We start from the raw sequence: 94582 nt of genomic DNA, 5'->3' as shown, positions 1-94582 counted from the left end.
CTTGCGTTTCCGACTCTATCAGATCTTTCCGATCCGATTTCCTCGGTGCTTTCCAGGTTCCCGCTTCCGCGTTTCCCTTTCCGGCGGTTCCGACTTTATCAGAAGTTTCGAGCCGGACTGACCGGCCGCTCATTTCCGATTCATCGGGAGAGGCTTCATTGAAATCAGAGTTTCAAGAAGCAGATAGATGATCACTCTCGCTGGTCCGGGACTAGAGCCCATCTCCAGACAACTGTTCAAATCTACCTCCACACACTCGCCGTGTCAACGGCTCCTGTGGGGCGAAGAGGACACTAGCAGTTGAACGGCGGTGGTCGCACATCCGGCGGTCGCGGGGGTGATCAGGCGGCTGTGGGGACGGTCGCGCTGCGTTCCGCTGCCTCGACGTCACCGGTCTCTCCCGCACGGGCGGACCGGCCGCCCAGGACGTAGACGTAGGCCAGGAAGGCCGCTTCGGCGGCGACCCCGATGCTGATGCGGGCCCAGGTGGGGAGGCCGGACGGGGTGACGAAGCCTTCGATGGCGCCGGAGATGAAGAGGACGAGGGCGAGGCCGATGGCCATGCCTATGGCGGCGCGGCCCTCTTCGGCGAGAGCCGTGCGCCTCGTCCGGGGGCCGGGGTCGATGAGGGTCCAGCCCAGACGCAGGCCGGTGCCGGCTGCTACGAAGACGGCGGTCAGTTCGAGGAGGCCGTGCGGGAGGATCAGGCCGAGGAACGTGTCGAGGCGACCGGCCGAGGACATCAGGCCCACGCCGATGCCGAGGTTGAGCATGTTCTGGAAGAGGATCCAGAGGACCGGGAGTCCGAGGAAGACCCCCAGGATGAGGCACAGGGCGGCGGCCCAGGCGTTGTTCGTCCAGACCTGGGCGGCGAAGCTGGCGGCCGGGTGGCTGGAGTAGTACGTCTCGTACTGGCCGCCGGGGCGGGTGAGCTCGCGCAGTTCGCCGGGAGCCGCGATCGAGCCCTGTACAGCGGGGTGGGTGCCGATCCACCAGCCCAGGAGAGCCGCCACGGCTGTGGAAAGGAGCGCGGTGGGCACCCACCAGTGCCGTGACTTGTAGACGGCGGCGGGGAAGCCGTGGGCGAGGAAGCGCGTGACGTCTCTCCAGGAGGCGCGTCGGGTGCCTGTCACGGCATGGCGCGCGCGTGCCACGAGTTGGCTGAGCCGGCCGGTCAGCTGCGGGTCGGGGGCGCTGGACTGGATCAGGGAGAGGTGCGTCGCGGTGCGCTGGTAGAGGGTGACGAGTTCGTCGGCTTCGGCGCCGTTGAGTCGGCGCTGGCGGCGGAGCAGGGCTTCGAGGCGATCCCATTCCGCTCGGTGGGCGGAGACGAAGACGTCGAGGTCCATCGGTGTGCCTGCTCCTCGGCTGGTCGTCGGAGGCTCGTCGTGGATCAGCTTGTCGTACTACGGTGCGATGCGCCCTCAGCTTGGCAGACTGGCCCTGTCGGGGGCAGGGCAGGGGAAGGACGGCGTGCGTGAGTGAGCTGGTGACGGGCGAGGCTGTGGCGTTGGAGCTGCGCCCCGCGAGGCTGCCCAGCAGGGCGCTGGCCGTGTTGCTCGATCTGGTGGCGGCCATGGCGGTCTACGTCGCGGTGACCATCGCGCTGGTCGTCTCCACGGCCTCCCTCGACGAGGCGGCGCAGACGGCGCTGTCGATCGCGACGTTCGTGCTCGTACTGGTGGGCGGGCCGATCGCGGTGGAGACGCTCAGTCACGGGCGGTCGCTCGGGAAGATGGCGTGCGGGCTGCGTGTGGTGCGGGACGACGGAGGTCCGATCCGGTTCCGGCATGCGCTGGTGAGGGGCCTGATCGGCGTGATCGAGATCCTCATGACTTTCGGGGTCGTCGCCTGTATCGCCTCGTTCGTGTCGGCGCGTGGGCGGCGGCTGGGGGATGTGTTCGCGGGGACGCTCGTCGTGCGGGAGCGGATCCCGGTCACGCGGACTGGATTTGTGCCGCCTCCTCCGCCCTGGCTGGCGGGACGGTTCTCGGGGCTCGATCTGTCCGCGGTGCCGGACGGGTTGTGGCTCGCCGTCCGGCAGTACCTGACGCGCATGCAGCAGCTGGATCCGCAGGTGGGCTGGTCGATGGCGGAGCGGTTGGCGTCGGATCTGGCGGAGCGTACGGGGGCTCCGGTGCCGCAAGGTGTGCCGCCGGCGGCGTATCTGGCGGCGGTCGTGCAGGAACGGCAGGCGCGGGAAGCCAGGCGAGCTTTCGGGAGCGATGCGGCCCAGGCGGCCGCGTCGGCCGCGGCTCCGGTGACGAACGGCCCGGTCCCTACGGCCGAGACTCAGGCGGTGGGCGGTGCCCCGGCTGCCCACGAGCCGCCGGGCGGGGCGCCCGGGGTGGTGTCCGAGCCGTCCGACCAGGGCCGGCCTGGGGAGTCGCCGGGGGTTTCGGCGGGTGAGCGGCCCGGCACCGGGTTCGTGCCGCCGGCGTAGTGGAGGGCGGGGCCGGCCGGCCCCAGCGCGGTTGCCTGCTCAGGTGAACACCGACGGCGGTGATTCCAGGTCTTCGAGCTCGATGCCGGGGGCCGCGAGCACCACGTCCCCGGCGATGTGCACGGTGTGCTGCTCGCCTGTGTCCAGGGCTGTGACCTGGTATTCGTCCACGGTCAGGGGGCCGTTGTCAGTGGCGTGTGCTTCGCTTTTCAGCAAGGCCCAGGACTGGTCGACGGTGCGCGGGGCGAGGACCGGGTCCGTGAAGGCGACGAGGCGTACGCGGGTGGCGGCTGCGGAGGGGGTGAGGCGCAGGAGACGGGTGGTGGCGACGAGGAATGCCGGGGACGTGCCGGTGAAGGCGTGGGCGCGCACATTGCCTTCGGTGGCCTCGGTCCCGGTGGGGTCGGTGCGGACCCAGGTGACGCCGTCGAGGGCGGCGCCGCGGACCTGCCAGGCGGCGGCGTGGAGTTCGAGGCGGAGGGGGCGGCCGAGTTCGTCGAGGGTGAGGTCGACGGAGCCGTGGTGATCGCCCGAGGGGGTGGTCAGCTGGGAGACGTAGCGCCAGCCGGAGGGGCCGGGGGCGCACTGGAAGTGTTCTTCCGCGAGGGGGGTGTGATCGTGCGGATCGTGGAGCGAATATCGGCCGCGGGGCATGGGGGTCCTGGGTCCTGACGGGCTGGGCCGGTCGCTGGTCGGTCGAACGGGGCAGGCCCCCGGCACGGGGGTGCGGGGGCCTGCCTCGGAGATCTGACCGGCAGCGGTGCTGGTCGGCTCAGTAGCGGTAGTGGTCCGGCTTGAACGGGCCGTCGACCTGCACGCCGATGTACTCGGCCTGCTCCGGGCGCAGCTTGGTGAGCTTCACGCCGAGCGCGTCCAGGTGGAGGGCGGCGACCTTCTCGTCGAGGTGCTTGGGCAGCACGTAGACGCCGGTCGGGTACTCGTCGGGCTTGGTGAACAGCTCGATCTGGGCCAGGGTCTGGTCCGCGAAAGAGTTGGACATCACGAACGACGGGTGGCCGGTGGCGTTGCCCAGGTTCAGCAGGCGACCCTCGGACAGGACGATGAGCACCTTGCCGTCGGGGAACGTCCAGGTGTGAACCTGCGGCTTGACCTCGTCCTTGACGATGCCGGGGATCTGGGCCAGGCCGGCCATGTCGATCTCGTTGTCGAAGTGGCCGATGTTGCCGACGATGGCCTGGTGCTTCATCTTGGCCATGTCCGAGGCCATGATGATGTCCTTGTTGCCGGTCGTGGTGATGAAGATGTCGGCCTTGTCGACGACCTCGTCGAGGGTCGTGACCTGGAAGCCGTCCATCGCGGCCTGGAGGGCGCAGATCGGGTCGATCTCGGTGACGATCACGCGGGCGCCCTGTCCGCGCAGGGACTCCGCGCAGCCCTTGCCCACGTCGCCGTAACCGAAGACGACCGCGGTCTTGCCGCCGATGAGGACGTCGGTGGCGCGGTTGATGCCGTCGATGAGCGAGTGGCGGCAGCCGTACTTGTTGTCGAACTTCGACTTGGTGACGGCGTCGTTGACGTTGATCGCCGGGAAGAGGAGGACGCCGTCGCGCTGCATCTCGTACAGGCGGTGGACGCCGGTCGTGGTCTCCTCGGTGACGCCGCGGATCTCCGAGGCCAGCTGGGTCCACTTCTGCGAACCGTCCGTGATGGTGCGGTTCAGCAGCTCGAGGATGACGCGGTGCTCGTCGGACTCGGCGGTGTCGGGCGAGGGGACCTTGCCGTCCTTCTCGTACTCGACGCCCTTGTGGACGAGGAGGGTGGCGTCGCCGCCGTCGTCCAGGATCATGTTGGGGCCGCCGGTGGGGCTGTCCGGCCAGGTCAGGGCCTGCTCGGTGCACCACCAGTACTCGTCCAGGGTCTCGCCCTTCCAGGCGAAGACCGGGACGCCCTGGGGGTTGTCCACGGTGCCGTTCGGGCCGACGGCGATGGCGGCGGCCGCGTGGTCCTGGGTGGAGAAGATGTTGCAGGAGGCCCAGCGGACCTGCGCGCCGAGGGCGACCAGGGTCTCGATGAGCACGGCGGTCTGCACGGTCATGTGCAGGGAGCCGGTGACACGGGCGCCGGCCAGGGGCTGCGCCTCGGCGTACTCCCTGCGGATCGCCATCAGGCCCGGCATCTCGTGCTCGGCGAGGGTGATCTCCTTGCGGCCGAACTCGGCCAGGGAGAGGTCGGCGACCTTGAAGTCCTGTCGGTTGTCGACAGTCGTCATTGCGAGCTGCTCCTCGGGGGTTGGGTCGAGGTGGGTACGGCTGGTCTGCGCGGCGGCGGACACAGGGGTGCCCGAAAGAGGACACAGGCATGCCCGCGTACGCGCAGCGCAGTCCGTCGGAGGCCCTCTCTCCCTCGGCCGGTCCGCGGTGGGACCGCCCGACCGCCATCAGCAGCGACGTCTGGCTCCGTCCCAAGCTACACCGGGGGCGGGTGCGATCCCCAGTCCGCCGGGAAACACATCGAGCCGATCATGTGACGGATCGGAGGACGGGGTGGGCGGCCGAGGGTGCCGGAGAGGGGCGGGTGGTAGGGCCCGGAAGCCGGACGGGGCCCGCCGAGTGGTTCGGCGGGCCCCGTGGGCCGGAGAAGAAGGGGTCAGTGCTCGGTGGAGTCGGGGACCGGGCCGCCCGGGGAGGCCTCGGGGTCGGGGCCCTTGGCGGCTTCCTTCTCGCTGTAGACGTCCGGCTCGAGGTAGATCACGCGGGCGATCGGAACGGCGTCGCGGATGCGGGCCTCCGCGGCGTCGATGGCGGCGGCGATCTCAGTCGCCGTGTCGTCGTGCTGGACGGCGATCTTGGCGGCGACGAGGAGCTCCTCGGGGCCGAGGTGGAGCGTGCGCATGTGGATGATGCGGGTGACCGTGTCGCCGTCGACGATGGCGGCCTCGATCTTCTGGGTCTCCTCGACGCCCGCCGACTCGCCGAGCAGCAGCGACTTGGTCTCGGCCGCGAGGACCAGGGCGATCAGGATGAGCAGGATGCCGATGCAGAGGGTGCCGATGCCGTCCCAGACGCTGTCGCCGGTGAGCAGGGCGAGGCCGACGCCGCCGAGGGCGAGGATCAGGCCGACGAGGGCGCCGAGGTCCTCCAGCAGGACGACCGGGAGCTCGGGGGCCTTGGCGTGGCGGACGAACTCCTTCCAGGAGCGCTTGCCGCGCAGGAGGTTGGACTCCTTGATGGCCGTGCGGAAGGAGAAGGTCTCGGCGATGATCGCGAAGACCAGGACGCCGACCGGCCAGTACCAGTTCGTCAGCTCGTGCGGGTGCTTGATCTTCTCGTAGCCCTCGTAGAGGGCGAACATGCCACCGACGGAGAAGAGGACGATGGAGACGAGGAAGGCGTAGATGTAGCGCTCGCGGCCGTAGCCGAAGGGGTGTTGCGGGGTGGCCTCGCGCTTCGCCTTCTTGCCGCCGACCAGGAGCAGCGCCTGGTTGCCGGAGTCGGCGAGCGAGTGGACGGACTCGGCGAGCATCGACGACGAGTTGCTGAAGAGGAACGCCACGAACTTCGCTACCGCGATCGCGAGGTTCGCGGCCAGTGCCGCCACGATCGCCTTGGTGCCGCCTGACGCGCTCATGTGTTCGCGATGTCCCTTCGTACGCCGTTCCAGGGCCGGGACGCCGCCGTGTGCGGCGCCCGTGGCTTTGCCCGTGCTTGACGGTGGGCCATTGTTGCAGCCCGTTCGGGCCGCGGTGTCTCAGGTCACCAGCACGGGGGGCATCGAAACGGTCAGGCGACGACGGTGGCCCGGAAAAGCGTTCCCGTTCCGGACACTTCGGTCTTTTCGCCGGCCGGGACGAAGACGGACGCGCCGGGCGTCAGGTCGTGCTCGCCGGCGCGGACCGTGCCGGCCGTGCAGAGCAGGATCTGCGGGGTGGGGCGGGTGAGGTCATGGGCGGCGCCCGCCTCGGGGAGGACGTAGCGGGAGAGGCGGAACTCGTCGATGGGGGTCTCGTAGACCTCCTCGCCGTCCGGGGAGGCCTCGGGGCGCAGGACGCCGGGGTCGCTGGGGCGGAAGCGGACGATGCGCAGGAGTTCCGGGACGTCGACGTGCTTGGGGGTCAGGCCGCAGCGCAGGACGTTGTCGGAGTTGGCCATGATCTCCACGCCGAGGCCGTTCAGGTAGGCGTGCGGGATGCCGGCCCCGAGGTAGAGGGCCTCGCCGGGCTGGAGCCGGACGTGGTTCAGCAGCATCGCGGCGATGACGCCGGGGTCGCCCGGGTAGTGGTGGGCGATGTCGGCGTAGGCGGCATAGGCGCCGCCGAGTCGGGTGCAGGCGGTCGCCGCCTCCGCGACCGTGCGGGACATCTCGTCGGGGTCGGCGGTGAGGATCGCCGTGAGGACCTCGCGCAGGGCGGCGTCCTCGGGGTGGGCGTGCAGCAGGTCGACGTAGGGCTTGAGGGAGTCGACTCCGAGGTCGTCGAGCAGGGCCGCGGCCTCCAGCGGGTCGCGGAAGCCGCACAGGCCGTCGAACTCGGTGAGGGCGCAGATCAGTTCGGGCTTGTGGTTGGCGTCCTTGTAGTTGCGGTGCGGGGCGTCCACGGGGATGCCGCGGCGCTCCTCGTCCGCGTAGCCCTCTTGCGCCTGTGCGAGGTCGGGGTGGACCTGGAGGGAGAGCGGGGCGCCCGCGGCGAGGAGCTTGAGGAGGAACGGCAGCCGGGGGCCGAACTTGGCGACGGCGGCGGGCCCGAGTTCCTTCTCGGGGTCGGCGTCGACGACCTCGACGAGCGTGCCCCGGCCGGTGCGCGAGGGTGCGCCCGGGTGGGCGCCCATCCACATCTCCGCCTGCGGCTCGCCGGTCGGTTCGACGCCGAGCAGCTGCGGGATGGCGGTCGGGGAACCCCAGGCGTAGGGGCGGATGGTGTTGTCGAGGCGGTCCATGGGGTTCTCTCTGCGTGGTACGGGGCGCGGGCGCGTCAGGGTGTCCCAGGCAAGATCAGGCCCTCGAAGCGAGCGCCAGGTAAACGGCGGCGAAATCCGTGATGGCGATCAGTTCCGCGAGGGTCTCCAGTTCGCCGCCCTCCTCCGGTTCCAGCTCGCTGATCGGTGTGTCGTGGCTGAGCGCGAGGTCGCGGGCGCCGGGGGCGGCGGTGAGGCCGCCGATGGGACGGTCGCGCAGCAGCACCACGCGCGCGTGCAGGGCGGGCGGTTCCTCGACGCGGTCGCGGAAGAAGTCGTCGGGGTCGGCGCTGGCGGCCAGCGGGCCGGCGAGCAGGGCGCCGTGGGCGGCGAGGGCCTCGGGGAGTTCGGCGACGACCGCGGGGGTGCCGGACAGTTCGGCGAGGGCGGCGGCGAAGCGGCGGCCGGCCGGGCCGGCCGAGGTGCCCTCGGTCCAGACGACCGGGAGCGCGTCGGCGAGTTCGGCGGCCAGGGTCTTGGCGGCGTTGCTGTACGTGGCGATGGCCGGGCCGCAGCGTTCGGCGACGCGGTCGAGGCGGTCGGCGACCTTGCCGAGGGCGTCCGGCGGGGCGGCGAGCACGCCCGTGCGGTCCAGGAGCGCGAGCAGCGGGGTGAGCAGGGCCCACAGGACGCCGGGGGCGGACGCGGCGAGGGGCTCGTCCTGGTCGTACGGGGCGGTCGCCATGGGCACGAACAGGCCGTGCGAGCCCTGGACGGCGTCGGCGAGCGGGGTACGGGCGGGGGCCACGGCGACGACGGCGCAGCCCCGGCGGTAGGCCTGCTCGGCGAGGAGGGACAGGCCGGGTTCGGTGCCGTCCGGGGTGGTGATCAGCAGGAGGTCGACGGAGCCGACCCAGCCGGGCAGTTCCCAGCGCAGGGCGCCCGCGGCGGGGGCGACGCCGGTGGGGGCGAGGCGGGTGACCGGACTGCCGGCGCCGGCGAGCGTGCCGATGAAGTCGGCGGCATGGGTGGCCGCGGCACCCGGGCCGGCGATGAGCACCGCGCGGGGGCGGCCGTCCGGCTTGAGGTCGCCCACGCCCGCCTCGGCGGCGTGGCGGGCGGCCGTGCGGACGCGGGCGCCGGCTTCTGCGGCGCCGCGGAGCAGGCCGCGGTGGTCGGCCTCGGCGAGGCCCTCCGGGGAGTCGAGCAGCGATTCGTCGAGCATGGGCGGCAGCTTCCCATCGCCGGGGTCCGTTGTCAGGGTGTCCTGGATCGTGCCCGCTGTGCCGGGGGCTATGTGCACCGAAGTGTCACGCGGGTGCCTGAGCCCCCGCTGGTCATGCGGGGCGGCGGGCCTCGTCGACCAGCAGGACGGGGATGCCGTCGCGGACGGGGTAGGCCAGGCCGCAGCTGGTGTCGGTGCAGATCAGTTCGCTGTCCTGCTCCGTGAGGGGGGAGTGGCAGGCGGGGCAGGCGAGGATCTCGAGGAGGCCGGATTCCAGGGGCATAGGGGTTTCCTTCGAGGTGCGGGCGCTTGGGTCGTGCCTGGTCAGGTTACCGCCGGTGGGGGCGGGGTCTCAGCCCCTGATGATCCCCAGTACCTCGTCCCTGACCCGGGCCATCGTCTCGGCGTCCCTCGCCTCCGCGTTCAGGCGCAGCAGGGGTTCCGTGTTGGACGGGCGGACGTTGAACCACCAGTCGGCGGAGGAGACCGTGAGCCCGTCGAGCTCGTCGAGGGTGATGCCCTCGCGGGCGCCGTACGCGGAGCGGATCGCGGCGAGGCTGGCCTGCTGGTCGGCGACCGTGGAGTTGATCTCCCCGGAGCCCGCGTAGCGGTCGTACTCGGCCACGAGGGAGGAGAGAGGGCCGTCCTGGCCGCCCAGGGCCGCCAGGACGTGGAGGGCGGCCAGCATGCCCGTGTCGGCGTTCCAGAAGTCGCGGAAGTAGTAGTGCGCGGAGTGCTCGCCGCCGAAGATCGCGCCGGTGCGGGCCATCTCGGCCTTGATGAAGGAGTGGCCCACGCGGGTGCGGACCGGGCTGCCGCCGTTCTCCTCGACGACCTCGGGGACCGACCAGGACGTGATCAGGTTGTGGATGATCGTGCCCCTGCCGCCGTGCCGGGCCAGTTCGCGGGAGGCGACCAGGGCGGTGATCGCCGACGGGGAGACCGGCTCGCCGCGCTCGTCGACCACGAAGCAGCGGTCGGCGTCGCCGTCGAAGGCGAGGCCCAGGTCGGCGCCCTCCTCGCGGACCCGCTTCTGCAGGTCGACGAGGTTGGCGGGGTCCAGGGGGTTGGCCTCGTGGTTGGGGAAGGTGCCGTCGAGCTCGAAGTACATCGGGACCAGCGTCAGGGGCAGGCCGGCGAAGACCTCGGGGACCGTGTGCCCGCCCATGCCGTTGCCCGCGTCGACGACGACCTTCAGGGGGCGGATGGAGGTCAGGTCGACCAGGGAGCGCAGATGTGCCGCGTAGTCCGACAACGTGTCACGGCCGGTGATCGTGCCCGCCTGCGCGGCCGGCTCCGGGGCTCCCGACTCGCTCCAGCGCTCGACCAGTTCGCGGATCTCCGCGAGGCCGGTGTCCTGGCCGACCGGGGCGGCGCCCGAGCGGCACATCTTGATGCCGTTGTACTGCGCCGGGTTGTGGGAGGCGGTGAACATGGCGCCCGGCAGGTTCAGCGCGCCCGAGGCGTAGTACAGCTGGTCCGTCGAGGCGAGGCCGATCTCCGTGACGTCCGCGCCCAGCGCGGCCGCCCCGCGCGCGAAGGCCCGCGACAGGCCTGGTGAGGAGGGCCGCATGTCATGCCCCGTCGCGATGGCGCTCGCGCCGGTGACCCGTACGAAGGCCGCCCCGAAGAGCTCGGCCAGGGACTCGTCCCACTGGTCGGGGACGACTCCGCGTACGTCGTACGCCTTCACGACCTGCGACAGATCAGCAGCCACGGCCAACCTTCCTGAAAAAGTACTGTCGGTCCGCCCAAACTACCCCCGCCCACCGACAGCGCGCTGGGCGGATGCCGAGAGGACTCCCAGCCGTAACCTCAGGTCAGGGCAGCATCCAGCCCAGGACCTGGGTGCTCTGGCCCACCACGATCAGGCACATCACCAGCAGCAGGCCCAGGCTCCACGGCAGCACCTTGCGCAGCACGTCGCCCTCGCGGCCCGCCAGTCCGACGGCGGCGCAGGCGATGGTGAGGTTCTGCGGGGAGATCATCTTGCCGAGGACGCCGCCGGAGCTGTTGGCGGCGGCCAGGAGCTCGGGCGAGAGTCCCGACTCGCGGGCGGCGGTCACCTGGAGGGCGCCGAAGAGGGCGTTGGCGGAGGTGTCCGAGCCGGTCACGGCGACGCCGAACCAGCCGAGGACGGGTGACAGGAACGCGAGCCCGGCTCCGGCCGCCGCCACGAAGTGGCCGATGGTCGCCGCCTGCCCGGAGAGGTTCATGACGTACGCGAGTGCGAGGACGGACGTCACGGTCAGGATCGCGAAGCGCAGTTCGTGGACGGTCGCGAGCCATTCCCTGACCGCCACGCGCGCGTGGACGCCGATGACGACGGCCGTGCAGACCCCGGCGAGCAGGACGAGGGTGCCGCCGGTCGACACGACGGGCCAGCTGAAGACGTTGCCGCCGACCGATTCGCCGTCGGGTCCCACGACGTTCAGGAAGGGCCAGTCGTAGGTCTGGGTGGTCCTGGCGAGCCAGTCCTTGACGGCCGGGATCTGCGCGACGGAGAAGATCACGACGATCAGCGCGTAGGGGGCGTACGCGCGCAGGACCTCGCGCGGCGGGTCCTCCTCGTCCAGTTCCTCGCTGCGGGCGCCGGTCAGCACGGAGGCCCGTACGGACTCGGCGGCGGGCACGCGCGCGCGTGGAACGGCGACCAGGGCGCCCGCGCCGGCCAGGGCGGCGCCGATGTCGGCGAGTTGGGCGGAGACGTAGTTGGAGGCGGCGAACTGGGCGACGGCGAAGGCGACTCCGCACGCCAGGGCGGGCACCCAGGTCTCGCGCAGGCCACGTCGGCCGTCCACGAGCCAGACCAGCACGAGCGGCACCACGAGGGCCAGCAGCGGTGTCTGACGGCCCACCACGGACGCCACGGAGTCCAGCGGCAGCCCGGTCACCGAGGCGAGCGTGACGACCGGCGTGCCCATCGCACCGAAGGCCACGGGCGCGGTGTTGGCGACCAGGGCGACGACGGCGGCGCGCACCGGTTCGAAGCCCAGGGCGACGAGCATGACCGCGCTGATCGCGACGGGCGCCCCGAAGCCGGCGAGCGCCTCCAGCAGCGCCCCGAAGCAGAAGGCGATGACGAGCGCCTGGATGCGCGGATCGTCGGACAGCCGCCCGAAGGACCGGCGCAGGATGTCGAAGTGCCGGGTGCGGACGGTCATCCGGTACACCCACAGGGCGTTGACGACGATCCACAGGATGGGGAAGAGACCGAAGGCGGCTCCCTGGGCGCCGCTGGAGAGGGTCTGCCCGAGCGGCATGCCGTAGGCGAGCCGGGCGACGAGGACGGCGGCGAGGAGGCCTGTCAGGCCTGCCAGGTGCGCCTTCATGCGGACGCCGCCGAGCAGGACCAGGACGATCACGAGGGGCAGGGCCGCCACCAGGGCGGACAGGCCGAGTGAGCCGGCGACGGGTTCCAGTTCCTGGACGTACACGGGCGCCTCCCCGGATTCCGTCATGCGAAAGCGATTTCTCGCTGCCTCAAAACGGAATGGTCATGTCCGCGCCAAGCTCGCGTCAATGGGTGCGCGTGTGGAGAAACCGGGGGGTGCGGTCAGTTGTCGGGCGAGCGCAGGACCCGCAGGTGCCCGCGTCGCGCGACCTCCCGCGGGTCGGCCCCGCGGCCTCCACCGCCGGCCCCGGCCGCCCGCTCCTGGGGACGGGCCGCCTCACGCACGGCGTTCGCAAGCGCTTCCAGGTCGTCACCGCTGGGACGGGCCGGGGCCGAAGCGTCGAGGAGCCGGACGACCTCCCAGCCGCGCGGGGCGGTGAGGCGCTCGGAGTGCTCGGCGCACAGGTCGTAGCAGTGGGGTTCGGCGTAGGTGGCGAGCGGGCCGAGGACCGCGGTCGAGTCGGCGTAGACGTACGTCAGCGTCGCGACGGCGGGACGGCCGCAGGCGGTGCGCGAACAGCGACGTACAGGGCTCACGACGTTGGACGGTACCGCACTCTTGAGCGGGCCGCGACGACTCTCCACCAGGTCACTCCCCCGTGTCGTGTTGTGAAACGCCCCACACACCCCTTTGGGCACACCTTGCTGACCTGCCAGGACATCGACGTCCAAGGTGTCGAACGACCCCGCAAGCGGTCAAGAGTCGTCACAAAACCCTCAAGTGCCGTGAGGTCACCGGTCTCAACGGGGTACGGATTTGAGTCCAACCTTGGCTTGAATGGTCATGTGACGACATGCCGCGCGGCGCGGCCGGAACCCGTCCGTGCCGCCGTGCGGTGCCGGGCACAGGGACGCGGCGGGGACTACCCTTCAGCAGTGATGGACAAGCCCGTAACGCCCCGTGCCGCCGCCCCCGGGCCCCGCCGTCGTGATCGCCACGGACGGGGCATGCGCGGCCCGATCGCACCGCCGCAGGTGCCGCTCGCCGCGAGCCGCGCGGAGGCGTTCGCCGATCTGGTGCAGGACTCCGTGGAGCGCCTGGAGCGGCGGTGGCCGCAGCTCGCCGACATCGACTTCCTGGTCCTCGAGGTGCCGCGGCTCGACGGGCCCGGCCAGGCCTGGAACGACGAGGCGGTTCCGCTCGGCGGCACGATCAGCGCGCGCGAGGGCCGCCCCGCGCGTGTGGTCGTCTACCGGCGGCCGGTCGAGATCCGCACCAAGGGGCGCGACGAGCGGGCGGCGCTGGTGCACGAGGTCGTCGTGGAGCAGGTCGCCGAGCTCCTCGGGCTGACGCCCGAGACGGTGGATCCGCGGTACGGCGAGGACCAGGGCTGAGGCCGGCGCCGGCCGGCAGACCTACTTCTGGAGTACCGACAGGTCCTCGTCCGCCTCGGGCACGGCCACCGTCCCCCGGTCGTCCGGCAGGGTCTGCACGGTGAAGGCGGGGACGCCGTCCTCGCCGGCCGCCAGGGTGCGGGCCCCGTAGACCGGGCCGCCGGAGACCGGCTCGACCGTGAGCGCGTAGGTGCCCTTCAGGCCGCTCGGGGCCGGGGGCTCGATGTCCTGGGTCGTGCCGGCCTTGATCGTGTACGTCTTCGACACCGGTGTGCCGCCCTCGCTGCCGGCCGACGCGGTGACCTTGACCGTGGCAGCGGCGCCGGGCGCCGTCAGGGACAGGGTGCTGCCCTTGCCGCTGTTGCCCGCGGACGTCGCGCGCGTGCCGACGGGGCGGGTGGCCGGGATGAACGCCGTCTCCTGCTTGTCGCCCTTGCCGCGTACGACCCGCAGGGCCGCCACGACCGGCACGGACCGGTCCGTCGGCGTCAGCACCAGGGAGCCGGCCTCGCCGCGGGTGACGTCGCCCAGGTCGACGGCCGTCGTCATGCCGCCCTTGACGTGCACCGTCTCGTGCCCGGCCGGGGTGATCAGCCCGGAGGGTGAGGCGAGCCGCACCTTCAGGTCCGCGTCGGCGTCGCCGGGGGTGAAGGCGACCAGGCGTACGGAGGTGGCGTCCTTGGGGATGCCGGGCAGGACCAGGCTGCCCGACGGGTCCGTGGACGCGGCCAGCCAGTCGCCGCCGAGCTTGTCGTCCAGGGCCTGCACGGCGGCGCCGACGCGTCCGCTGCGGACGTTGACGTGCACGGTGAGGTTGGTCTGCCGCGCGTCGCTGAGGGTGGACAGCAGGACCGGCTCGCTGGAGTGCGGCTGGATGGTGATGCCCTCCCCCACCGCGGACTTCAGGGCGCCGTCCTTGCCGTAGAGCTCGATGTCGACCACGGCGGCGGAGTCGTCGGGGTTCGTCAGGTGGACGTAGTCGGTGCGGTCGGCGTCCGTGCTGGCGCCGGGGAACCAGAAGTCGGTGTCCGGAGCGGTGCAGTTGACGCCCTGCAGGCCGCGCCCGGTCCCCGCGGCGACCTCGGTCGTCTCCTGGACGGTCCAGCCGGGCGCGAACCTGCCGTCCGCGGTACCGACCAGCGCGGGCGCGTCACCGCCGGAGCTGTCGCCGGTCACCGGCTTGCCGGGCTCCTTGGGGGCCGGCACGGGTTGTGCGGGCTTGTCCTTGCCGGACTTCCCGTCGTCCTTGCGTTTGCCCTCGTCCTTGCCGTCGGCCGAGGTGTCGGCCGACTGCTCGGTGGCCGCCTGGAGTTCGGCCTTGCCGCCGCTCCCGGTGCCCTTGGTGACGGGCGTGAAGGAGGTGTAGGCCGTCTCGGCGAGGTCGGACGTGCTGGGCGCGGGGCACAGCAGGCTCGTGCGCTCCACGGGCAGTTGGGCGGCCGCCTTGGCGGCGGTGTCCGTGCCCGGGGCGTCCGGGGCGGACAGCGCGGCGAAGCCGGTGACGGCGGCGAGCGCGGTCGTGCCGGCGATCAGGGACAGGGTGGTGCGGTTCACTGCTGGCTCCCGTCGGGACGCTCACTGCCCGTGCCGTGGGGGTGGTGCTGCTGCGCCGGGTCGTACGGCGTGCCGTAGCCCTGCTGGTAGGCCTGGTCGTAGCCCTGCTGGTCGTGCGGGTCGTACGAGGGGGGCTGGCCCTGGCCGCCGTAGGCGTACGGGTCGTACTGGCCGCCCTGGTACGGGTCCGCCTGGTACTGCTGCCCGTAGGCATCCGCCGGGTACTGGGCGTTCTGGTACTGGTCGCCGTGGCCCGCGTACTCGCCGCCCTGGTAGGCGGCGTTGTCCCACTCCCCGTAGTTCTGCTGCTGGGGGACGGGCGCCGGCGGCTGCTCCGGCTGCGGGGGCGGGAACTCCTCTGGTCCGGCGGCCTCTTCGGCCTCGGCCTCCGCCTGGGCGCGCAGGCGCCGGGCGCGGCGGCCCTCGCCGGCGACGGCCTGGGCCGGGACGGCCGGCTCGTCGGGGAGGTCGTCGTCGATGTCGCGGCGCCGGCCGGGCAGGGCGAGCACCACGAGGACGACGGCGAGGAGGCCCTGGGCCCACAGCCAGGCCGTGTGGCCGACCGGGTCGTCGTAGGTGACGTCCAGGTTGCCGCCGGTGCTGGGGAGTTCGAAGCCCTGGGCCCAGCCGTCGACCGTGGTGCGGGTCAGCGGCTTGCCGTCGAGCGTGGCGGACCAGCCGTCGGAGGCGGAGTCGGCGAGGCGCAGCACGCGTCCGCCGGCGCCGGCCGGGATCGTGGTGTGGATGTCGACGGGCCCGGCGGCGACGGGCTGGGGAGTGCCGGAGCCGGAGGCCGGGACGATGGTGGCGCGCGCGACCTCCTGGTCGATGCGCCACAGTGCGCCGCCGTCCTGCTGGCTGAGCCGGGTCAGACCGGGCGTGGCGTCCAGGACGCGGGTGACCTCGCGCGGCGCGCCCTGGTGGACGAGGACGTAGCGCACGGCGAAGCCGCCGAGCTGGTCGGCCTGGTCGGCGCCGGAGCCCGCGACCAGGTTGGCGACGACCTTGTCGAGCCTGCTGTTCTCGCCGTCGGCCGCGGCGATCTCGGCGTCGCCGAGGCGGGCGCCGGAGCCGCGGACCAGCATGTAGCCGACGTGGGCGCCGGAGTCGCTGTCGAGGACGAGGGTGCGGGCCTGGTCGCGGCTGCCGCTCTCCTCGGCGACGAATGCGGGAACCTGGGTCGGGTCGCGCCGCTCCAGAGGGCTGTCGGCGCCGCGGATCATCCAGCCCGCGGCGATGAGCAGCGGGCCCGCGGCCGAGGCGAAGGCGATCAGCACGGCGACCGGCTGGCGCCAGCCGAAGCTCTGCTCGGCCACGCGCGCGCGTGCCCCGTCGGCGCCGAGCGCGGCGGCCGCCAGGAGGGCGATGCCGTAGACGAGGGTCGCCGGGCCGGCCCAGGTGGAGCTGTTGGACAGGACCGCGAAGACGAAGCCGACCAGGGCGATCGCCCAGGCCGTCCAGATGCCCGACTGGCGTTCCGAGCGCACCAGGGCGGCGAGCGCGGCCAGCACGATGCCGATGAGCATGAGGCCGCTGACGGTGCCGGGGCCGCCCGGGCTGGCGCCGAGCAGGTCGACGGCGGAGGCGGCCGAGGGGCCGTACTCGAGGCCGGCCTCCTGGAGGAAGCCGAACGGCAGCAGCGTCAGCGACCAGGGTGCGAGGAGCAGCAGGGGCGTGCCGAGCTGGGCGAGGAACCGCAGCCCGTAGGCCGTGATGTCGGACCGGCGCAGCACCAGCAGCCCGACGCCGAGGAGCAGCGCGATGGGCCACACGATCGGCGTGAAGGCGGTGGTGATGGTCAGCAGCAGCGCGTACGCCCAGGTGGCACGCCAGCTGCCGCGGGTTCCGGCGGAGTGCGTCAGGCCGCCGGCCGCGATGCCCGCGCGCGCGATGAGCGGCAGCAGCACGGCCAGGACGGCGGTGCCGATGCGGCCGCCGGCGAGGGCGCCGGTGGCGGCGGGCAGGAAGGCGTAGACGACGGCCGCCCAGGCGCGCAGCAGCCGGGACTCGACGAGCGGGCGGGAGGCGAAGTAGGCGGCGACGCCGGCCAGCGGCACCGAGCCGACGAGCAGGACCGTGACGGCGAGGCCGGTCGAACCGAACAGCAGGGACGCCAGCATCGCCACGAGCGCGATGTACGGCGGCGCGGACGAGGTGCCGCCGGCGCCGACCGGGTGCCAGGCGTCCAGGTAGCGCGACCAGAGCTCGGCGGAGTCGGCCGGGGCGGGCAGCAGGGCGCCGCCCGCGAGCGCGCCGCCGCCGAGGAGCTGGCGGCAGGCGACCAGGGAGACCAGCAGCAGCACCAGGAAGAGCACCGGGCCGGGCTTGCGCGCGATGCGCTTGAGCCGGGCGAACTGCTCGATCTCCAGGAAGTCGGCGTCGTCGCCGCCGGGGCCCGACTCGACGGCGCCGCCGTGCCGTCCGGCGCCGGCCGCGACCTCCGGGTCGGAGCGGCCGACGAGGCTGCTCGCGACCTGCTCGACGGTGACGCGGACGGTCGCGCCGGGCGGTGGGAAGAGGGCCCGCAGCTCGGCCTTGTCGATCTGGGGTGCGCCCCTGCCACGCCGTCCGGCGAGGATCCGCTCGGGCCGGAGCAGCGTGCCCATCAGGCCGCGGATCTCGTCGACGGCCTGTCCGGGGACCTTGCCGACGAGGTAGGCCACGGTGCGCAGCAGGGTGCCGAGCACGATCCGCAGCATCACCCAGGGGAGCACGGCCGTACGCGAGTTGACGAGCAGGGTGTAGACGGCGCCGGCCTTGTCGACCTTGTGCGGGGAGGCCGCCGTACGGCCCACGCAGTCGACCGTGCGGCGCTCGCGGCTGGACGCCTCGGCGTGCCGGACGACCGCCTCGGGGGCGACCAGGACGCGGTAGCCGGCCGCTTGGGCGCGCCAGCACAGGTCGACGTCGTCGCGCATGAGGGGCAGGTGGCGGTCGAAGCCGCCGAGCTGCTCGAAGACGTCGCGGCGGACGAGCATGCCGGCGGTGGACACCGACAGCACGGTCCGGACGTGGTCGTGCTGGCCCTGGTCCTGCTCGCGGCGGTCGAGGCCGGTCCAGCGGCGGCCGGAGTTGGCGATGGAGACGCCGACCTCCAGCAGCTGCCGCCGGTCGTACCAGCCGCGAAGCTTGGGGCCCACCACGGCGACGTCGTCGCGGCCCAGCTCGTACTCGTTGTCCACGACCCGCAGCAGCTGGGCCAGGGCGTCGGGGTCCGGGGCGCAGTCGTCGTGGAGCAGCCACAGCCACTGCACCGGCTCGCCGTGCGGGAGCTCGGGCAGGTCGTAGGCGTCGTCGCGCCATGAGCGGGTGACCGGGTCCCAGCCGCTGGGCCGCTTCAGGTACGGGAGCTGCTCGGGGGTGAGGACCGGGGCGGTGCGGCCGCACTCCTCGACGGCCTGGCCGAAGCCGGTGCGGCGGGCGAGGTGCAGCACGCGGTCGGGGCCGAGGGCGTCGGTGACCAGCTGGGCGGAGGCGTCCGCGCTGCCGGTGTCGGCCCCCATCGCGTACTGGACGGGCCGCTCCTGGCCGAGCAGCCCGGCCAGCGCGTCGGGCAGCCAGCGGGCGCCGTCGTGGGAGACGAGGACCGCGGTCACCACATGACGCGGGAACTCAGGTGCGGCAGCGGAGTCGTGATGAGCTGCCGGGTGGCTGTGCACGGACATCGAGGTACGGGCCCCGGTTCGGTGGACTGCGGTGGACGCCTGCGCCCGGTGAGGGCGGGGGCGTCTCGGACGAGCGACCACACTATCGGCTGCGCAGCAAGGCGGCCCGCCGCCTGTGGACAACCCACGGGCGACGGGCCGTTCGCGAAGAGGGGTCGGTCAGACGGCCGCTTTCTTCAGCCGGCGGCGCTCCCGCTCGGACAGGCCGCCCCAGATGCCGAATCGCTCGTCGTTGGCGAGGGCGTACTCGAGGCACTCGGAGCGGACCTCGCAGGCGAGGCAGACCTTCTTGGCCTCCCTGGTCGAGCCGCCCTTCTCGGGGAAGAAGGACTCGGGGTCGGTCTGGGCGCACAGCGCGCGCTCCTGCCAGCCGAGTTCCTCGTCCGCGTCGTCGACCAGCAGTTGCTGCACCGTCTCGGTCATGTGCGCCCCTCGTCTGTCTTTCGCGTCCCCGTGATCTAGCCGTTACCGATTCCGGCTGAACGACACGAGTGAAATTACAAGTGTGCTGCTCCGGGCGAGTCAAGCCGAGATCTGCTATTGGGCCCCTTATTCACTCTGCGGAACCAAGCCCATGCGGAAAGTGTTCAAATCACCATAAAACCTGACACACGGATGGAGCCCCTGAGGGCTCACACCTTCCGCCGGACCCCTCGCGGACCTGTACGGAGGAGGACGCCCAGGAGTTCGATCTCGTTCCGACACGCACGTCGAAGCGAAACGGATCACAGTCGGATCACGAGTACGCAACGGGGTTTGTGCGCCCGGTTGGACGCCATGTGTCCCGGGCGGGCCATGAACAAACCTTTCATCTGAGCGATCGACCGGATGAGGTGAACCACATCCCACATACCGGGTGTCGAGTTGACAGTGAGGGTGTGAACCGGTGTCCTTGTGGGCATGCTCGCGAACTTGGCATCCACCTCGACCCGCACCGCCGGGTCCCACGGTGCTGCCCGCGCTCGCTGTAGCTGTTGCTGTTCCAGCTGTTGAGCCACACCTGCTCCAGCTGAAGGCCGAGCCACCCGTATCTCGGCTCCTGTTCCCTCTGACCTTCCTTCACTGAGGAACCACGCACCCCATGAACAGCGACAGCGACCTCCAGATCGCCGGCGACATCCTCGAAGTCACGCACCTCCTCCAGACCCCGCGCGAGCACCCGGCCACCGTCGCCGAGTTCGTCGGACTGGCCCGCACCCTCGCCGAAGACCGCTCCCAGTGGGAGCACCTCGTCCGCTACGACGCGACCAGCCGCTGGTACCACCGGCTGCGCACCGGTCCGGGCTACGAGGTGTGGCTGCTGTCCTGGGTGCCCGGGCAGGGCAGCGGGCTGCACGACCACGGCCGCTCCTCCGGTGTGCTCACCGTGCTGGACGGCACGCTGACCGAGCGCACGGAGCGGGGCACGCGCGCATTGCGGGCGGGCGCGCAGCGCGTGTTCGCGCCGGGGTACGTGCACGAGGTCGTGAACGACGCACTGGAGCCGGCGGTGAGCCTGCACATCTACTACCCGGGCCTCACCGAGATGCCGATGCACACGGCCCCGCACTGCGAAGCACGGAGCGCACCGGGTGTCGTGACTGCCTGACCGGCTGCCGTAGCCGCCGACCGGTTGTCGTAGGCGCCGACCGGTTGTCGTAGGCGCCTGCAAGACTGGCTCCCATGCGCATTGTGGTTCTGGCAGGCGGCATCGGCGGTGCCCGGTTCCTGCGTGGTCTGAAGCGGGCCGTCCCGGACGCGGACATCACGGTCATCGGCAACACCGGGGACGACATCCACCTCTTCGGGCTGAAGGTCTGCCCGGACCTCGACACGGTGATGTACACCCTCGGCGGCGGTATCAACGAGGAGCAGGGCTGGGGTCGTGCCGACGAGACCTTCCACCTCAAGGAGGAGCTCGGGGCGTACGGCGTCGGGCCCGAGTGGTTCGGCCTCGGCGACCGGGACTTCGCCACGCACATCGTGCGGACGCAGATGATCGGCGCCGGATACCCGCTGAGCGCGGTGACGGAGGCGCTGTGCGACCGCTGGAAGCCGGGCGTGCGGCTCATCCCCATGTCCGACGACCGCGTCGAGACCCATGTGGCCGTCGAGATCGACGGCGAGACCAAGGCGATCCACTTCCAGGAGTACTGGGTGCGGCTGCGCGCCTCGGTGCCCGCCCGGGCGATCGTGCCGGTGGGTGCCGACCAGGCGAAGCCCGCGCCGGGCGTCCTGGAGGCCATCGCCGAGGCGGACGTGATCCTCTTCCCGCCGTCCAACCCGGTCGTGTCGATCGGCACGATCCTCGCCGTGCCCGGCATCCGGGAGGCGATCGCCGACGCCGGGGTGCCGGTCATCGGCCTCTCCCCCATCGTCGGTGACGCGCCCGTGCGGGGCATGGCCGACAAGGTGCTCGCCGCCGTGGGCGTCGAGTCGACCGCCTCGGCGGTGGCCGAGCACTACGGCTCGGGCCTGCTGGACGGCTGGCTCGTCGATTCGGTGGACGCGGGCGCGGTGGAGCAGGTCGAGGCGGCCGGGATCCGCTGCCGGGCCGTGCCGCTGATGATGAGCGACACCGACGCCACCGCGCGGATGGCCCAGGAGGCGCTGGCGCTGGCCGAGGAGGTGCGGGGAGCGTGAGCGGCGAGGTCACCGGCGCGGAGCCGGTTGCCCCCGGGTACCGGGTGTGGGCCCTGGGCGGGCTGCCCGAGGTCGCGGCCGGGGACGACCTGGCGAAGCTGATCGCGGCCGCCGAGCCCGGGCTGGCCGACGGGGACGTGCTGCTCGTCACCTCGAAGATCGTGTCCAAGGCGGAGGGCCGGATCGTCCGGGCCGCCGACCGGGAGGCCGCGATCGACGCGGAGACCGTCCGGGTGGTGGCCCGGCGCGGGGCCCTGCGGATCGTCGAGAACCGGCAGGGTCTCGTCATGGCCGCGGCCGGGGTCGACGCGTCCAACACCCCGTCCGGGACGGTGCTGTTGCTGCCCGAGGACCCGGACGCCTCCGCCCGCGCCATCCGCGACGGACTGCGCGACGCCCTCGGCGTCGACGTCGGGGTCGTGGTCACCGACACGTCCGGGCGGCCCTGGCGCTCCGGGCTCACGGACGTCGCGATCGGCGCCGCCGGGGTGCGCGTGCTCGACGATCTGCGCGGCGGCACGGACGCGTACGGCAATCCGCTCAGCGCCACCGTCGTGGCCACGGCCGACGAACTCGCCGCCGCCGGCGACCTGGTCAAGGGCAAGGCCGCGGGGCTGCCCGTCGCCGTGGCGCGCGGGCTCCCGCACCTGGTGGCGGAGGGCGACGACGGCGAGGGAGCGCGGGCCATGGTCCGCGGCGCACGCGACGACATGTTCCGCCTCGGCACCTCGGAGGCGATACGGCTGGCCGTGACCCAGCGGCGTACGGTCCGCTCCTTCACGGACGAGCCCGTCGACGCGGACGCCGTACGGCGGGCCGTGGCCGCGGCCGTGACGGCTCCGGCCCCGCACCACACGACACCGTGGCGGTTCGTCCTGCTGGAGTCGGAGGCGTCGCGGACCCGCCTGCTCGACGCCATGCGGGACGCGTGGATCGCCGACCTGCGGCGGGACGGCAAGACGGAGGAGTCCATCGCCAAGCGGGTCCGGCGCGGGGACGTCCTGCGCAACGCGCCCTACCTCGTCGTCCCCTGCCTGGTCATGGACGGCTCGCACACCTACGGCGACCAGCGGCGCGACGGTGCCGAGCGGGAGATGTTCGTGGTCGCCGCCGGTGCCGGCGTGCAGAACTTCCTGGTCGCGCTGGCCGGGGAGCGGCTGGGGTCGGCATGGGTGTCGTCGACGATGTTCTGCCGGGACGTGGTGCGCGCGGTGCTGGATCTGCCGGCGGACTGGGACCCGATGGGCGCGGTGGCGGTCGGGCATCCGGCGGAGGAACCACGGCCGCGGCCCGAGCGGGACGCGGGGGCGTTCATCGAGGTGCGGTGACAGGTGCCGGGCGGCGCCTACTCTCGTAGGGCTGCTCCTCACGGATCCCAGGGACGTCATTCATGGCAGGACGGTTCGCTCCGCGACCCACGCTCCCCCACAGCCCGCAAGGCGTGGGAGGTACCCCCATGCCCGGGCGCGGTGGGCATGTCGCCGTGCCCGGAGGGGTGCCGCGGCAGGCGGCGGGGCCGGGCCGGGTGCGGGAGTGGGTGCCGGACGGGCCGCTGGATCTCGGCCTGGTGCTCGGGCCGTTGCGGCGCGGGCCCGGCGATCCGACCTTCCGGGCGACACCGGACGGGTCCGTCTGGCGCACCAGTCTCACTCCGGCCGGGCCCGGGACGCTGCGGGTGCGCGCGTACGGCGGTGGGGTGCGCGGGGAGGCCTGGGGGCCGGGGACGGAGTGGCTGCTGGAGCGGTTGCCGGAGCTGCTCGGGGCCGCCGACGATCCGTCGGCGTTCGTGCCGCGGCACCGGCTGCTGGCGTCGGCCCGGCATCGGCGGCCGGGGTTGCGGCTGACGCGGAGCGGGCTCGTGCTGGAGTCGCTGATTCCGTCGATCCTGGAGCAGAAGGTCACGACCGATGAGGCGTATCGGGCGTGGCGGCTGCTGGTACGGAAGTTCGGGGAACCGGCGCCGGGGCCCGCGCCCGAGCGGATGTACGTGATGCCGGCTCCCCGGACGTGGGCGTTGATTCCGTCGTGGGAGTGGCATCGGGCCGGGGTCGACAACAAGCGGGCATCGACGATTCTGCGCGCGGTACGGGTCGCTGCGCGGCTTGAGCAGGCGGTGGGGATGGAGCCCGGGGCGGCTCGGGCGCGGCTGGAGGTCGTTCCGGGGGTCGGGCCGTGGACCTCTGCGGAGACGGTGCAGCGCAGTCATGGGGCTGCGGACGAGGTGACGGTGGGGGATCTGCATCTGCCCGGGATCGTGGGGTGGGCGCTGGCCGGGGACCGGGATGCGGATGATGCGGTGATGCTGGAGCTGCTTGAGCCGTATGCGGGGCAGCGGCATCGGGCGGCTCGGTTGATTCTGCTGAGCGGGAGGGTGCCGGGGCGTAGGGCGCCGAAGATGCCGCGGTGGGATATCGGGCAGTTGTGAGCCGTTGGGTTCAGGTGCTCGGCGGTGGTGCCGGCGTCGGGGCGTTGCGCAGCCCGGCGGAGCGGGGTGCCGCTGCGCCCACCCGTGCCGCCCTTAGCGGCACGATTGCCCGCAGCTAGGCGGGACGGGGCGCCCGCACCTAGGCGGGACGGGGACCGCGTCCCGGGCGGGACGGGACCCCCCAGCTAGGCGGCCCAGGGGGCCCGCAGCTAGGCGGGGCACGGCCCCCGCAGCTAGGCGGGGCAGGCCGCCCGTAGTTGGGTGGGGCGCGGCCCCCGTTGCTGGGCGGGGCAGGCCGCCCGTAGTTAGGCGGGGCGCGGCCCCCGTTGCTGGGCGGGGGCCGCCCCCTGCGCTCCTGTGTCCTACTGGTCCGACGAGAAGCGGACCGCTCCTGCTGGGATGCGGGCGTCGCACCATATGCGGGCGCCCTCCAGGAGTTCGTTGTCGGGGCCGATCACCGCGCCGTCGCCTATGACCGTGCCCGTGAGGACCGAGCGCCGGCCGACGCGGGCGCGGGTGCCGATCAGGGAGTCGGTGATGACCGCGCCCGGTTCGATGACCGCGCCGGGCAGGATCGTGCTGCCGAAGATCCGCGCGCCCTCCGCGACGAAGGCACCCTCTCCCACCACCGTGCCGCCCGACAGCTTCGCGTCGGACGCGACCTGAGCCGTGGGCAGGACCAGGCGATCGCCGCAGCGGCCGGGGACGGCGGGCGACGGGGCCCGGCCGAGGACCAGGTCCGCCGAGCCGCGGACGAAGGCCGCCGGGGTGCCCAGGTCCAGCCAGTACGTCGAGTCGACCATGCCCTGGAGGTGCGCGCCGGCCGAGAGGAGACCGGGGAAGGTCTCCCGTTCCACCGATACCGGCCTGCCCAGCGGGATCGAGTCGATGACCGAGCGGCGGAAGACGTACGCCCCCGCGTTGATCTGGTCGGTGACGATCTCCTCGGGGGTCTGCGGCTTCTCCAGGAACGCCAGGACCCTGCCCGTGTCGTCCGTGGGGACGAGGCCGTAGGCGCGCGGGTCCGTGACCTTGGTGAGGTGCAGGGAGACGTCCGCCCCTGTCGTCTCGTGGGTGTCGACCAGGGCCCGGATGTCCAGGCCCGTCAGGATGTCGCCGTTGAAGATCAGGATCGGGTCGTCGGGGCCGGAGTGCAGCCGCGAGGCCACGTTGCGGATGGCGCCGCCGGTGCCGAGCGGCTCCTCCTCCGTGACGTACTCGAGGTGAAGCCCGAGCGCGGAGCCGTCGCCGAAGTACGGCTCGAAGACCTCGGCCAGGTAGGACGTGGCCAGGACGATGTGCTCGACACCCGCCGCTCTCGCTCTCGCCAGCTGGTGCGTGAGGAAGGGCACCCCGGCCGCCGGGACCATGGGCTTGGGCGTGTGCACCGTGAGCGGGCGCAGCCGGGTGCCCTTGCCGCCGACCAGGAGGATCGCTTCTGTCACGTGTCGTCTCTGCTTCCTGCCGGGACCGGCCGAACTGTCTTTCGGCCGGTCAGTGTATGCAGACCGTTCCGTGGCGCCTTCGTTGGCCGTGCGGCATTCCGCCCCCCTGCCCCCCGTAGGCGGTGAACGTGTACTCAGCGGCCCTGGTAGCGGGCCGCCTTGGAGCGGGCCGAGCCGAGCTTTCCGTAGAGCTTGCGTCCCGGGCACTCCGTGATGAAGCCGTCCCGGTGACCCGAGATCACGTTCAGTCGCACCTTCTTACCTTTGCGGTGGAGATTGCTGCCGGCCGACTTCAGGTATGTCTTCCCCTTCGGATTCACCCGGTACAGCCCCAGCTTCCACGCGGTCAGCCGGGCCACGGCCTTGACCGCGGACTTCGACGGCTTCGTGGCGCCGTACGACCCGAGGACGGCGATCCCCATGCTGTTGCTGTTGAAACCAAGCGTGTGCGCGCCGAGGACCGGTTTCGCCACGCCCCCGGCCCGGCCCTCGTAGATCTTTCCGCACTTGTCGATGAGGAAGTTGTAGCCGATGTCCCGCCACCCCATGCTCTTGACGTGGTAGCGGTAGATACTGCGGATGAGTGACGGGACCTGCGAGCAGCGGTAGTTGTTGCCGCTGGCCGTGTGGTGCACGAAGGCCGCCTTGATCTTCTTCGTGTACTTGAAGCCGCTCTCCCGCAGCCCCTCGTTCGCACCCCAGCCGCGCCGCGTGACGATACCCGGGCGCGGACCGATGTACGGCTTGGCCTGCCGCTGCTGCTCCGTCAGCTCGCCGACGTTGAGGGCGAGGTACTCCTGCTCGGTCTGGGCGCGGCTCAGTGCCGCGATCTCGGTGGCACCGAGGGGGGCCAGGTCGGCGTTGACGGCTGAGGCTTCGGTGAGTGCGGAGGCCTCGGAGAGGGCGGCGGCCTCGGCGGTCAGGCCACTGGTGCGGGGGCCGTCCGCGGCGGCATCGGGGAGTGAGTCGTCGTCCTCGCCGGGGTCGACGAGTTCGAGGCGCAGGCCCGAGGGCAGCGGGGGCGCGGCGGGCAGGTTGCGGGTGCCCGAGGTGTGCTCGGCGGAGTCGGGCTCGGATTCGGAACGGACGCGGAGTTCCACGCCGTCGGAGTCGCCCACCCACAGCGGGGCCGTGGCACCGCGGACGCGGCCCGAGGTTCTCTCGGCGGTGTCCGGGTCGGCGGCGTGGTCGGCGTTGTGGGTCTCCACGTCCTGCCAGCCCGACCAGGTGCCGGTGCCGGCGGCGCGGGTGCGGACCTGGACGCGGCCGTGCAGTTCGGCGTCGGGGTCGTCCCAGACGACGCCGACGAGGGAGAAGTGGCGTACGGCTCGGCGGGGCAGGCCCTGTTCGGTGGAGGGGGCGGAGGGGGTGGCTCGGTTGCGGGTGAGGGGTTCGAGGGGGAGGGACTGGGTGCTGCCGGCGGCGTGCGGTTCGGTCGCGCGCCGGTCGGTCGGGGTGGCGGCCGGGGTCCCCGCGCGGGGCGAGGGTCTCGCCGTCGTGGCGGCTTCCGCGGCCGACACCGGTCCCGCCGTCGCCGCGAGGGCGGGAGGGGTGAGGGGAAGGGCCAGGGCGGCCGCACAGGTGACACCGATCGAGGAGGCAAGGAATCCACGCATGCCCCTGATCTTGGACATGGTCATACAAGTCTGTCTATTTGGGATTTGACGGACTGTCGGCCGGGTTCGGCCGAACCGGTGGCGGATTCGTGGCGGGGCGATGGCCCGGCCGTTGGGTGCAGGGGCGTGCGCCGCGTACGCTTGCGCGGGTGAACGCCACCGATCGCACCCCCGCCGACCTGCTGGGTTCCGCGCTCGCCGCGGATCCGGGACGTCCCCTGGTGACCTTCTACGACGACGCCACGGGCGAACGTGTCGAACTGTCCGTGGCCACCTTCGCCAATTGGGTGGCCAAGACCGCCAACCTCCTCCAGGACGAGCTGTCCGTCGAGCCCGGGGACCGGGTGGCGCTGCTGCTGCCCGCGCACTGGCAGACGGCGGTGTGGCTGCTGGCGTGTGCGTCGGTGGGAGTCGTCGCGGACGTGTCCGGGGACGTCCGGTCGGCCGACGTCGCGGTGAGCGGGCCGGACCGGCTGGAGGAGGCACGGGCCTGCTCCGGGGCGCGGATCGCGATGGCGCTGCGGCCGCTCGGGGGGCGCTTCCCACAGGCTCCCGAGGGGTTCGCCGACTACGCGGTGGAGGTGCCGGGGCAGGGTGACCGGTTCGTGCCGTACGCCCCGGTGGATCCGGAGGGGCCCGCGCTGATCGTGGCCGGGCGGGAGTTCAGCGGGGCCGAGGTGGTCGAGCGGGCCCGGGCCGAGGCGACGGGGCTCGGCCTGACCGGGCCCGGGTCGCGGATCCTGTCGGACCTGCCGTACGACACGTGGGACGGGCTGAACGCCGGGCTGTACGGGCCGCTGGCCACCGGTGGTTCCGTGGTGCTGTGCCGGAACCTGGAGCAGGCCGGGGACGGAGTGCTGGACAAGCGCGTGGAGAGCGAGCGCGTCACGACCATCGCCCGCGGCACAGGGGGCCGGTAGCCGCGCCGCTCCCTCGTTCGGCCCATCCCCACCCACCCCCCGCCCGCCATCCGCGCCATGGTCGTAGGAGCAGTGTGCGCGGGGCGTTCCTACGTCAGGAGGGGTGGTTGCCGCCGTGGGCTACAGGGTCGGTCCGGGCATGGGGGCGTCCGCCAGCGGGCGGGGGCTGGTGCGGCGGCGCCGACGGCGATGGGTGCGGATCACGGCGTTCGGGGTCACGGCCCTCGTCGTGGCGGCCGGAGGAGTCGGCTGGGCCGTGTACGCGAAGCTCAGCGGGAACATCACGCCCGACGAGGCGGCCGCCGCCGAGCTCGCGCGGTACGACAAGGAGCGGCCCACCTCCCTGGTCAAGGACGCGCGGAACATCCTGCTGATCGGGTCGGACTCGCGCGAGGGGACCGACAACGCCCGCTACGGGCGGGACTCCGGCACCGAGCGGTCCGACACCACGATCCTGCTGCACCTGTCCGGGGGCCGGGGCAGCGCCACCGCCGTCTCCCTCCCCCGGGACCTGATGGTGGACCTGCCGGGCTGCCGACGCCCGGACGGGTCCCGGAGCGCGCCCCGGTTCGCCATGTTCAACCAGGCCTTCCAGATGGGCGGGTCGGCCTGCACCATCCGGACCGTGGAGAAGCTGACCGACATCCGCATCGACCATCACGTCGTCGTCGACTTCCACGGCTTCAAGAAGATGGTCGACGCGGTCGACGGCGTCGAGGTGTGCCTGCGGGAACCGATCGACGACCGGGCCGCCAAGCTGCGGCTGCCCGCCGGACGCGTGACGCTGAACGGCGAGCAGGCCCTCGGCTACGTCCGCGCCCGCAAGACCCTCGGCGACGGCAGCGACACCGAGCGGATGGAGCGCCAGCAGCGATTCCTCGGGGCACTCGTCAACAAGGTGCGCAGCAATGACGTCCTGCTGAATCCGGCGAAGCTGTATCCCGTGCTGGATGCCGCCACGTCGGCTCTCACCACCGACCCGGAATTGGCGAGCTTGCGTGGTTTGTACGAACTCGTGCGCGGCCTGCGCGACATCCCCATGGAACAAGTGCAATTCCTGACCGTCCCCCGGGAGTCGTATACGTACGACGCCAATCGCGACCAACTCGTGGAACCTGCGGCGGAGCGGCTGTTCGAGCGGCTCCGTACGGACACGCCCGTGGTCGTGGAGGGGAACGGGCCGCGAAGTTCCGCCCCGCTGCGGCTCGCCGATACGCGTGACGGGTCGTACGGGGATTCGCATCCGGGTCCTTACCGACAGCCCTCCGTCACCGTTTCTCCTCCACCGACGTTTCGGGGGAACACGGCAGCCGAGGACACCTGCGAGTAAAGCGGGCACCAAGGTCACTCCAAGGCAATGAACTCTTCACCCGGGAAATGGGCGAATTGCCCAGGTGTAGGGACGTGGAATGGGTCACCGTCGTCGCTAGGCGCCGAAAGGGGCGGTTAGTGTGAGCGATCCGGTGCGCCCGGCTCTGAGGGACGGTCCTGAGGTCGCGCACTGTGTGACCGAGACCCGAGCGCCTTGGAGGGGAAGGCGCCGCGTGCCCCGACGGAGGAAACAGGCAACCGTGGACGCGCAAGGCCGTGGGCGGGCGGACGACATCGATCCCGCAGATCAGTGGGTGCTCAACCCGAACACCGGCGAATACGAAATGCGACTGGGGCCTTCCGCACCGCAGTCGGGCGTCCCCGCGCCGCGCAGGCCGCGGGCCTCCGAGGCGGCCCCGTCGGCGCGCGGCCGCAGGGAGGCGTCCGGCCGGTCACGGCCCGAGACGCCCGGCCGTGCGGTGCCGCCGCCGCGCAGGCGCCGCGGGGCACCGGAGGAGCCGCTGCCGGGGCGGCGCGGACGCCGTCCGGCGAAGGCCTCGAAGAGCAAGAAGGCCCTGCTGTGGACCGGCGGCGCGATGGCGTTCGTGCTGGTCGCCGGCGCGGGTGCCGCGTACTTCTACATCGAGCACCTGAACGACAACATCGCGTCCGTCTCCGACGACGGCGCGAGCACCGGTGGCTTCCAGAAGGACAAGGCCATCAACATCCTGCTGATCGGCACCGACAAGCGCACCGGCAAGGGCAACGACAGCTACGGCGACGCGGGCAGCGCCGGGCACGCCGACACCACGATCCTGCTGCACGTCTCCAAGGACCGTTCGAACGCGACGGCGCTGAGCATCCCGCGTGACCTGATCGTCGACGTGCCGGACTGCCCGACGACGCAGGAGGACGGCACGCAGAAGATCATCCCCGGCACGCAGCAGGCCCGCTTCAACACCAGCCTCGGCCAGGACGGCCGTACGCCCAGCTGCACCATGCGGACCGTGACCGAGCTGACCGGGGTCAAGCCGGACAACTTCATGGTCGCCGACTTCAACGCGGTCAAGACGCTGACCAGCGCGGTCGGCGGGGTCGAGGTCTGCCTGGGCAAGGACATCGACGACCCGGACTCGCACCTGAAGCTGTCCAAGGGCACGCACACGATCGAGGGCGAGCAGGCCCTGGCGTTCGTGCGCACCCGGCACGCCGTGGGCTTCGGCGGCGACCTGAGCCGGATCGGACTGCAGCAGCAGTTCCTGAGCGCGCTGATGCGCAAGCTCAAGGACAACGACACGCTCACCAGCCCGTCGAAGATGCTCGACCTGGCCGAGGCCGGCACCAAGGCGCTGACCGTCGACTCGCAGCTGGACAGCATCGGCAAGCTGAAGGACCTCGGTCTGGAGCTGGGCAAGCTCAACACCAAGAACCTGACGTTCGCCACCACACCGGTGATCGACAACCCGGCGGAGAAGGTCAAGACCACGGTCGTGCTCAACGAGTCGACGGCCCCGCAGGTCTTCGACATGATCAGGAACGACGTCTCCTTCACCGCCGTCAAAGAGCAGAAGAAGAAGGAGGCCGCCGCGGTCGCCGCCCGGCTGAAGGGCACCAAGGCCCCGGCCTCCGAGGTGCGGGTGCGGATCCTCAACGGCGGTGCCGTCGCGGGCAGCGCGCAGGAGACGCTGAGCTGGCTGCAGAACGAGGAGGGCGTGGTCAAGTCGGAGAACGCCGGCAACGCGCCCGCCTCGCTGTCGAAGACCACGCTCGAGTACGCCCCCGACCAGGCCGCCCAGGCCCGCCGCCTCGCCGACATCATGGGCCTGTCCGGGTCCGCGATGAAGCCGGGAAAGAGCGTGACCAACTCCCAGGGCGTGCCCGCGATGACGCTGACCCTCGGCAAGGACTTCAAGGGGGCCGGGGTCTCCCTCACCGCGCCCACAAAGGCACCGGAGGGGGTGCAGAAGTCCACCGCCGACAAGGTGGAGTGCGCCAAGTAGCGGTTAATTCCCCCGCGTTCACCGAACTTCCTTCAAACAAATGGGCGGGATTGCCCAGTTGTGAGAACGTGCAATTTCTCACCCACGTCGCTTGACGCCGAAGTGTGCGGATAGTGTGTGCGATCCAGTGCTCTCACCCATGAGGTCCGTCCTGGGGGGTGCACTGCTTGACCAGCACCGTGCGTCTTCCGGGGGAGGGCGCCGCGTGGCCCGACGGAGGAATCAGGCAACCGTGGACGCGCAAGGCCGTGGGCGGGCGGACGACATCGACCCCGCAGACCAGTGGGTACTCAACCCGAACACCGGCGAATACGAACTGCGACTGGCCCCTTCCGCAGCGCAATCGTCCGTTCCCGGCCCTAGGGGTTCCGGTGGCCGTGGCGCGACCGGAACGGGCGGTGCGGCACGTGCCCGCCGGACCGCCCCCGCCCGGCGTTCCGGAGCGCCGGCATCCGACGGTGAGGCTCCCTCTCCGCGCAGACGCCCGAGCGCCCCGGCCGAGGCCGCGGGACGGCGCGGACGCCGTCCCGTGCCGAAGAAGGCGAAGGGCAAGAAGGTCCTGCTGTGGACCGGCGGCTCGCTGGCCTTCGTACTGGTCGGGGCGAGCGCGACCGCGTACCTCTACTACGAGCACCTCAACAACAACATCACGTCCGTCTCCGACGACGGCGCGGGCACCGGCGGGTTCAGCAAGGACCGCGCGATCAACATCCTGCTGGTCGGCACCGACAAGCGCACCGGCAAGGGCAACGAGGGCTACGGCGACAAGGACAGCGCCGGGCACGCGGACACCACGCTGGTGCTGCACGTCTCCAAGGACCGTACGAACGCGACGGTGCTGAGCATCCCGCGCGACCTGATCACCGACATCCCGGACTGTCCGACGACGCAGGAGGACGGCTCGGAGAAGGTCATCCCGGGCAAGCAGCGCACCCGCTTCAACAACAGCCTCGGGCAGGAGGACCGGACGCCGAGCTGCACCATGCGTACGATCACCGAGCTCACCGGGCTGAAGATGGACCACTTCATGGTGGCCGACTTCAACGCGGTCAAGACGCTGACCAGCGCGGTCGGCGGGGTCGACGTCTGTCTGGCCAAGGACATCAAGGACCCCGACTCCAAGCTCGACCTGCCCAAGGGCGAGCACACGATCGAGGGCGAGGAGGCGCTGGCCTTCGTCCGCACCCGGCACTCCGTGGGCTTCGGCGGTGACCTGAGCCGGATCGAGCTGCAACAGCAGTTCCTGGGCTCGATGCTGCGCAAGCTGAAGTCCAACGACACCCTCACCAGCCCGTCGAAGATGATCAAGCTGGCGGAGGCGGGCACCAAGGCGCTGACCGTCGACTCCCAGATCAGCACGATCAAGAAGCTGGCCGATCTCGGGGCCGAGCTGGGCAAGTTCGACGCCAAGAACCTCACGTTCGCCACCGTGCCCGTCGTCGACAACCCCGCGGAGAAGATCAAGGCCACGGTGGTCCTGAAGGAGCCCCAGGCCCAGCAGCTGTTCGCGATGGTCCGGGACGACGTGTCGCTGACCGACGTGAAGCAGGAGAAGAAGAAGGAGAAGGCCGCCGAGGCCGCCCGGCTGAAGGGCACCAAGGCGCCGGCCTCCGAGGTGCGGGTGCGGATCCTCAACGGCGGTGCCGTCGCGGGCAGCGCCCAGGAGACCCTCAGCTGGCTGCAGGTCCAGGAGGGTGTGACCAAGTCCGAGAACGCGGGCAACGCCGAGCAGCCGCTGGCGAAGACCACGCTGGAGTACGCGCCCGACCAGGCAGCCCAGGCCCGCCGGCTCGCGGACATCATGGGTCTGTCCGGGGCCGCGCTGAAGCCGGGAGAGAGCGTGACCAACTCCCAGGGGGTGCCCGCGATGACGCTGACCCTCGGCAAGGACTTCAAGGGCGCGGGCGTGCCGCTCACCACTCCGGCGAAGGTGCCGGACGACGTGCAGAAGGCCACGGCCGACAAGGTCGAGTGCGCGAAGTGACCTGACCGTCCCTTCCTGCGTCTAACAGGTGGACGGAGCATGCCCGGACGAATCGCCCGGGTGTACATCCGACCGGGCATGTCAGTGGTCCAACCAGTAGCGGGGACGACCGTGCTCCGGCGGAGCACCGGGGGAACCCGTGGTCCGGACGGACACGGGTCACCCGTGATCCGAACACGACGGCGGGGCGGACCCGTAGGTCGGCCATAGGGGTGGGGAGGCAGGGGTATGGCGCAGAGTGACGTGCGCGGAGGCGGCACACGGCACGATTCGGGCGGCCTGGCCCAGGACGAGCGTCCGGGGACGGCGACGCCCGCCGCGGGCGGGGGCGAGGGGGGCAGGAGCGGCCATGGCCGTCGGCGCGGCCGGCGGCGCGGCGGCGGACGCCGGATATTGCGCTGGTCCGCGATCGTGCTGTCCCTGCTGATACTCGGGACGGCCGGCGCCGGATACCTCTACTACCGCCATCTCAACGGCAACATCGACAAGGGCAAACGCAACAGCGGCGAGTCCGACGTCAAGAAGACCGGGCCCAACGCGGCGGGCCAGACCCCGCTCAACATCCTGCTGATCGGTTCCGACAGCCGGAACTCCGCGGAGAACGTCAAGCTCGGCGGCGGCAGGGACAACGTCGGCAGCAAGCCCCTGGCGGATGTGCAGATGCTCCTGCACGTCTCGGCGGACCGCGAGAGCGCGTCCGTGGTGAGCATCCCGCGGGACACCCGGGTGGACATCCCCAAGTGCATCGACCCCGACTCCGGGGAGACCTACCCGGCCAAGAACACGATCATCAACGAGTCGCTCCAGCGCGGCGGTCCGGGCTGCACCCTCGCCACCTGGCAGAACCTGACCGGCGTGTACATCGACCACTGGATGATGGTCGACTTCGCCGGAGTGGTGGACATGGCGGACGCCATCGGCGGCGTCCCGGTCTGCGTCAACCAGAACGTGTGGGACCGGCCGCTGCCCCGCCAGCGCGGCGGCTCCGGACTGAAGTTGAAGGCCGGCACGCACAAGGTGCAGGGCAAGCAGGCGCTGCAGTGGCTGCGCACCCGCCACGCCTGGGGCAGCGACCCGCTGCGCGCCAAGGCGCAGCACATGTACATGAACGCGATGATCCGGACGCTGAAGCAGCAGAACGTCTTCACCGACACGGGCCGGCTGATGGGCCTGGCCGAGGCGGGCACGAAGGCGCTGAAGGTGTCCGAGGAGATCGGCACCGTCAAGGAGCTGTACGACGTGGGCATGCAGCTGAAGTCGGTCCCGACGAGCCGCATCACGATGACGACGATGCCGTGGATCGAGGATCCCCTGGACCGCAACCACCTGGTGCCCAAGCCGGAGGACGCGGACAAGATGTGGGCGATGCTCCGCGACGACGTCTCCTTCGACAAGGGCGGGAAGGCGCGTGCGGCCACGGCCTCGGGACCGTCCCCGGCGTCGGTGAAGGCCACGGGTCCCGCCGCCGCACCGGCCGCGGGGCTGTCGGTCACCGTCGTCAACGGGACGGCCAGTGACGAGCAGGCCGCCGTCCCCCAGCGGGCCGCCGCGATCGTGGCCGCGCTGCAGCAGGAGGGCTTCACCCGGGCCGTCGCCTCCGGCCAGCAGGATCCGCATGGCCGGACCCAGGTGACGTACCCGAAGAGCACGGGGGAGCAGGGCCGGGCCAACGCGCTGTCGGTGGCGGAGGCGGTCGGCATCCCGAGCAGCCAGGTGCGGGCCACGGACGACGTGACCACCACGCTGACCGTCGGCAGCGACTGGCGGGAGGGCACGACCTACCCGAAGCAGAAGGCTCCCGAGGCGGGCGACCTGCCCGACTCCGCGGACGCGCTGACCGCGGACAAGAAGGAGTGCATGGACGTGTACCCGCCCTACCGGTGGTGAACAGGTCCGCGGCATGAGAGAGCGGGGCCCGCTGTCCGGGAGGACGGCGGGCCCCGCTTCGTGTCAGGAGCCAGGCGGGTCAGCGGCGCAGCGCCTCCGCCGGCTGGATGCGGCTGGCGCGCCAGGCCGGGTAGAGACCGGCGAGCACTCCGGTGGCCAGGCCGACCAGGGGGGCGGTCACGACCGTCGCCGGATGGATGACGGGCGTCCACTCGCGGTGGACGGCCATGACGACGACGGTCACCGTGCCGAGGCTCGTGCCGACCAGGCCGCCGAGTGCGCCGAGCGCGCCCGACTCGGCCAGGAACTGGACGGTGATGTGCCGGCCGCGGGCACCGAGCGCGCGGCGCAGGCCGATCTCCCCGGTGCGCTCCAGCACGGCGACGAGCGTGGTGTTGGCGATGCCGACCGCCCCGATGACCAGGCAGATCCCGGCCAGCAGCATGAAGAGCTGGTTCAGGTCGGACGTGACGCTGCCGCGCAGGGTCTTCGGGTCGGGCGGCGGTACGGCCTTGAAGTGCTCGGGGTGGGCCGGGTCGAGGGCGAGTGCCGCCTCGGAGGCGATCTGCCGGGCGGCGCCGAGGTCGGTGGAGATGAGCATCTTGGCCCGCTCGCCGCCCTGCGGTCCGCCCCAGATCTCCTCGGCGGTGGTACGCGGCACCACGACCGACAGCAGCAGGTCGGCCTTGCGCTCCACGTCGTCGACGATGCCGATGACGGTGAAGGCCCGGTCGCCGACGAACACGGCCGGGGAGGTCTCCAGGGTGCTGATGCCCAGCCGGGACGCGAGCCCCGAGCCGATCACGGCGACGTTCTCGCCGTGCCGGTCGTGGTAGGCGTCGAAGGTCCGGCCCTGCGCCAGGCTCGGCTCGGCCGCCGCGAGGACTCCGGGCGAGGCCGCGACGACCTGCGCCTCCTCCCCCGTCGCGCCGGCCGACGTGGGCGCGGCGCCGACGGTGGTGCCGGGGCCCAGCCGTACGGGCCAGTACACGCCGGCCTCGCGGACGCCGCCCAGCGCTTCGATACGGCGGTCCGCGTCCGCCGGGAAGGCGTTGGCGAGGAACTCGGGCTGCTCACCGCCGGTGTCCTCGACGGTCACCTCGGTGGCGGTCAGTTCGTTGAAGCGGGAGTCGATCTGCGAGGACGTGGTCGCCGTCAGTCCGAGGACCGCGACGAACGTGCCGACGCCGAGCACCGTGCCGAGAGCCGTCAGCGCGGAGCGGGCGGGCCGCTGGAGGATGCCGGCGACGGACTCCGCCAGCAGATCCCGCGGGCTGAACCGGGAGCGCTCGCCCGCGAGTGAGCGCCGCGCGGCCTTCGTGCGGCCCCGCACCGGAAGGCTCTTGAGGTTTTTGAGTTTCCCGAGGGTCGGCATCAGACACGCACCTGCTCCGTCAGCACCCCGTCCCGGATGGCGACGGTCCGCCTGCCGCGGGCCGCGACGTCCGGGGCGTGGGTGATCACGACGAGGGTGATGCCGTCCGCGTGCAGTTCGTCGAGGAGGGCGAGGACCGACTCAGCCGTCTGCGTGTCGAGGTTGCCGGTCGGTTCGTCGCACAGCAGCAGGGACGGCCGGGCGACCAGGGCCCGGGCGATGGCGACGCGCTGGCGTTCACCGCCGGACAGCCGGGTGGGCAGTGCGTCGGTGCGGTGGCCGAGGCCCACCCGGTGCAGGGCCTCGCGGGCGCGTTCCCTGCGGCCGCGGCGGGGGCCGCCGTTGTAGACCATGGCCAGCTCGACGTTCTCCAGCGCGGAGCGGTGCGGCAGCAGGTGGAAGCTCTGGAACACGAACCCGATGCGCCGCCCGCGCAGTCCGGTGCGCTCGCCGTCGGCGAGGGGCCCGGTGTCGATGCCGTCGAGGAGGTACCGCCCCTCGGTGGGCGCGTCCAGCAGTCCGGCGATGTTGAGGAACGTCGACTTGCCGGATCCGGACGGGCCCACGACCGTGACGTAGTCGCCCTGCTGCACCGTCAGGTCGCAGGGTTTCAGGGCCGGTACGGGCGGTGGCCCGGGATACGTCAGCCCCACCCCGCGGAACTCGATGACCGGCGGCGCGCCGGCCGTGCTCACTTGGCGGTCCCGTCGCCCGCCGCGGGCCGGACACCCACGACGACCTTGTCGCCGGCCGCGAGCCGGGCGCCGCCCACCGGGGTCACCGCGGTGTAGCCGTCGCCGGAGGTGCCGGGCCGTACCTCCACGCGCCGCCGCTCGCCGGAGGCGTCCAGCACGGTGACGGTGGTGCGCGCGTCGGCGCCGGCGGACAGCGCGGAGACCGGGACGACGAGCACCTTGCCGTCGGAGGAGCCGGCCTCGACGGTGAGCCGTACGTCCTGGCCGGCCAGCCGGGCCGGGAGGGCGGAGTCGGGCTTGACGGTGACCGCGTAGCCCTGTCCGGCGGGTGCGGCGGCGGCCGCGGCGTCGTCGCCGTCCGCCTCGGGGACGGTGGGCGTGTCGGCGACCGTGCCGACGGTGCCGGTGAGTTCCTGGCCGTAGACCTCGGAGAGGACCTTGACCTTCTGGCCGGGGCGGACGAGGTCCTTCTCCTGGGCGCCGAGGAAGCCGGTGACGACGAGCCGGCCGGCGGAGACGGTGGCGAGCTTCTCGCCCGCGGCCGTGCCGACCTTGGCGGTCATGCTGTCGACGCGGGCCGGGAAACCGGAGAGGAAGACGACCTCGGAGGCGGGCACCATCGGGCCCGACACGGCCTCGGCCTCGGCCAGTCGGGCCTTCGCCTCGGTGAGGTCCTCGCGGGCGTAGCGGATCTCGTCGGCGTCGGCCTTGTCGCCGAGCAGTCCGTCGAGGGCGCGCTGGGCGCTCTTCACCTCGTCGCGGGCGCCCTCCAGCGGGTCGGCGCCGTCCTTGCCGCCGCCCGCGGTGACGGGTTCGTAGCCGATGGCGGCGTACAGCGCGCCGACGGCCTGCTTGGTGCCGGGGCCGTAGGTGCCGGGGGCGTCGGCGCCGGTGCCGTGGCCGAGATCGCGCAGTGCCTTCTGCAGCTGCCGTACGTCGTCGCCGCGGGAGCCGGGCTTGAGGTCGCGGTAGACGGGGAGGTCGCCGCGCAGGGCGAAGACCGGGCGGCCGGAGACCTCGAGGAGGACGCGGCCGCCGCGGAAGGTCTGGCCGGAGCGCACCATGACCTTGGTGACGACGGGCCGGGCGACGTCCTCGGCGGCGGTTCCGGCGGGGGCGATGTCCACCGTCTGGGAGGCGGAGACCGTGCCCCGGGTGACGACCGTGTCGGCGAGGACGCGGCGCTCGACGGGCGCGGTGAGCACGTCGGGAGCGGGTGGCCGGGCCTCGGCGGCGGCCTGCGCCGGCGACTTCACGTACGCCGACGTCCACAGTGCGGCACCGACGAGCACGACCGATCCCACGGCCAGCGCGGTCAGCGACCGCCTGCGCCGGGTCAGGCCGGAGCTCTCCCCCTGCTTCGACAACTGACACTCCCCCAACAGCGGACGACATGCGTCGGGTTGGCGCCTTCACAGCGGCCTGCCAGCACCTTCACATCGTCATGGTCACGCCGAGACGACCATTTCCTTTCGATCAAAGTCAAGTTAGTTGTTCCATAAGTCACTTGGCGACCGATTATTTACGGCCACGGTGATCATTTTTGAGTCACAAACGTCACTCGTCTTGCACTTGAGTGCACAACTCATGCAAGGATCCTGCGCCGTTGGTCACACAACCCTCACAGGGAAACGGGGAGACACTGATGAGAGGTCGTTCCTTCTTCGCCGCGGCTGCGATCGCGCTCGGAACGCTCGCGCTGAGCTCGGCACCGGCCCAGGCCGGTTACAACGACGGCCGCTGCGACAGCGGTGAGCTGTGCATGTACTACCACTCGACCCAGTACGGCGCGTCGTCCTACGTCGACTACTACGACGAGGAGCCGAGCCACCACGACGACGTGTTCCTTACCACCGGTGCGGGCAAGGGCCAGGTCGTGGGCAACAACGCGTCGTCCGCGAAGTGCGAAGGCACCCGCTACAACTACGCGATCTTCTTCAACTCCAACTTCAACGGGCAGCGGCACAACCACACCTGCGACGGTGTGCGCCGCAACACCCCGGGCTGGCTGCAGAACAACAACGCCTCCAGCTACGAGCCCTTCTAGGACGCGGACGAACCCATGCCGCGCAGTACCACCGCACGACGGCTCGGGGCGGCGCTGGTGTGCGCCGCCCTCGGGCTGACCGCCTGCTCCTCGGGCTCCGAGGACGACGGCACGCCGGGCTCCCGCTCCAGCGCGGCCCCGCCGGTCGACTTCAAGAACCCCCCGGAGGTCAGCGCCACGCCGAGCATGGCCGCCTCGGTCAATCTCGAACTGCCGCTGGAGGCGTACGCCTGGACCGACGCCGAGTTGCGCACCAGGCGGCAGGGCGAGGACCTGCTCGCCGCCGCGTGCATGCGCGACTTCGGCTTCGACCTGGAACCGCGCCCGCCCTACCGGGGCGACAAGGCCCTGCGGGACGCCGGCCGGTACGGGGCGTCCGACCCGGACAAGGCCTCCCGCTTCGGCTACCACCTGGACCCCGCCGCGCGCGGGCCCAGGCCGCCGAAGGAGAACTACTCCAGCGCCGAGTCGCTGGTGCTGTTCGGCCCGCGGGAGGGGCAGCCCGCCCAGGCGAAGCAGAACGGCAAGGCCATCCCCAAGGGGGGTTGCTGGGGCAAATCCCTGCGCGACCTCGCGTCCAAGGGGCCCAAGGTCCACCCGGACCAGGAGGAGTTCGCCGACCAGCTCGCCGGCTTCACCTACCAGGAGTCCCAGAAGGACTCCCGGGTGAAGAAGGCGTTCACCGCCTGGTCGGCCTGTATGAAGGAGCGGGGCTACTCCTACTCCTCCCCCATGGTCGCCGTGGAGGACAAGCGGTTCACCAAGTCCGCCACCGCCTCGGCCGAGGAGATCCGTGTCGCCCAGGCCGATGTCGCCTGCAAACGCGAGAACAACGTGATCGGTGTCTGGTACGCCGTCGAGGTCGCGTACCAGGAGCGGGCCATCGAGAAGAACGAGCAGTTGCTGAACACGCTCAAGGAACGCAAGAGCTCCATCCTGAAGGCCGCGGCCGCCGCCGGGGCCCGCTGACCCGACGGGACCCACACATGCGGCTCGCCCGCGCCGGTCTGGTCCTCCTCGTCGCCGCCGTCGTCACGTCGTGCGCGTCCCCGGAACCCTCCGGGAACGCCCGCCCGACGGGCCCGGCGGCGAGCGCGGACGCCACCTCCGGCCCGCCCCGGATCACCCTTCCACTCGACCCGTACCAGGTGTCCGACGAGGACTTCGGCACCGTCTCGCGCGCCCTCGCGGAGCTCACCGACCGGTGCATGCGACGCCAGGGCCTCAGCTACGAGGAGCCGGCACCCGAGGAGACCCCCACGTCCCCCACGGGACACGAACGCCGGTACGGCATCACCGTGCTGGAGACGGCCCGCGAGCACGGCTACCACCTGGACGGCGCACCCGCCCGCGAGCCCGAGCGGCAAAAGCGCTCCCAGCGCTACGAACGTGCCCTGAGCGGTACGGGCAAACCGCTGGGCGGATCGGACGGGTTCGACGACGGCTGCACCGGCGAGGCACACCGCGAGCTGGAGTCCGGGATCGACATGGAGGCCGTCGACCTCCCCCAGTGGTACAAGCGCGACTCCTTCCAGCGCTCCCTGGACGATCCCCGGGTGAAGGCCGCCTTCGGTGCCTGGTCGCGCTGCATGGCCGAGGCGGGCCACCGCTACGCCGGCCCGCTGGACCCGCCCGCCGACCCCGGCGTCATGGGCCGGACGGTGACGGAACACGAGCGGTCGGTGGCCGTCGCCGACATCACCTGCAAGCGGCGTACGGGCCTGGTGGGCGCATGGCACCAGGTGGAGACGACGCTCCAGCGGAGCACCGTCACCACCCGTGCCGCACAGCTGAAGAAGGCACGCGCGGAGGCCAAGAGGCTCATCGCGCGGGCCGACAAGATCCTCGCGGCCGACGGCGGATGACCGCCGTGGCCGGCCGCGAGTACGCATTCACGAAAACGAGGGGACCTCACATGAACCGCTGGGCCACGATCGCCGCCGCCGGTGCCGCCGCGCTCACTTCCGTCTTCGGTTTCTCGGGCACCGCGTCCGCCGCCAACGGCGTGTGCTCCGTCCAGGAGACGTGCTTCTACTTCAACTCGAACACCTCGGGCTCGATGATCGACTACGAGGGCAACCAGTACACCCACCACGACGACTACTTCATCACCTCGGGCTCCGGCCAGAACCAGGTCGTGGGCAACAACGCCGCCTCCCTGTTCTGCAACATGGGGCCGCTGTTCACCTGCCAGACCTACTTCAACTCCGGCTACTCCGGCGACTCGTTCAAGACGCTCGGCGGCAAGCGCGTCAACCTGCCGACCTGGCTGAAGAACAACAACGCCTCCAGCGAGTCCTACTACTCCGGCGGCTGCAGCGGCCCCGGCTGCTGATCACCGGCCACCGGCGTCCGCACACACCATGGGCCCCCTCCCCGCACGGGAAGGGGGCCCATGGCCGCGTCAGGTCGGGTCCGGTCAGCTCGCGGTGGCGTCCGCGCGCACCGCGGGGCGCCGGGAGGCGATGACCTTCTTCGCCAGCGACCGCGGACTGGTCAGGAAGCCCCAGCCCCAGGACATGTGCATCGTGGCCAGCGCCACGGGGATCTGCAGCCGCGCCTTCAGCGGCAGGCCCTTGCCCGCCGGGACGGAGCCGAGCAGGATCGCCGCGAGGTAGCCGCCGGGCACCACGAAGCCCCACGGCGTCAGCAGGGCGCCCACCAGGAGCCCGGCCCCGATCGCGCACACGGCGGCCGGCGGGGCGAGGTAGCGCAGGTTGATCGAGCCCTCGTGGAAGCGGGCCACCACGTGCCGCCAGCGGCCGTAGTCCTTGTACTGCTTGGCGAGCGCCTTCACACTCGGCCGCGGCCGGTACGACACCTTCAGCTCGGGCGAGAACCAGATCAGCCCGCCGGCCTCACGGATGCGGAAGTTCAGCTCCCAGTCCTGGGCGCGGATGAACTCCACGTTGTAGCCGCCCTGCTGCTCCAGCGCCTCGCGCCGGAACACACCGAGATAGACGGTCTCGGCCGGACCCGCCTGACCGCCGGTGTGGAAGGCGGCGTTGCCGACCCCGATCTTCGAGGTCATCGCGGCGGCGACCGCGTGCTCCCAGTCGTTCTCGCCCTCGGCGTGCATGATGCCGCCGACGTTCTGCGCGCCGGTCTCCTCCAGGAGCCGTACGGCGGTCGCGATGTAGTTCGGCGAGAGCATGCCGTGCCCGTCGACGCGGACCACGATCGGATGCCGGGAGGCGTTGATCGCCGCGTTCAGCGCCGCGGGCGTACGGCCGGTGGGGTTGGGGACGGTGTGCACGCGCGGGTCTTCGGCCACGAGCTCGGCGGCGATCTCGTCCGTGCGGTCCGTGGACGGACCGAGGGCGATCACGACCTCCATCTCGCCGGCGTACTCCTGCGCGAGGATCGCTTGGACTGCTCCCCGCAGATGCCGCTCCTCGTTGAGGACGGGCATGATCACGGAAACGGCGGGGAGCCGCACGTCGGGATTGGCGTTCATAGGGGCCTCACGTTACCGCGAACGGGGGACAGCATTGCGCGCCGCCGGGGCGGTGGCGCGGGCCGCAGATCGTATCGGCCTACGGTTTCACGGATCCCACGTACGGCCGTCGTCCGGAGGTGTCCCCATGCCCACGCCGCCGCGGTCCCCTCGGTCCACCGCCGGCCCCCGCCGCCCGCAGCCCCCCTCCCCCCGCCGCGCTCCGCGCAGGCCCGCACCACCCGCGCGCAAGCCGCGCTGGGGCATGCGGGCGGTGACCACGCTGTCCGTGGTGGTCCTCGCCTCCGCCGGCATCGGGCACGCGGTGATGACCAGCCTCGACGCGGACATCGCCCGGGTCGACCCCTTCAAGGACATGAAGAACCGCCCGCGGGCGGGCCACGGCATGAACGTCCTGCTGGTCGGCACCGACGGCCGCGAGAAGATCAGCAAGGAGGACCGCCGCAAGTACCGGCTGGGCGGCGCCCCCTGCCACTGCACTGACACGATCATGATCGTGCACATCTCGGAGAACCGGGAACGGGCGAGCGTGGTGAGCCTGCCGCGCGACTCGTACGCGGTGACGCCGGCGCATGTCGACCGGGTGTCGGGCAAGCGGCACCACGGGCACCCCGTCAAGCTGAACGCCGCGTACGCCGAGGGCGGGCCTCAGCTGACCGTGCGCACGGTCGAGGAGATGACGAAGGTGAAGATCGACCACTACCTGGAGGTCGACTTCACCAGCTTCATGAAGACGGTGGACGTGGTCGGGGGCGTGCAGATCTGCACCGCCGATCCCCTGAAGGACAGCTACACCGGCCTGAACCTCCCGGCCGGGCGGCACACGCTCGCGGGCGGGCAGGCGCTCCAGTTCGTCCGCGCCCGTCATGTCGACGGGGCCTCGGACCTGGGCCGCATGAAGCGGCAGCAGCGCTTCATGGCGGCGCTCGTGGAACGGCTCACCTCGTCCGGGATCCTGCTCAACCCGATGAAGTTCCGGGACGTGACGCGGGCGGTGCTGGGCTCGGTACGGGCCGACAAGGGCTTCGGCACGGACGAGATGCTGGACCTGGGCCGCGCCATGCGGAACTTCTCCCCCTCCTCCTCCGAGTTCACCACCGTCCCGATCGGGCGGATGGGGTACGCCGTGAAGGGCGTCGGCTCCACGCTGAAGTGGGACCCGGTGAAGGCGGAGCGCCTCTTCCACGCCCTGCGCCAGGACCAGCCGCTGTCGGTGCACCGGCCGCGCGGCGCGGCCCGGGTCGTCCCGGTCGCCCCGCAGCAGATCCGCGTCCAGGTGGAGAACGGCACCGGCACGCCCGGCCTCGGCCGCCGCGTGGACGCGGCCCTGGCGTCGACGGGCTTCCGGACGACCAAGGCTCCGGTGAACGCCGCGGTACGCAACGTGAAGCGCACGATCGTCGCCCACGACCCCCGCTGGGACCGCTCCGCCAAGTCCCTCGCGGCGGCCCTGCCGGGCAGCGAACTCCGGGCGGTCAAGGGCCTGGGCCCGACCCTGAAGGTGATCGCGGGCCCGGACTTCGAGCGCGTCAGCAAGGTGCGCGCCGAGGACCCGGGTCAGGGCGAGTTCGGTGTGGTGCGGGGCGACGAGGTGGCGTGCTCGTAGGCGCGCGTCAGTCCTCGAACCCCTCCGCCGCCCGCTTCTCCCGCAGGTCCATGATCGCGCGGCGGCGGGCCAGGCGGTGGGTGCGGCGGATCTGGGCCTCCTGGTAGCGGCGCTTGTCGCGTTCGGTCTCCGGGAGGACCGGCGGGACGCGGCGGGGCTTGCCGTCGGCGTCGACCGCGGCGAAGACGAGGTAGGCGGAGCCGACCTGCGTGGGCGGGGCGGACTCGTTCCAGCGTTCGGCCAGGACCCGCACGCCGACCTCCATGGAGGTGCGGCCGGTCCAGTTGACCTGGGCCTTGACGTGCACCAGGTCACCGACGCGGACCGGCTCCAGGAACGCCATCTCGTCCATGGAGGCGGTGACGGCCGGCCCGCCGGAGTGCCGCCCGGCCACGGCCCCCGCCGCGTCGTCCACCAGCTTCATGATCACCCCGCCGTGCACGGTCCCCAGAAGGTTCGTGTCGTTGTGGGTCATGATGTGGCTGAGGGTGGTGCGGGACGCCGAAGTCGGCTTGCCCGGGATATCCGGACTGCCGGAATCCGCAGCTGGGGCCTGGTCTGTCATGGCCCCTACCTTATGCCGAGGCGGTATGGGGGGGGTTTTGTGTCAGCTTCGCCACAGCCGTGCTCTGATTTTCCGACGACTCTTGTATGGCGCACTACCCGGACCTGCACACTGGGGCGCATGAATGATTGGCCCGAGGGATTCTCCGGTGACAACCGCGGCAACCGCTACGGACGCGGCAGCTCGAGCGCACAGCCCGAGAGCGCCCGTGTCATGCGGCAGGTCCGCCGCGGTCCGGCGGCATCGCCCGGGCAGGGCGCCTACGGCGGCGCTCCGCAGTACGCAGGCGGGGTACCGCAGCAGCCGTCGTACGTCGATGGCGGTTACGCGGAGCCGCCGCCCGGCAGCTACGACAGCGGCTACAACACCGGCCAGGTCTACGGCTCCCCCGGTGGCAGAGGCCCCGGCGGCCCGGACGACGGCATGTACTACGAGCCGCGTCCCGCGCCGAACTGGCGCCGCCGCATCAAGGTGACAACCATCACGCTGGTGACGCTGCTGGTCGTGACGAGCGTCGGCACGTACTTCTGGGCCGACTCCAAGCTCAACCGCGACGTCGACCTGTCGAAGGTCATCGACCGTCCGGAGGCGGGCGAGGGCACGAACTACCTGATCGTCGGCTCCGACAGCCGCGCGGGCATGTCGGCCGAGGACAAGAAGAGACTGCGCACCGGCTCCGCCGAGGGCAAGCGCACGGACTCGATGATGATCCTGCACACCGGCGGCGGCGCCCCCACCCTGGTCTCCCTGCCGCGTGACTCGAACGTCACGATCCCCTCGTACAAGGGCTCCGACTCCGGCAAGCTCTACCCGGCCACGGGCCGCCAGACGAAGCTGAACGCGGCGTACTCGGAGGACGGCCCGGAGCTGCTGGTCCGTACCGTCGAGGCCAACACCGGCCTGCACATCGACCACTACGTGGAGATCGGCTTCGGCGGCTTCGCGAACATCGTGGACGCGGTCGGCGGCGTCGAGATGGACATCCCGCAGGACATCAAGGACACCAAGTCGGGCGCGGACCTCAAGAAGGGCAAGCAGACGCTGAACGGCGAGCAGGCCCTCGCCTTCGTCCGCACCCGCTACGCGCTCGCGGGCTCCGACCTGGACCGTACGAAGAACCAGCAGAAGTTCCTCTCGGCCCTGGCCAACCAGGTCGCCACCCCGAGCACCATCCTGAACCCGTTCAAGCTGTACCCGACCATGGGCGCGGGCCTGGACTCCCTCGTGGTCGACAAGGACATGGGCCTGTACGACCTGGCGTCCATGTTCTGGGCGATGAAGGGCGTCAGCGGCGGCGAGGGCAAGTCGATGAACATGCCGATCGCGGGCAACAGCCCCAACGGCAACCTCCAGTGGAACACCGCGAAGGTGAAGACCCTGGTGAACGAGCTGAAGAACGACGACCCGGTCACCGTCTCGGGCAACTGAGAGGGCAGGCAGCACGAAGGGGGCACCCGGGCGGGTGCCCCCTTCGTCGTGAGGCGGTGCTCACATCGAGGCGGCCGACATCGAGCGGCACATCTCGGCACAGCGGCGACACGCCTCGGCGCAGCGCATCATCTGCGCGTCCTCCGGCATGGACATACACGCCTCGGCGCACATGTCACAGGCCCGGGCGCACATCGCACACATCTCGGCCATGAGGGGCGAGCGGCGCATCATCATGTCGGCGCACATGCGCGTCATCTCGGCGCAGTCCATGACCGCGCGCATGATCTGCATCTGGGCCGGGCCGCCCATCTGCAGGCAGGAGCTCATGGTCTCCTCGCACACGCTGTGGCAGGCCATGCACGCCTGGACGCAGTCCTGCATCTCCTTGCTGAGCGGGGTGGTGGTGGCGGGCTGCTGGGTCATGACTTCCTCCAGGGGGACGACGGGAGCCGCGGATCGGCGCCCGCTCCTCTCGTCCTACGCCTGTGGCCCCATGAGCACCACAGGGCGGACCCGCCCGTGTGTGGTCCGCTCCGGCTGTGAGGCACGACGCACCGGCCTCTGCGTGAAACCACCCGCAGCGGCAAAAAGGGGTTGCAGGCGCGCCGGGGCCCGGCGTCGCGAGGGCGGGGCGGCGAGTGAGCGCAGGGGGGAGACCCACACATGACACAACAGACGTACGACGAACGGCGGGCGCCGGGGCCGAGAGGACCGGAGGCGCAGAAGCAGCGGCTGCGCAGGCGGCTGGAGCGGCTGATCGGCATCGCCGCGACCGAGGGCAACGAGCTCGTGCCGCTGCGCAACGGCGACGAGATCTTCCCCGCGATGCTGGCCGCCATCCGCGCCGCGGAGCACACCGTCGACATGATGACGTTCGTGTACTGGCGCGGCGAGATCGCCCACGAGTTCGCCGACGCCCTGGCCGAGCGGGCCCGCGCGGGTGTCCGGGTGCGGCTGCTGCTGGACGGCTTCGGGGCCAAGGAGATAGAGCCGGACCTGCTGGACGCCATGGACGGGGCCGGCGTCCAGGTGGCCTGGTTCCGCAGACCCACGCGCCTGTCGCCGATGCGGCAGAACCACCGCTGCCACCGCAAGGTGCTGGTCACCGACGAGCACACGGCCTTCACCGGAGGCGTGGGCATCGCGCAGGAGTGGTGCGGCGCCGCCCGGAACCCGGACGAGTGGCGCGACACCCATGTACAGGTCCGCGGGCCCGCCGTGGACGGCATCGCCGCGGCCTTCGCCCAGAACTGGGCCGAGTGCCACGACGACCTCTACGACGACCACGACCGCTTCACCGCCCAGGAGCAGCCGGGGCGGGCCACGGTCCAGGTCGTGCGGGGGTCGGCCGCCTTCGGCTGGCAGGACATGCAGACGGTCATGCGGGTCCTGATCACCTCGGCGCAGGAACGCCTGCGGCTGGCCACGGCCTACTTCGCCCCCGACACCTACTTCATCGACCTGCTGGCCGCGGCGACCCGCCGCGGGGTCCGGGTCGAGATCCTGCTGCCCGGTCCGCACACCGACCAGCGGGCCTGCCTGCTGGCGGGGCGGCAGCACTACCAGACGCTCGTCGACGCCGGTGTGGACGTGCGGGAGTACCAGCCGACCATGCTCCACACGAAGATCGTCACGGTGGACGGGGTCTGCTCCCTCATCGGCTCCACCAACTTCAACCGCCGCTCCATGGAGCACGACGAGGAGGTCGTGCTGGCCGTCCTCGACGAGGACTTCACGGCGGAGCTCGACGCCGACTTCGACGCCGACCGGAAGCGGAGCGAGCCGATCGACCCCTCCCGCTGGAAGCGGCGGCCCCTGCCCCAGCGCCTCGCCGAAGCCGCGGTGACCCCGATCCGGCGCTTCCTGTGAGACGCCTCGGCCCCCGGCACGAGCCGGGGGCCGAGGCGTGTCGCGGAGGACGGGGCTACGGCAGGTTGCGCGCCATGACGATGCGCTGGACCTGGTTCGTGCCCTCGTAGATCTGGGTGATCTTGGCGTCGCGCATCATGCGCTCCACGGGGTAGTCCCGGGTGTAGCCGTATCCGCCGAGGAGCTGGACCGCGTCCGTCGTGACCTCCATCGCCACGTCCGAGGCGAAGCACTTGGCGGCGGCGCCGAGGTAGGTGAGGTCGGCGTCGACGCGCTGGGAGGCGGCGGCGGCCTGGTAGGTCAGGGCCCGGGCGGCCGAGATCTTCATGGCCATGTCGGCGAGCATGAACTGGATGCCCTGGAAGTCGGCGATCGGCTTGCCGAACTGCTTGCGCTCCTGGACGTAGCCCTTGGCGTAGTCGAGGGCGCCCTGGGCGATGCCGAGGGCCTGGGCGGCGATGGTGATGCGGGTGTGGTCGAGGGTCTTCATCGCCGTGGCGAAGCCGGTGCCCTCCTCGCCGATCATGCGGTCGGCGGGGATGCGGACGTTGTCGAGGTAGACCTCGCGGGTCGGGGAGCCCTTGATGCCGAGCTTCTTCTCGGGGGCGCCGAAGGAGACGCCCTCGTCGGACTTCTCGACGACGAAGGCGGAGATGCCCTTGGAGCGCTTCTCCGGGTCGGTGACGGCCATCACCGTGTAGTACTCGGACTCGCCGGCGTTGGTGATCCAGCGCTTCACGCCGTTGAGGATCCAGTGGTCGCCGTCGCGGACGGCCTTGGTCTTCATGCCCGCGGCGTCGGAGCCGGCGTCCGGCTCGGAGAGGCAGTAGGAGAACATGCCGTCGCCCTTGGCGAGCGGGGTCATGTACCGCTTCTTCAGGTCCTCGGAGCCGGAGAGGATCACCGGCAGGGAGCCCAGCTTGTTCACGGCCGGGATGAGGGAGGAGGAGGCGCAGACCCGGGCGACTTCCTCGATCACGATGACGGTGGCGAGCGCGTCCGCGCCGGAGCCGCCGTACTCCTCGGGTACGTGCACGGCGTGCAGGTCGTTCGCCACCAGCGCGTCGAGGGCCTCACGCGGGAAGCGGGCCTCCTCGTCCACCGCGGCGGCGTGCGGCGCGATCTTCGCCTCGGCCAGCGAGCGGACGGCGTCACGGAGCATGTCGTGCTCCTCGGACGGGCGGTACAGGTCGAAATCAGCCGATCCGGCCAAGGTCTCTCACGCTCCAAAACGCTGCGACGGTGACGCTAACTACCGTTAAGTAATCAAAAGTTTATGGGGTCGCTCACGGGAGTGATACGTGAGCTAGGCGACAGCGGAGAAGTTGCCCAGTGAAGCGCGCCGCCATGCCCCGGATATGCTCGGGCGCGCACCACATGCCGTAGACCCCTGGAGTACCCATGGCCCTGAAGATCACCGTGATCGGCACCGGTTATCTCGGCGCGACACACGCGGCGGCCATGGCCGAGCTGGGCTTCGAGGTGCTCGCCCTCGACGTCGTGCGCGAGAAGATCGAGAAGCTGGAGCGCGCCGAGGCCCCGATGTACGAGCCGGGGCTCGAGGAGCTGCTGCGCAAGCATGTCGCCGGGATCGAGGGTTCCAGCGGCCGGCTGCGCTTCACCCAGGACTGGGCCGAGATCGGCGCGTTCGGCGATGTGCACTTCGTCTGTGTGAACACCCCGCAGCGGCACGGCGAGTACGCCTGCGACATGAGCTACGTCGACGCCGCGATGGCCTCGCTGGCCCCGCATCTGCACCGTCCGGCGCTGGTCGTCGGCAAGTCGACCGTGCCCGTGGGTTCCGCGGACCGCCTGGCCGCCTACCTGGCCGCGCACGCGCCCGCCGGGGAGGACGCCGAGCTGGCGTGGAACCCGGAGTTCCTGCGCGAGGGCTTCGCCGTGGACGACACGCTGCACCCCGACCGCCTCGTGGTCGGCGTGCGCAGCGAGCGGGCCGAGAAGCTGCTGCGGGAGGTGTACGCGACGCCGATCGCCGAGGGCTCGCCGTTCGTGGTCACGGACTTCCCGACCTCGGAGCTGGTGAAGACCTCCGCGAACTCCTTCCTCGCCACGAAGATCTCCTTCATCAACGCGATGGCGGAGGTGTGCGAGGCCGCGGGCGGGGACGTCGCCAAGCTGGCGGAGGCCATCGGGTACGACGACCGGATCGGCAGGAAGTTCCTGCGGGCCGGGATCGGCTTCGGCGGCGGCTGTCTGCCGAAGGACATCCGGGCGTTCATGGCGCGCGCCGGTGAGCTGGGCGCGGACCAGGCGCTGACGTTCCTGCGGGAGATCGACTCGATCAACATGCGCCAGCGCGGGCAGATGGTGGAGCTGGCCCGGCAGGCGCTGGGCGGCGGGCCGTTCCTGGGCAAGCGGGTGGCGGTGTTGGGCGCGACCTTCAAGCCCGACTCGGACGACGTACGGGACTCGCCCGCGCTCAACGTGGCCGGGCAGATCCACCTCCAGGGCGGCCAGGTCACGGTCTACGACCCGAAGGGCATGGACAACGCCCGCGGTGTGTTCCCGACGCTCGGCTACGCCGACTCGGCGCTGGAGGCCGTGCGCGGGGCCGACATCGTGCTGCATCTGACGGAGTGGCGGGAGTTCCGCGAGCTGGACGCCGAGGCGCTCGGCGAGGTCGCCGCGGCGCGGGTCATCCTGGACGGCCGCAACGCCCTGGACCCGGAGCTGTGGCGCAAGGCCGGCTGGACGTACCGGGCGATGGGTCGCCCGAAGGCCTGAGCGCGAGAAGCGTCACACAGGTGACGCCGGTTCGGCCGAGGCTCAGTCGGCCGAACCGGCGTCTTCTGCATTCTGCACCACCGGGCCGGGGCGCGCGGTGCCCTGTGCGTCCTTGGCCCGGTACCGGCGCATCTTCGCCCGGGCGCCGCAGACCTGCATCGAGCACCAGCGGCCGCGGCCTGCCGGGCTGCGGTCGTAGTAGGCCCAGTGGCAGTCGGCGGCCTCGCAGGCCTTGAGGCGGGTCCAGGTGCCGGCGACCAGGGACTCGGCGACCGCGGCGGCCACGCGCGCGTGGAGGGAACCGGCGTCGGCGGGGACGAGGGCGGCCGAGCCGTCCGCCGGGTCGACCGTGACGACCAGGGGGGCCGAGATCAGGAGGTCGCCGAGCGGGGGCACCGCGCGGTGCGGCGGGTGGCCGGCGTGCGCGAGCAGAACCGCGCGCAGGGACTCGCGCAGGGCCCGGGCCTGCTCGGCCCCCTCGTCCCCGGTGATCGCGAAGCGCGTCCGGCCCTCCGCCGTGTCCAGCGCGTCCGCGCCCGATTCGATGTCCAGCGTGTTCACCAGGGCCTCGACCAGGGCCAGGCCGCCGGGCGCGGGCGATCTCTCCGTCATGGCTGGACCGTACCTCTCGGATTTCCCCTTGCGAGGTTACCGCCCATGGGGGAGCATGCAGTAACGGTTACTGGTAACCCGCCTTTACGGGTAACAGTGAAGGCAACCGCGACTTCGAGGAGTAGGTCATGGCTCTCGCCAAACTGGGTGTCGTCGTCCTGGACTGTCCCGACCCGCAGGCACTGGCCGGTTTCTACGCCGAGGTGCTCGGCGGCACGCCGACGGTGGAGACCGACGGAGAGGACGTGTGGGTCGACCTGAAGGTGCCGGGCGGCACACCGCTGGCCTTCCAGGCCGCTCCCGGCCACGTACCGCCGCAGTGGCCGTCGCCCGACGGCTCGCAGCAGTTCCACCTCGACCTCGTGGTGGACGACCTGGACGCGGCCGAGAAGGGCGTGCTCGCGCTCGGGGCCAAGCCGCTGGACGCCGAGGACCGGGAGCGGACCTTCCGGGTTTACGCCGACCCGGCCGGGCACCCGTTCTGCCTCTGCGCCTGCTGACACCGGGAGGCCCCATGTCCGCCGTGGCACGTTTCCGTTCCGTGGTCGTCGACTGCCCCGACCCCCGCGAGCTGGCCCGCTTCTACGCGCGGGTCGGCGGCGGCACGCCGGAGGACGACGACCCCGACTGGGTGGTGCTGCGCATCCCCGGCGGGCCCCGGCTCGCCTTCCAGCGCTCCCCCGGCCACACCCCGCCGGAGTGGCCGCGGGCCGACCGCAACGCCCAGCAGTTCCACCTGGACTTCGACGCCGGGTCCACCTGGGACGAGATCGACGCGGCCGAGGAACGGGTGCTGGCGCTGGGCGCACGGGTGCTGGACAAGGAGGACGACGAGAAGAAGGACTTCCGCGTCTACGCCGACCCGGCGGGGCATCCGTTCTGCCTGTGCCGGATCGAACACGCCTGATCCGGTCCGGTGCACGCCTGATCGGCCCGCTGCGGGCCTGATCCGGCCGGGTGCAGCCTGAACCGGTCCGGCCGGCGGGTCCGCTACCCGTCCAGCTCCGAGATCGTCGCCGTCGACGGCTCGCGGCGCTGCTGGGCGGCGCGGGCCGTGAAGTCGGCGCCGCGCAGGACGCGCTGGACGTTGCCCCAGGTCAGCAGCGCCACGTCGGCCTCCTCCCAGCCGCGCCGCAGCAGCTCGGCGATCAGCCGCGGATAGCAGGACGTGTCGCCGAGCTCCTGCGGGTGTGCGGCCCCGGAGTCGTAGGTGCCGGACAGTCCGACGCCGTGTGCTCCGGCCACGGCGCGGATGTGGTCGAGGTGGTCGGCGACGTCGCGGACGGTCGGGCCGGTCTGCTCGGCGGTCAGCGGCACCAGGCACAGCCCCTTGGCCGCGCCCAGCTCCGCCAGCAGGTCGTCGGGGAGGTTGGCCGGGTGGGGGCGCAGGCTCCGGGCCGCGGAGCGGCTGCACAGCACCGGTGCCCGGGAGAGGCTCAGGACGCGGCGCAGGGTCTGGGTGGAGGCGCCGCAGAGGTCCGCGATCACGCCGAGGCGGTTCATCTCGCGCACGACCTCCTCGCCGAACCGGGTCAGCCCCGCCTCGCTCGCCCAGGACACCCCGGTCAGCGTGAGGACGCGCAGGCCGAGCAGGTGCAGCTGGCGCAGGATGCCGAGCGAGTCGCCCAGGGCCGGGGCGCCGGCGGGGCCGAGGAGCACGGCGACGCGGCCGCAGTTGCGGGCGTCCGCCACCTGCCCGGCCGTGCAGGCCGGCCGCAGGCCCTGCTCACAGGTCCGGACGACCGTCTTCGCCAGGTCCAGCTGCTCCAGGGTGGCGCCGACGGCCCGGTCGCCGTCGAGGCCCTCCGGCAGGTGCAACGACCAGAACAGCGCGCCCACATGGCCGCTGCGCAGCCGGGGCACATCCGTGTCGACGGTGCTCTCGCCGTCCTCCAGGTCGTACCAGGACAGGCGCTTGAGCGCCCAGGGCAGTCCGTTGTAGCCGTCGGCGACGGGGTGCGCGGCGAGGATGGCGCGGGCCCGGGTCATGGGCGCGTCGTCCGGGTCGGAGACGGGCTCGTAGGACTCCGCCGTGACGACGCCCTCGTCGGGGTACGGCTCGGCCAGCTCGTCGAACTCGCCGGCGGCCGCGGCGGTGGGGCGCAGGTCGTCCTGGAGGTCTGCCATGGCGGCTCCGTACGGTCGTTCGTGAGGTACGGTCACCGTCGCACGGAGCGGGGAGCGGTTCCTGGTGGGCGGGGCGTTCGGAGTACGGCGCCGGCCTCGCACACGGGCCCTCAGGACAGCCGGGCCGCCTCGATCACCTCGTCCAGGGTCTCCCGGGAGCGGACCAGGTCGGCGATCATCCGGTCGATGCGGGCGCGCTCGGCGGTGAGGTCGGCGACCAGCTTCGGCGTGGCGACGACGGAGGGGCCGCCGTCGGTGTCCCGCATGCAGGGCAGCAACTGGACGATCTTCTCGCTGCACAGTCCCGCCGCGAACAGCTCCTGGATCCGGATGACCCGGTCCACGGCCGCCTCCGGGTACTCCCGGTGCCCGCCGGGGGTCCGCTCGGCGGAGAGCATGCCCTGCTTCTCGTAGTAGCGCAGCGACCGCTCGCTCACGTTGGTACGCCGGGCCAGTTCACCGATCCGCACGTGCCACCCCCGGACTTGAATCTGACATGGGTGTCAGGTTCTAGCTTAAGGGCATGACGCAGCACACGACAGCACTCTTCGAACCGGCTCGTCTCCCCGGGCTGGACCTGCCCAACCGTCTGGTGATGGCGCCCCTGACCCGCAACAGGGCCGAGGCCGACGGCACGCCGACCCCCCTCATGGCCACCTACTACGCCCAGCGCGCCTCGGCCGGACTCATCATCGCCGAGGCCGCGACGCCGAACGCGGTCGGGCAGACGTATCCGAACATCACCGCCGTCCACAGCCCGGCGCACGTGGCCGGCTGGCGGCAGGTCACGGACGCGGTGCGGGACGCGGGCGGCCGGATGTTCCTCCAGCTCCAGCACGGCGGCCGGGTCGGACACCCGGCGACCAGCGGGCTGACGCCCCTCGCGCCCTCGCCCGTCCCGCTCCCCGAGACGATCTTCACGCCGGAGGGTCACCGGCCGTCCGTGGTGCCGAGGGAGATGACCGCCGAGGACATCCGGTCCACCGTCGCCGACTTCGCGCAGGCCGCCCGGAACGCGGTCGACGCCGGATTCGAGGGGGTGGAGGTGCACTCCGCCAACGGCCACCTCCTGCACCAGTTCCTGGCCGCGAACACCAACCTCCGCACCGACGGTTACGGCGGATCGATCGCGGCCCGGATCCGGTTCACGGCCGAGGTGACCGAGGCCGTGGCCGCCGGGATCGGCGCCGGGCGCGTCGGCCTCAGGGTCTCCCCCGGGAACACCGTCAACGGCATCGCGGAGGGCGAGACGGAGGAGCTCTACCCGGCGCTCGCCGAGCGGCTCGGCGGTCTGGGGCTCGCCTATCTGCACCTGGGGTACGCCGACCCGGAAACCCCGGTGTTCCGGAAGGTGCGCGCCACGTGGCCCGGCGTGATCGTCGCCAACCCCGTGCTGCGGGAGATCTCCACCGAAGGCGTGCACCGGGCCTCCGAGGCTCTGCTGGCGGCCGGGGCCGATCTGATCGCGCTCGGCCGGCCCTTCCTCGCCAATCCCGACCTGGTGACACGGCTGCGGCTCGGGGCGCCCCTGAACGAGGTGCGCGACCGGTACTTCATGTACGTGGGCGGGGCGACCGGCTACACCGACTACCCCGCCCTCGGCGATCAGCCGGCGGACGCGTCCAGCGACTCGATCGTGGCGTTGGACGGCGGCCGCGTCGCCTGAAGCCCGCGGGCCACGTCCTCCGCCGCGTCCAGCACCCGGACCGCGTTCTTCCAGGTCAGCTTGGCCAGATCGGCCTTGGACCAGCCGCGCTCCAGCAGTTCCGCGAGGAGGTTCGGGTAACCGGAGACGTCGGCGAGGCCGTCGGGGGTGAAGGCCGTGCCGTCGTAGTCGCCGCCGATGCCGAGGTGGTCGATGCCGGCCGCCTCGCGCATGTGGTCCAGGTGGTCGGCGACCGTCGACACCGTCGCGACGGGGCGCGGGAGCCGCTCCTCGAAGGCCCGGTGGACCTTCATCGCCTCCGCTGTGGTGTCGAGGTGGTGGAACCCGTGGGCGCGCATGTTCTCGTCGGCCGCGGCCGTCCAGTCCACGGCCGCCTGGAGCACGAACTTGGGCACGAACGTCACCATCGCGACACCGCCGTTGGCGGGCAGCCGCTGAAGGACGTCGTCCGGGATGTTGCGCGGGTGGTCGCACACGGCCCGGGCCGAGGAGTGGGAGAAGATCACCGGGGCGGAGCTCGCGTCGAGCGCGTCCCGCATGGTCGTCGCCGCCACGTGGGAGAGGTCGACGAGCATGCCGAGCCGGTTCATCTCCCGGACGACCTCACGGCCGAACGCGGTCAGGCCACCGGCCTTCGGCTCGTCGGTCGCGGAGTCCGCCCAGTCGACGTTGTCGTTGTGGGTGAGCGTGAGGTAGCGCACGCCGAGCCCGTACAAGCCGCGCAGGGTGCCCAGGGAGTTGGCGATGGAGTGACCGCCCTCCGCGCCCATGAGCGAGGCGATACGGCCCTCCCCGCGCGCGGCCTCCATGTCGGCCGCGGTGAGCGCGGGACGCAGGTCCTCGGGATGGCGGGTCAGCAACTGCCGTACGCAGTCGATCTGTTCGAGGGTGGCCGCGACCGGGTCGGGCGAGTCCGTGCGGACGTACACCGACCAGTACTGCGCGCCGACCCCGCCCGCGCGCAGCCGGGGGATGTCGGTGTGCAGATGGGCGCTCTGGTCGGCGGCGATGTCCCGCGCGTCGAGGTCGTAGCGGACCTGCTCGCGCAGCGCCCAGGGCAGGTCGTTGTGGCCGTCGACGACCGGGAACTCGCTCAGGAGTTCCCGGGCTGCCTCCTGGGAGGCCATCGTCGTCACTTCCCCGCGCCGAAGCCGAAGCCGCCCGAGCCCTCGACCTTGGAGCGCAGGCGCTTGCCCTTCTCGGTGGCCTGGTCGTTCAGCTCCTGCTGGAACTCGCGCATCCGGCCGCGCAGTTCCTCGTCGTGCGCGGCGAGGATGCGGGCCGCCAGGAGACCGGCGTTGCGGGCACCGGCGACGGAGACCGTGGCGACGGGGACGCCGGCCGGCATCTGCACGATCGACAGGAGGCTGTCCATGCCGTCGAGGTACTTCAGCGGCACGGGCACGCCGATGACCGGCAGCGGGGTCACGGAGGCGAGCATGCCGGGCAGGTGGGCGGCGCCGCCCGCCCCGGCGATGATCACCTTGAGCCCGCGGCCGTCGGCCTGCTCGCCGTAGGCGACCATCTCCCGCGGCATGCGGTGCGCGGAGACGACGTCGACCTCGTAGGCGATCTCGAACTCGTCGAGGGCCTTGGCGGCGGCCTCCATGACGGGCCAGTCGGAGTCCGACCCCATGACGATGCCAACAACAGGGCTCATTCGGTGATGGTGCCTCTCAGGTAGCCGGCTGCGTGACGGGCGCGCTCCAGCACGTCGTCCAGGTCGTCGCCGTAGGTGTTGACGTGACCGACCTTGCGACCGGGCTTCACGTCCTTGCCGTACATGTGGATCTTGAGCTGGGGGTCGCGGGCCATGCAGTGCAGGTACGCGGAGTACATGTCCGGGTAGTCGCCGCCGAGGACGTTGACCATGACCGTCCACGGGGCACGCGGGCGCGGGTCGCCGAGGGGCAGGTCCAGGACCGCCCGGACGTGGTTGGCGAACTGGCTGGTGACGGCGCCGTCCATCGACCAGTGGCCGGAGTTGTGCGGGCGCATCGCGAGCTCGTTGACGAGGATGCGGCCGTCGCGGGTCTGGAACAGCTCGACGGCGAGGTGGCCGACGACGCCGAGTTCCTTGGCGATGTTCAGCGCCATCTCGGAGGCCTCCAGGGCGAGGGCCTCGTCGAGGTCGGGCGCCGGGGCGACGACCGTGTCGCAGACGCCGTTCACCTGGCGGGACTCCACGACCGGGTAGGCCACGGCCTGGCCGTGCGGGGAGCGGACCACGTTGGCGGCGAGCTCGCGCAGGAAGTCGACCTTCTCCTCGGCGAGGACGGGCACACCGGCCTTGAAGGGGTCGGCGGCCTCCTCGACGGAGTCGACGACCCACACGCCCTTGCCGTCGTAGCCCCCGCGGACGGTCTTGAGGACGACCGGGAACCCGTCGCCCTCGGCCGCGAAGGCGGCCACGTCCTGCGGGTCGCTCACGATCCGGTGCCGGGGGCAGGGCACACCGATCGCGTCGAGCTTCGCACGCATCACCCCCTTGTCCTGGGCGTGCACGAGCGCGTCGGGGCCGGGGCGCACGGGGATGCCGTCCGCCTCCAGAGCCCTGAGGTGCTCGGTGGGTACGTGTTCGTGATCGAAGGTGATCACATCGCACCCACGGGCGAACTCGCGCAGCGTGTCGAGATCGCGATAGTCGCCGACGACGACATCGCTCACGACCTGCGCAGCGGAGTCCTGCGGGGTGTCACTGAGGAGCTTGAACCTGATGCCCAGCGGGATGCCCGCCTCGTGTGTCATACGAGCGAGCTGGCCACCGCCGACCATGCCGACTACCGGGAACGTCACGCCCCCAGGGTATCGGCCGCGCCAGAGTGGCCGGTTTCCCGTCCCTCCCCGGCCCTGCCCGGACCATCTCCGGCCGTCCACCGGTATCCGCAGGAAGATCGCGCGGGAGGGTGGTTAGCATGGCTGGGTTGACGCCGACGAACGGACGGGGGCCTGCACGACCATGGGACATGGTGCCTCTCGGCTCCGACGGCTCGTCCGCGAAGTCGCCAAATTCGGTGCGGTGGGCGGTGTCGGGGTGCTGGTCAACCTCGCCGTCTTCAACCTGGTGCGGCACACCACCGACCTCCAGGTGGTGCGCGCGAGCGTGATCGCGACCGTCGTCGCGATCGTCTTCAACTACGTCGGCTTCCGCTACTTCACGTACCGCGACCGCGACAAGAGCCGCCGCACGCGTGAGATGACCCTCTTCCTGCTGTTCAGCGCGATCGGCCTGGTCATCGAGAACGGCGTCCTGTACACGGCCACCTACGGCTTCGGCTGGGACACCCCGCTGCAGAACAACGTCTTCAAGTTCGTGGGCATCGGCATCGCGACCCTGTTCCGCTTCTGGTCCTACCGCTCCTGGGTCTTCCGCGCCCTCCCCACCCGCGAAACGGCGGCGCCCCCGTCCCCGGTCCTGCCGACCGAGCCGACCGGCTCCGCGAAGACGAAGCAGCAGGTGGCGCGGCCCTAGCGGACCGTCGGCTCCCCGTCGTCGTCCACGTTCTTCTGCAAGGGCGTGCGGGACAGGAACAGGCCGAAGATCGGGGGCTTGGTCTGGAGCATTTCCAGGCGGCCGCCGTCGGCCTCCGCCAGGTCGCGGGCCACCGCCAGGCCGATGCCCGTGGAGTTGCGGCCGCTGATCGCCCGTTCGAAGATGCGGGCGCCGAGGTCGGCGGGGACGCCCGGGCCCTCGTCCGTGACCTCGATGACCGCCTGGTTGCCGGTGACGCGGGTGCGCAGGGCCACCGTGCCGCCGCCGTGCATGAGGGAGTTCTCGATCAGCGCGGCCAGGACCTGCGCGACCGCGCCGGGCGTGCCCACCGCCCGCAGATGCCGTTTGCCGGAGCTGACGATCGCCCGCCCCGCGCTGCGGTACGCCGGCCGCCACTCGGCGAGCTGCTGCTGGATGACCTCGTCGAGGTCGAAGGAGACGGCGGAGCCGGTGCGAGGATCGCGGGAGTTCGTCAGCAGCCGCTCCACGACGTCCGTGAGCCGCTCGACCTGCGTCAGCGCGATCGTCGCCTCCTCCTTCACCGTGTCCGGGTCGTCCGTGAGGGTGATCTCCTCCAGCCGCATCGACAGCGCCGTGAGCGGGGTGCGCAGCTGGTGGGAGGCGTCCGCGGCCAGCCGGCGTTCGGCGGTCAGCATGCGGGCGATGCGCTCGGCGGAGCCGTCCAGCACGTCCGCCACCCGGTCCAGCTCGGGCACCCCGTACCGCTTGTGCCGGGGCCGCGGATCGCCCGAGCCGAGCCGCTCGGCCGTCTCCGCGAGGTCGGTCAGCGGCGACGCCAGCCGGTTCGCCTGGCGGACGGCCAGCAGCACCGCGGCCACCACCGCGAGCAGCGCCACCAGCGCGATGATCAGCAGCGTCCGGCCGACCTCACGGGTCACCGAGGAGCGCGGCTCCTGAACGGTGACCGTCTCGCCCTCCTCACCGGGCGCGGTCGCGCTGATGACGTCCCCGACGGGCTTCTTGCCGACCTCGATGGGCGACTCCCCGGGGAGGCGGATCACCGCGTAGTAGCGGTCCTGCGTGACCTGTTCGCGCAGCACCTCCGCGTCGACCTGCTGCGACCCGAAGAGCCGGCTGTCGACGATGCTGGCGAGGCGGACCGCCTCGGACTCCACCCGCTCCTGGGCGCTGTTGCTGATCGTCCGGGTCTCGACGATGACGAGGGAGACGCCGAAGACGGCGATCACGACGAGCACCACGGCGAGCGTGGACTGGATCAGTCGGCGACGCATGTCCTGTTACCCGAGCCCGCCTCGCGGCTCAGCTCTTCTCGAAACGGAAACCCACACCGCGCACGGTGGCGATGTAGCGGGGATTGGCCGCGTCGTCACCGAGCTTCTTGCGCAGCCAGGAGATGTGCATGTCGAGGGTCTTGGTCGACGACCACCAGGTCGTGTCCCAGACCTCCCGCATCAGCTGGTCGCGGGTGACCACCCGGCCCGCGTCGCGCACCAGCACCCGCAGCAGGTCGAACTCCTTGGCGGTGAGCTGGAGCTCCTCCTCGCCCATCCAGGCGCGGTGCGACTCGACGTCGATGCGCACGCCGTGCGTGGCGGGCGGCTGCTGCGGCTCGGCGGCGCCGCGCCGGAGCAGGGCCCGCACTCGCGCGAGCAGCTCGGCGAGCCGGAACGGCTTGGTGACGTAGTCGTCGGCGCCCGCGTCGAGCCCGACGACGGTGTCCACCTCGTCGGCGCGCGCGGTCAGGATGAGGATCGGGATGGCGTGGCCTTCGCCACGCAGGCGGCGGGCCACCTCCAGACCGTCCATGCCGGGCAGACCGAGGTCGAGCACGACCAGGTCGACGCCGCCCTGCAGTCCGGCGTCGAGAGCGGTGGGTCCGTCCTCGCGGACCTCGACCTCGTAGCCCTCCCGGCGCAAGGCGCGGGCCAGCGGCTCCGAGATGGACGCATCGTCCTCGGCGAGCAGTACACGGGTCATGAGGTGATGGTAGACCTGCGACGCCCTGAGCTGGGGTGTGACCGGAATCCTTGATTCTTACCGTTGCCATACCCGGTTCTTACGTACCGGGGGTAGACGTACGAACCTCAGGCTGTGGGGTGCGATCCTGGTAAGGACCTTGGAAACGGTGTGTGCAGTTCCCCCGACACCTGTGATCCGTGTCTCAAGTCCTTCCATATGCGGCGGTGTCCTGCCGTATGGTGAATCGACGCCTGTAGCACCACGGCGACCTTCGGAGGCTGTTTGCCCTGAGGGTCTCTTTTGTGTGCGGGCCGGTTCCCGCCGGCCCCCGACGTGAACGACTGTGGCCGGGCCTCGTAGTGCGGCGACGCGCGTAGAGGCGTGGATCCCGGTGGCGACCGCCCACCGCTCCGTGCCCCGGAGCGGACCCCCGTAGGCGTCGGGCGGACGGACGTACCCACCGGTGCCGGCAGCCCCCACCGGGCGCACCACCGCTGCCGCGGGGCGCGTCCCGAGCAGCAAGGAACGACCATGGCGTCCAGCCTGACGAAGGACTCGGCCCGACCGGGCACCCCCGGTTCCGAGAAGACCTTCTTCGGCCACCCCCGCGGACTGGCCACTCTGTTCATGACCGAGATGTGGGAGCGTTTCTCCTACTACGGCATGAGGGCCCTGCTCCCGCTGTACCTGGTCGCCCCGGGTGGCCTGCACCTCAGCGCGGGCACGGCGACGGCGATCTACGCCGTCTACCTGTCGCTCGTGTACCTGCTCACCCTGCCCGGCGGCTGGTTCGCCGACCGTGTGCTCGGCCCCCGCAAGACGGTCGCCGTCGCGGGCGTGGTCATCATGCTCGGCCACCTGTGCCTGGCGCTGCCCGCCGCCGCGAGCTTCTACGTCGGCCTGGGCCTGGTCGCCATCGGTTCCGGTCTGCTGAAGGCCAACATCTCCACGATGGTCGGCCACCTCTACGACGGTCCTGAGGACCCGCGCCGCGACGGCGGCTTCACGGTCTTCTACATCGGCATCAACCTCGGCGCCTTCATCGCGCCGCTGGTCATCGGCACCGTCGGCGAGAGCGTCGACTGGCACCTGGGCTTCGCGCTGGCCGCGCTCGGCATGGCACTGGGTCTCGTCCAGTTCCTGCTCGGCAGCCGCCACCTGGACGCGAAGAGCAGCGTAGTCCCGACCCCGCTGTCGCCCGCCGAGAAGGCCGCCACCCTGCGCAAGGGCCTGATCTGGCTGGCCGTCGCCGTGGTCTTCTACGGCTTGGTGGGCGGCACCGGCCACTTCACCCTGAACTGGGCGCTGATCCCGCTGACGCTGCTCGGCCTGATCGTGCCGATCCTGGTCATCACCCGCATCCTGCGCGACAAGGACCTGGACTCCGGCGAGCGCTCGAAGGTGTCGGCGTACATCTGGTTCTTCGTCGCCGCCGCCGTGTTCTGGATGATCTACGACCAGGGTGGTTCGACCCTGTCGCTGTTCGCCGAGAAGAGCGCCGACAACACGATCTTCGGCTGGGAGTTCCCGGTCTCGTGGTACCAGTCGGTCAACCCGGTCCTGATCATGGCGCTGGCGCCCGTCTTCGCCTGGCTGTGGCTGTGGCTGAACCGGCGCGGGCAGGAGCCGAGCACCATCGTGAAGTTCGCCTCCGGCCTGGTGCTGGTGGGTGCGTCCTTCTTCCTGTTCCTCGCCCCGCTGTCGATCGCGGAGGGCGGTCACAAGGCCGCGGCGATGTGGCTGGTCGCGATCTACTTCGTGCAGACCGTCGGTGAGCTGACGCTGTCGCCGGTGGGCCTGTCCGTGACCACGAAGATGGCGCCGGCGAAGTACGCCTCGCAGATGATGGGCGTCTGGTTCCTCGCGGTCACCGCGGGCGACTCCGTCACCGCGCTGCTGTCCAACCCGGCCGTCGGCGGGGTCAACCTCGACCGGACGGGCTTCGTGGCGCTGGAGGCGGCGCTGGCCGTGGTCGCCGGCTTCGCGGTGTACATGTACCGCAGGAAGGTCAAGGCCATGATGGGCGACGTCCGCTGATCACCGCCGCCTGACTCTGAGAGAAGGGCCGTCGCACCCCCCGGGGTGCGGCGGCCCTTCCTCATGTCCGGGTCGATCTCGGAGGGTCGGCGTCCGGGGCGAACCAGGGCGGGGCCGCGGCCCGGCGGGTGGCGGGCAGCCGCAGGCGGCGGGCCGGGCGGGCCGCGTGGCCGGGGCGGCGCGGTCGTACGTGGTCGATCACGGCCAGTCCCGCGCGCAGCAGCGCCACCGGTACGACCAGGAGGACGAGGCCCCAGAACAGGGTCACGCCCCAGGGCCGGCCCACGCCCCAGGGGTGTTCGGCGAGCACCTTGCCGCCGTACTTCAGCGACACGGTGTAGTCGCCGTGCGCCCCGGCCCCGAGCTCCACGGGCAACTCGATGCGGGCCTTGCCGCCGGGCCGGATCGTGCCCCGCCAGCGCTGGTCCTGCCATTCGGGGGCGAACACGCCGTGCGAGGTGCCGACCTGGAAGACCGGGTTCTTCACGGGCGAGGTGCCGACGTTGCCGATGGTGATCACGAGGGTCCGGGAGGGCGGGGAGCCGAACCAGGTGAGCAGACCGCCGGAGCCCCGCAGCCGGGTGTCCGCGAGCAGGGACAGCCGTCCGCCGGCCGCTTCCGCGGGCAACGGCTCCACCGCGTGCCCGGCGACTTGGAGGGCCGCGTCGGCCTCGGCCCCGGCTCCCGTCACGGTCGCCACGTGCACCACGCAGGGGCACGGCACCGGCGGCTCCGCGACGGGCAGTTCGCGGCGGAAGCGCCCGTCGGCATCGGTGGTGACGGCCCGGCCGTCGGCGTTGGCACAGGAGTTGGTGCCGCCGGCCACGCCCCGCTTCGGCTCGGCCTGCCCGCACACGAGCAGCGTCAGCAGTGCGCGGGGCCGCCAGCCGCTGCCGCTGACGGTGATCGAACCTCCCGTCCCCGCCTGGGACTTGGACAACTCGACGACGGGCCGGTCCACCGCCCCGACGGGCCCGGCGCCCGCCAGGACCAGCAGCAGCGCCAGCAGAACCGGCAGCGGCACATACGGAAGACGGACGGCGGGCGGCATCGGCGGCTCCAGCGGTCGTACGGTGCGGGCGTACGGCGTCGGCGCCCCGGGCGGCCGAACGGGGCGGGCGTACGGTCTGGCGCTCGGCGGCTTTGGTGCGGCCCGGGGCGCCGGCTGCCGACCGGGCGGGGCGGGCAGCCGTACACCCGGTGGTGCTCAGGCGGCCCGGGGCGCCGGCACCGGTCAGGCGGGCCGCCCGGTCAACGGCCCGCCCGTGCTCCCTGGTGACGTCGCGTCAGCCACAGGGCACCTGCGGCTCCGGCGAGCAGGACGGTGCCGCCGAGGGTGCCGAGGGCGACGGCCGAGTCCTCGGGCCCGGTCTGCGGAAGTCCGGCGCCTGTGTCGGAGCCGGAGCCGCCGCCCTGGGCGGAGCCGGTGCTGCCGCCGCCGCTCGCGGCCGTGACGTCGAGGGTGAGGGACGGGCCCGGGTCGTTCGTCGGGGTGCAGGTGGTCGTCGTGCCGAGCGCCTTGATGGTGAGCACACCGGCGGTGAAGGTGACCTCGCCGCTCTTCTTCGGCGTGTACGTGCCGCTCAGGTCGCTGATCTTGATGGGCGTGTTGGCCGGGAGCGCGGCGTCGTTGGCGGGGCCGGTCACCGACAGGGTGCCGCTGTCGGCGCCGCCCAGGGCGATGGTGGCGCTCGGCGTCATCGCGCCCTTGCCCAGTTCGACCGGGCTGGAGGAGACGCCCTTCTGCCAGGACATGGTGATCCGGTAGCCGCTGCCGCTCTTGACGCCCTTGATGTCGATGGGCGAGACGGCGCTCTTGTCGCCGATCGGCGTCTTGCACTGGTAGTTGACGTCGACGACCTCGGCCCGGGCGACGGGGGCGGCCATCCACACCGCCGAGCCGGCCAGGGCCGCGGCGGACGCGAGCGCGGCGGTTCGTTTCCGGTACGACACGGTGCCGCTCCCCTTCCTGTTCCTGACGGCATATCAGATAGGGCCGTCAAGGTACGCCCGGGGCCTTGAGGAAGGAAGACACAGTGCGCGCCGGATCTGTGGCGATCCGGCGTGCGGTGAGTGACATATGAGGGGATGCGCGGCGGAGATCCCGTGGGGCTTCCTGAGGGGGGCCTCCCGTGGAGGGCTTCCCGTGGGCGGTCACCCGTTCGGACGCACCCCCAGGCGCCACACGGGCCGGGAACCAGGCGGGTACTCCCGGATCAGGCAGGTGCGCCCAGTTCCGCCCACACCGTCTTGCCGGAGACCCCCGGCGTACGGACGACGCCCCAGTCCAGGCACAGACGCTGGACGATGAACATGCCATGACCGCCCGGGCGCCCCGCGCGGTGCGGGGTTCGGGGGGCCGGCTGACCGGTGCCCCGGTCCGCGACCTCGACACGGATCACCTTGTTGTCGCAGGTGATCCGCAGCTGGTCCGGCCCCTCGGCGTGCAGGCAGGCGTTGGTGACCAGCTCGGAGACGACCAGCAGCACATCCTCGGCGGCGGCTCGCTGGTCGGCCGAGGCGGCGGGCAGCCAGCCCCACGCGTACAGCGCCTGGCGCGTGAAGTCGCGGGCCAGCGGAACCACGCCGCTCTCGTCGTCGAAGCTCAGCCGGCGCACCTGCCCGCCCCCCGGCGGCGCCGCGGCTCCGGACGGCGCGTCCACGCCCTCGCCGGACGCACCGGCCGCCGCTACGCCACCCTCGGACGCCCCGGAAGCGCCGCTGGGCTCCGGCCCGCGGTCGCCCGGCGGGTAAGGCCGGGTGGTGCTCATCAGCGCTTCACCTCACCGATTCACCAGTTCACGATTCAAAAAATTCACTACACAGTCAGTCACGCAGCGCGCGGCACGTCGGTTTCGCGGCGCCCCCGCCACCCTGGTGACCGACAGGTTCAGGATGTCTCCTGCCCTGGCGGACCGACTGAACACCCATGTATTCGGCACGAAAGACGTGACGGGGCTGGGACACCGGTCACAGAGGGGTGGCCGAGGCACCGCGCACCGACGCACCGCCGGTCAGCCCGACTCGTCGGCCAGGGCCGCCTCGAGCGAGTCGTGGACGCTGAAGACCGCATCCGCACCCGTGATCTCGAACACGCGTGCCACCACCGGCTGCATACCGGCGAGCGAGACGCCGCCACCGGCGGCCTCCGCCTTCAGCCGCGCCCCGAGGAGCACATTGAGTCCCGTGGAGTCGCAGAACTCCAGGCGCGCGCAATCGATGACCAGGCGCTTGAATCCCTTGGCGAGGCAGTCTTCGAGTGGCTCACGCAACAGATCGGCGGTGTGGTGATCCAACTCACCCGCCGGGGTCACGACGGCGCTGGAGCCCTCTTCCCGCACCTCCACCAGAAGCCGGCCAGACTGTGCGCTGCCGACCGTCCCGCGGTCCATGCCGTCTCTCTCTCCCGACGTCCAGGTGGTTGCTGACGACCTCGAACACTACGCCTTCCCAGCACGCTTCGACACCCGAACAACTACACACAAACGGACATATGCCCACAGAACGCACTTGCGGTGGGCTCAGGAAAGCGGGTAGGCCTAGTAAGGACACGTAACCGACACGGCCGGCTTTGGAGGCGCCGCACACCGCAGTGCACCTAACGGCTCCGGCAGCCATATGCCGAGAACGATGGAGGACATCATGTCACCCCGGCTCGACGCATCGCGTACCCAAAAAGCGACGTCGACACCCCCTCCGGAACATCTGGATCCCATCGAGCAGGTCGAGATGCTCGTCACACCGGACGACCTCCTCGCCGGACTTCCGGACATCCCCCCGTACGAGAAGGTCGACGCGGTCGACGCCCGGGCCCTGTCCAAGACCCTCTTCGAGCGTCTGGAGACGCTGGAGGAAGGGACCCACGAGTACTCGTACGTCCGCAACACGCTCGTCGAACTGAACCTCGCGCTGGTCAAGTTCGCCGCCTCCCGGTTCCGCTCCCGCAGCGAGCCCATGGAGGACATCATCCAGGTCGGCACCATCGGCCTGATCAAGGCGATCGACCGCTTCGAGCTGTCCCGCGGTGTGGAGTTCCCCACGTTCGCGATGCCGACCATCGTCGGCGAGATCAAGCGCTTCTTCCGCGACACCTCGTGGTCCGTGCGCGTTCCGCGGCGGCTGCAGGAGCTGCGGCTCGACCTGGCCAAGGCCGGGGACGAACTGGCCCAGAAGCTCGACCGCGCCCCCACGGTGGCCGAGCTGGCCGAGCGGCTCGGCCTCTCCAACGACGAGGTCGTCGAGGGCATGGCCGCGTCGAACGCCTACACCGCCTCCTCGCTGGACGCCCAGCCGGAGGAGGACGACTCCGAGGGCGCGCTCGCGGACCGCATCGGCTACGAGGACCACGGACTCGAAGGCATCGAGTACGTCGAGTCGTTGAAGCCGCTGATAGCCGAACTCCCGCCGCGCGACCGGAAGATCCTGTCCCTGCGGTTCGTCGCCGGCCTGACCCAGTCGGAGATCGGCGAAGAGCTCGGCATCTCGCAGATGCACGTCTCGCGTCTGCTGTCGCGGACGCTGGTGCGGCTGCGCAAGGGGCTGACCGTCGAGGAGTGATCCTCGGCCAGGAGTGAACGTGTCCTTCGGGGGCGGGCCGGACGGCCCGCCCCGAGGCGCGTGCCAGGGGCGGTCTCCCGGGGATACCGGCGGCCCCTCAGGAGTTGAGGACCAGCGCGGCCGTCGGGAGAAGCGGGCCCGCCAGGCTCAGCAGCCAGTAGGTGTGCGGAGCGAGTGCCGTCCTGCGCCGGAGCGGCATGTTGGCCAGCCACCAGATCAGGCCGTACAGCGTGACCACGGGGACGACGATCACGAGCCAGAGGGCCATGCCGTCGTTCTCGGTCGGCTCCCGCACGGTCCAGCCGAGCTCGGCCAACGGCCAGTTCACCGCGAGGTACCACAGCAGCCAGAACGGCACCACGCCCGGGATCCCGAGCAGCACGTTCACCACGAGTGGTGCCGACCAGTGTCTCGCCATCCGTCCCCGCTCTCCGGTGCTGCCGGCCGTCCGCCGACGCGGCACCGCATTATCGCGGGCCGGTGCTCACACCACGCGCTCTCCGCGCCGCCACACCCCGCTGACCAGCGGGACGCCGGGCCGGTAGGCCAGGTGCACGTGGCTCGGGGCGTCGAGGAGTGTCAGGTCCGCGTAGGCGCCCGGCGTGAGACGGCCCACGTCGTCGCGGCGGAGGGCCGCGGCCCCGCCCGCCGTGGCCGACCACACGGCCTCGTCCGGGGTCATCCCCATGTCCCGCACCGCCAGCGCGACGCAGAACGGGACGGACGAGGTGAAGGACGAACCGGGGTTGCAGTCCGTGGACAGCGCGACCGTGACACCCGCGTCCAGCAGCCGCCGCGCGTCCGGCCACTCGGCCCGCGTGGAGAACTCGGCGCCGGGCAGCAGGGTGGCGACGGTACGGCTGTTGGCCAGGGCGTCCACGTCCGCGTCCGTGAGGTGGGTGCAGTGGTCGGCGCTGGCCGCGTCGAGCTCGACCGCGAGCTGCACGCCGGGGCCGTACGACAGCTGGTTGGCGTGGACACGGGGGTGCAGGCCCCTGGCCTTGCCGGCGGTGAGGATCGCGCGGGCCTGGTCGCCGTCGAAGGCGCCCTTCTCGCAGAACACGTCGATCCAGCGGGCGTGCGGGGCGCAGGCGTCGAGCATCTCGCCGGTGACGAGGGCGACATAGCCGGCCGGGTCCTCGGCGTAGTCCGGCGAGACGATGTGGGCGCCGAGGTAGGTGACCTCGTCGGTGTGGGCGGCGGCGATGCGCAGGGCGCGGACCTCGTCCTCGACGGTCAGGCCGTAGCCGGACTTGGTCTCGAAGGTGGTGGTGCCCTGGCGCAGGGCCTCGGCGAGGTAGTGGGTGAGGTTGCGCTCCAGTTCCTCGTCGCTCGCCGCCCGCGTGGCCGCGACGGTGGTGCGGATGCCGCCCGCGCTGTACGGCCGCCCGGACATCCGGGCGTTGAACTCCTGCGTCCGGTCGCCCGCGAAGACGAGGTGGGAGTGGGAGTCCACGAAGCCGGGCATGACGGCCCGTCCGCCGGCGTCGACCCGATTGTCAGTGGCGGGTGCTTTCCTGTGATCACCGGTCCACGCGATGCGGTCGCCCTCGATGACGACGGCCGCGTCCTGGATCAGTCCGAGGGGGGAATTGTCACCGAGGGAGGGGTCGTTGGTGACCAGGCTGGCGATGTTGGTGATGAGCGTGCTTGCGGTGCTCGCGGAGTGGGCGGGACTGACGGTCGTCGCGTTGCTCATGGCGTCCTTGGTGGCCTGGTCGGCGGTGGGGTCGGGTTCGGGGGCGGAGGCGGGCCGCGCGGGTGGGCGGCCCTGGGTCATCCGCGCAGGGCTTCGACGGCGTCCGCGAGGGCTCGCGGCACATCCGGTACGAGGGAGTGAACCCCGTCCCGTACGACGTGCCGCCCTGCCACGACCGTATGCGACACGTCCGCTGCCGACGCGGCGAATACGGCCGTCTCGGCCCCGAGCCGCGGAAGCGGCCCTGCCGTCCTGACCGAGTCGAGCGCGATGGTGGTGAAGTCGGCGAGCGCGCCGGGCTCCAGGGCGCCCGCGTCGTCCCAGCCGAGGGCCGCGTGGCCGTCGGCCGAGGCAGCCCGCAGGAGGGCCGCCGCCGTCCAGTGACCTCGGGTGCGGGTGCGCAGCCGCTCGTTCAGCTCCATGGCCCGCGCCTCTTCGAACAGGTCGATCACGGCGTGGCTGTCGGAGCCGAGACAGAGCGGTGAGCCCTCGTTCTGGAGGGCGACGGCCGGCCCGATGCCGTCCGCGAGGTCCCGCTCGGTGGTCGGGCACATGCAGGTGCCGGTGCCGCTGCCGCCGATGAGGGAGACGTCCTCGGCGGTGAGGTGGGTGTTGTGGACGCCGGTGGTGCGCGGTCCGAGGACGCCGTGCAGGGCGAGGAGCTGGGTCGGGGTGCAGCCGTGGACGTCCCGGCAGGCCTCGTTCTCGGCGGTCTGCTCCGACAGGTGCACATGCAGCGGGGCCCGCCGCTCCTCGGCCCACCGCGCGACGGTCGGCAACTGCTCGGCGGGCACGGCCCGTACGGAGTGGATCGCCGCGCCGATCCGTGCGTGATCCCGTTCCTTGAGAAGTGAAGAGCGTGCGGCCCAGGCCTCGGCGTCCCCGTCGGAGAAGCGGAGCTGGTGGGTGGTGGGCGGCTGCCCGAAGCCGGAGGAGAGGTAGGCGGTGTCGAGGAGGGTGATGCGGATCCCGGCTTCGGCGGCGGCCGCGATGAGGGCCTCGCCCATCGCGTTGGGGTCGGCGTAGGGGGTGCCGCCGGGGGCGTGGTGGACGTAGTGGAACTCGCCGACGGCCGTGATGCCGGCCAGGGCCATCTCGGCGTACACGGCGCGGGCGAGGGCGTGGTAGCTGTCCGGGGTGAGCCGGGCGGCCGTGGCGTACATGACCTCGCGCCAGGTCCAGAAGGTGCCGGAGCCGACCTGGACGGTGCCGCGCAGGGCGCGGTGGAAGGCGTGGCTGTGGGCGTTGGCCAGGCCGGGCAGGGTGAGCCCGCGCAGGACCTCGGCGCCGGGAGGCGGGGTGGGGGTGCCGGTGCGGACGGCGGTGATGCGGCCGTCCGCGACCTCCACGGCGACACCGGGCTCGACGTGAGTGCCGAGCCAGGCGTGCTCCAGCCAGTACGTCCGCGGGGCTGCTGTCGTCACCTGCACGCCAGTCCTTCCAGTACGTCGGCGAGTGCGAGTACCCCGGCCACGCAGTCGTCCTCGCTCGCGGACTCGGCCGGGGAGTGGGAGACGCCGGTGGGGTTGCGCACGAACAGCATGGCGGTCGGGATGCTCCCCGACAGGATCCCGGCGTCGTGTCCCGCGCCGGTGCCGAGGACGGGGACGGTCAGGTCGGTGTCCGTACCGAGGATGCGGGCGAGTTCGTCGCGCAGGACGTGGTCGAACTCGACGACGGGAGTGAAGGACTCGCGGACGATCTCGAGGTCGATGCCGTGCGCGTCCGCGTACTGCCGGGCCGCCTTCTCGATGCCGCCGACCACGGTGTCGAGGCTCGTCTGGTCCTCGGCACGGGAGTCGAGCCAGCCGCGCACCAGGGAGGGGATGGCGTTGACGCCGTTGGGCTCCACGGCGATCTTGCCGAAGGTGGCCACGGCTCCGGCGAGTTCGGCCTCTCGCCGGGCGGCGAGGACGGTCTCGGCGTAGGACAGCATGGGGTCGTGCCGGTCGGCGAGCCGGGTGGTGCCGGCGTGGTTGGCCTCGCCCCGGAAGTCGAACCGCCACCGGCCGTGCGGCCAGATCGCGCTGGCGATGCCGACCCGGTCGCCGGACAGGTCGAGGGCCCGGCCCTGCTCGACGTGCAGTTCGACGAAGGCGCCGATGCGGGCGAGCCGTTCGGGGTCGGCTCCGATGGTGTCGGGGTCGTATCCGGCGGCTTCCATGGCGCTCGGCAGTGTCACGCCGTCGCCGTCGGTGAGCCGGTGCGCCTGCTCGCGGGTGAGCTGCCCGGCGGTGAGCCGGGACCCGACGCAGGCGAGTCCGAACCGGGCGCCCTCCTCGTCGCCGAAGTTCACGATGCCGAGGGGCCGGGTGAAGCGGGCCTCCCTGCCGCGCAGTTCGTCCAGCGCGGCGAAGGCGGACACGACTCCGAGGGGGCCGTCGAAGGCGCCGCCGTCCGGCACGGAGTCGAGGTGCGACCCGGTGACTACGGCGTTCCCCTCGGCGGGGTCCCCGAGCCAGGCCCACTGGTTGCCGTTCCGGTCGGCCTCGTAGCGCAGCCCGCGGGCAGTGGCCTGCTCCTCGAACCAGGCCCGGCAGTCACCGTCGACGCCGCTCCAGGCGAACCGCCGGTAGCCGCCGGAGGCGGGGTGCCGCCCGATGGGGAGCAGCTCGCGCCACATGTGGTGGAAGGAGCTGCCGCTGTCCTGGGTCACGCCTGGTCACCTTCGCGCATCGGAACGCGGACGCCCCGTTCCCCCGCCACCGACTCCGCGATGTCGTACCCGGCGTCGACGTGCCGGATGACGCCCATGCCGGGGTCGTTCGTGAGCACCCGGCGGATCTTCTCGCCCGCGAGCGCCGTGCCGTCGGCCACCGTCACCTGCCCCGCGTGGATCGACCGGCCCATCCCGACGCCGCCGCCGTGGTGGATCGACACCCAGGACGCCCCGGACGCCACGTTCACCATGGCGTTCAACAGCGGCCAGTCGGCGATCGCGTCGGACCCGTCGAGCATGGCCTCGGTCTCCCGGTAGGGGGACGCGACGGAACCGCAGTCGAGGTGGTCGCGGCCGATGACGACCGGCGCGGCCAGCTCCCCGCTCGCGACCATGTCGTTGAAACGCTCACCGGCCTTGTCGCGCTCGCCGTAGCCGAGCCAGCAGATCCGGGCGGGCAGGCCCTGGAAGTGGACGCGTTCGCCGGCCATCTTGATCCAGCGGGCGAGGGACTCGTTCTCCGGGAAGAGGTCGAGGATGGCCTTGTCGGTCTTGGCGATGTCGGAGGCCTCGCCGGACAGGGCGGCCCAGCGGAACGGTCCCTTGCCCTCGCAGAACAGCGGGCGGATGTAGGCCGGGACGAAGCCGGGGAAGGCGAAGGCCCGGTCATATCCGGCGAGTTGGGCCTCGCCGCGGATGGAGTTGCCGTAGTCGAAGACCTCGGCGCCGGCGTCCATGAAGCCGACCATGGCCTCCACGTGCCGGGCCATGGACTCGCGGGCCCGGGTGGTGAAGCCGGCCGGGTCCTTGGCGGCGGCGTCGGCCATGTCCTCGAAGGCGGTGCCCAGCGGCAGGTAGGCCAGCGGGTCGTGGGCCGAGGTCTGGTCGGTCACGATGTCGACGGGCGCACCCATGGCGAGGAGTTGCGGGACCAGCTCGGCCGCGTTGCCGAGGACGCCGATGGACAGGGGACGGCGGGCGTCGCGCGCCTCGGTCGCCAGCTGGAGCGCGTGGTCCAGGCTGTCGGCCTTCACGTCGAGGTACCGGTGCTCGATGCGCCGCTCGATCGCACGCGGGTCGCAGTCGATGCAGATCGCCACACCGTCGTTCATCGTCACGGCGAGTGGCTGGGCACCGCCCATGCCGCCGAGACCGGCGGTCAGGGTGATGGTGCCCGCCAGCGTCCCGCCGAACTTCTTCGCGGCGACGGCGGCGAAGGTCTCGTAGGTGCCCTGGAGGATGCCCTGGGTGCCGATGTAGATCCAGGAGCCGGCGGTCATCTGGCCGTACATGGTCAGGCCCAGGTGTTCGAGGCGGCGGAACTCCTCCCAGTTGGCCCAGTCGCCGACGAGGTTGGAGTTGGCGATGAGGACGCGCGGGGCCCACTCGTGGGTCTGCATGACGCCGACGGGCCGACCGGACTGGACCAGCATGGTCTCGTCCTGCTTCAGCCCCTTCAGCGTGCGCACCATCGCGTCGAAGGAGCGCCAGTCGCGCGCCGCCTTGCCGGTGCCGCCGTAGACGACGAGCTTGTCGGGGTGCTCGGCGACCTCCGGGTCGAGGTTGTTCTGCAGCATCCGCAGGGCGGCTTCCTGCTGCCATCCCAGGGCGCTCGGTTCCGTGCCGCGCGGTGCTCGGACGGGGCGGGGTCCTGACATGGTCTGCCTCCTGGTGGGTGCTCCCGGCGGAATGTTGCTGCTTCTATTCACATCCTGGCCTCATGAATAGAGCTAGTCAATACGCTGGGGCGTCGGCGCGGCGGTGCCGTGGATGTTTGGCTGGATGCATGGGCACACACATCGAGGCGGAAGAGGCGGGCGACGGCGGGGCCGGGCGGGTGGCCCGGCGGGACGAGGCGGTGCGGGCCGCCGTGGATCAGGGGCTGCTCGGGCCCGGCAGCCCCATCGTCGGGCTGCTGGACGTCACCGGCATCCGGGAGTCGGCGGCGGAGCTGCGGGCGGCGTTCGAGGCGGTGGTGGCGCCGGGCACGCCCGTGCTGCACGCCTTCGCGGTGAAGGCGACCCCGCTGGTGCCGGTACTGCGGCTGCTGCGCGAGGAGGGCCTCGGCGCGGAGGTCGCGAGCCCGGGCGAGCTGGCCCTGGCCCGGGCGGCGGGCACGCCGCCGGAGATGACGGTGCTCGACTCGCCCGCGAAGACGCCGGACGAGCTGCGCGAGGCGCTGTCCCTGGGCATCGCCGTCAACGCGGACAACCCGCAGGAGCTGGCGCGCATCGACGCCCTGATGCGGTCGTCGGCCGGCCGTTCCCCGCTGGGGATCCGGGTGAATCCGCAGGTCGGCGGGGGTTCCATCGAGGCGTTGTCCACGGCGACGGCCACCTCGAAGTTCGGGGTGGCGCTGCGCGACGAGGGGGCCCGGGAGTGGGTGGTCCAGGCGTATCTGGACCGGCCGTGGCTGACCCGCCTGCACGCGCACACCGGGTCCCAGGGCATCCCGCTGGCCCTGATGGCACGGGGCGTGGCGGAGACGTACGCGCTGGCGGAGGAGATCAACCTGCGGGCCGGGCGGCGGCAGGTCGACACGCTCGACATCGGCGGCGGCCTGCCGGTGAACTTCGCGTCGGACGCGACGACCCCGACGTACGCGCAGTACGCGCGGCTGCTGGCCGAGGAGGTGCCGGGGCTGCTCGACGGGCGGTACGGGCTGGTCACCGAGTTCGGGCGGTCGATGCTGGCGAAGCACGGCACGGTGGTGGCGCGGGTCGAGTACGCGAAGGCCTCCGGCGGGCGGGCGGTGGCGGTGACGCACGCCGGGGTGCAGGTGGCCGCGCGGACGGTGTACGCGCCGGGCAGCTGGCCCTTGCGGATCGCCGCGTACGACGCGAAGGGGCGGCCGAAGGAGGGGCCGGTGGTGGTGCAGGACGTTGCGGGGCCGGCCTGTTTCGCGGGGGATCTGCTGGCGGAGGGCCGGTCCATGCCGTTGCTGGAGCAGGGCGACTACGCGGCGGCGCTCGACACCGGGGCGTACTACTTCGCGCATCACTACGGGTACAACTCGCTGGTGCGGCCCGGGGTGTACGGGTTCGGGCCGGGTGGGCGCTTCGCGGTGGTGCGGCGGGCTCAGACCGTGGAGGAGGTCGTCGCCGAGTCGGGTGGGGCGCAGGTGGATGCGTTGACGCAAGCACGGTGGGAGATTCCATAGGGCCCCGGCCGCGGGTGCGTCGTGGCTCGTCGCGCCCACGCGGCGGAGCCGCACATCGACGCGGCCCCGCGCCCCTGAGGCAGTGCGCCGCCGCCGGATCCGGACTCAGGTGCGTCGTGGCCTGTCGCGCCCACGCGGCGGAGCCGCACATCGATACGGCCCCGCGCCCCTGGGTGGGCCAATCACCGCCCGGTCACACCAGTGCCGGCGTTTTCCTTCGCGCGCCTCCCGGCGCGGCGTCCCCCGCCGCGATGCCCGTGCTGCGGTACGCCCTCACCCGCTTGCCCGCCGGGTGGGCCGCTCCCCCGCGCAGCCAGTCCACGCGGACCCACAGCAACGCCTCGCCGGCCCGCTCCCGGCGGCCCAGCCAGGCCGACTTCAGCCACAGGCCCGCGCCGCAGCCGGCCAGGAGCATGCCCCCGGCCGCCGGGGCCGCGAAGGCGCTGCCCAGGGCGGCGAGGAAGGCGAGGAGGAGCCACCAGCGGTGGCCCCGGCGCCAGTTGCGTACCGTGACGGCGCGGTCCTGGAGCACGTCGTGCTTGCCGGCCCGGGACGCGGCGGCGGCCAGGGCCGCGTAGCGCTTGCGGCGGCTGCAGGCGACGATGGCGGTCGCCAGGACGAAGAGGGCCGCTCCGGCCAGGACGCCGATGCGACGTCCGGTCAGGCCCGGTGCGAGCAGGCCGATGCCCGCCGCCGCCACCCCCAGCCACCACATCGGGGCCGCTCCCGCCCGTACTACGACGGCCACCCGGGCCAGTCCCTGTCCTCCGCGCGTCACGTCCAGCCTCCGTCCGGTCTCCGAAGCCTCTGGGAGACGTACGGTAGCGACGCAACGTGAGACGAATCTGAGAATCCCCGCGCGTGGCGTCAGTCGACGAACAGGCCCCGCGCCGCCGCCTTCGTGTCGAACTCCTCCAGGCGGGACTGGGCCTGGGGCAGGTCGTCGCACATGGCCTCCAGCAGGACCCGGCCGAGCAGCATCGGCGCACAGGCCGTGTCGAAGGCGAGGCCGGTGCCGACTGCGGCGGGGAGCAGCAGGTCGGACACCTTGGCGACGGGTGCGAACGCGGAGTCGGCGACCGTGACGACGGTCAGCCCGGCCTCCTTGGCGTAGCCGAGGGTGTCGACGACCTCGCGGGGATGCCGGGGCAGTGCGAAACAGAGCAGTGCGCTCGCGCCGGCGCGGACGGCGGCGTCGATGCGGTCCTGGAGCATCGTGCCGCCCTCACCGAGCAGCCGTACGTCGGGGTGAACCTTGGCGGCGAAGTAGGCGAAACCGTGCGCCTGGGCCGCAGCCGCCCGCAGGCCGAGGACGAGCAGCGGGCGGGAGGCCGCGAGGAGGCGCCCGGCGCGCTGCACGGGAGCGGGGTCGGCCAGCGCCTCCGCCAGGTGCCGCAGGTTCTCGATCTCGGCCTCGACGGCCTGCTGGTACTCGTTGTAGGCCCCGGACTCCGCAGCGGGCTCGGCGGGGGCGACCTCGCGCAGGTGGCGGCGCAGGGCGGGGTAGCCGTCGAAACCGAGGGCGACGGCGAAGCGGGTCACGGACGGCTGGCTGACCCCGGCCAGCTCGGCGAGCTCCACGCTCGACAGGAACGGCACGTCGGCGGCGCGCCGCACCATGCTGTGCGCGATGCGCCGCTGGGTCGGCGTCAGCCGGTGGCCCTCGAAGAGCGCCTGCAGCCGCGCGGCAGGGCTGTCGGTCACGCTCATGACGTGCTTCCCCCTCGCCTATTCAGTAGCTGAGGATTCTGCATGAGCATATGCAGAGCGGCAAGCCGGACCCGAGGACGGCGGCAGTACGACCGGAAACCCCCCTGCGGAACACGGGGGCTAACCCCAGTGCGGCCGGCGGCGGCGCTTTCTACCGTGGACGGCATGACGGGAATGGACGCGCGGGACACCGACCTGAAGAAGGAACTCGACGCCACCCTGCACGCACGCAGGGATCTGGGCGAGGAGTACGAGTCGGCGCTGGTCGACTCGTTCCTGGAGAAGGTCGACCAGCGGATCGACGGCGCGGTGGAGCGCCGGGTGCGCCGCCAGCTCGCCGAGCAGCAGATGCAGACGGCCCGGGACTCCCGGGCGCCGCGGGTCACGGACTCCTGGGGCGAGCGGTTCGGCTTCGGGATCGTCTCCCTGGTCCTCGCGGTGCCGCTGTCCGCGATCGGCGGGGGCGTGGCCCATCTGCCCGGTCTGCTGGTCGCCTGGGCGGGCATCGTCGGCGTCAACGTCGTCCAGGCGGCCCGCAACAACCCGAACCTGTTCGGCCGCCGCCGCAAGTCCTCCCAGGACAGCGACTGGGAGGACTGAGCAGCCGGTCTCAGACCTGCCGGGTCGGCAGTGCGACGATCTGCCGCAGATTGACCCGGCGGGGCCGGCTCGACGCGTAGGCCACCACGTCGGCCAGCTCCTCGGCGGACAGCGCGCCCACCTGCTCGAGCATGCCCTCGACCTGCCGGGACAGTTCCGCGTCGGCGATGTGGGTACGCAGCTCGCTCTCCACGAACCCGGGCTCGATGTTGGTGACCCGGACGTCCCGGGGCCCGAACTCCCCGCGCAGGGCTTCCGACAGATAGGTGACGGCCGCCTTGGTCGCGCCGTACACCGCGTAGTTCGGGAAGCTGACGTGCGAGGCGATGGACGAGATGTTCACGATGTCGGCCGTACGGCCGTCCGCGGCGGCGCTCACCAGGTCGCCGGTGAAGGCGCCGGTCATCCGCAGCACCCCGGCGACGTTGGTGTCCAGCATCCGCTGCCACTCGTCGGCACGCCGGGCGTCGACGGGGTGGGGCAGCATGACGCCGGCGCAGTTCACAACCAGGTCGACGGTCCCGTACTCCGCGTGGACGCGGTCGGCGGCGGCCGCCACGGACGTGTCGTCGGTGACGTCCGCGACGACGGCCAGGGCCTGCCCGCCGTCGGCGCGGATCTTCCCGGCGATCGCCGTCAGCCGTTCCGCACGCCGGGCCACCAGGGCCACCCGGGCCCCCTGCGCGGCCAGCGTCACGGCGACGGCCTCGCCGATCCCGCTCGCGGCTCCGGTGACGACGGCGGTACGGCCGGCCAGGCTGTCGTACGACATGGGATACCCCCTCGGTCCCGGCCGGGGCGTCTCCCCGGCCTCGGACACCACCCTCGGCGGCCCGGGCCGCTCTACCCAGGGCTGCGCTCTTCCTGGGTCTGCCAGTACCAGGTTCGACGGGCCCGGGCGGCCTAGGCTCGGACCCATGGACGGAGAACTGGGAGACTTCCTGCGCTCGCGCCGCGCCCGGATCCGGCCGGAGGAAGTGGGGCTGCCGTCGTACGGCCGCCGCCGCGTCCCGGGTCTGCGCCGTGAGGAGGTCGCGCAGCTGGCCGGGGTGAGCGTCGACTACTACGTCCGCCTCGAGCAGGGCAGGGGACCCGGGGACCCCTCCCGCACCAAGTCCGGAGGAGTCTCGGACGCCGTGCTGGACGCGATCGCACGGGTGCTGCGGCTGGACGATGCCGAGCACGAGTACCTGCGGGCGGTCGCCCGGCCGCGCCGGCAGGACGGGCCCGGGCCGGCCGCACCCCGGGTGCGCCCGGGTGTCCAGCTGCTCCTGGACGGCATGGACCGCAACCCCGCGTACGTCCTGGACCACCGCATGGACGTCCTCGCCTGGAACGCCCTCGCCGACGCCGTGCTCGGCTTCAGCGGCCCGGGCGACCTCAGCCTGCCGCGCCGTCTCTTCCTCGACCCCGCCTCGCACGAGCTGTATCCGGACCGGGCTTCCATCGCCGCCCAGACGGTCGCGCACCTGCGTCTGCAGGCGGGCCACCATCCCGGAGACCCCGCCACGGGGGAGCTCGTCGCCGAACTCGCCCGGGCCAGCGAGGAGTTCCGCCGGCTGTGGGCCGACCACCTGGTCAGGCCCTGCGACCACGGCGTGAAGCTCCTCCGGCACCCGGTCGCGGGGCTGCTGACCCTCCCCTACGAGACCCTCACGATCCCGGCGGCCCCGGACCAGACGATCGTGGTGTACGCGCCCGAGCCGGACTCGGAGACGGCGGAGCGCCTGGCGCTGCTGGGGAGCTGGTCCTCAGTCGTCGTCGAAGCCCCGGAACGTGCCTGAGGGGTCCGCGGCGTCGGCGTACTCGGCGAAGTCCATGTTGGCGATGCTCAGGTTGGCGGATATCTCCGGGTACCAGCGGACCGGGACGCGGAAGGTCCGCCCCGGCTCCGTGAAGAGGTCCACGGCCAGGAGCGGGTGCTCCGGGCCGGCCAGGGCCGCCGCGTCGGCGAGGAAGACCTCGCAGATCCGCTCGTCCTCCCCGGCCGCCGACTCCTCGGCGACCAGCGCCTGAACGCCGGCGCCGGCGAACCGGGGGTCGCTGACGCGGGTGGCACACGGATACGCGTCGGCCCCGTCGAGAGCGGCGCAGAGCGCCTCCCACGCCGCGTCGTCGCCGAAGTCGGTGCGCAGGACGAGCGTGGTCAGGTCGTGGGGCTGGGGCAGAGGCATGCGGGGATCCTGCCATCCGCCACTGACACCCCGCGCCCGGAGGCCCGGGAATGAAAACGCGCGGGGACCGCCGCACCCCCGTGAACGGGGGGCGGGACGACGGCGGTCCCCGCGAAGGACGCGGGCCCGGTCAGGGCCGGGCTTGCGCGCCCAAGGCGTCCGTGGAGGTCCGGGAGCCGCTCCGGAGGTCCGTTGACGCCGTTCGGCGCCGGCCGGGGCGGGGAGCCGCTCCCGCCCTGCCGACACCCACCAATGTGCCGGACGTGTGTTAAGCGGGTGCTGCGCGAACGTGACACCCGCGTACCACTTCCGCGAAGTCCGCGAAGATCACGGACGCCGCAAGTTCACCCGGTTCACGGGCAGTTCACCGGAAGTTGGCCGTCACTTCCCCGTGCGGGCGAGGAAGGACAGCAGGTCCTGCCGGCTGACCACACCGGTCGGCTTGCCCTCGACGAGGACGATCGCCGCGTCCGCCTTGCCCAGCACGGCCATCAGGTCGGCGACCGGCTCGCCGGAGCCGACCTGGGGCAGCGGGTCGGACATGTGCTTCTCCAGCGGGTCGTCGAGCGAGGCGCTCTTGCTGAACAGCGCGTCCAGCAGCTCGCGTTCCACGACCGAGCCGACGACCTCGGCCGCCATCACGTCGGGGTGGCCGGCGCCCGGCTTGACGACCGGCATCTGCGAGACGCCGTACTCGCGCAGTACGTCGATGGCCTGACCGACCGTCTCCTCCGGGTGCATGTGGACGAGGGAGGGCATGCGGTCGCCCTCCTTGTCGTTCAGGACGTCGCCGACGCGGGCGCTGGGGCCCGCGTCCTCCAGGAAGCCGTAGTCGGCCATCCACTCGTCGTTGAAGATCTTGCTGAGGTAGCCGCGGCCGCTGTCCGGCAGCAGGACCACCACGACGTCGTCCGGCCCGAGCCGCTCGGCGACCTCCAGTGCGGCCACGACGGCCATGCCGCAGGAGCCGCCGACGAGCAGGCCCTCCTCCTTGGCGAGGCGGCGGGTCATCTGGAAGGAGTCCTTGTCGGACACCGCGACGATCTCGTCCGCGACGGTCCGGTCGTAGGCGGTCGGCCAGAAGTCCTCACCGACGCCCTCGACGAGATAGGGCCGGCCGGAGCCGCCGGAGTAGACGGAGCCCTCGGGGTCCGCGCCGACGACCTTGACCTTGCCGTCGCTGGCCTCCTTCAGGTAGCGCCCGGTCCCGGAGATGGTGCCGCCGGTGCCCACACCCGTCACGAAGTGGGTGATCCTCCCCTCCGTCTGCTCCCACAGCTCGGGGCCGGTCGAGTGGTAGTGGGAGAGCGGGTTGTGGGGGTTGGAGTACTGGTCGGGCTTCCAGGCGCCCGGCGTCTCACGGACCAGCCGGTCGGAGACGTTGTAGTACGAGTCCGGGTGCTCGGGGTCGACGGCCGTCGGGCACACCACGACCTCGGCGCCGTAGGCGCGCAGCACGTTGATCTTGTCGGTGCTCACCTTGTCGGGGCACACGAAGATGCACTTGTAGCCCTTCTGCTGGGCGACGATGGCGAGCCCGACCCCGGTGTTGCCGCTGGTCGGCTCGACGATCGTGCCGCCGGGCTTGAGCGCGCCGCTCTCCTCCGCCGCCTCGATCATGCGCAGGGCGATACGGTCCTTCACCGAGCCGCCGGGGTTGAAGTACTCCACCTTGGCCAGGACGGTCGCCCTGATGCCCTTGGTCACGCTGTTGAGCCGCACCAGCGGGGTGTTACCGACGAGGCTGATCATCGAGTCGTGGAATTGCACCGTTGTCTCCGGATGCCGCAAAAGAAGTGTCCTGTGGTGCCGCCAGCCTATGACCTCGGCGTGGTCCGTGACGGTCGTTCACTCCCCGTTGAGATTGGGCGACGGGCTGTACGGGGCAAGCACTGGGTGTACGGGTTCGAGGAGGTGGCAGCGACGCATGACGAGCATGTCGAGGGCGAGGGTGGCCCGGCGGATCGCGGCCGGCGCGGCGTACGGCGGCGGCGGGGTCGGTCTGGCCGGGGCGGCCGCAGTGGGGCTGGTGCTTGCCGAGGTGCAGCTGGCGCGACGCCGGGTGGGCAATGGCACATCTCCTCATGTGCCGCACGCGGACGGGCTGTACGGCCGTATGTACGCCGGTCCGGCCGACACACCGCTGAGGCTGACGATGCTGGGTGACTCCACGGCCGCGGGCCAGGGCGTGCACCGGGGCGGGCAGACGCCGGGGGCTCTGCTGGCGTCGGGGCTCGCGGCGCTGGCGGAGCGTCCGGTGGCGCTGCGCACGGTGGCGACCCCCGGGGCCTGTTCGGACGACCTGGACCGCCAGGTGGCCCTGGTGCTGGCCGACCCCGACCCCGTGCCCGACATCTGCGTGATCATGGTCGGCGCGAACGACGTCACGAACCGCATGTCCCCGACCCGCTCGGTCCGTTACCTGTCCTCGGCGGTGCGCCGGCTGCGCACAGCCGGTACGGAGGTCGTGGTCGGCACCTGCCCCGACCTCGGCACGATCGAGCCGGTCCGGCAGCCCTTGCGCTGGCTGGCCCGGCGGGCCTCACGCCAGCTGGCGGCCGCCCAGACGATCGGAGTCGTCGAACAGGGCGGCCGCACCGTGTCGCTGGGCGACCTGCTGGGCCCCGAGTTCGCCGAGAACCCGCGCGAGCTGTTCGGCCCGGACAGCTACCACCCCTCCGCCGAGGGCTACGCGACGGCGGCGATGGCGGTGCTGCCGACCGTGTGCGCCTCCCTGGGCCTGTGGCCGGCCGAGGAGGAGCGCCCGGACGCGTCCCGCCGCGAGGGCTTCCTGCCGGTGGCGCGGGCGGCGGCGGAGGCCGCCTCGGAGGCCGGCACGGAGGTCGCGGCGGCCATGCCGAGCGGGCCGCGCGGCCCGTGGGCCCTGCTGAAGCGCCGGCGGCGTCGGCGGGTCCCCGAGCAGGAACCGGCCCCCGCGGCCCCTTCGAGCTGAGGAGTGCCAAAAAGCAAGCGCTTGGAAACTGCGGCCAGGGTCACACCGCGACACCAGTGACCCAGCCCATACGTACGGGTAACTTCCCAGTCAGCCCTGCCAGACCACCCGGTACGTCAATGGAGCCGTGATGCCCGAAGCCGTGATCGTCTCAGCCGCCCGCTCCCCCATCGGCCGCGCCGTCAAGGGCTCCCTCAAGGACCTCCGCCCGGACGACCTGACCGCCACGATCGTCCAGGCCGCCCTGGCCAAGGTCCCCGAGCTGGACCCGAAGGACATCGACGACCTGATGCTCGGCTGCGGCCTGCCCGGCGGCGAGCAGGGCCACAACCTCGGCCGGATCGTCGCCGTGCAGATGGGCATGGACCACCTGCCGGGCTGCACCGTCACCCGGTACTGCTCCTCGTCCCTGCAGACCTCCCGCATGGCCCTGCACGCCATCAAGGCCGGCGAGGGCGACGTGTTCATCTCGGCGGGTGTGGAGACGGTCTCCCGCTACGCGAAGGGCAGCTCCGACGGCCTGCCCGACACGCACAACCCGCTCTTCGCCGACGCCGAGGCCCGGACCGTCGCCACCGCCCAGTCCGAGGGCTCGACCTGGCACGACCCGCGCGAGGACGGCCTACTGCCCGACCCGTACATCGCGATGGGCCAGACCGCCGAGAATCTGGCCCGCGCCAAGGGCGTCACCCGCCAGGACATGGACGAGTTCGGCGTCCGCTCGCAGAACCTCGCCGAAGAGGCCATCAAGAACGGCTTCTGGGAGCGGGAGATCACCCCGGTCACCCTCCCCGACGGCACGGTCGTCTCCAAGGACGACGGCCCCCGCGCCGGCGTCACCCTGGAGGGCGTGCAGGGCCTCAAGCCGGTCTTCCGCCCCGACGGCATGGTCACGGCCGCCAACTGCTGCCCGCTGAACGACGGTGCCGCGGCCCTCGTGATCATGTCCGACACCAAGGCCCGCGAGCTCGGCCTCACCCCGCTCGCCCGCATCGTGTCGACCGGCGTCTCCGGCCTCTCGCCCGAGATCATGGGCCTCGGCCCGGTGGAGGCCAGCAAGCAGGCCCTGCGCCGCGCCGGGCTGGGCATCGGCGACATCGACCTCGTCGAGATCAACGAGGCGTTCGCCGCCCAGGTGATCCCCTCCTACCGCGACCTGGGCATCCCGCTGGAGAAGCTGAACGTCAACGGCGGTGCCATCGCCGTCGGCCACCCCTTCGGCATGACCGGCGCCCGCATCACCACCACGCTCATCAACTCCCTCCAGTTCCACGACAAGCAGTTCGGTCTGGAGACGATGTGCGTCGGCGGCGGCCAGGGCATGGCCATGGTCATCGAGCGCCTCAGCTGAGCGGCACACCGTAGCCGCCATAGCACCCGCTGTGAGCTTTGGGCCCAGAACCCTGGAAACTCCAGGGTTCTGGGCTGTTTTGTGATCCAATCTCCCCCAGGATGTGACCTATCTCCCTCCGCCAGGGAGAGCCGCAGGTCACAGCAGCCACACCCCCTCCCCCGACACCGAAGCCCTGTCCGTTTCGTGACGTTACGCACTGACAGCTGGTTAGTCCGCCCTTCAAGCTGATGTAGGAAGTCGGGGGTCGACTTTGAACCGGGAGTACGTCAGTGAGCGCCATGCCGATCGCGTTGCTGGTCACCACGGCCGCCACGGGCGCCGTGGGCGTCGCCGTCCTGCGCACCGTCCTGCAGCTGCGCCGACAGGTCGCGGCCCTGCACACGGCGCTGGCCGAGAGCCGCGCCGCCACCACCCGTGCGCTGCTGCCCGCCGCTCGTACCACTGCCGACACCGATGAGATACGTGCCGCCGTGGCGGCGGCACTCGCCGAGGAGCGGGAGCGGGAGCTCGCCGAGGCGCGGGCGTTCTGGGCCGCCCAGGAGGCCCGTGACGCCTCCGACGCGCCCTCTCTGCTGGGCCTGCCCGAGGCCGATCTGTTCCTGCCCCGCCAGGCCGATTTCGCGGGTCTGGAGCCGGTGTCCGAGCCCGCCGCGGACGCCGAGGAGCCTGCCGGTGAGTCCCCGGAGCTGGCCGCGGCCCGCCGCCGCCACCCCTCCCACCCGGACTTCGTGCCGACGCAGTCGCCGGTCGTGAACGACCACGAGCGCACCGTCGCCACCCTGGAGGAGCTGGCCTCGTCCCGTATCGAGCTGACGGACGTCCGTCCCGGCCCCCTGGGCACCCTGGACGTCTACGTCTTCGCCGACGGCACGACCCTGTGCATGACCCCGGGCCACCGCGAGACCGCGGAGCGCCTCGCCGCCGCGCTGCGCACCGGCGTGACTCCGACCCTCCTGGGCGGCTCCGGCGTCTCCGGCGCGTACACCCTGACGTTCGAGTGCGGCGAGGAGAACGTCTACATCCTGGCCGACCGGGTCATCGCGTCCCTCTGAGGGGCGCGGGGCTGTATCAATATGCGGCTCCGCCGCGCGGGCGCGACAAGCGACAGACCACCCACACCCGCGAACGGCGCTAAACCCCCGCCCGCTTCTGCGCCTCCTCAACCAACCGCACCGCTTCCTCGACGTCGGCATCAGCGGGAATCACCACCGCCAGATCATGCCCGGCCACGGTGATCTGATCTGCCGCTGCAAACATCCCCGCATCCGGCATCTCCCGAGGCTCCACGCCCTCGAGGACCTGCGCCCTCCGGGCCAACTCCCTGGCCAGCTCCAGAGCCTCAGCGGCAGCTCCTCGCTGCAACCGGCTCTGGGGCGCAGCCCTCAATCGATCGGCGAAGTGCTCCACCGCACGGGTCAGAGGCGTCGTATCAACCACGCCGCGAGCGTACGCGTCGCACCGGGACTGTTGCCAACGGGCGAACACTCAGGCACGGTGACCTGAAGGACCGGCTTACATCCCAGCGTCCGGAGGCGCCGATGTCCCAAGTCTTCTCCGAAGAGACCCATCGCAACATGCTCGCCCGCATTCCGCACTGCACCGGTCGTGAGATCTCCGACTGGTTGCGCACCGTCGAAGATGGCCCGGCGCTCTTCCGCTTCGAGGAAAAGGTCAGCTGGCTCCGGCACGAACACAATCTCGCGTACGGCCACGCCAAGGCGATCGTCCACGAGTACGACCTGAGGAGGGCCGCGCGCAAACTGCTCTAGGCGCGCACACCGTCCCCTGGACGACGAAGGGCCCCGGCCGGAGCCGGGGCCCTTCGCGCTACGACCGTCGAGGACTAGTCGCTGCTGTTGAGGATCGAGATGAGCCTCAGGAACTCCAGGTAGATCCACACCAGCGTCAGCGTGAGGCCGAAGGCCGCGAGCCAGGCCTCCTCGCGCGGGGCGCCGTAGGCGACGCCGTCCTCGACCTGCTTGAAGTCCAGGGCGAGGAAGCACGCGCCGAGGATGACGCCGATGACGCCGAAGATCACACCGAGGGCACCGCTGCGGAAGCCGAGGCCGTCACCGCCGCCGAACACCGCGAACAGCAGGTTCACGGTCATCAGCAGGATGAAGCCGAGCGCGGCCGCCATCACGAAGCCGTAGAAACGGCGGTTGACGCGGATCCAGCCGGCCTTGTAGGCGATCAGCACACTGGCGAAGACCGCCATGGTGCCGATCACTGCCTGCATGGCCGCACCGTCGGCGATGCGGTTGTCGACGATGTTGGAGATGACGCCGAGGAAGACACCCTCGAACGCGGCGTACGTGAGGATCAGCGCGGGCGAGGCCTTGCGCTTGAAGGACTGCACGAACGCCAGGACCATGCCGATCAGGGCGGCGCCGATACCGATGCCGTAGCTACGGCTGATGTTGGCGTCGTCGACCGGCAGCAGGGCCCAGGAGAGCGCCGCGGTGAGGATGAGCACGCCGAGCGTGCTCGCCGTGCGCAGGACGACGTCGTCGATGGTCATCCGGCCGGTGGTGGCCGGGGCCTGCGGCGGCGCGCCGTACTGCAGGTCCTGCTGGGCGTAAGGGTTCTGGGCGTACGGGTTCTGGGCGTACTGGTCGCCCGTCGGCTGCGCGTACGGGTTGCCCTGGGTGGCGACAGCGGGGCCCCCGGCCTGCGGCGCGGTGTTGAAGCCCGCGTAGCCGTTGTCGCGGCTGAACCCCCGTCGCGAGAAGACCGGGTTTCTGCTCCTCATTTCACTCCTCCATGGCCACCAGGCGTGGCCTTGGCTCAAGAGTAATAGGTAGGCAAAGGAATGACCCTACTGCTTGGGGAGGATCTTTCCCTCGTCGTGCTGCGCAACACGCTACGTGGCTTCGTGATTCCCCTCACCGGAGGGGGTCATTCACCGGCTGGTCCGAAGGGGAAGCCCGTGTACGCCTCCGCCAGGTCCGTCTCGGCGGCGCGGGAGGAGGCGATCCGCTCCAGCCGGGCGAGCTGGAGCCGGTCCTCGAAGGGCGTGGCGTCGGGGGCGCGGTGCAGCAGGGTCGTCATGTCGTAGGAGAACCGCTCGGCCTGCCAGACCCGGCGCAGGCAGGTCGCGGAGTAGGCGTCGAGCAGCTGTGGTGATCCGGTCTCCTGCTGGTGGGTCAGGGCCCGGGCGAAGGTCACGACGTCGCCGACGGCGAGGTTCAACCCCTTCGCGCCGGTCGGCGGCACGATGTGCGCGGCGTCGCCGGCGAGGAAGAGGCGGCCGTGGCGCATGGGCTCGTGGACGTAGGAGCGCATGGGCGTGACCGACTTCTGGGTGATCGGGCCGCGTTCGAGGCGCCAGTCGTCGGCGGTCTCGAAGCGGCGCTCCAGCTCGTCCCAGATCTCCTCGTCGCTCCACTTGTCGGCGTCGGTGCCGTCGGGCACCTGGAGGTAGAGGCGGGAGACGGCCGGCGAGCGCATGGAGAGCAGGGCGAAGCCGCGGTCGTGGCGGGCGTAGACGAGCTCGTCGTGCGAGGGCGGCACGTCGGCGAGGATGCCGAGCCAGCCGAAGGGGTACGTCCGTTCGAAGACCTGGGTCAGCTCGGCGGGGATCGCCTTGCGGGCGACGCCCCAGAATCCGTCGCAGCCGACGACGTAGGCGCACTCCAGGACGTCCTCGCGGCCCTCGTGCCGGAAGCGGATCCGCGGGGCGTCGGTGCCCGCGTCCTCCACGGCCAGCGCCTCCGCCTCGAAGAGCAGGGGTCCGCCCTCCCGGAGCTGGAGGGCGATGAGGTCCTTGCAGACCTCGGTCTGGGCGTAGACCATCACCGACCGGCCGCCGGTGAGGGCGGGGAAGTCGACGCGGTGGCGCCTGCGGTCGAAGCGCAGCTCGATGCCGTCGTGCCGCAGCCCCCCTCGGTCCATGCGCTCCCCGGCGCCGGCCGCGCGCAGCACGTCCGCCGTGCCCTGCTCCAGGATCCCGGCGCGCTGCCGCCGTTCGACGTAGGCGCGGTCGCGGCTCTCCAGGACGACCGAGTCGATGCCGGCGTTGTGGAGCAGCCGGGCGAGGAGGAGGCCGGCAGGGCCCGCTCCGATGATGCCGACGGTGGTGCGCATCGGACGACCTCTTCTCATCCATGTTCGTCAGGTGAAATTTCTTTCACCATGTGCATGTGAGTCTCCGACGGCACGCGCCCGCTGTCAACGGGCACGCCGTGAACTCTTCAATGGACCACGCAGGGATCGGAAGGTGCCCGGAGCCGGACTCGAACCGGCACGCCCGCGAAGGGGCAGCGAGGTTTAAGCTCGCCGTGTCTGCATTCCACCATCCGGGCAGGCCGTGGGCTCCGCATCGAGGTTCCGAGACTATCCGGACGGGTCCCCCGAACAGCGGAAGCGTGGACCGATGTTGTCTTATTTTATTGACGTCTGAGGGTGCATCAGCACACGGAACACGCCATCCGCACTTGCCAATAGCCTTGCGTGCGGCGGTCGGCCGCGTATGCGGAATGACGGAATTTCACCGTCTGAACGAGGGCACTCCACCTGTTCTCGACACCCCGGGCGCATCGGTGCCCGACACCGGGGCCCCTGAGGGGTGTTCGTCATCCCCAGGTATGACAACGCCCCGCGCGGTCAGACTGCAGTCGGCCTTCGGAACCAGAACAACGGGTGACTACACGGCGCCGTGGGACCCGGACGATGGAACACGTCCTTCCCCGAACTCAGCCGTCCGACAGGAGAGCCATCCCGTGACCACCGCTTCCCTCACCGACCGGGCCACCACCGCGGCCGCGCGCGCCACGGATCTGTCGAAGATCTATGGACAGGGTGAGACCCAGGTGGTCGCCCTGGACCGCGTCTCCGTCGACTTCCGGCAGGCAGAGTTCACCGCGATCATGGGCCCCTCCGGCTCCGGCAAGTCCACTCTGATGCACTGCGTGGCCGGTCTCGACTCCTTCTCCTCCGGGTCGGTGCGCATCGGCGACACCGAGCTCGGCTCGCTGAAGGACAAGCAGCTGACCAAGCTGCGCCGGGACAAGATCGGCTTCATCTTCCAGGCGTTCAACCTGCTGCCGACCCTGACCGCCCTGGAGAACATCACCCTTCCGATGGACATCGCGGGCCGCAAGCCGGACCGGAAGTGGCTCGACTCCGTCATCGCGATGGTCGGCCTGGCGGACCGGCTCGGCCACCGGCCGTCCCAGCTGTCCGGCGGTCAGCAGCAGCGCGTCGCCGTGGCCCGGGCGCTGGCCTCCCGGCCCGAGATCATCTTCGGTGACGAGCCCACCGGAAACCTCGACTCGCGCTCCGGTGCCGAGGTGCTGGGCTTCCTGCGCAACTCCGTGCGTGAGCTGGGCCAGACAGTGGTGATGGTGACGCACGACCCGGTCGCCGCCGCCTACGCGGACCGGGTGATCTTCCTCGCGGACGGCCGGATCGTCGACGAGGTGTACGGGCCGACGGCCGACTCCGTGCTCGACCGCATGAAGGCGTTCGACGCCAAGGGCCGCACGAGCTGACGCCCCCTCACCGACGCACCGGCCCGAACCGACTGGACTGAGAAAACCCATGTTCCGAACCGCCTTGCGCAACGTGCTCGCGCACAAGGCCCGGCTCCTGATGACCGTGCTCGCCGTGATGCTCGGCGTGGCCTTCGTGTCGGGGACCCTGGTCTTCACCAACACCATCTCCGACGCCTTCCAGAAGAGTTCCGCGAAGGGCTTCGACCAGGTCGACGTCGCCATGACGGCGGACTACGAGGATGCCGAGGGCGACCGGGTAGGCAAACTCCACGAGCTGAACCAGGCCGTGCTCGACAAGAGCGAGCGGGTGCCCGGGGCCGCGTCCGCCATCGGGGTCGTGCAGAACTTCACCGCCATCGCCGACAAGGACGGCAAGCTGATCGGCGAGGGGTTCCAGTCGCAGGGCGGCAACTACTGGGGCACCAAGGACCCCCGTTACCCGCTGGTCAGCGGACACGCCCCCAAGGGCCGAGGCGAGATCCTCATCGACTCCGAGACGGCGAAGCGCGCCGGCTACAAGGTCGGCGACACCGTGCGGATGTCCGTCGACGGGCCGGTCCTGACCCCGAAGATCACCGGCATCTTCACCACCGACGACGGCAACGTCGCGGCCGGCGGCAGCCTCACCCTGTTCGACACGGCCACCGCCCAGAAGCTGCTGGGCAAGCCGGGCGTGTACGACCAGATCGACGTCAAGGCGAAGCCGGGCGTCACGCAGGCCGCGCTGAAGGCCGAGCTGGACAAGGCGCTGCCGAAGGGCACCGTCTCGACCACCACCGGCAAGCAGCTCGCCGACGACCAGGCGGAAGCGATCTCCCGGTCGATGAGCGGCATGCAGACGGCCCTGCTGGTCTTCGCCGGCATCGCCCTGTTCGTCGGCACGTTCATCATCGCCAACACCTTCACCATGCTGGTCGCCCAGCGCACCAAGGAGCTGGCACTGATGCGGGCGGTCGGCGCCTCGCGCCGGCAGGTGACGCGCTCGGTGCTCATCGAGGCGTTCGTGGTCGGCGCGGTCGCCGCCGTGACCGGGCTGATCGCGGGCATCGGCATCGGGGCCGGACTGCGCTCCCTCATGGGCACGTTCGACGCGACCGTGCCCGACGGGCCGCTGGTCATCACGCCCGGCACGATCGTCGCCGCGCTGGCGGTCGGCATCCTGGTGACCATGCTGGCGGCCTGGCTGCCGGGCCGCCGGGCCGCGAAGATCCCGCCGGTGGCGGCCATGAGCAGCGTGCACGCCAAGGCCACGACCAAGTCGCTGGTGCTGCGCAACACGCTGGGCGCCCTGGTCTCGGCCGCGGGTGTCGCGGTGGTCCTCGTGGCCACGACCATGGACGGTTCGGACGGCCAGATGCCGATGGGCTTCGGCGCGGTGCTGCTGATCATCGGCGTGTTCATCCTGACCCCGCTGCTGTCCCGCCCGCTGATCGCCGCCGCCGCGCCGGTGCTGCGCGCCTTCGGCATCTCCGGCAAGCTGGCCCGGCAGAACTCGGTGCGCAACCCGCGCCGCACGGCCGCCACCGCCTCCGCGCTGATGATCGGCCTGACCCTGATCACCGGCATGACGGTGATGGCGGGCAGCCTGCAGCAGGCCATCGAGAAGATGGCGTCGGCGTCGATCAAGGCCGACTACGTGGTGTCCATGGCGAACGGCAACCCGCTGTCGCCGGACGTCGAGAAGAAGCTGAAGCAGGCCGGTGACGTCACCGCCACCAGCCCGATGCTCAACGCCGAATCCCGGATCGACGGCCAGAGCGAGTACCTGACCGGCGTCAACGGCGCCGCGATCGGCGACCTGGTCGGCCCGAAGGTCGACGAGGGCACCTTCAGGATCGGCGGCAGCAACGTCGTCGTGGACAGCGAGACGGCCAAGTCCTACGGCTGGAAGGCCGGTTCCGCCTTCACCGTCTCCTACGGCGACGGCAAGAAGCAGAAGCTCACGGTCGCCGGGACGTACGAGAGCAACGACTTCCTGCGCGGCATCCTGCTCGATGAGAAGACCCTCGCCCCGCACGAGTCGGACCCGTACAACATGAAGGTCATGGTGAAGACCGCCGACGGCACGTCCGGCGCGGTGCAGGACAAGCTGGAGAAGGCCCTCGGCACCAACCCGGCGATCAAGGTCCAGTCCAAGGACGACATCTCCAACGAGATCGCGCAGATGTTCACGCTGATGCTGAACATGGTCTACGGCCTGCTCGCGATGGCGGTGATCGTGGCGGTCCTGGGCGTCATCAACACCCTGGCCATGTCGGTCTTCGAGCGCTCCCAGGAGATCGGCATGCTCCGCGCGATCGGCCTGGACCGCAAGGGCATCAAGCGGATGGTCCGCATGGAGTCCCTGGTGATCTCCCTGTTCGGCGCGGTGCTGGGCATCGGCCTGGGCGTCTTCTTCGGCTGGGCGGCCGGTGAGCTGCTGGCCTCGAGGATGGCGACGTACGAGCTGGTCCTGCCGTGGGCGCGGATGGGCGTCTTCCTGCTGCTGGCCGCGACGGTGGGTGTCCTCGCGGCGCTGTGGCCGGCCCGGCGGGCGGCACGGCTGAACATGCTGGAGGCCATCAAGGCCGAGTAGCGGACGCGCGAAGGGCCCCTTTCCCCTGCGGGAAAGGGGCCCTTCGCCGTTCTCAGTTCCAGGTGCGGGCGCGCAACGGCAGGTCCGACGCCCCGGACTCGGCGGTGCGCACGGCCAGGACCTGGTTGACGCCGATGCGGTTGCGTTCGAAGGCCAGGGCGGAGGCCGCCATGTACAGGCGCCAGACGCGGGCCCGGCCGGGGCCGGCCAGCTGGACGGCACGCTGCCAGTCGGCTTCCAGGCGGGCGACCCACTGGCGCAGGGTGAGGGCGTAGTGCTCGCGGATCGCCTCGACGTCACGCACCTCGAACCCGGCGCGATCCAGCCGGTCCACGGTGCTGCCGATCGGCTGGAGTTCGCCGTCGGGGAAGACGTAGGAGTCGATGAAGGCGTCGACGCTGTACGTCGTCTCGTCCCGCTGCGGGCGGCGGGCGATCTGGTGGTTCAGGAGCCGCCCGCCGGGCTTGAGCAGGTTGTACAGGTCGGCGGCGTACTCCAGGTACCGCTCGCCGCCCACGTGTTCGGCCATGCCGATGGAGGAGATCGCGTCGTAGGGCCCGTCGCGGACGTCGCGGTAGTCCTGGACGCGGATCTCGACCTTGTCGGTGAGGCCCTCGTCGGCGACGCGCTTGCGGGCGTAGGCGGCCTGCTCCTGGGAGAGCGTGACGCCGACGACGCTCACGCCGTGCTCGCGGGCGGCGTGGATGGCCATGGAGCCCCAGCCGCAGCCGACGTCGAGCAGCCGCCGGCCGGGGCCCAGGCCGAGCTTGCGGCAGACGAGTTCGAGCTTGTCCCGCTGGGCCTGTTCGAGGGTGCTGTCCGGGGTGGGCCAGTAGGCGCAGGAGTACACCATGGACGGGCCGAGGACGATCTCGTAGAAGTCGTTGCCGACGTCGTAGTGGTGGCTGATGGCGCGTCTGTCGGTGCGCTTGGTGTGCAGGTGGCGGCGGGGGCTGCGGGCCTCCTCGCGGGGCGGGGCGGGCGGCAGCGGGGGGCCGGCGAGCTTGACCAGTCCGCGGACGGCGGCGCGGACCTCGGGATCGCGCAGGGCCTGGGCGAGGGTGCGGGCGTCCTCGCCGCGCTCCCAGATGAGACCGGACAGCACATCGAGGGTCGCGTAGAGGTCGCCCTCGATGTCGAGGTCCCCCGCCACCCAGGCGCGGGCCATCCCCAGTTCGCCCGGCTTCCACAACAGTCGGCGCAGCGCGCGGCGGTTGCGTACGACCAGCATCGGCGCGCCCGGCGGGCCGGCCTGCGAACCGTCCCAGGCGCGGATACGCACCGGGAGCGGTGCTCCCAGCAACTGTGTGAAGAGGCCCTGCAGCCGCGTCGCGGCGTCTGCCATGGTGTACACCTCCGTGACGGGGAATCCCGGAATGTCCGACACCACGTAAACACCTGCGGGGCTTCGGCGCAGTCCCCGGCACGCGTCATCTCTGGGCAAAACCGCCGCTTCGCCCGCCCGGACGCGGCTCCCTGACACGCCGAAGGACCCCGGCACGCCGGAGGACCCCGGCACGCCGAAGGGCCTCCCGCACCACGGATGGCGGGAGGCCCTTCGTCAGGCAGATGACCGACCGGAGGTCAGGAGGCCTTGGCCTTCTCCTCGGTCTTCTCCTTCGGCGCGGCGGCGACCGGGGCCGGCTTGGCGGCCTCGTAGAACTCCTCGCGCGGCGTCTCGATGGCGCCGAGCGAGACGACCTCGCGCTTGAGGAACATGCCGAGGGTCCAGTCGGCGAAGACGCGGATCTTGCGGTTCCAGGTCGGCATCGCCAGACCGTGGTAGCCACGGTGCATGTACCAGGCGAGACGGCCCTTGAGCTTGATCTTCATCTTGCCCATGACGATCATCGCGACGCCCTTGTGGAGGCCGAGACCGGCCACCGCGCCCTTGTTGGCGTGCGAGTAGTCCTTCTGCGGGAAGCCCCGCATGCCGGACACCACGTTGTCGCCGAGGACCCGGGCCTGGCGCAGCGCGTGCTGGGCGTTCGGCGGGCACCAGGCGTTCTCGTTGCCCGCCTTGCGGCCGACGAGGTCGGGGACCTGGGCGTTGTCGCCGGCGGCCCAGATGTAGTCGGTGCCCTTGACCTGGAGGGTCGGCTCGCAGTCGACGTGACCGCGGGGGCCGAGGGGCAGGCCGTAGCGGGCCAGGGCCGGGTTGGGCTTGACGCCGGCGGTCCAGACGATGGTGCTGGAGTCGACCTCGAGGCCGTTCTTCAGCACCACGTGGCCGTCGACGCAGGAGTCCATGGAGGTGGACAGGTAGACCTCGACGCCGCGGCCCTCGAGGTGCTCCTTGCCGTACTTGCCGAGCTTGGGGCCGACCTCGGGGAGGATCTTGTCGGCGGCGTCGACGAGGATGAAGCGCATGTCCTCGCGGGACACGTTCTTGTAGTACTTCGAGGCGTCCCGGGCCATGTCCTCGACCTCGCCGATGGTCTCCGCACCGGCGAAACCGCCGCCCACGAAGACGAAGGTGAGCGCCTTGCGGCGGATCTCCTCGTCGGTGGTGGAGTCGGCCTTGTCGAGCTGCTCGAGGACGTGGTTGCGCAGGCCGATGGCCTCCTCGACGCCCTTCATGCCGATGCCCTGCTCGGCGAGGCCGGGGATCGGGAAGGTGCGGGAGACCGCGCCGAGCGCGATCACCAGGTAGTCGAAGGGCAGCTCGTAGGCCTCGCCGACCAGCGGGGAGACCGTGGCGACCTTGCGGTCCTGGTCGATGGTGGTGACCCGGCCGGTGAGAACCTCCGCCTTGGGCAGCACGCGTCGCAGCGGGACGACGACGTGGCGCGGGGAGATGTTGCCGGCGGCGGCTTCGGGGAGGAAGGGCTGGTAGGTCATGTACGACCGGGGGTCGACGACCGTGACGGTCGCCTCGCCGTAGCGCATCTTCTTCTGGATGCGCCGAGCTGCGTACAGGCCTACGTACCCACCGCCTACTACGAGGATCCTGGGACGCTCCGTGGTGCTCATGCCATCGAGTATCCACCCGTCTCAGGGGGGTGGCTCGTGCGCCCCTTCACAAGCTCGGGTGGGGTGTGTGCTATCCTCCGCGGCTCGCGTGATCCACGTCATGGTGACAACCGGGCTCCTTTGTGCACCCCGGAGCGTTGTCAATGCCGCGTGAGCTGCCTCTCTGTGTCCGAAGGGCCTCCGTGAGGCCCTCCTCGAGCGCCGCTCCGAGCGCCTTCCCGGACACCTCCATACCATGCTTCTGAACATGTTCAAGGGCCTGTTCAGCCCCCGGACGGGTCAACGGGACCCCTCTCATCGCCCGGGAGGGCCGAATTCCTTGTGAAGAACT

The 94582-nt window shown here is 71.6% G+C and carries 84 protein-coding genes and 1 tRNA gene; 35 read left to right on the top strand and 50 right to left on the bottom strand.

Annotation, left to right across the window (positions count from 1 at the left end; genetic code table 11):
- The coding region (locus AB0G20_RS19590) for a hypothetical protein (RefSeq protein WP_361303810.1) at positions 1-191 on the top strand (191 nt) is incomplete at its 5' end.
- Between the two features lie 150 nt (positions 192-341).
- Here AB0G20_RS19590 and AB0G20_RS19585 read toward each other — a convergent pair.
- Positions 342-1349 carry a stage II sporulation protein M gene (locus AB0G20_RS19585; RefSeq protein WP_361303807.1) on the bottom strand — a complete coding sequence of 336 codons (1008 nt, stop codon included), beginning with the start codon at positions 1347-1349 and terminating at the stop codon, positions 342-344.
- Positions 1350-1477: 128 nt separating this feature from the next.
- Here AB0G20_RS19585 and AB0G20_RS19580 point away from each other — a divergent pair, with 128 nt between their 5' ends.
- Positions 1478-2443: an RDD family protein gene (locus AB0G20_RS19580; protein WP_361303804.1), complete on the top strand. Its 966-nt coding sequence runs from the start codon at positions 1478-1480 to the stop codon at positions 2441-2443.
- A 39-nt stretch (positions 2444-2482) separates the two neighbouring features.
- On the opposite strand, the gene AB0G20_RS19575 is transcribed toward AB0G20_RS19580, so the two are convergent.
- From AB0G20_RS19575 to AB0G20_RS19535, 9 genes are all read right to left on the bottom strand, one after another.
- Entirely contained in the window at positions 2483-3097 is a 615-nt protein-coding gene (locus tag AB0G20_RS19575) for a hypothetical protein (RefSeq protein ID WP_361303801.1), read from the bottom strand.
- 118 nt (positions 3098-3215) lie between these two features.
- Complete coding sequence (ahcY, locus tag AB0G20_RS19570) at positions 3216-4673, bottom strand: adenosylhomocysteinase (RefSeq protein ID WP_361303798.1); 1458 nt, start codon at positions 4671-4673, stop codon at positions 3216-3218.
- A 377-nt stretch (positions 4674-5050) separates the two neighbouring features.
- On the bottom strand, positions 5051-6031 hold the full coding sequence (locus AB0G20_RS19565) for a cation transporter (protein WP_361303795.1): 981 nt from the start codon (positions 6029-6031) through the stop codon (positions 5051-5053).
- 152 nt (positions 6032-6183) lie between these two features.
- The gene (gene manA / locus AB0G20_RS19560; protein ID WP_361303792.1) at positions 6184-7335 is read right to left on the bottom strand and encodes a mannose-6-phosphate isomerase, class I; all 1152 of its coding nucleotides are present in this window, start codon (positions 7333-7335) and stop codon (positions 6184-6186) included.
- Between the two features lie 55 nt (positions 7336-7390).
- Positions 7391-8518, bottom strand: a complete 1128-nt coding sequence (locus AB0G20_RS19555) for an SIS domain-containing protein (RefSeq protein WP_361303789.1) — start codon at positions 8516-8518, stop codon at positions 7391-7393.
- A gap of 112 nt (positions 8519-8630) precedes the next feature.
- The gene (locus AB0G20_RS19550; protein WP_248503533.1) at positions 8631-8801 is read right to left on the bottom strand and encodes a Trm112 family protein; all 171 of its coding nucleotides are present in this window, start codon (positions 8799-8801) and stop codon (positions 8631-8633) included.
- A gap of 69 nt (positions 8802-8870) precedes the next feature.
- On the bottom strand, positions 8871-10235 hold the full coding sequence (locus AB0G20_RS19545) for a phosphomannomutase/phosphoglucomutase (protein ID WP_361303786.1): 1365 nt from the start codon (positions 10233-10235) through the stop codon (positions 8871-8873).
- Positions 10236-10338: 103 nt separating this feature from the next.
- Positions 10339-11955: an L-lactate permease gene (locus tag AB0G20_RS19540; RefSeq protein ID WP_361303875.1), complete on the bottom strand. Its 1617-nt coding sequence runs from the start codon at positions 11953-11955 to the stop codon at positions 10339-10341.
- Positions 11956-12074: 119 nt separating this feature from the next.
- Complete coding sequence (locus AB0G20_RS19535) at positions 12075-12497, bottom strand: DUF3499 domain-containing protein (protein ID WP_031138434.1); 423 nt, start codon at positions 12495-12497, stop codon at positions 12075-12077.
- Positions 12498-12791: 294 nt separating this feature from the next.
- On the opposite strand from AB0G20_RS19535, the gene AB0G20_RS19530 reads away from it, so the two are divergent.
- The gene (locus AB0G20_RS19530; protein ID WP_078885356.1) at positions 12792-13247 is read left to right on the top strand and encodes a metallopeptidase family protein; all 456 of its coding nucleotides are present in this window, start codon (positions 12792-12794) and stop codon (positions 13245-13247) included.
- A 21-nt stretch (positions 13248-13268) separates the two neighbouring features.
- Here the strand turns inward: AB0G20_RS19530 and AB0G20_RS19525 are convergent, their stop codons facing one another.
- The 3 genes from AB0G20_RS19525 to AB0G20_RS19515 all read right to left on the bottom strand — a co-directional run bounded on the left by AB0G20_RS19525 (position 13269) and on the right by AB0G20_RS19515 (position 18889).
- On the bottom strand, positions 13269-14801 hold the full coding sequence (locus AB0G20_RS19525) for a DUF5719 family protein (protein ID WP_361303781.1): 1533 nt from the start codon (positions 14799-14801) through the stop codon (positions 13269-13271).
- The gene (locus AB0G20_RS19520; RefSeq protein ID WP_361303778.1) at positions 14798-18466 is read right to left on the bottom strand and encodes a glycosyltransferase family 2 protein; all 3669 of its coding nucleotides are present in this window, start codon (positions 18464-18466) and stop codon (positions 14798-14800) included. Before AB0G20_RS19520 ends, AB0G20_RS19525 begins: the two co-directional genes overlap by 4 nt.
- 159 nt (positions 18467-18625) lie before the next feature.
- On the bottom strand, positions 18626-18889 hold the full coding sequence (locus AB0G20_RS19515; protein WP_010034659.1) for a WhiB family transcriptional regulator: 264 nt from the start codon (positions 18887-18889) through the stop codon (positions 18626-18628).
- 658 nt (positions 18890-19547) lie between these two features.
- Here AB0G20_RS19515 and AB0G20_RS19510 point away from each other — a divergent pair.
- From AB0G20_RS19510 to AB0G20_RS19495, 4 genes are all read left to right on the top strand, one after another.
- Positions 19548-20054 carry a cysteine dioxygenase family protein gene (locus AB0G20_RS19510; protein WP_361303775.1) on the top strand — a complete coding sequence of 169 codons (507 nt, stop codon included), beginning with the start codon at positions 19548-19550 and terminating at the stop codon, positions 20052-20054.
- A gap of 74 nt (positions 20055-20128) precedes the next feature.
- A complete protein-coding gene (cofD, locus tag AB0G20_RS19505; protein WP_361303772.1) occupies positions 20129-21088 on the top strand; it encodes a 2-phospho-L-lactate transferase in 960 nt (319 codons plus the stop codon).
- The gene (locus tag AB0G20_RS19500; RefSeq protein WP_361303769.1) at positions 21085-22416 is read left to right on the top strand and encodes a coenzyme F420-0:L-glutamate ligase; all 1332 of its coding nucleotides are present in this window, start codon (positions 21085-21087) and stop codon (positions 22414-22416) included. Before cofD ends, AB0G20_RS19500 begins: the two co-directional genes overlap by 4 nt.
- A 128-nt stretch (positions 22417-22544) precedes the next feature.
- Positions 22545-23513 carry a DNA-3-methyladenine glycosylase 2 family protein gene (locus tag AB0G20_RS19495; RefSeq protein ID WP_361303766.1) on the top strand — a complete coding sequence of 323 codons (969 nt, stop codon included), beginning with the start codon at positions 22545-22547 and terminating at the stop codon, positions 23511-23513.
- A gap of 362 nt (positions 23514-23875) precedes the next feature.
- Here AB0G20_RS19495 and AB0G20_RS19490 read toward each other — a convergent pair whose 3' ends face one another.
- A complete protein-coding gene (locus AB0G20_RS19490; protein WP_361303763.1) occupies positions 23876-24958 on the bottom strand; it encodes an NDP-sugar synthase in 1083 nt (360 codons plus the stop codon).
- A 134-nt stretch (positions 24959-25092) separates the two neighbouring features.
- Positions 25093-26574 carry an N-acetylmuramoyl-L-alanine amidase gene (locus AB0G20_RS19485; RefSeq protein ID WP_361303760.1) on the bottom strand — a complete coding sequence of 494 codons (1482 nt, stop codon included), beginning with the start codon at positions 26572-26574 and terminating at the stop codon, positions 25093-25095.
- Between the two features lie 149 nt (positions 26575-26723).
- On the opposite strand from AB0G20_RS19485, the gene AB0G20_RS19480 reads away from it, so the two are divergent.
- The 5 genes from AB0G20_RS19480 to AB0G20_RS19460 all read left to right on the top strand — a co-directional run bounded on the left by AB0G20_RS19480 (position 26724) and on the right by AB0G20_RS19460 (position 34676).
- Complete coding sequence (locus tag AB0G20_RS19480) at positions 26724-27494, top strand: TIGR03089 family protein (protein WP_361303757.1); 771 nt, start codon at positions 26724-26726, stop codon at positions 27492-27494.
- Positions 27495-27633: 139 nt separating this feature from the next.
- A complete protein-coding gene (locus AB0G20_RS19475) occupies positions 27634-28824 on the top strand; it encodes an LCP family protein (RefSeq protein WP_361303754.1) in 1191 nt (396 codons plus the stop codon).
- A gap of 241 nt (positions 28825-29065) precedes the next feature.
- On the top strand, positions 29066-30805 hold the full coding sequence (locus tag AB0G20_RS19470) for an LCP family protein (RefSeq protein WP_361303751.1): 1740 nt from the start codon (positions 29066-29068) through the stop codon (positions 30803-30805).
- 232 nt (positions 30806-31037) lie between these two features.
- Positions 31038-32789 carry an LCP family protein gene (locus tag AB0G20_RS19465; protein ID WP_361303748.1) on the top strand — a complete coding sequence of 584 codons (1752 nt, stop codon included), beginning with the start codon at positions 31038-31040 and terminating at the stop codon, positions 32787-32789.
- Positions 32790-33017: 228 nt separating this feature from the next.
- Positions 33018-34676: an LCP family protein gene (locus AB0G20_RS19460; protein WP_361303745.1), complete on the top strand. Its 1659-nt coding sequence runs from the start codon at positions 33018-33020 to the stop codon at positions 34674-34676.
- Between the two features lie 79 nt (positions 34677-34755).
- Here AB0G20_RS19460 and AB0G20_RS19455 read toward each other — a convergent pair whose 3' ends face one another.
- The 3 genes from AB0G20_RS19455 to AB0G20_RS19445 are packed head-to-tail and all read right to left on the bottom strand — an operon-like array spanning position 34756 to position 38113.
- The gene (locus AB0G20_RS19455) at positions 34756-36051 is read right to left on the bottom strand and encodes an ABC transporter permease (protein ID WP_361303742.1); all 1296 of its coding nucleotides are present in this window, start codon (positions 36049-36051) and stop codon (positions 34756-34758) included.
- Complete coding sequence (locus AB0G20_RS19450) at positions 36051-36746, bottom strand: ABC transporter ATP-binding protein (RefSeq protein ID WP_361303739.1); 696 nt, start codon at positions 36744-36746, stop codon at positions 36051-36053. Before AB0G20_RS19450 ends, AB0G20_RS19455 begins: the two co-directional genes overlap by 1 nt.
- Positions 36743-38113 carry a peptidoglycan-binding protein gene (locus AB0G20_RS19445; RefSeq protein WP_361303736.1) on the bottom strand — a complete coding sequence of 457 codons (1371 nt, stop codon included), beginning with the start codon at positions 38111-38113 and terminating at the stop codon, positions 36743-36745. Before AB0G20_RS19445 ends, AB0G20_RS19450 begins: the two co-directional genes overlap by 4 nt.
- 278 nt (positions 38114-38391) lie before the next feature.
- Between AB0G20_RS19445 and AB0G20_RS19440 the strand changes: the two genes are divergently transcribed.
- The 4 genes from AB0G20_RS19440 to AB0G20_RS19425 are packed head-to-tail and all read left to right on the top strand — an operon-like array spanning position 38392 to position 41128.
- A complete protein-coding gene (locus AB0G20_RS19440; RefSeq protein ID WP_361303733.1) occupies positions 38392-38793 on the top strand; it encodes a hypothetical protein in 402 nt (133 codons plus the stop codon).
- Positions 38794-38808: 15 nt separating this feature from the next.
- Complete coding sequence (locus tag AB0G20_RS19435) at positions 38809-39762, top strand: hypothetical protein (protein WP_361303730.1); 954 nt, start codon at positions 38809-38811, stop codon at positions 39760-39762.
- Between the two features lie 17 nt (positions 39763-39779).
- Positions 39780-40658, top strand: coding sequence for a hypothetical protein (locus AB0G20_RS19430; RefSeq protein WP_361303727.1), 879 nt, complete (start codon positions 39780-39782; stop codon positions 40656-40658).
- Positions 40659-40708: 50 nt separating this feature from the next.
- Positions 40709-41128, top strand: a complete 420-nt coding sequence (locus AB0G20_RS19425) for a hypothetical protein (RefSeq protein WP_361303724.1) — start codon at positions 40709-40711, stop codon at positions 41126-41128.
- An 84-nt stretch (positions 41129-41212) separates the two neighbouring features.
- Here AB0G20_RS19425 and AB0G20_RS19420 read toward each other — a convergent pair whose 3' ends face one another.
- On the bottom strand, positions 41213-42250 hold the full coding sequence (locus AB0G20_RS19420; protein ID WP_361303721.1) for a glycosyltransferase family 2 protein: 1038 nt from the start codon (positions 42248-42250) through the stop codon (positions 41213-41215).
- A 127-nt stretch (positions 42251-42377) separates the two neighbouring features.
- On the opposite strand from AB0G20_RS19420, the gene AB0G20_RS19415 reads away from it, so the two are divergent.
- The gene (locus AB0G20_RS19415) at positions 42378-43856 is read left to right on the top strand and encodes an LCP family protein (RefSeq protein ID WP_361303718.1); all 1479 of its coding nucleotides are present in this window, start codon (positions 42378-42380) and stop codon (positions 43854-43856) included.
- A 7-nt stretch (positions 43857-43863) separates the two neighbouring features.
- Here the strand turns inward: AB0G20_RS19415 and AB0G20_RS19410 are convergent, their stop codons facing one another.
- Positions 43864-44421, bottom strand: a complete 558-nt coding sequence (locus AB0G20_RS19410) for an acyl-CoA thioesterase (protein WP_053675667.1) — start codon at positions 44419-44421, stop codon at positions 43864-43866.
- Between the two features lie 120 nt (positions 44422-44541).
- Between AB0G20_RS19410 and AB0G20_RS19405 the strand changes: the two genes are divergently transcribed.
- The gene (locus AB0G20_RS19405; RefSeq protein ID WP_361303715.1) at positions 44542-45849 is read left to right on the top strand and encodes an LCP family protein; all 1308 of its coding nucleotides are present in this window, start codon (positions 44542-44544) and stop codon (positions 45847-45849) included.
- Positions 45850-45909: 60 nt separating this feature from the next.
- Here AB0G20_RS19405 and AB0G20_RS19400 read toward each other — a convergent pair whose 3' ends face one another.
- On the bottom strand, positions 45910-46275 hold the full coding sequence (locus AB0G20_RS19400; protein ID WP_361303712.1) for a four-helix bundle copper-binding protein: 366 nt from the start codon (positions 46273-46275) through the stop codon (positions 45910-45912).
- A gap of 240 nt (positions 46276-46515) precedes the next feature.
- Here AB0G20_RS19400 and AB0G20_RS19395 point away from each other — a divergent pair, with 240 nt between their 5' ends.
- Positions 46516-47721, top strand: a complete 1206-nt coding sequence (locus AB0G20_RS19395; protein ID WP_361303709.1) for a phospholipase D-like domain-containing protein — start codon at positions 46516-46518, stop codon at positions 47719-47721.
- 55 nt (positions 47722-47776) lie between these two features.
- On the opposite strand, the gene AB0G20_RS19390 is transcribed toward AB0G20_RS19395, so the two are convergent.
- On the bottom strand, positions 47777-48934 hold the full coding sequence (locus AB0G20_RS19390) for an acyl-CoA dehydrogenase (RefSeq protein ID WP_361303706.1): 1158 nt from the start codon (positions 48932-48934) through the stop codon (positions 47777-47779).
- Positions 48935-49122: 188 nt separating this feature from the next.
- Between AB0G20_RS19390 and AB0G20_RS19385 the strand changes: the two genes are divergently transcribed.
- The gene (locus AB0G20_RS19385) at positions 49123-50466 is read left to right on the top strand and encodes a UDP-glucose/GDP-mannose dehydrogenase family protein (RefSeq protein WP_361303703.1); all 1344 of its coding nucleotides are present in this window, start codon (positions 49123-49125) and stop codon (positions 50464-50466) included.
- A gap of 42 nt (positions 50467-50508) precedes the next feature.
- Here the strand turns inward: AB0G20_RS19385 and AB0G20_RS19380 are convergent, their stop codons facing one another.
- Entirely contained in the window at positions 50509-51078 is a 570-nt protein-coding gene (locus tag AB0G20_RS19380) for a CGNR zinc finger domain-containing protein (protein ID WP_361303700.1), read from the bottom strand.
- 128 nt (positions 51079-51206) lie between these two features.
- On the opposite strand from AB0G20_RS19380, the gene AB0G20_RS19375 reads away from it, so the two are divergent.
- Positions 51207-51578: a VOC family protein gene (locus AB0G20_RS19375; protein ID WP_361303697.1), complete on the top strand. Its 372-nt coding sequence runs from the start codon at positions 51207-51209 to the stop codon at positions 51576-51578.
- 14 nt (positions 51579-51592) lie between these two features.
- A complete protein-coding gene (locus tag AB0G20_RS19370) occupies positions 51593-51985 on the top strand; it encodes a VOC family protein (protein ID WP_361303694.1) in 393 nt (130 codons plus the stop codon).
- Positions 51986-52068: 83 nt separating this feature from the next.
- Here the strand turns inward: AB0G20_RS19370 and AB0G20_RS19365 are convergent, their stop codons facing one another.
- Together AB0G20_RS19365 and AB0G20_RS19360 are read right to left on the bottom strand one after the other, a co-directional pair.
- Positions 52069-53205 carry a dipeptidase gene (locus tag AB0G20_RS19365; protein WP_361303691.1) on the bottom strand — a complete coding sequence of 379 codons (1137 nt, stop codon included), beginning with the start codon at positions 53203-53205 and terminating at the stop codon, positions 52069-52071.
- A gap of 110 nt (positions 53206-53315) precedes the next feature.
- Positions 53316-53675 (bottom strand): MerR family transcriptional regulator, encoded by a 360-nt coding sequence (locus AB0G20_RS19360; protein ID WP_361303688.1) that lies wholly within the window; start codon positions 53673-53675, stop codon positions 53316-53318.
- A 53-nt stretch (positions 53676-53728) separates the two neighbouring features.
- On the opposite strand from AB0G20_RS19360, the gene AB0G20_RS19355 reads away from it, so the two are divergent.
- The gene (locus AB0G20_RS19355) at positions 53729-54871 is read left to right on the top strand and encodes an alkene reductase (protein ID WP_361303685.1); all 1143 of its coding nucleotides are present in this window, start codon (positions 53729-53731) and stop codon (positions 54869-54871) included.
- Here AB0G20_RS19355 and AB0G20_RS19350 read toward each other — a convergent pair.
- The 3 genes from AB0G20_RS19350 to AB0G20_RS19340 are packed head-to-tail and all read right to left on the bottom strand — an operon-like array spanning position 54811 to position 57667.
- Positions 54811-55998, bottom strand: coding sequence for a dipeptidase (locus AB0G20_RS19350; RefSeq protein ID WP_361303682.1), 1188 nt, complete (start codon positions 55996-55998; stop codon positions 54811-54813). The genes AB0G20_RS19355 and AB0G20_RS19350 overlap by 61 nt on opposite strands.
- Positions 55999-56003: 5 nt before the next feature.
- On the bottom strand, positions 56004-56531 hold the full coding sequence (gene purE, locus AB0G20_RS19345; RefSeq protein WP_078899324.1) for a 5-(carboxyamino)imidazole ribonucleotide mutase: 528 nt from the start codon (positions 56529-56531) through the stop codon (positions 56004-56006).
- Complete coding sequence (locus AB0G20_RS19340) at positions 56528-57667, bottom strand: 5-(carboxyamino)imidazole ribonucleotide synthase (protein WP_361303678.1); 1140 nt, start codon at positions 57665-57667, stop codon at positions 56528-56530. Before AB0G20_RS19340 ends, purE begins: the two co-directional genes overlap by 4 nt.
- A 163-nt stretch (positions 57668-57830) precedes the next feature.
- On the opposite strand from AB0G20_RS19340, the gene AB0G20_RS19335 reads away from it, so the two are divergent.
- Positions 57831-58343, top strand: a complete 513-nt coding sequence (locus AB0G20_RS19335) for a GtrA family protein (protein WP_361303675.1) — start codon at positions 57831-57833, stop codon at positions 58341-58343.
- On the opposite strand, the gene AB0G20_RS19330 is transcribed toward AB0G20_RS19335, so the two are convergent.
- Both AB0G20_RS19330 and AB0G20_RS19325 read right to left on the bottom strand, forming a co-directional pair.
- Positions 58340-59617 (bottom strand): ATP-binding protein, encoded by a 1278-nt coding sequence (locus AB0G20_RS19330; RefSeq protein WP_361303672.1) that lies wholly within the window; start codon positions 59615-59617, stop codon positions 58340-58342. The genes AB0G20_RS19335 and AB0G20_RS19330 overlap by 4 nt on opposite strands.
- 28 nt (positions 59618-59645) lie before the next feature.
- Entirely contained in the window at positions 59646-60323 is a 678-nt protein-coding gene (locus AB0G20_RS19325; protein WP_345662418.1) for a response regulator transcription factor, read from the bottom strand.
- A gap of 513 nt (positions 60324-60836) precedes the next feature.
- On the opposite strand from AB0G20_RS19325, the gene AB0G20_RS19320 reads away from it, so the two are divergent.
- Entirely contained in the window at positions 60837-62342 is a 1506-nt protein-coding gene (locus AB0G20_RS19320; protein WP_361303668.1) for an oligopeptide:H+ symporter, read from the top strand.
- 61 nt (positions 62343-62403) lie between these two features.
- Here AB0G20_RS19320 and AB0G20_RS19315 read toward each other — a convergent pair whose 3' ends face one another.
- The 4 genes from AB0G20_RS19315 to AB0G20_RS19300 form a co-directional block, all read right to left on the bottom strand.
- Positions 62404-63393: a hypothetical protein gene (locus AB0G20_RS19315; protein WP_361303665.1), complete on the bottom strand. Its 990-nt coding sequence runs from the start codon at positions 63391-63393 to the stop codon at positions 62404-62406.
- A gap of 200 nt (positions 63394-63593) precedes the next feature.
- Positions 63594-64295 (bottom strand): LPXTG cell wall anchor domain-containing protein, encoded by a 702-nt coding sequence (locus tag AB0G20_RS19310; protein WP_361303662.1) that lies wholly within the window; start codon positions 64293-64295, stop codon positions 63594-63596.
- Positions 64296-64558: 263 nt separating this feature from the next.
- Positions 64559-65113: an ATP-binding protein gene (locus AB0G20_RS19305; RefSeq protein ID WP_361303659.1), complete on the bottom strand. Its 555-nt coding sequence runs from the start codon at positions 65111-65113 to the stop codon at positions 64559-64561.
- Positions 65114-65356: 243 nt separating this feature from the next.
- The gene (locus tag AB0G20_RS19300) at positions 65357-65734 is read right to left on the bottom strand and encodes an STAS domain-containing protein (protein WP_031102780.1); all 378 of its coding nucleotides are present in this window, start codon (positions 65732-65734) and stop codon (positions 65357-65359) included.
- A 238-nt stretch (positions 65735-65972) separates the two neighbouring features.
- Here AB0G20_RS19300 and AB0G20_RS19295 point away from each other — a divergent pair, with 238 nt between their 5' ends.
- Complete coding sequence (locus AB0G20_RS19295) at positions 65973-66899, top strand: RNA polymerase sigma factor SigF (protein ID WP_361303656.1); 927 nt, start codon at positions 65973-65975, stop codon at positions 66897-66899.
- 97 nt (positions 66900-66996) lie between these two features.
- On the opposite strand, the gene AB0G20_RS19290 is transcribed toward AB0G20_RS19295, so the two are convergent.
- From AB0G20_RS19290 to hutU, 5 genes are all read right to left on the bottom strand, one after another.
- The gene (locus AB0G20_RS19290) at positions 66997-67317 is read right to left on the bottom strand and encodes a hypothetical protein (protein WP_361303653.1); all 321 of its coding nucleotides are present in this window, start codon (positions 67315-67317) and stop codon (positions 66997-66999) included.
- Positions 67318-67383: 66 nt separating this feature from the next.
- A complete protein-coding gene (hutI, locus tag AB0G20_RS19285; protein WP_361303650.1) occupies positions 67384-68679 on the bottom strand; it encodes an imidazolonepropionase in 1296 nt (431 codons plus the stop codon).
- Positions 68676-70028, bottom strand: a complete 1353-nt coding sequence (locus tag AB0G20_RS19280; RefSeq protein ID WP_361303647.1) for a formimidoylglutamate deiminase — start codon at positions 70026-70028, stop codon at positions 68676-68678. The genes hutI and AB0G20_RS19280 overlap by 4 nt, the downstream gene beginning before the upstream one ends.
- Positions 70019-71221, bottom strand: a complete 1203-nt coding sequence (locus AB0G20_RS19275) for an allantoate amidohydrolase (RefSeq protein WP_361303872.1) — start codon at positions 71219-71221, stop codon at positions 70019-70021. Before AB0G20_RS19275 ends, AB0G20_RS19280 begins: the two co-directional genes overlap by 10 nt.
- A gap of 29 nt (positions 71222-71250) precedes the next feature.
- On the bottom strand, positions 71251-72915 hold the full coding sequence (gene hutU, locus AB0G20_RS19270; protein WP_361303644.1) for a urocanate hydratase: 1665 nt from the start codon (positions 72913-72915) through the stop codon (positions 71251-71253).
- A 128-nt stretch (positions 72916-73043) separates the two neighbouring features.
- On the opposite strand from hutU, the gene AB0G20_RS19265 reads away from it, so the two are divergent.
- Positions 73044-74417 (top strand): diaminopimelate decarboxylase, encoded by a 1374-nt coding sequence (locus tag AB0G20_RS19265; RefSeq protein ID WP_361303641.1) that lies wholly within the window; start codon positions 73044-73046, stop codon positions 74415-74417.
- 193 nt (positions 74418-74610) lie between these two features.
- Here the strand turns inward: AB0G20_RS19265 and AB0G20_RS19260 are convergent, their stop codons facing one another.
- Together AB0G20_RS19260 and AB0G20_RS19255 are read right to left on the bottom strand one after the other, a co-directional pair.
- The gene (locus tag AB0G20_RS19260; RefSeq protein WP_361303638.1) at positions 74611-75195 is read right to left on the bottom strand and encodes a hypothetical protein; all 585 of its coding nucleotides are present in this window, start codon (positions 75193-75195) and stop codon (positions 74611-74613) included.
- A gap of 89 nt (positions 75196-75284) precedes the next feature.
- On the bottom strand, positions 75285-76127 hold the full coding sequence (locus AB0G20_RS19255; RefSeq protein WP_361303635.1) for a MurR/RpiR family transcriptional regulator: 843 nt from the start codon (positions 76125-76127) through the stop codon (positions 75285-75287).
- 174 nt (positions 76128-76301) lie between these two features.
- Here AB0G20_RS19255 and AB0G20_RS19250 point away from each other — a divergent pair, with 174 nt between their 5' ends.
- On the top strand, positions 76302-76727 hold the full coding sequence (locus AB0G20_RS19250) for a hypothetical protein (protein ID WP_361303869.1): 426 nt from the start codon (positions 76302-76304) through the stop codon (positions 76725-76727).
- 10 nt (positions 76728-76737) lie between these two features.
- Here AB0G20_RS19250 and AB0G20_RS19245 read toward each other — a convergent pair whose 3' ends face one another.
- Positions 76738-77499 carry an SDR family oxidoreductase gene (locus tag AB0G20_RS19245; RefSeq protein WP_361303632.1) on the bottom strand — a complete coding sequence of 254 codons (762 nt, stop codon included), beginning with the start codon at positions 77497-77499 and terminating at the stop codon, positions 76738-76740.
- Positions 77500-77644: 145 nt separating this feature from the next.
- Between AB0G20_RS19245 and AB0G20_RS19240 the strand changes: the two genes are divergently transcribed.
- The gene (locus AB0G20_RS19240) at positions 77645-78511 is read left to right on the top strand and encodes a helix-turn-helix transcriptional regulator (protein ID WP_361303628.1); all 867 of its coding nucleotides are present in this window, start codon (positions 77645-77647) and stop codon (positions 78509-78511) included.
- On the opposite strand, the gene AB0G20_RS19235 is transcribed toward AB0G20_RS19240, so the two are convergent.
- Together AB0G20_RS19235 and AB0G20_RS19230 are read right to left on the bottom strand one after the other, a co-directional pair.
- Positions 78479-78901 carry a hypothetical protein gene (locus AB0G20_RS19235; RefSeq protein WP_361303625.1) on the bottom strand — a complete coding sequence of 141 codons (423 nt, stop codon included), beginning with the start codon at positions 78899-78901 and terminating at the stop codon, positions 78479-78481. The genes AB0G20_RS19240 and AB0G20_RS19235 overlap by 33 nt on opposite strands.
- A 381-nt stretch (positions 78902-79282) precedes the next feature.
- Entirely contained in the window at positions 79283-80671 is a 1389-nt protein-coding gene (locus AB0G20_RS19230; protein ID WP_361303622.1) for a cystathionine beta-synthase, read from the bottom strand.
- Between the two features lie 157 nt (positions 80672-80828).
- On the opposite strand from AB0G20_RS19230, the gene AB0G20_RS19225 reads away from it, so the two are divergent.
- The 3 genes from AB0G20_RS19225 (at position 80829) to AB0G20_RS19215 (ending at position 84260) form a co-directional block, all read left to right on the top strand.
- Entirely contained in the window at positions 80829-81854 is a 1026-nt protein-coding gene (locus AB0G20_RS19225) for an SGNH/GDSL hydrolase family protein (RefSeq protein WP_361303619.1), read from the top strand.
- Between the two features lie 130 nt (positions 81855-81984).
- Positions 81985-83205: an acetyl-CoA C-acetyltransferase gene (locus AB0G20_RS19220; protein WP_142163332.1), complete on the top strand. Its 1221-nt coding sequence runs from the start codon at positions 81985-81987 to the stop codon at positions 83203-83205.
- Between the two features lie 272 nt (positions 83206-83477).
- Complete coding sequence (locus AB0G20_RS19215) at positions 83478-84260, top strand: hypothetical protein (protein ID WP_361303616.1); 783 nt, start codon at positions 83478-83480, stop codon at positions 84258-84260.
- 79 nt (positions 84261-84339) lie between these two features.
- Here AB0G20_RS19215 and AB0G20_RS19210 read toward each other — a convergent pair whose 3' ends face one another.
- On the bottom strand, positions 84340-84645 hold the full coding sequence (locus AB0G20_RS19210; RefSeq protein WP_361303613.1) for a hypothetical protein: 306 nt from the start codon (positions 84643-84645) through the stop codon (positions 84340-84342).
- A 101-nt stretch (positions 84646-84746) separates the two neighbouring features.
- Between AB0G20_RS19210 and AB0G20_RS19205 the strand changes: the two genes are divergently transcribed.
- A complete protein-coding gene (locus AB0G20_RS19205; protein WP_361303610.1) occupies positions 84747-84977 on the top strand; it encodes a DUF4287 domain-containing protein in 231 nt (76 codons plus the stop codon).
- Positions 84978-85051: 74 nt separating this feature from the next.
- Here the strand turns inward: AB0G20_RS19205 and AB0G20_RS19200 are convergent, their stop codons facing one another.
- The 3 genes from AB0G20_RS19200 to AB0G20_RS19190 all read right to left on the bottom strand — a co-directional run bounded on the left by AB0G20_RS19200 (position 85052) and on the right by AB0G20_RS19190 (position 87512).
- Positions 85052-85960: a Bax inhibitor-1/YccA family protein gene (locus AB0G20_RS19200; protein ID WP_361303607.1), complete on the bottom strand. Its 909-nt coding sequence runs from the start codon at positions 85958-85960 to the stop codon at positions 85052-85054.
- Positions 85961-86106: 146 nt separating this feature from the next.
- Entirely contained in the window at positions 86107-87294 is a 1188-nt protein-coding gene (locus tag AB0G20_RS19195; protein WP_361303604.1) for a 4-hydroxybenzoate 3-monooxygenase, read from the bottom strand.
- Positions 87295-87428: 134 nt separating this feature from the next.
- Positions 87429-87512, bottom strand: a tRNA-Leu gene (locus AB0G20_RS19190).
- A 417-nt stretch (positions 87513-87929) separates the two neighbouring features.
- On the opposite strand from AB0G20_RS19190, the gene AB0G20_RS19185 reads away from it, so the two are divergent.
- Positions 87930-88700: an ABC transporter ATP-binding protein gene (locus tag AB0G20_RS19185; RefSeq protein ID WP_361303601.1), complete on the top strand. Its 771-nt coding sequence runs from the start codon at positions 87930-87932 to the stop codon at positions 88698-88700.
- 49 nt (positions 88701-88749) lie between these two features.
- On the top strand, positions 88750-91278 hold the full coding sequence (locus AB0G20_RS19180; RefSeq protein WP_361303598.1) for an FtsX-like permease family protein: 2529 nt from the start codon (positions 88750-88752) through the stop codon (positions 91276-91278).
- Between the two features lie 52 nt (positions 91279-91330).
- Here the strand turns inward: AB0G20_RS19180 and AB0G20_RS19175 are convergent, their stop codons facing one another.
- Both AB0G20_RS19175 and AB0G20_RS19170 read right to left on the bottom strand, forming a co-directional pair.
- Positions 91331-92623: a cyclopropane-fatty-acyl-phospholipid synthase family protein gene (locus AB0G20_RS19175; RefSeq protein ID WP_361303595.1), complete on the bottom strand. Its 1293-nt coding sequence runs from the start codon at positions 92621-92623 to the stop codon at positions 91331-91333.
- Between the two features lie 239 nt (positions 92624-92862).
- A complete protein-coding gene (locus tag AB0G20_RS19170) occupies positions 92863-94251 on the bottom strand; it encodes an NAD(P)/FAD-dependent oxidoreductase (protein ID WP_361303592.1) in 1389 nt (462 codons plus the stop codon).
- Between the last annotated feature and the right edge of the window lie 331 nt (positions 94252-94582).

This window comes from Streptomyces sp. NPDC024017 (assembly GCF_040638895.1).
Classification (GTDB): Bacteria; Actinomycetota; Actinomycetes; order Streptomycetales; family Streptomycetaceae; genus Streptomyces.
This window is presented reverse-complemented; position numbering and strand designations above follow the sequence as displayed.

What these genes read in the sequence shown, in the direction of transcription:
- AB0G20_RS19435 (WP_361303730.1), top strand. Translation starts at nt 38,809, where the DNA reads ATGCCGCGCAGTACCACCGCACGACGGCTCGGGGCGGCGCTGGTGTGC.
- ahcY (WP_361303798.1), bottom strand. Translation starts at nt 4,673, where the DNA reads ATGACGACTGTCGACAACCGACAGGACTTCAAGGTCGCCGACCTCTCC.
- AB0G20_RS19245 (WP_361303632.1), bottom strand. Translation starts at nt 77,499, where the DNA reads ATGTCGTACGACAGCCTGGCCGGCCGTACCGCCGTCGTCACCGGAGCC.
- AB0G20_RS19220 (WP_142163332.1), top strand. Translation starts at nt 81,985, where the DNA reads ATGCCCGAAGCCGTGATCGTCTCAGCCGCCCGCTCCCCCATCGGCCGC.
- AB0G20_RS19515 (WP_010034659.1), bottom strand. Translation starts at nt 18,889, where the DNA reads ATGACCGAGACGGTGCAGCAACTGCTGGTCGACGACGCGGACGAGGAA.
- AB0G20_RS19195 (WP_361303604.1), bottom strand. Translation starts at nt 87,294, where the DNA reads ATGCGCACCACCGTCGGCATCATCGGAGCGGGCCCTGCCGGCCTCCTC.
- AB0G20_RS19460 (WP_361303745.1), top strand. Translation starts at nt 33,018, where the DNA reads ATGGCGCAGAGTGACGTGCGCGGAGGCGGCACACGGCACGATTCGGGC.
- AB0G20_RS19425 (WP_361303724.1), top strand. Translation starts at nt 40,709, where the DNA reads ATGAACCGCTGGGCCACGATCGCCGCCGCCGGTGCCGCCGCGCTCACT.
- AB0G20_RS19395 (WP_361303709.1), top strand. Translation starts at nt 46,516, where the DNA reads ATGACACAACAGACGTACGACGAACGGCGGGCGCCGGGGCCGAGAGGA.
- AB0G20_RS19585 (WP_361303807.1), bottom strand. Translation starts at nt 1,349, where the DNA reads ATGGACCTCGACGTCTTCGTCTCCGCCCACCGAGCGGAATGGGATCGC.
- AB0G20_RS19385 (WP_361303703.1), top strand. Translation starts at nt 49,123, where the DNA reads ATGGCCCTGAAGATCACCGTGATCGGCACCGGTTATCTCGGCGCGACA.
- AB0G20_RS19495 (WP_361303766.1), top strand. Translation starts at nt 22,545, where the DNA reads ATGCCCGGGCGCGGTGGGCATGTCGCCGTGCCCGGAGGGGTGCCGCGG.
- AB0G20_RS19170 (WP_361303592.1), bottom strand. Translation starts at nt 94,251, where the DNA reads ATGAGCACCACGGAGCGTCCCAGGATCCTCGTAGTAGGCGGTGGGTAC.
- AB0G20_RS19315 (WP_361303665.1), bottom strand. Translation starts at nt 63,393, where the DNA reads ATGCCGCCCGCCGTCCGTCTTCCGTATGTGCCGCTGCCGGTTCTGCTG.
- AB0G20_RS19380 (WP_361303700.1), bottom strand. Translation starts at nt 51,078, where the DNA reads ATGACGGAGAGATCGCCCGCGCCCGGCGGCCTGGCCCTGGTCGAGGCC.
- AB0G20_RS19325 (WP_345662418.1), bottom strand. Translation starts at nt 60,323, where the DNA reads ATGACCCGTGTACTGCTCGCCGAGGACGATGCGTCCATCTCGGAGCCG.
- AB0G20_RS19235 (WP_361303625.1), bottom strand. Translation starts at nt 78,901, where the DNA reads ATGCCTCTGCCCCAGCCCCACGACCTGACCACGCTCGTCCTGCGCACC.
- hutU (WP_361303644.1), bottom strand. Translation starts at nt 72,915, where the DNA reads ATGTCAGGACCCCGCCCCGTCCGAGCACCGCGCGGCACGGAACCGAGC.
- AB0G20_RS19475 (WP_361303754.1), top strand. Translation starts at nt 27,634, where the DNA reads ATGGGGGCGTCCGCCAGCGGGCGGGGGCTGGTGCGGCGGCGCCGACGG.
- AB0G20_RS19290 (WP_361303653.1), bottom strand. Translation starts at nt 67,317, where the DNA reads ATGGCGAGACACTGGTCGGCACCACTCGTGGTGAACGTGCTGCTCGGG.
- AB0G20_RS19550 (WP_248503533.1), bottom strand. Translation starts at nt 8,801, where the DNA reads ATGCCCCTGGAATCCGGCCTCCTCGAGATCCTCGCCTGCCCCGCCTGC.
- AB0G20_RS19305 (WP_361303659.1), bottom strand. Translation starts at nt 65,113, where the DNA reads ATGAGCACCACCCGGCCTTACCCGCCGGGCGACCGCGGGCCGGAGCCC.
- AB0G20_RS19575 (WP_361303801.1), bottom strand. Translation starts at nt 3,097, where the DNA reads ATGCCCCGCGGCCGATATTCGCTCCACGATCCGCACGATCACACCCCC.
- AB0G20_RS19365 (WP_361303691.1), bottom strand. Translation starts at nt 53,205, where the DNA reads ATGGCAGACCTCCAGGACGACCTGCGCCCCACCGCCGCGGCCGCCGGC.
- AB0G20_RS19265 (WP_361303641.1), top strand. Translation starts at nt 73,044, where the DNA reads ATGGGCACACACATCGAGGCGGAAGAGGCGGGCGACGGCGGGGCCGGG.
- AB0G20_RS19375 (WP_361303697.1), top strand. Translation starts at nt 51,207, where the DNA reads ATGGCTCTCGCCAAACTGGGTGTCGTCGTCCTGGACTGTCCCGACCCG.
- AB0G20_RS19335 (WP_361303675.1), top strand. Translation starts at nt 57,831, where the DNA reads ATGGGACATGGTGCCTCTCGGCTCCGACGGCTCGTCCGCGAAGTCGCC.
- AB0G20_RS19565 (WP_361303795.1), bottom strand. Translation starts at nt 6,031, where the DNA reads ATGAGCGCGTCAGGCGGCACCAAGGCGATCGTGGCGGCACTGGCCGCG.
- AB0G20_RS19225 (WP_361303619.1), top strand. Translation starts at nt 80,829, where the DNA reads ATGACGAGCATGTCGAGGGCGAGGGTGGCCCGGCGGATCGCGGCCGGC.
- hutI (WP_361303650.1), bottom strand. Translation starts at nt 68,679, where the DNA reads ATGACCCAGGGCCGCCCACCCGCGCGGCCCGCCTCCGCCCCCGAACCC.
- AB0G20_RS19300 (WP_031102780.1), bottom strand. Translation starts at nt 65,734, where the DNA reads ATGGACCGCGGGACGGTCGGCAGCGCACAGTCTGGCCGGCTTCTGGTG.
- manA (WP_361303792.1), bottom strand. Translation starts at nt 7,335, where the DNA reads ATGGACCGCCTCGACAACACCATCCGCCCCTACGCCTGGGGTTCCCCG.
- AB0G20_RS19370 (WP_361303694.1), top strand. Translation starts at nt 51,593, where the DNA reads ATGTCCGCCGTGGCACGTTTCCGTTCCGTGGTCGTCGACTGCCCCGAC.
- AB0G20_RS19455 (WP_361303742.1), bottom strand. Translation starts at nt 36,051, where the DNA reads ATGCCGACCCTCGGGAAACTCAAAAACCTCAAGAGCCTTCCGGTGCGG.
- AB0G20_RS19410 (WP_053675667.1), bottom strand. Translation starts at nt 44,421, where the DNA reads ATGACAGACCAGGCCCCAGCTGCGGATTCCGGCAGTCCGGATATCCCG.
- purE (WP_078899324.1), bottom strand. Translation starts at nt 56,531, where the DNA reads ATGAGCCCTGTTGTTGGCATCGTCATGGGGTCGGACTCCGACTGGCCC.
- AB0G20_RS19200 (WP_361303607.1), bottom strand. Translation starts at nt 85,960, where the DNA reads ATGAGGAGCAGAAACCCGGTCTTCTCGCGACGGGGGTTCAGCCGCGAC.
- AB0G20_RS19415 (WP_361303718.1), top strand. Translation starts at nt 42,378, where the DNA reads ATGCCCACGCCGCCGCGGTCCCCTCGGTCCACCGCCGGCCCCCGCCGC.
- cofD (WP_361303772.1), top strand. Translation starts at nt 20,129, where the DNA reads ATGCGCATTGTGGTTCTGGCAGGCGGCATCGGCGGTGCCCGGTTCCTG.
- AB0G20_RS19180 (WP_361303598.1), top strand. Translation starts at nt 88,750, where the DNA reads ATGTTCCGAACCGCCTTGCGCAACGTGCTCGCGCACAAGGCCCGGCTC.
- AB0G20_RS19405 (WP_361303715.1), top strand. Translation starts at nt 44,542, where the DNA reads ATGAATGATTGGCCCGAGGGATTCTCCGGTGACAACCGCGGCAACCGC.
- AB0G20_RS19555 (WP_361303789.1), bottom strand. Translation starts at nt 8,518, where the DNA reads ATGCTCGACGAATCGCTGCTCGACTCCCCGGAGGGCCTCGCCGAGGCC.
- AB0G20_RS19295 (WP_361303656.1), top strand. Translation starts at nt 65,973, where the DNA reads ATGGAGGACATCATGTCACCCCGGCTCGACGCATCGCGTACCCAAAAA.
- AB0G20_RS19320 (WP_361303668.1), top strand. Translation starts at nt 60,837, where the DNA reads ATGGCGTCCAGCCTGACGAAGGACTCGGCCCGACCGGGCACCCCCGGT.
- AB0G20_RS19275 (WP_361303872.1), bottom strand. Translation starts at nt 71,221, where the DNA reads ATGTGGCGCGAGCTGCTCCCCATCGGGCGGCACCCCGCCTCCGGCGGC.
- AB0G20_RS19420 (WP_361303721.1), bottom strand. Translation starts at nt 42,250, where the DNA reads ATGAACGCCAATCCCGACGTGCGGCTCCCCGCCGTTTCCGTGATCATG.
- AB0G20_RS19430 (WP_361303727.1), top strand. Translation starts at nt 39,780, where the DNA reads ATGCGGCTCGCCCGCGCCGGTCTGGTCCTCCTCGTCGCCGCCGTCGTC.
- AB0G20_RS19355 (WP_361303685.1), top strand. Translation starts at nt 53,729, where the DNA reads ATGACGCAGCACACGACAGCACTCTTCGAACCGGCTCGTCTCCCCGGG.
- AB0G20_RS19175 (WP_361303595.1), bottom strand. Translation starts at nt 92,623, where the DNA reads ATGGCAGACGCCGCGACGCGGCTGCAGGGCCTCTTCACACAGTTGCTG.
- AB0G20_RS19330 (WP_361303672.1), bottom strand. Translation starts at nt 59,617, where the DNA reads ATGCGTCGCCGACTGATCCAGTCCACGCTCGCCGTGGTGCTCGTCGTG.
- AB0G20_RS19440 (WP_361303733.1), top strand. Translation starts at nt 38,392, where the DNA reads ATGAGAGGTCGTTCCTTCTTCGCCGCGGCTGCGATCGCGCTCGGAACG.
- AB0G20_RS19510 (WP_361303775.1), top strand. Translation starts at nt 19,548, where the DNA reads ATGAACAGCGACAGCGACCTCCAGATCGCCGGCGACATCCTCGAAGTC.
- AB0G20_RS19485 (WP_361303760.1), bottom strand. Translation starts at nt 26,574, where the DNA reads ATGCGTGGATTCCTTGCCTCCTCGATCGGTGTCACCTGTGCGGCCGCC.
- AB0G20_RS19255 (WP_361303635.1), bottom strand. Translation starts at nt 76,127, where the DNA reads ATGAGCGTGACCGACAGCCCTGCCGCGCGGCTGCAGGCGCTCTTCGAG.
- AB0G20_RS19205 (WP_361303610.1), top strand. Translation starts at nt 84,747, where the DNA reads ATGTCCCAAGTCTTCTCCGAAGAGACCCATCGCAACATGCTCGCCCGC.
- AB0G20_RS19350 (WP_361303682.1), bottom strand. Translation starts at nt 55,998, where the DNA reads ATGGCCTCCCAGGAGGCAGCCCGGGAACTCCTGAGCGAGTTCCCGGTC.
- AB0G20_RS19250 (WP_361303869.1), top strand. Translation starts at nt 76,302, where the DNA reads ATGGACGCGCGGGACACCGACCTGAAGAAGGAACTCGACGCCACCCTG.
- AB0G20_RS19240 (WP_361303628.1), top strand. Translation starts at nt 77,645, where the DNA reads ATGGACGGAGAACTGGGAGACTTCCTGCGCTCGCGCCGCGCCCGGATC.
- AB0G20_RS19400 (WP_361303712.1), bottom strand. Translation starts at nt 46,275, where the DNA reads ATGACCCAGCAGCCCGCCACCACCACCCCGCTCAGCAAGGAGATGCAG.
- AB0G20_RS19530 (WP_078885356.1), top strand. Translation starts at nt 12,792, where the DNA reads ATGGACAAGCCCGTAACGCCCCGTGCCGCCGCCCCCGGGCCCCGCCGT.
- AB0G20_RS19520 (WP_361303778.1), bottom strand. Translation starts at nt 18,466, where the DNA reads ATGTCCGTGCACAGCCACCCGGCAGCTCATCACGACTCCGCTGCCGCA.